The 110424-nt window shown below is 70.1% G+C and carries 117 protein-coding genes, 3 tRNA genes and 1 pseudogene (1 of these 121 cut by a window edge); 28 read left to right on the top strand and 93 right to left on the bottom strand.

Annotation, left to right across the window (positions count from 1 at the left end):
- The first annotated feature begins 416 nt into the window (after positions 1-416).
- From MTR79_RS03565 to MTR79_RS03545, 5 genes are all read left to right on the top strand, one after another.
- The gene (locus MTR79_RS03565; protein ID WP_244789136.1) at positions 417-1415 is read left to right on the top strand and encodes a hypothetical protein; all 999 of its coding nucleotides are present in this window, start codon (positions 417-419) and stop codon (positions 1413-1415) included.
- A gap of 274 nt (positions 1416-1689) precedes the next feature.
- Positions 1690-2511 carry a hypothetical protein gene (locus tag MTR79_RS03560; RefSeq protein ID WP_244789134.1) on the top strand — a complete coding sequence of 274 codons (822 nt, stop codon included), beginning with the start codon at positions 1690-1692 and terminating at the stop codon, positions 2509-2511.
- On the top strand, positions 2498-2962 hold the full coding sequence (locus tag MTR79_RS03555) for a PIN domain-containing protein (RefSeq protein WP_244789132.1): 465 nt from the start codon (positions 2498-2500) through the stop codon (positions 2960-2962). Before MTR79_RS03560 ends, MTR79_RS03555 begins: the two co-directional genes overlap by 14 nt.
- Positions 2963-3053: 91 nt before the next feature.
- The gene (locus MTR79_RS03550) at positions 3054-3740 is read left to right on the top strand and encodes a uracil-DNA glycosylase (RefSeq protein ID WP_244789130.1); all 687 of its coding nucleotides are present in this window, start codon (positions 3054-3056) and stop codon (positions 3738-3740) included.
- Positions 3741-3753: 13 nt separating this feature from the next.
- A complete protein-coding gene (locus tag MTR79_RS03545; protein ID WP_244789128.1) occupies positions 3754-4530 on the top strand; it encodes a hypothetical protein in 777 nt (258 codons plus the stop codon).
- Positions 4531-4691: 161 nt separating this feature from the next.
- On the opposite strand, the gene groL is transcribed toward MTR79_RS03545, so the two are convergent.
- The 4 genes from groL to MTR79_RS03525 all read right to left on the bottom strand — a co-directional run bounded on the left by groL (position 4692) and on the right by MTR79_RS03525 (position 9260).
- Complete coding sequence (gene groL / locus MTR79_RS03540) at positions 4692-6320, bottom strand: chaperonin GroEL (RefSeq protein WP_163037301.1); 1629 nt, start codon at positions 6318-6320, stop codon at positions 4692-4694.
- Between the two features lie 162 nt (positions 6321-6482).
- On the bottom strand, positions 6483-6791 hold the full coding sequence (groES, locus tag MTR79_RS03535; protein WP_006130737.1) for a co-chaperone GroES: 309 nt from the start codon (positions 6789-6791) through the stop codon (positions 6483-6485).
- A gap of 841 nt (positions 6792-7632) precedes the next feature.
- On the bottom strand, positions 7633-8376 hold the full coding sequence (locus tag MTR79_RS03530; RefSeq protein ID WP_244789126.1) for a polysaccharide deacetylase family protein: 744 nt from the start codon (positions 8374-8376) through the stop codon (positions 7633-7635).
- A complete protein-coding gene (locus MTR79_RS03525; protein WP_189365883.1) occupies positions 8373-9260 on the bottom strand; it encodes a polysaccharide deacetylase family protein in 888 nt (295 codons plus the stop codon). The genes MTR79_RS03530 and MTR79_RS03525 overlap by 4 nt, the downstream gene beginning before the upstream one ends.
- A 123-nt stretch (positions 9261-9383) precedes the next feature.
- On the opposite strand from MTR79_RS03525, the gene MTR79_RS03520 reads away from it, so the two are divergent.
- Positions 9384-10559 carry a methyltransferase domain-containing protein gene (locus tag MTR79_RS03520; protein WP_163037305.1) on the top strand — a complete coding sequence of 392 codons (1176 nt, stop codon included), beginning with the start codon at positions 9384-9386 and terminating at the stop codon, positions 10557-10559.
- Between the two features lie 626 nt (positions 10560-11185).
- Here MTR79_RS03520 and MTR79_RS03515 read toward each other — a convergent pair.
- From MTR79_RS03515 to tsaB, 8 genes and pseudogenes are all read right to left on the bottom strand, one after another.
- Positions 11186-12397, bottom strand: a complete 1212-nt coding sequence (locus tag MTR79_RS03515; RefSeq protein WP_244793043.1) for a sigma-70 family RNA polymerase sigma factor — start codon at positions 12395-12397, stop codon at positions 11186-11188.
- A gap of 112 nt (positions 12398-12509) precedes the next feature.
- Complete coding sequence (locus MTR79_RS03510) at positions 12510-12866, bottom strand: YciI family protein (RefSeq protein WP_048458002.1); 357 nt, start codon at positions 12864-12866, stop codon at positions 12510-12512.
- A 113-nt stretch (positions 12867-12979) separates the two neighbouring features.
- Positions 12980-13957 carry an LCP family protein gene (locus MTR79_RS03505; RefSeq protein ID WP_348538755.1) on the bottom strand — a complete coding sequence of 326 codons (978 nt, stop codon included), beginning with the start codon at positions 13955-13957 and terminating at the stop codon, positions 12980-12982.
- 203 nt (positions 13958-14160) lie between these two features.
- Positions 14161-15213: a LacI family DNA-binding transcriptional regulator gene (locus MTR79_RS03500; protein WP_189365885.1), complete on the bottom strand. Its 1053-nt coding sequence runs from the start codon at positions 15211-15213 to the stop codon at positions 14161-14163.
- 131 nt (positions 15214-15344) lie between these two features.
- A complete protein-coding gene (locus MTR79_RS03495) occupies positions 15345-15608 on the bottom strand; it encodes a hypothetical protein (RefSeq protein ID WP_086700709.1) in 264 nt (87 codons plus the stop codon).
- Positions 15605-16708 carry a tRNA (adenosine(37)-N6)-threonylcarbamoyltransferase complex transferase subunit TsaD gene (tsaD, locus tag MTR79_RS03490; protein WP_244789124.1) on the bottom strand — a complete coding sequence of 368 codons (1104 nt, stop codon included), beginning with the start codon at positions 16706-16708 and terminating at the stop codon, positions 15605-15607. The genes MTR79_RS03495 and tsaD overlap by 4 nt, the downstream gene beginning before the upstream one ends.
- Positions 16701-17224: pseudogene (rimI, locus tag MTR79_RS03485) on the bottom strand (ribosomal protein S18-alanine N-acetyltransferase). The gene tsaD and the pseudogene rimI overlap by 8 nt, the downstream one beginning before the upstream one ends.
- A 29-nt stretch (positions 17225-17253) precedes the next feature.
- The gene (gene tsaB / locus MTR79_RS03480) at positions 17254-17907 is read right to left on the bottom strand and encodes a tRNA (adenosine(37)-N6)-threonylcarbamoyltransferase complex dimerization subunit type 1 TsaB (protein ID WP_048458007.1); all 654 of its coding nucleotides are present in this window, start codon (positions 17905-17907) and stop codon (positions 17254-17256) included.
- Positions 17908-18025: 118 nt separating this feature from the next.
- Here tsaB and MTR79_RS03475 point away from each other — a divergent pair, with 118 nt between their 5' ends.
- Complete coding sequence (locus MTR79_RS03475) at positions 18026-18574, top strand: hypothetical protein (protein ID WP_086700706.1); 549 nt, start codon at positions 18026-18028, stop codon at positions 18572-18574.
- Positions 18575-18577: 3 nt separating this feature from the next.
- Here MTR79_RS03475 and MTR79_RS03470 read toward each other — a convergent pair whose 3' ends face one another.
- From MTR79_RS03470 to MTR79_RS03450, 5 genes are all read right to left on the bottom strand, one after another.
- The gene (locus tag MTR79_RS03470) at positions 18578-18739 is read right to left on the bottom strand and encodes a hypothetical protein (RefSeq protein WP_183153276.1); all 162 of its coding nucleotides are present in this window, start codon (positions 18737-18739) and stop codon (positions 18578-18580) included.
- A 120-nt stretch (positions 18740-18859) separates the two neighbouring features.
- The gene (gene tsaE, locus MTR79_RS03465) at positions 18860-19357 is read right to left on the bottom strand and encodes a tRNA (adenosine(37)-N6)-threonylcarbamoyltransferase complex ATPase subunit type 1 TsaE (protein ID WP_183153275.1); all 498 of its coding nucleotides are present in this window, start codon (positions 19355-19357) and stop codon (positions 18860-18862) included.
- On the bottom strand, positions 19332-20540 hold the full coding sequence (locus tag MTR79_RS03460; protein WP_107500532.1) for an alpha/beta hydrolase: 1209 nt from the start codon (positions 20538-20540) through the stop codon (positions 19332-19334). The genes tsaE and MTR79_RS03460 overlap by 26 nt, the downstream gene beginning before the upstream one ends.
- Positions 20541-20576: 36 nt before the next feature.
- Positions 20577-21755 (bottom strand): alanine racemase, encoded by a 1179-nt coding sequence (gene alr / locus MTR79_RS03455; RefSeq protein ID WP_086705424.1) that lies wholly within the window; start codon positions 21753-21755, stop codon positions 20577-20579.
- A 722-nt stretch (positions 21756-22477) separates the two neighbouring features.
- Positions 22478-23938, bottom strand: coding sequence for an NAD(P)H-hydrate dehydratase (locus tag MTR79_RS03450; protein WP_244789122.1), 1461 nt, complete (start codon positions 23936-23938; stop codon positions 22478-22480).
- A gap of 176 nt (positions 23939-24114) precedes the next feature.
- Here MTR79_RS03450 and MTR79_RS03445 point away from each other — a divergent pair, with 176 nt between their 5' ends.
- Entirely contained in the window at positions 24115-25281 is a 1167-nt protein-coding gene (locus MTR79_RS03445) for a hypothetical protein (protein WP_244789120.1), read from the top strand.
- Positions 25282-25379: 98 nt separating this feature from the next.
- Here MTR79_RS03445 and MTR79_RS03440 read toward each other — a convergent pair whose 3' ends face one another.
- From MTR79_RS03440 to MTR79_RS03425, 4 genes are all read right to left on the bottom strand, one after another.
- Complete coding sequence (locus MTR79_RS03440; RefSeq protein WP_175448147.1) at positions 25380-26216, bottom strand: RNA polymerase sigma factor SigF; 837 nt, start codon at positions 26214-26216, stop codon at positions 25380-25382.
- Between the two features lie 224 nt (positions 26217-26440).
- On the bottom strand, positions 26441-26812 hold the full coding sequence (locus MTR79_RS03435; RefSeq protein WP_086703298.1) for a holo-ACP synthase: 372 nt from the start codon (positions 26810-26812) through the stop codon (positions 26441-26443).
- A 49-nt stretch (positions 26813-26861) separates the two neighbouring features.
- Positions 26862-28709, bottom strand: coding sequence for a glutamine--fructose-6-phosphate transaminase (isomerizing) (gene glmS / locus MTR79_RS03430; RefSeq protein ID WP_048458027.1), 1848 nt, complete (start codon positions 28707-28709; stop codon positions 26862-26864).
- Between the two features lie 102 nt (positions 28710-28811).
- Positions 28812-29600 (bottom strand): hypothetical protein, encoded by a 789-nt coding sequence (locus MTR79_RS03425; RefSeq protein ID WP_086703299.1) that lies wholly within the window; start codon positions 29598-29600, stop codon positions 28812-28814.
- Positions 29601-29776: 176 nt separating this feature from the next.
- Between MTR79_RS03425 and coaA the strand changes: the two genes are divergently transcribed.
- Together coaA and MTR79_RS03415 are read left to right on the top strand one after the other, a co-directional pair.
- Complete coding sequence (coaA, locus tag MTR79_RS03420; RefSeq protein WP_189366758.1) at positions 29777-30745, top strand: type I pantothenate kinase; 969 nt, start codon at positions 29777-29779, stop codon at positions 30743-30745.
- Between the two features lie 40 nt (positions 30746-30785).
- A complete protein-coding gene (locus MTR79_RS03415) occupies positions 30786-31733 on the top strand; it encodes a DUF389 domain-containing protein (RefSeq protein ID WP_189366759.1) in 948 nt (315 codons plus the stop codon).
- A 254-nt stretch (positions 31734-31987) separates the two neighbouring features.
- On the opposite strand, the gene glmM is transcribed toward MTR79_RS03415, so the two are convergent.
- The 4 genes from glmM to MTR79_RS03395 all read right to left on the bottom strand — a co-directional run bounded on the left by glmM (position 31988) and on the right by MTR79_RS03395 (position 36145).
- Positions 31988-33346, bottom strand: a complete 1359-nt coding sequence (gene glmM / locus MTR79_RS03410; RefSeq protein ID WP_244789118.1) for a phosphoglucosamine mutase — start codon at positions 33344-33346, stop codon at positions 31988-31990.
- 333 nt (positions 33347-33679) lie between these two features.
- Positions 33680-34192 carry a 30S ribosomal protein S9 gene (gene rpsI / locus MTR79_RS03405; protein WP_048458032.1) on the bottom strand — a complete coding sequence of 171 codons (513 nt, stop codon included), beginning with the start codon at positions 34190-34192 and terminating at the stop codon, positions 33680-33682.
- Between the two features lie 42 nt (positions 34193-34234).
- On the bottom strand, positions 34235-34678 hold the full coding sequence (gene rplM, locus MTR79_RS03400) for a 50S ribosomal protein L13 (RefSeq protein WP_048458033.1): 444 nt from the start codon (positions 34676-34678) through the stop codon (positions 34235-34237).
- 243 nt (positions 34679-34921) lie between these two features.
- Positions 34922-36145 (bottom strand): glycosyltransferase family 87 protein, encoded by a 1224-nt coding sequence (locus MTR79_RS03395; protein ID WP_189366760.1) that lies wholly within the window; start codon positions 36143-36145, stop codon positions 34922-34924.
- Between the two features lie 74 nt (positions 36146-36219).
- Between MTR79_RS03395 and MTR79_RS03390 the strand changes: the two genes are divergently transcribed.
- Entirely contained in the window at positions 36220-37101 is an 882-nt protein-coding gene (locus tag MTR79_RS03390) for a hypothetical protein (RefSeq protein ID WP_086699950.1), read from the top strand.
- 13 nt (positions 37102-37114) lie between these two features.
- Here MTR79_RS03390 and truA read toward each other — a convergent pair whose 3' ends face one another.
- The 39 genes from truA to MTR79_RS03195 all read right to left on the bottom strand — a co-directional run bounded on the left by truA (position 37115) and on the right by MTR79_RS03195 (position 63209).
- Positions 37115-37945, bottom strand: coding sequence for a tRNA pseudouridine(38-40) synthase TruA (gene truA, locus MTR79_RS03385; RefSeq protein ID WP_189366762.1), 831 nt, complete (start codon positions 37943-37945; stop codon positions 37115-37117).
- A 151-nt stretch (positions 37946-38096) separates the two neighbouring features.
- A complete protein-coding gene (gene rplQ / locus MTR79_RS03380) occupies positions 38097-38603 on the bottom strand; it encodes a 50S ribosomal protein L17 (RefSeq protein WP_048458037.1) in 507 nt (168 codons plus the stop codon).
- 173 nt (positions 38604-38776) lie between these two features.
- Positions 38777-39799, bottom strand: a complete 1023-nt coding sequence (locus MTR79_RS03375) for a DNA-directed RNA polymerase subunit alpha (RefSeq protein ID WP_003966937.1) — start codon at positions 39797-39799, stop codon at positions 38777-38779.
- A 144-nt stretch (positions 39800-39943) separates the two neighbouring features.
- Positions 39944-40348: a 30S ribosomal protein S11 gene (rpsK, locus tag MTR79_RS03370; RefSeq protein WP_003956432.1), complete on the bottom strand. Its 405-nt coding sequence runs from the start codon at positions 40346-40348 to the stop codon at positions 39944-39946.
- Positions 40349-40414: 66 nt separating this feature from the next.
- Positions 40415-40795: a 30S ribosomal protein S13 gene (rpsM, locus tag MTR79_RS03365; protein WP_004984507.1), complete on the bottom strand. Its 381-nt coding sequence runs from the start codon at positions 40793-40795 to the stop codon at positions 40415-40417.
- 192 nt (positions 40796-40987) lie between these two features.
- Positions 40988-41101: a 50S ribosomal protein L36 gene (gene rpmJ, locus MTR79_RS03360; protein WP_003974245.1), complete on the bottom strand. Its 114-nt coding sequence runs from the start codon at positions 41099-41101 to the stop codon at positions 40988-40990.
- A 59-nt stretch (positions 41102-41160) separates the two neighbouring features.
- On the bottom strand, positions 41161-41382 hold the full coding sequence (gene infA, locus MTR79_RS03355; RefSeq protein ID WP_004927214.1) for a translation initiation factor IF-1: 222 nt from the start codon (positions 41380-41382) through the stop codon (positions 41161-41163).
- A 302-nt stretch (positions 41383-41684) separates the two neighbouring features.
- A complete protein-coding gene (map, locus tag MTR79_RS03350; protein ID WP_086699952.1) occupies positions 41685-42521 on the bottom strand; it encodes a type I methionyl aminopeptidase in 837 nt (278 codons plus the stop codon).
- Positions 42522-42680: 159 nt separating this feature from the next.
- On the bottom strand, positions 42681-43334 hold the full coding sequence (locus MTR79_RS03345; protein ID WP_086699954.1) for an adenylate kinase: 654 nt from the start codon (positions 43332-43334) through the stop codon (positions 42681-42683).
- On the bottom strand, positions 43334-44647 hold the full coding sequence (secY, locus tag MTR79_RS03340; RefSeq protein WP_048458040.1) for a preprotein translocase subunit SecY: 1314 nt from the start codon (positions 44645-44647) through the stop codon (positions 43334-43336). Before secY ends, MTR79_RS03345 begins: the two co-directional genes overlap by 1 nt.
- Before the next feature lie 243 nt (positions 44648-44890).
- On the bottom strand, positions 44891-45346 hold the full coding sequence (gene rplO, locus MTR79_RS03335) for a 50S ribosomal protein L15 (RefSeq protein ID WP_006130771.1): 456 nt from the start codon (positions 45344-45346) through the stop codon (positions 44891-44893).
- A gap of 2 nt (positions 45347-45348) precedes the next feature.
- On the bottom strand, positions 45349-45531 hold the full coding sequence (gene rpmD / locus MTR79_RS03330) for a 50S ribosomal protein L30 (RefSeq protein ID WP_003974250.1): 183 nt from the start codon (positions 45529-45531) through the stop codon (positions 45349-45351).
- Positions 45532-45533: 2 nt separating this feature from the next.
- Entirely contained in the window at positions 45534-46139 is a 606-nt protein-coding gene (gene rpsE, locus MTR79_RS03325) for a 30S ribosomal protein S5 (RefSeq protein ID WP_009190144.1), read from the bottom strand.
- Positions 46140-46180: 41 nt separating this feature from the next.
- Complete coding sequence (gene rplR / locus MTR79_RS03320) at positions 46181-46564, bottom strand: 50S ribosomal protein L18 (RefSeq protein ID WP_004927235.1); 384 nt, start codon at positions 46562-46564, stop codon at positions 46181-46183.
- Between the two features lie 3 nt (positions 46565-46567).
- On the bottom strand, positions 46568-47107 hold the full coding sequence (gene rplF / locus MTR79_RS03315) for a 50S ribosomal protein L6 (RefSeq protein ID WP_048458041.1): 540 nt from the start codon (positions 47105-47107) through the stop codon (positions 46568-46570).
- 24 nt (positions 47108-47131) lie between these two features.
- Positions 47132-47530, bottom strand: a complete 399-nt coding sequence (rpsH, locus tag MTR79_RS03310; protein WP_015658459.1) for a 30S ribosomal protein S8 — start codon at positions 47528-47530, stop codon at positions 47132-47134.
- A 211-nt stretch (positions 47531-47741) separates the two neighbouring features.
- The gene (locus tag MTR79_RS03305) at positions 47742-47927 is read right to left on the bottom strand and encodes a type Z 30S ribosomal protein S14 (RefSeq protein ID WP_003948630.1); all 186 of its coding nucleotides are present in this window, start codon (positions 47925-47927) and stop codon (positions 47742-47744) included.
- 5 nt (positions 47928-47932) lie between these two features.
- Complete coding sequence (gene rplE / locus MTR79_RS03300; RefSeq protein WP_006130773.1) at positions 47933-48490, bottom strand: 50S ribosomal protein L5; 558 nt, start codon at positions 48488-48490, stop codon at positions 47933-47935.
- Positions 48490-48813, bottom strand: a complete 324-nt coding sequence (gene rplX, locus MTR79_RS03295; RefSeq protein ID WP_086699955.1) for a 50S ribosomal protein L24 — start codon at positions 48811-48813, stop codon at positions 48490-48492. The genes rplE and rplX overlap by 1 nt, the downstream gene beginning before the upstream one ends.
- Before the next feature lie 2 nt (positions 48814-48815).
- A complete protein-coding gene (rplN, locus tag MTR79_RS03290; RefSeq protein ID WP_003998823.1) occupies positions 48816-49184 on the bottom strand; it encodes a 50S ribosomal protein L14 in 369 nt (122 codons plus the stop codon).
- Positions 49185-49284: 100 nt separating this feature from the next.
- A complete protein-coding gene (gene rpsQ, locus MTR79_RS03285; RefSeq protein WP_019526950.1) occupies positions 49285-49572 on the bottom strand; it encodes a 30S ribosomal protein S17 in 288 nt (95 codons plus the stop codon).
- Positions 49569-49793: a 50S ribosomal protein L29 gene (rpmC, locus tag MTR79_RS03280; protein WP_003974259.1), complete on the bottom strand. Its 225-nt coding sequence runs from the start codon at positions 49791-49793 to the stop codon at positions 49569-49571. Before rpmC ends, rpsQ begins: the two co-directional genes overlap by 4 nt.
- Complete coding sequence (gene rplP, locus MTR79_RS03275) at positions 49793-50212, bottom strand: 50S ribosomal protein L16 (protein WP_004984526.1); 420 nt, start codon at positions 50210-50212, stop codon at positions 49793-49795. The genes rpmC and rplP overlap by 1 nt, the downstream gene beginning before the upstream one ends.
- Before the next feature lie 5 nt (positions 50213-50217).
- Positions 50218-51045 (bottom strand): 30S ribosomal protein S3, encoded by an 828-nt coding sequence (rpsC, locus tag MTR79_RS03270; protein ID WP_004927271.1) that lies wholly within the window; start codon positions 51043-51045, stop codon positions 50218-50220.
- On the bottom strand, positions 51045-51392 hold the full coding sequence (gene rplV, locus MTR79_RS03265; RefSeq protein WP_006130776.1) for a 50S ribosomal protein L22: 348 nt from the start codon (positions 51390-51392) through the stop codon (positions 51045-51047). Before rplV ends, rpsC begins: the two co-directional genes overlap by 1 nt.
- Before the next feature lie 44 nt (positions 51393-51436).
- Positions 51437-51718, bottom strand: coding sequence for a 30S ribosomal protein S19 (gene rpsS, locus MTR79_RS03260; RefSeq protein WP_031076666.1), 282 nt, complete (start codon positions 51716-51718; stop codon positions 51437-51439).
- A gap of 12 nt (positions 51719-51730) precedes the next feature.
- On the bottom strand, positions 51731-52567 hold the full coding sequence (gene rplB / locus MTR79_RS03255; RefSeq protein ID WP_033272458.1) for a 50S ribosomal protein L2: 837 nt from the start codon (positions 52565-52567) through the stop codon (positions 51731-51733).
- A 38-nt stretch (positions 52568-52605) separates the two neighbouring features.
- Positions 52606-53025, bottom strand: coding sequence for a 50S ribosomal protein L23 (gene rplW / locus MTR79_RS03250; protein ID WP_006130779.1), 420 nt, complete (start codon positions 53023-53025; stop codon positions 52606-52608).
- Complete coding sequence (gene rplD, locus MTR79_RS03245) at positions 53025-53684, bottom strand: 50S ribosomal protein L4 (protein ID WP_048458042.1); 660 nt, start codon at positions 53682-53684, stop codon at positions 53025-53027. The genes rplW and rplD overlap by 1 nt, the downstream gene beginning before the upstream one ends.
- 8 nt (positions 53685-53692) lie before the next feature.
- Complete coding sequence (gene rplC / locus MTR79_RS03240; protein WP_024883197.1) at positions 53693-54337, bottom strand: 50S ribosomal protein L3; 645 nt, start codon at positions 54335-54337, stop codon at positions 53693-53695.
- Positions 54338-54355: 18 nt separating this feature from the next.
- Entirely contained in the window at positions 54356-54664 is a 309-nt protein-coding gene (gene rpsJ, locus MTR79_RS03235; RefSeq protein WP_003948644.1) for a 30S ribosomal protein S10, read from the bottom strand.
- Between the two features lie 472 nt (positions 54665-55136).
- Positions 55137-55568: an SMI1/KNR4 family protein gene (locus MTR79_RS03230; RefSeq protein WP_086699957.1), complete on the bottom strand. Its 432-nt coding sequence runs from the start codon at positions 55566-55568 to the stop codon at positions 55137-55139.
- A 27-nt stretch (positions 55569-55595) separates the two neighbouring features.
- Positions 55596-60182, bottom strand: a complete 4587-nt coding sequence (locus MTR79_RS03225) for an RHS repeat-associated core domain-containing protein (protein ID WP_244789115.1) — start codon at positions 60180-60182, stop codon at positions 55596-55598.
- 254 nt (positions 60183-60436) lie between these two features.
- The gene (locus tag MTR79_RS03220; protein ID WP_244789113.1) at positions 60437-60967 is read right to left on the bottom strand and encodes a hypothetical protein; all 531 of its coding nucleotides are present in this window, start codon (positions 60965-60967) and stop codon (positions 60437-60439) included.
- A gap of 60 nt (positions 60968-61027) precedes the next feature.
- On the bottom strand, positions 61028-61231 hold the full coding sequence (locus MTR79_RS03215; RefSeq protein WP_244789111.1) for a hypothetical protein: 204 nt from the start codon (positions 61229-61231) through the stop codon (positions 61028-61030).
- Between the two features lie 17 nt (positions 61232-61248).
- Entirely contained in the window at positions 61249-61398 is a 150-nt protein-coding gene (locus MTR79_RS03210) for a hypothetical protein (protein WP_244789109.1), read from the bottom strand.
- A gap of 119 nt (positions 61399-61517) precedes the next feature.
- Positions 61518-62165, bottom strand: coding sequence for a hypothetical protein (locus MTR79_RS03205; protein WP_244789107.1), 648 nt, complete (start codon positions 62163-62165; stop codon positions 61518-61520).
- 97 nt (positions 62166-62262) lie between these two features.
- On the bottom strand, positions 62263-62874 hold the full coding sequence (locus MTR79_RS03200) for a hypothetical protein (protein ID WP_244789105.1): 612 nt from the start codon (positions 62872-62874) through the stop codon (positions 62263-62265).
- Positions 62875-62876: 2 nt separating this feature from the next.
- On the bottom strand, positions 62877-63209 hold the full coding sequence (locus MTR79_RS03195; RefSeq protein WP_086699967.1) for a cupin domain-containing protein: 333 nt from the start codon (positions 63207-63209) through the stop codon (positions 62877-62879).
- Between the two features lie 75 nt (positions 63210-63284).
- On the opposite strand from MTR79_RS03195, the gene MTR79_RS03190 reads away from it, so the two are divergent.
- Positions 63285-64043 carry a DUF2071 domain-containing protein gene (locus MTR79_RS03190; protein WP_244789103.1) on the top strand — a complete coding sequence of 253 codons (759 nt, stop codon included), beginning with the start codon at positions 63285-63287 and terminating at the stop codon, positions 64041-64043.
- A gap of 51 nt (positions 64044-64094) precedes the next feature.
- Here MTR79_RS03190 and gdhA read toward each other — a convergent pair whose 3' ends face one another.
- Complete coding sequence (gene gdhA, locus MTR79_RS03185) at positions 64095-65453, bottom strand: NADP-specific glutamate dehydrogenase (RefSeq protein ID WP_175449283.1); 1359 nt, start codon at positions 65451-65453, stop codon at positions 64095-64097.
- A gap of 283 nt (positions 65454-65736) precedes the next feature.
- Between gdhA and MTR79_RS03180 the strand changes: the two genes are divergently transcribed.
- The gene (locus tag MTR79_RS03180; protein WP_189366849.1) at positions 65737-65880 is read left to right on the top strand and encodes a hypothetical protein; all 144 of its coding nucleotides are present in this window, start codon (positions 65737-65739) and stop codon (positions 65878-65880) included.
- A 57-nt stretch (positions 65881-65937) separates the two neighbouring features.
- Here the strand turns inward: MTR79_RS03180 and MTR79_RS03175 are convergent, their stop codons facing one another.
- Entirely contained in the window at positions 65938-66147 is a 210-nt protein-coding gene (locus MTR79_RS03175; protein WP_189366848.1) for a DUF397 domain-containing protein, read from the bottom strand.
- Entirely contained in the window at positions 66144-67019 is an 876-nt protein-coding gene (locus tag MTR79_RS03170; protein ID WP_189366847.1) for a helix-turn-helix transcriptional regulator, read from the bottom strand. Before MTR79_RS03170 ends, MTR79_RS03175 begins: the two co-directional genes overlap by 4 nt.
- 476 nt (positions 67020-67495) lie before the next feature.
- Here MTR79_RS03170 and MTR79_RS03165 point away from each other — a divergent pair, with 476 nt between their 5' ends.
- The 4 genes from MTR79_RS03165 (at position 67496) to MTR79_RS03150 (ending at position 70249) form a co-directional block, all read left to right on the top strand.
- Positions 67496-68014, top strand: coding sequence for a hypothetical protein (locus tag MTR79_RS03165; protein WP_244789101.1), 519 nt, complete (start codon positions 67496-67498; stop codon positions 68012-68014).
- A 14-nt stretch (positions 68015-68028) separates the two neighbouring features.
- Positions 68029-68472 (top strand): hypothetical protein, encoded by a 444-nt coding sequence (locus tag MTR79_RS03160; protein ID WP_244789098.1) that lies wholly within the window; start codon positions 68029-68031, stop codon positions 68470-68472.
- A gap of 189 nt (positions 68473-68661) precedes the next feature.
- On the top strand, positions 68662-69105 hold the full coding sequence (locus tag MTR79_RS03155; RefSeq protein ID WP_244789096.1) for an ATP-binding protein: 444 nt from the start codon (positions 68662-68664) through the stop codon (positions 69103-69105).
- 241 nt (positions 69106-69346) lie between these two features.
- Positions 69347-70249: a helix-turn-helix domain-containing protein gene (locus MTR79_RS03150; protein WP_244789094.1), complete on the top strand. Its 903-nt coding sequence runs from the start codon at positions 69347-69349 to the stop codon at positions 70247-70249.
- Between the two features lie 48 nt (positions 70250-70297).
- Here the strand turns inward: MTR79_RS03150 and MTR79_RS03145 are convergent, their stop codons facing one another.
- The 3 genes from MTR79_RS03145 to MTR79_RS03135 all read right to left on the bottom strand — a co-directional run bounded on the left by MTR79_RS03145 (position 70298) and on the right by MTR79_RS03135 (position 73570).
- Positions 70298-71479, bottom strand: coding sequence for an endo-1,4-beta-xylanase (locus MTR79_RS03145; RefSeq protein WP_189366640.1), 1182 nt, complete (start codon positions 71477-71479; stop codon positions 70298-70300).
- Between the two features lie 134 nt (positions 71480-71613).
- Positions 71614-72513 carry an LLM class flavin-dependent oxidoreductase gene (locus MTR79_RS03140; RefSeq protein WP_086702132.1) on the bottom strand — a complete coding sequence of 300 codons (900 nt, stop codon included), beginning with the start codon at positions 72511-72513 and terminating at the stop codon, positions 71614-71616.
- Positions 72514-72547: 34 nt separating this feature from the next.
- A complete protein-coding gene (locus tag MTR79_RS03135; RefSeq protein ID WP_244789091.1) occupies positions 72548-73570 on the bottom strand; it encodes an aldo/keto reductase in 1023 nt (340 codons plus the stop codon).
- A gap of 144 nt (positions 73571-73714) precedes the next feature.
- Between MTR79_RS03135 and MTR79_RS03130 the strand changes: the two genes are divergently transcribed.
- Positions 73715-74332, top strand: a complete 618-nt coding sequence (locus tag MTR79_RS03130; RefSeq protein WP_244789089.1) for a TetR/AcrR family transcriptional regulator — start codon at positions 73715-73717, stop codon at positions 74330-74332.
- Positions 74333-74458: 126 nt separating this feature from the next.
- Here MTR79_RS03130 and MTR79_RS03125 read toward each other — a convergent pair whose 3' ends face one another.
- From MTR79_RS03125 to rpsL, 5 genes are all read right to left on the bottom strand, one after another.
- Complete coding sequence (locus MTR79_RS03125; RefSeq protein WP_244789087.1) at positions 74459-75361, bottom strand: hypothetical protein; 903 nt, start codon at positions 75359-75361, stop codon at positions 74459-74461.
- A 229-nt stretch (positions 75362-75590) separates the two neighbouring features.
- The gene (gene tuf, locus MTR79_RS03120; protein ID WP_048458061.1) at positions 75591-76784 is read right to left on the bottom strand and encodes an elongation factor Tu; all 1194 of its coding nucleotides are present in this window, start codon (positions 76782-76784) and stop codon (positions 75591-75593) included.
- A gap of 169 nt (positions 76785-76953) precedes the next feature.
- On the bottom strand, positions 76954-79080 hold the full coding sequence (fusA, locus tag MTR79_RS03115; RefSeq protein ID WP_048458062.1) for an elongation factor G: 2127 nt from the start codon (positions 79078-79080) through the stop codon (positions 76954-76956).
- A 39-nt stretch (positions 79081-79119) separates the two neighbouring features.
- On the bottom strand, positions 79120-79590 hold the full coding sequence (gene rpsG, locus MTR79_RS03110) for a 30S ribosomal protein S7 (RefSeq protein ID WP_003998848.1): 471 nt from the start codon (positions 79588-79590) through the stop codon (positions 79120-79122).
- 2 nt (positions 79591-79592) lie between these two features.
- Positions 79593-79964, bottom strand: coding sequence for a 30S ribosomal protein S12 (rpsL, locus tag MTR79_RS03105; RefSeq protein ID WP_003948652.1), 372 nt, complete (start codon positions 79962-79964; stop codon positions 79593-79595).
- A gap of 402 nt (positions 79965-80366) precedes the next feature.
- On the opposite strand from rpsL, the gene MTR79_RS03100 reads away from it, so the two are divergent.
- The 6 genes from MTR79_RS03100 to MTR79_RS03075 all read left to right on the top strand — a co-directional run bounded on the left by MTR79_RS03100 (position 80367) and on the right by MTR79_RS03075 (position 87911).
- Positions 80367-81152 carry a Crp/Fnr family transcriptional regulator gene (locus MTR79_RS03100; RefSeq protein WP_189366643.1) on the top strand — a complete coding sequence of 262 codons (786 nt, stop codon included), beginning with the start codon at positions 80367-80369 and terminating at the stop codon, positions 81150-81152.
- A gap of 308 nt (positions 81153-81460) precedes the next feature.
- The gene (locus tag MTR79_RS03095; RefSeq protein ID WP_244789085.1) at positions 81461-82339 is read left to right on the top strand and encodes a hypothetical protein; all 879 of its coding nucleotides are present in this window, start codon (positions 81461-81463) and stop codon (positions 82337-82339) included.
- Positions 82336-84555, top strand: a complete 2220-nt coding sequence (locus MTR79_RS03090; protein ID WP_244789083.1) for a hypothetical protein — start codon at positions 82336-82338, stop codon at positions 84553-84555. Before MTR79_RS03095 ends, MTR79_RS03090 begins: the two co-directional genes overlap by 4 nt.
- Positions 84556-84589: 34 nt before the next feature.
- Positions 84590-86029 (top strand): hypothetical protein, encoded by a 1440-nt coding sequence (locus tag MTR79_RS03085; RefSeq protein ID WP_244793376.1) that lies wholly within the window; start codon positions 84590-84592, stop codon positions 86027-86029.
- The gene (locus tag MTR79_RS03080; RefSeq protein WP_244789081.1) at positions 86026-86562 is read left to right on the top strand and encodes a Pycsar system effector family protein; all 537 of its coding nucleotides are present in this window, start codon (positions 86026-86028) and stop codon (positions 86560-86562) included. The genes MTR79_RS03085 and MTR79_RS03080 overlap by 4 nt, the downstream gene beginning before the upstream one ends.
- Positions 86563-86606: 44 nt before the next feature.
- Complete coding sequence (locus MTR79_RS03075) at positions 86607-87911, top strand: M48 family metalloprotease (RefSeq protein ID WP_244789079.1); 1305 nt, start codon at positions 86607-86609, stop codon at positions 87909-87911.
- A 12-nt stretch (positions 87912-87923) separates the two neighbouring features.
- Here MTR79_RS03075 and MTR79_RS03070 read toward each other — a convergent pair whose 3' ends face one another.
- From MTR79_RS03070 to MTR79_RS03020, 11 genes are all read right to left on the bottom strand, one after another.
- Positions 87924-88454 (bottom strand): DUF1707 and DUF4190 domain-containing protein, encoded by a 531-nt coding sequence (locus MTR79_RS03070; protein WP_189366648.1) that lies wholly within the window; start codon positions 88452-88454, stop codon positions 87924-87926.
- Positions 88455-88615: 161 nt separating this feature from the next.
- Positions 88616-92527: a DNA-directed RNA polymerase subunit beta' gene (locus tag MTR79_RS03065; RefSeq protein WP_086704426.1), complete on the bottom strand. Its 3912-nt coding sequence runs from the start codon at positions 92525-92527 to the stop codon at positions 88616-88618.
- Positions 92528-92622: 95 nt separating this feature from the next.
- The gene (gene rpoB, locus MTR79_RS03060; protein WP_048458070.1) at positions 92623-96108 is read right to left on the bottom strand and encodes a DNA-directed RNA polymerase subunit beta; all 3486 of its coding nucleotides are present in this window, start codon (positions 96106-96108) and stop codon (positions 92623-92625) included.
- Between the two features lie 580 nt (positions 96109-96688).
- On the bottom strand, positions 96689-97078 hold the full coding sequence (rplL, locus tag MTR79_RS03055; RefSeq protein WP_086704425.1) for a 50S ribosomal protein L7/L12: 390 nt from the start codon (positions 97076-97078) through the stop codon (positions 96689-96691).
- Between the two features lie 114 nt (positions 97079-97192).
- A complete protein-coding gene (gene rplJ, locus MTR79_RS03050) occupies positions 97193-97723 on the bottom strand; it encodes a 50S ribosomal protein L10 (protein WP_024883173.1) in 531 nt (176 codons plus the stop codon).
- Between the two features lie 338 nt (positions 97724-98061).
- Positions 98062-98994 carry a hypothetical protein gene (locus tag MTR79_RS03045; RefSeq protein ID WP_086704423.1) on the bottom strand — a complete coding sequence of 311 codons (933 nt, stop codon included), beginning with the start codon at positions 98992-98994 and terminating at the stop codon, positions 98062-98064.
- A gap of 170 nt (positions 98995-99164) precedes the next feature.
- Positions 99165-99890 (bottom strand): 50S ribosomal protein L1, encoded by a 726-nt coding sequence (gene rplA, locus MTR79_RS03040; RefSeq protein ID WP_048458073.1) that lies wholly within the window; start codon positions 99888-99890, stop codon positions 99165-99167.
- A gap of 84 nt (positions 99891-99974) precedes the next feature.
- Positions 99975-100409 (bottom strand): 50S ribosomal protein L11, encoded by a 435-nt coding sequence (gene rplK / locus MTR79_RS03035; RefSeq protein WP_006130605.1) that lies wholly within the window; start codon positions 100407-100409, stop codon positions 99975-99977.
- A gap of 178 nt (positions 100410-100587) precedes the next feature.
- Positions 100588-101415: a transcription termination/antitermination protein NusG gene (gene nusG, locus MTR79_RS03030; RefSeq protein ID WP_086704422.1), complete on the bottom strand. Its 828-nt coding sequence runs from the start codon at positions 101413-101415 to the stop codon at positions 100588-100590.
- 80 nt (positions 101416-101495) lie between these two features.
- Entirely contained in the window at positions 101496-101765 is a 270-nt protein-coding gene (secE, locus tag MTR79_RS03025) for a preprotein translocase subunit SecE (protein ID WP_086704420.1), read from the bottom strand.
- A gap of 108 nt (positions 101766-101873) precedes the next feature.
- A tRNA-Trp gene (locus MTR79_RS03020) sits at positions 101874-101946 on the bottom strand.
- Between the two features lie 284 nt (positions 101947-102230).
- Between MTR79_RS03020 and MTR79_RS03015 the strand changes: the two genes are divergently transcribed.
- The gene (locus MTR79_RS03015; RefSeq protein ID WP_086704431.1) at positions 102231-103457 is read left to right on the top strand and encodes a pyridoxal phosphate-dependent aminotransferase; all 1227 of its coding nucleotides are present in this window, start codon (positions 102231-102233) and stop codon (positions 103455-103457) included.
- Between the two features lie 126 nt (positions 103458-103583).
- Positions 103584-104624, top strand: a complete 1041-nt coding sequence (locus MTR79_RS03010) for an adenosine deaminase (protein ID WP_086704419.1) — start codon at positions 103584-103586, stop codon at positions 104622-104624.
- Here MTR79_RS03010 and MTR79_RS03005 read toward each other — a convergent pair.
- From MTR79_RS03005 to MTR79_RS02975, 7 genes are all read right to left on the bottom strand, one after another.
- Positions 104569-105288 carry a hypothetical protein gene (locus MTR79_RS03005; RefSeq protein WP_244789077.1) on the bottom strand — a complete coding sequence of 240 codons (720 nt, stop codon included), beginning with the start codon at positions 105286-105288 and terminating at the stop codon, positions 104569-104571. The genes MTR79_RS03010 and MTR79_RS03005 overlap by 56 nt on opposite strands.
- A gap of 74 nt (positions 105289-105362) precedes the next feature.
- On the bottom strand, positions 105363-106418 hold the full coding sequence (locus tag MTR79_RS03000; RefSeq protein ID WP_244789075.1) for a UDP-N-acetylmuramate dehydrogenase: 1056 nt from the start codon (positions 106416-106418) through the stop codon (positions 105363-105365).
- 71 nt (positions 106419-106489) lie between these two features.
- A complete protein-coding gene (locus MTR79_RS02995) occupies positions 106490-106918 on the bottom strand; it encodes a MaoC family dehydratase (protein WP_048458088.1) in 429 nt (142 codons plus the stop codon).
- 8 nt (positions 106919-106926) lie between these two features.
- Complete coding sequence (locus MTR79_RS02990; protein WP_048458079.1) at positions 106927-107379, bottom strand: MaoC family dehydratase N-terminal domain-containing protein; 453 nt, start codon at positions 107377-107379, stop codon at positions 106927-106929.
- 119 nt (positions 107380-107498) lie between these two features.
- Positions 107499-107663, bottom strand: coding sequence for a 50S ribosomal protein L33 (gene rpmG / locus MTR79_RS02985; RefSeq protein WP_003948671.1), 165 nt, complete (start codon positions 107661-107663; stop codon positions 107499-107501).
- Positions 107664-107751: 88 nt separating this feature from the next.
- Positions 107752-107824 (bottom strand) — tRNA-Met (locus MTR79_RS02980).
- 46 nt (positions 107825-107870) lie between these two features.
- Positions 107871-107943 (bottom strand) — tRNA-Thr (locus MTR79_RS02975).
- 209 nt (positions 107944-108152) lie between these two features.
- Here MTR79_RS02975 and MTR79_RS02970 point away from each other — a divergent pair.
- Positions 108153-109421 carry an amidohydrolase family protein gene (locus MTR79_RS02970; protein ID WP_086704414.1) on the top strand — a complete coding sequence of 423 codons (1269 nt, stop codon included), beginning with the start codon at positions 108153-108155 and terminating at the stop codon, positions 109419-109421.
- Between the two features lie 369 nt (positions 109422-109790).
- Positions 109791-110424 carry the 5' portion of an SDR family oxidoreductase gene (locus MTR79_RS02965; RefSeq protein ID WP_102641364.1) on the top strand. It continues 23 nt past the right edge of the window, so only the first 634 of its 657 coding nucleotides appear in the window; the start codon lies at positions 109791-109793; its stop codon lies off the right edge, out of view.

Genomic DNA, 110424 nt, shown 5'->3' with positions numbered 1-110424 from the left:
GACCGCGGCACGGACGAGCCGGGTCGGATGCCGTCCCGCCCGTCCGCCCGCCGTCGGGGTCAGGAACGGATCTTCACGAGGAACCCGTCGTCCATCCCGTCGATGATGCGGTTCTTCGCGTAGAAGCTGCGCAAAATGTTGCCGCCCGCCACGTTCTCAGCCGCGGGGATCGGCTTCACGGAGAAGTTGAACTCCTCGCTTCCGAGTCGTGGTCCGCCTCTGCGGCACCCGGCAGGTCGAACAGCAGACCCGGCCTCTTCACGCAACGCATGCGTGCGAGCACTCAACGTGCGGTAGCGTCGGCTCGACATCACGTCTTCCGCGTGCCACGCCGGGCACGGAACGAAGGCGACCCCCGCGGCGGTTGCAGCCGTCCGCGAGGGCCTGAACCACCAGTGGAAGTTAGGGCTCCCACCGTGATTTACCGGCACCATATCGCGCCCCCGCGCGCCTTCTCCCAGTTCTCCCACGACCTCATTCGGCACCCCCGGCTGTCCTCCGACGCCGTGCGGCTGCTGACCTGGCAGCTCTCCCTCCCCGACGGGGCGCGCGAGTCGTTGTCGCGCACCGCCGAACGCGCGCGTATCGGGGCGTGCGCCTTCACGCGGGCCAAGCGGCAACTCAAGGAGGAGGGCTTCGTGCACGAGCGTCGGCTCCAGGGGCCCGGCGGCCACTGGATCACCCAACAGCTCGTCTCCAACGTGCCGTTGACCGCCGTCGAGGCCGCGAAGATCCTCGCGCGGATGCCCGTGCACCCATCCTCCGCCGACGCGTCACCGCAGGTCGCTCCGAGTCCCCGTCTTCCGACCGTCGGTATTCCGACCCCTCCGCTCACCGACGGTCATCCGAAGAAAGACCCCGGGGAAAACACCTCCCACCGTCCCGCCGAGCCGGAGCGGCAGCCGGACCCGGCCCCGAAGCCCGAACCCGCCCCGGAGACGTCCGAGACGTCCGAACACTCCGAAGCCGCCCGCGCCCTCGTCGCCGCCCTCCCCCATCTCTCCCCTGACCTGCGCCGCATCCCCCGGGGCATGCATGACGAACTGGCCCGCCTCGTCGCCCGCTGGCTCGCGGCCGGCCACACCCCCACCGCCGTCCGCACGCACATCCTGCGCGGCCTCCCCGACGATGGCACCCCCGTCCACCGCCCCGGCGGCCTCCTGCGCTACCTGCTCCGGGACGTGCCACCCGCCCCCGCCCCCGGCATCACTCCAGTCTCCGAACAACCCTCCCCCGCACGCCCGTCCAGCCGCCTCGCCGCCCTCCGCGAATGCGAGGGCGACCACGTACAAACGACCCTCTTCCGCCCGGCCGGCGACGAAACCCTCTGCCGACGCTGCCTCGACTCACCACCCCTCCATACCGGTCCTCTGGACGGCGGCCCGGTGGCACACCCATTGAAGGAACGGGTCTGAGCAGAGTGGGGAAGGCCACCGCAGAGGACAGCAGCCCGGACCGTCACCAAGAGGAAGGAAGTGACCTCCTACCGCCATGGCGAGCGCCCGGCGCGCCCGGCCCACACCGCCGAACTCTCGGTTGGCAGCAGGACGGACACACCTCTTCTCTTCCGCCTTTTTCCCGCCCGTTTCCCTCACGTCCGGGTGAAAGCATCCGGGCCGAGCGCCACCATGGACTCGGGCAGTGCGTACCGTGGCGTGATCGGACTGTGCAGGGAGAAGGAGGTGCGGCATGAGCGTCGAGCTCGAAGTGAGTCTGAGGGGCCCCCACGTCGGCATGGACGCGCAGGAATCACTACGCACCATACAGAGCGTGCTGTCGCTGCTGCGTGAGCTGGAGAACACCGAGACGGAGCGGTCGAGCCGCCACCACACCCGGTGGGCCTTCAGCGAGCTGCGTCTGGGCAGCGTGACGTGTGTCCTCGAACCCCTGCGGATCGGCGAGCACTCCGATTACCGGGTCGTGGAGCGGGTGCTGCGCACGGCTGTGTCCGGACTTGCGGAAGCCGAGACCGTGGAACGCATTCCGGCCGGCTGGACCACCCGTGCGGCATCGCTGGGGCAGCAGATCGCCCGTTCCCTGGGAGCCTCACCCGATATCGGTATGTTCATCGCCGTACGTGCCGACGGAGCCGCACTGCGGACAGCTGAGGTCACCCAGCGGACGGCGCTCCACCTCCGGGCCGCCACCCGTGCGAGGCTGCGCACTTTCGGTTCGCGACGGGGTCGCCTCAGCGGCCTTGTGGAGGAGAGGCATCGCCGCCCCCGTGCCGTACTGCGAACCGAGGTCGGCAACGAGGTGGTCCCCGTCTACTTCGACGACGACCTGGACACCGAGCTGCGGCGGGCGTGGCGACGCGACCGGGTGGAGATCACCGGGGAGATCACCGAGAACGCCCACGGACAGGTGGTGCGGATGCGGGCGCGAGAGATCGAACTCCTCCCGACGGAACCGCGGCTCTCCGACGACGAGCTGCGGGCCGGTTTCTGGCCGGACATGACCGACGGCCGGGACTCGGTGGACTATGTGGAGGCTCTGCGTGAGGGAAACTGACCGCCCCGGGTCGGTCTACCTGGACAGCAACTGCTTCATCGACTGGGCCCAGGGCACGGGTTGCCCGCGCGAGGCGGAGAGCATGCTGCGGGCTGCCAAAGCCGGTCACGTACGCCTCTACACGTCCACCGTGACCCTGGCCGAAGCACGCGGTACCTCCGCGAGCGCCCACCGATCGCGTATCCGGACGCTGCTCCAGGAGCCCTACGTCACGCTGGTGGAGGTGACACGCCGAGTCGGTCTCATCGCCAACGACATCACGGCGGAGAAACCGAAGATCAGGGGCCTGGACGCCATCCATCTGGCATGCGCGATCTTCGCCGGCGCCGACGTCTACGTGTCGCGCAACTTCCGCGACTTCACGCCGGGGGACGTGTGCAAGGGAGTCCTGATGCGCACACCCTTCGAGTACGGCGGCCCGGGTCTCTTCTCCGGCTCGGACACCGACTGAGCGCCCAGCGGCCCAGCAGGTTCGGGTACCGCCGCGCTCCGAGCCCGGCAGGCCCAGCGAGTTGTCAGACGGACCTGACACACTGCGCGCCATGACGCCACACGACCGGTTCCGTACCGCCGCTCCCCGGGCCCTGCGGGACCCCGGAGCCCTGCGCGCCCGGCTGGAGGCGGTCCATGGCGAGCCCGCCGTGCGGCCCCTGAACGAGTGGGTGGAGAAGCTGCGCACGCGGCTCGGGGACGGGGAGTCCGTGCCGTGGTTCGACCCCGCGTCCGGCGGCGTCAAGGCGCGCAGCCTGTTCCTGCTGGAGGCGCCAGGACGGAAGGCGATGGGCGCGGAGGCGGAGCTGCGGCGGACCGGCAGCGGGATCATCTCCGTCGACAACGACGACCCGACGGCCCGCAACTGTTGGATGCTCCGCGAGGAGGCCGGACTGCCGTACGCCGAGTCCCTGCACTGGAACATCGTGCCCTGGTACCTGGGGACCGCCGACCGCATCGCCGCTCCCGGCCGGTCCGAGATACAGCGGGCGGCCCCCTTCCTGCACGAGATCATCTCGATGCTGCCCGCGCTGGAGGTCGTCGTGCCGATGGGCCGCAAGGCGCAGGCCGGCTGGGCGGCGTACCAGGAGACCTACGCGCCGAAGGTGCACACGCTGCCCACCTGGCACCCCAGCCCGCGCGTGTTCGCGTCCCGGCCCGCCGCACGGCAGGAGATCCTCGACGTCCTTCGCACGGCGGAACGCATCCTCTCCGGCGGCGCTGTCACCGGCGCCTGACAGGATGCGCGCCATGGCATCGAGAGGCGACAGCGACGAGGCGTACGTGATCGGTCTGTGCGACCGCATCCTCGGCGAACCGGCCCTGACGCAGCACCGGTTCGACTGGCTGCTGGGCGACCCGGGGGCAGGGGGCCGTCAGGTCAGGCTGCCGGTCGACGCGTACTGGCCCGGCCACCGGCTGGTGGTCGAGTACCGGGAGCTCCAGCACGACCAGCCGATGCCCCACTTCGACAAGCCGGACCGGCTCACCGTGAGCGGCGTCCACCGGGGCGAGCAGCGGGCCCTGTACGACGCCCGCCGCGACACCGAGATCCCCGCCCACGGGCTGCGGCTGGTCGTGGTCCGGCCGGCCGACCTCGACGCGGACGGGCGCGGGCGGCTGCGGCGCAGCGAGGAGGCCGACCTGACGACGCTGCGGAAGATGCTGGCCCGGGAGAGCGACGAGGACCGGGTCACCGACGCCTTCCGCGCCTGGCTGCTCGGCGAGGGGTGGACACCGGTCGAGCCCACGGACCGCTGGACCGACCTGGAAGCGGTGCGCGGCGAGGAGCGGCTGATCTGCGAGGCCAAGGGCCGCACCAAGGAGAAGGGCATAGACGCGGACATCGCCTACGGACAGCTGCTGCGCCGCATGACGAGCCAGGACGCCCGCATACGGTACGCACTCGTCGTGCCGTCCTCGTCCGTCAAGGCCGCCGAGCGGGTTCCGGCGCACGTCCGCGAGCTGCTGCGGATCGACGTGTACGAGGTCACGGACGACAACACGGTGTGCCCGCTGCTCGCATGACGGGCGCCGTACCGACGGCCGGCACAGCGAAGGCCCGCACGCGGACGCGGCGAGGGCCCGGCTCCCCGTCGGGTGGACGGGAAGCCGGGCCCTCACACGGTGTCCGGCGGCCTCGCGGCCGTCAGAGTGGCCCCCTGGCCGTCAGGGCGAACTGAGCGTCGTCAGTGGGCGTGGCCGTGGCCGTGACCACCGGCGGCGGCCGGCTCTTCCTCTTCCTTCTTCTCGACGACCAGGGTCTCGGTCGTCAGCAGGAGGGAGGCGATGGAGGCGGCGTTCTCCAGAGCGGAGCGGGTGACCTTGACCGGGTCGATGACGCCGGCCTTGATCAGGTCGCCGTACTCGCCGGAGGCGGCGTTGTAACCGCTGCCCTTCTCCAGCTCGGCGACCTTGGAGACGATGACGTAGCCCTCGAGGCCGGCGTTCTCGGCGATCCAGCGCAGCGGCTCGACGGCGGCCTTGCGGACCACGGAGACACCGGTGGCCTCGTCGCCGGTCTTGCCGAGGTTGCCCTCGAGGACCTTGACGGCGTGGACCAGCGCGGAGCCACCACCGGAGACGATGCCCTCCTCGACCGCGGCGCGGGTCGCGGAGATGGCGTCCTCCAGACGGTGCTTCTTCTCCTTCAGCTCCACCTCGGTGGCGGCGCCGACCTTGATCACGCACACGCCGCCGGCCAGCTTCGCGAGGCGCTCCTGGAGCTTCTCGCGGTCCCAGTCGGAGTCCGTGGCCTCGATCTCGGCCTTGATCTGGCCGACGCGGCCCTGCACGTCCTCCTTCTTGCCGGCGCCGTCGACGATGGTGGTGTCGTCCTTGGTGACGGTCACGCGGCGGGCGGAGCCGAGCACGTCCAGGCCGACCTGGTCGAGCTTGAGGCCGACCTCCTCGGAGACGACCGTGGCGCCGGTGAGGACGGCCATGTCCTGCAGCATCGCCTTGCGGCGGTCGCCGAAGCCGGGCGCCTTGACGGCGACGGCGTTGAAGGTGCCGCGGATCTTGTTGACCACCAGGGTCGACAGGGCCTCGCCCTCGACGTCCTCGGCGATGATCAGCAGCGGCTTGGAGGCGTTGGCCTGGATCATCTTCTCCAGCAGCGGCAGGAGGTCCGCGATGGCGGAGATCTTGCCCTGCGTGATCAGGATCTGCGGCTCGTCGAGGACGGCCTCCATACGCTCCTGGTCCGTCACGAAGTACGGCGACAGGTAGCCCTTGTCGAAGGCCATGCCCTCGGTGAAGTCCAGCTCCAGACCGAAGGTGTTGGACTCCTCGACGGTGATGACACCGTCCTTGCCGACCTTGTCCATCGCCTCGGCGATGAGCTCGCCGACCTGCTGGTCCTGGGCGGACAGCGCGGCGACGGCGGCGATGTCGGACTTCTCGTCGATCGGGCGGGCGGTCGCGAGGAGGTCCTCGGACACGGCGGCGACGGCGGCGTCGATGCCCTTCTTCAGGGCGGCCGGGGAGGCGCCGGCGGCGACGTTCTTCAGGCCCTCGCGGACCAGCGCCTGGGCCAGCACGGTGGCGGTGGTGGTGCCGTCACCCGCGATGTCGTTGGTCTTGGTCGCCACCTCCTTCACCAGCTGCGCGCCGAGGTTCTCGTAGGGGTCCTCGATCTCCACCTCGCGGGCGATCGTGACACCGTCGTTGGTGATGGTGGGGGCGCCGAACTTCTTGTCGATGACGACGTTGCGGCCCTTGGGGCCGATCGTCACCTTGACCGTGTCGGCAAGCTTGTTGACGCCGCGCTCGAGGGCGCGACGGGCGTCCTCGTCGAACTTCAGGATCTTCGCCATGGCAGCGGGAGCCCTCTCGGAAATCTAGGTGAAATCACTGCGCCCCTGGGCCGCCCGGCTCCTTGTCGGATGCTGGGGCCAGGGGCGCAGTGTTCGAGCAGAAGTACTTGCTACGAGGTCGGGTTCTCCGGGGCGGGCCCCGGGGTCCCCTCTACTTCTCGACTACTTCTCGACGATCGCGAGGACGTCGCGGGCCGAGAGGACGAGGTACTCCTCGCCGTTGTACTTGACCTCGGTGCCGCCGTACTTGCTGTACAGAACGACGTCGCCGACCTTCACGTCGAGCTCGACGCGCTTGCCGTCCTCGAAGCGGCCCGGACCGATGGCCAGGACGACGCCCTCCTGGGGCTTCTCCTTCGCCGTGTCCGGAATGACCAGGCCCGAAGCCGTGGTCTGCTCGGCGTCGAGCGGCTGGACCACGATGCGGTCCTCGAGCGGCTTGATGGCAACCTTGGAGCTGGCGGTCGTCACGATCCGACCTCCCCCTTCGGAGATCTCACGGGGTTAACTGTCTGAGGTGGCGACCAGGTCGATCCGTCGTCGCGGGTGCCGGACCTGCCCGTCGCGTTGTTGGCACTCTCCAGGGGGGAGTGCCAGACCCGAGACTATGACCGCGATTAGCACTCGGTCAAGCGGAGTGCCAATTGCCGTGCGGCGCGTCGGGGGGTGGGGGTGTTTTTCGGCGCGCGGTTGTGTGGTGCCGGTGTTGGTGTGGCCGTCTCCCGGTGCTGCGCCCCCGGACCCCCTGTCGACCCTTCGGGCCTCGTCCTCAAGCGCCGGACGGGCTGGAAGTGACCCCAGGCAGGCTGGAAACGGCCCGGACAGGCCGGGAACGGCCTCGGACGGGCAGTGAGCGGCGCCGGACGGGCAGTGAGCGGCGCCGGACGGGCCTGGAACGGCCCCGGGCAGGCTGGGAACGCCCCGGACTGGCTGGGAACTGCGCCGGACGGGCCGGGAACTGCCCCGGGCAGGCAGGGAGCGGCCCCGGACGGGCCGGAAACGGGCCCCGGGCAGGCAGGGAACGGCCCCGGACGGGCTGAGAGTGGAGCCGGACCGGCTGATAACGGCCCCGGACAGGCCAGGAGAGACGCCGGACGGGCGGGAACGGCCCCGGACAGGCCAGGAGAGACGCCGGACGGGCGGGAACGGCCCCGGACCGGCCGGTAGCGGCCCCGGACCGGCCGGTAGCGGCCCCGGACCGGCCGGTAGCGGCCCCGGACTGGCCGGTAGCGGCCCCGGACTGGCCGGTAGCGGGAGGGCGAGGAGGGCCAGGGCGGGGAGTGGCCTCGCCCCGGCTGGGAGGGACCGGGCTCTACTGCCGGCCTACGTGGTCTTCCAGCCTGCCCACCCTCAGACCCCGCTCGTCCAGTTCCGCCAGGAGCCTCGTCGTGCGTTCCGCCAAGGACAGGGGCGGGGCCTCGCCCGACGGTACGGAGACGATGTCGCCGGGGCGCAGGTGGCGGGGGCCGTGGGTGTAGGTGAGGTGGCCGTCGGGTTCCAGGGTCACGCGCCACAGGACCACCGCGGCGATGCCGCACTCCGCGGCGGCGCGCAGGGTGGCGGTGTCGTGCCGGCCGTAGGGCGGCCGGAAGAGACGGGGGCGGATCCCGAAGCGGGCGGCGAGTTTGCGCTGCTGGCCGCAGATCTGGGCGCGCTGGGCGGCGAGGGGCAGGCCGGGCAGGGCCGGGTGGTCGAGGGTGTGGTTCTGGAGGTTGGCGCCGACCGCGCGGAGGCGGGCGAAGTGGCCGTAGCCGGGGCCGATCACGCTGTCGGTGAGGAACATGCTGACCGGCAGCCTGCGCTCGCGCACGAGGTCGATGAAGCGGGGGTCGCGTTCGGCGCCGTCGTCGTAGGTGAGGAAGACGACCGGGTCGTCGGTGGGGACGTGGTCGACGACCGGCGGGAGCGGCGCCGGGGCGACGGCGGTGGCCGGGCCGCCGGCGCGGGAGGAGAGGTTTCCCGCGCCGGACGGGGCGGCACATCCGAAGGTCGCGGCGAGCAGCAGGGCGAGGGCCGCCGGGAGGAGCCCCGGGATCGTCCCGCGCCGCCGCCTCACAGGTAGTCCTCCAGCCTGGCCACGGCGTATCCCTCGGCCGTGACCTTGTCGAGGAAGCGGCGGATCATGTCGCGCATGGTGCCGTCCCAGTCCTCGCGGCCCCGGAAGTGGGACAGCACGATGTCGCCCGGGTGGATCTTCCGGTCCCACTCGCGGTACTCCCAGCGGTCGGCGAAGACCTCCTCGTTCCACAGCGGGACGTGGGTGATGCCGCAGCTCTTCGCGGCGCGCAGGGTCGCCTTGTCGTAGTTCCCGTAGGGCGGGCGGAAGAGGGCCGGGCGGGTCCCGTAGCGCTTCTCGATGACGTCCTGCATGCCGCAGATCTCGCGCTTCTGCCGGGCGTGCGAGAGGGCCGGCAGGTACGGGTGGCGGAGTGTGTGGTTGTGCAGGGCCACGCCCCGTTTCTGCATGTCCTTGAAGTAGCCGTAGTCCTCCTCGACGAGGTAGTCGCTGAGGAAGGCGCTGTACGGCACCTTCAGCTCGGTCATCATCCGCAGGAACTCGGGGTCCTTCTCGGCGCCGTCGTCGATGGTGAGGAAGACGACCTTCTCCTCCACCGGGACGGTGGTGAAGACCGGCGGGAGGTCCAGCCGTTCGTGGCCGTCGACCTCGAAGCCGTCGCGGGTGGTGATGCGCGGCTTCTTCGCCGGGGGCGGCGGGGCCGCCAGGGGGACCTTCTTCAGGCCCCAGCGTTTCGCCGCGGCGGCGCGGGCGGCCTGCGCGGCGCGCAGCTTCTCGGCGTAGGAGTCGAGGGCGCGGGCCGGGGGCGCCTGGAGGGGCTGGCCGCCGGCCGGTTCGACCGTGTCGCTGTCCTTGCCGCAGCCCGAGGCGAGAGCGGCGAGCGCGAGGGCGGCGAGACCGGTCCGCGCCCCCAGCCGTCGCATCCGCTTCTTATCGTTTTGTCCTACTACTCGCATGGAGCCGGATCCTCGCAGCCGCCCGGCCCGTGTCCCGCCCGACACCGCGGCCGGGAGCGCACGGTCCACCGACTGGCCCACAATGACCCGGTGAACGACCTCGCCCCGCTCCTCACCCCCGAAGGCCGCGCCCTCCTCGACGAGGTACGCGACACCGACCCGGCGCACGAACTCGCCGTCGCGACCCGGCTGCGCCGGGACCACCCCGCCGAGCTGGTCTCGGCGGCCCTCGGCCAGGCGCGGCTGCGGCAGCGGGCGGTGGCGAAGTTCGGGGCGGAGGACGCGGCGCGGATGTTCTTCACGCCGAACGGGGTGGAGCAGTCGACCCGGCGCGGTGTCGCCGCGTACCGGGCGGAACGGCTGCGGGCGGCGGGCGTACGGTCGGTCGCCGACCTGTGCTGCGGGATCGGCGGCGACGCGATCGCGCTGGCCCGCGCCGGCATCCGTGTCCTGGCCGTCGACCGGGACCCGCAGACGGCCGCGGCCGCCCGCGCCAACGCCGAGGCGCTCGGTCTCGCCGGCCTGATCGAGGTGAGCGAGGCGGATGTGACGGAGGTCGACACGTCCGGCTACGACGCCGTGTTCGTGGACCCGGCCCGGCGCTCGTCGAAGCGCGGCCGGATCTTCGACCCGGAGGCGTACTCGCCTCCCCTGTCGTGGGCGGTGCGGGCGGCGCTTAAGGCGCCTCGGGCCGCCGCGCTGAAGATCGCGCCCGGCATCCCGCACGAGGCGGTCCCGGCCGAGGCCGAGGCGGAGTGGATCTCCGACGGCGGGGACGTGAAGGAGGCGGTCCTGTGGTTCGGCACCGCCCCGGGCACGGTCCGCGCGACCCTGCTCCCGGGCCCGCGCACCCTGGTCTCCCGCGGCCTCCCCGACCCCGAGGTCCGCCCCGTCGGCCGCTACCTGTACGAGCCCGACGGCGCCGTCATCCGCTCCCATCTGGTCGCCGAGGTCGCCGAGCCCCTCGACGGCGGCCTGATCGACCCGACCATCGCCTACGTGACGTCCGACGCGCTGCGCGAGACGCCGTTCGCCACGGCGTACGAGATCACCGACGTGCTCCCCTTCAACGTCAAGAAGCTGAAGGCCCTGCTGCGGGAGCGGGAGGTGGGCGTCCTGACGGTCAAGAAGCGAGGCTCGGCGGTCGAACCGGAGGAACTCCGCCGCAAGGCCCTCCCGAAACCGCACGGCACGGCATCGGTCACGGTCTTCCTCACCCGGGTCGCGGGGGCCCCGACGATGCTGCTGGGGCACCCGGTGCGCTGAACGCGCGCGGTGCGCGCCCTGAGACGAGAACCCCGAGCACTCGGCCTGCCCACGTCTCCGGCGACCCGGGACCCGCGCACCGGCCGACGCTCACGCCATGCCGCAGACCGGGCATGGCGCCCCGCCACCGTCCGGCGGCCGGGCCTTGACTCCACACGACGTCACGAGCGCCGTGCCGCCGCCCTCGCCACGACAGCGCGGACAGTCGTCCCCCAGTGCCTCAGCCGCACGACGCGGCGCGGCGCGGCACGCGACGGGCATGGCCGCCTGACCGCGCTCCGGCCCCTGAGCGCCCCGACGAGGCAAATCCCACGCGCCCGACCGTCACCACCCGGTCCCGCGGCACCGCGCCCACCCGCCGGACAGCGCGAGCGCCACCAGGCGCTGCCCAGCGCCTCCGCGCGCCGACCAGCCACCGGAACACCCCGCACCGGCACGAATCCCGCGCAACCGGCCGTCACCACCCGGTCCCGCGAACCGCGCCCACCCGCCGGACAGCGCGAGCGCCCGTGCGCGCCGACTTGGGCCCCGCGCACGCCGTGCCCTTCGCCCCGCGGTCCCCCGGCGGCACCGCACCCACCCGACGGCACGAGCGCCGTGCCGCCGCCCCCTCACGGAGTCGGGCGTCAGCCCTCCATCCCCTCCGCCCTCCTCCGCAGCATCTCCCGTTCCCGGGTGTTGCCCGCCAGGTCCGCCGCCCGGGTGAACTCCTCCCGGGCCTCCTTCGTCCGGCCGAGGCGGGACAGGAGGTCGCCCCGGACGGAGGGAAGCAGGTGGTAGTCGCGCAGGGCCGGTTCCGTGGACAGCGCGTCCACCAGTGGCAGTGCCGCCTCCGGGCCCCTCGCCATGGAGACGGCGACCGCGCGGTTGAGTTCGACCACCGGGGACGGTGTGCGGGCGGCGAGCAGGCCGTAGAGGGCGGCGATGCGGTGCCAGTCCGTCTCCTCGTAGCGGTACGCGTGTGCGTGGCAGGCGGCGATGGCCGCCTGGAGGACGTACGGGCCCGGAGGCCCGGAGGCGACCGCGTCGGCGCGGGCGAGAGCGGTGGCGCCGCGGGCGATGAGCATGCGGTTCCAGCGGGAGCGGTTCTGGTCCGCGAGCAGCACCGGCTCGCCGTCGGGGCCGGTGCGGGCGGCGGTCCGGGACGCCTGGAACTCCAGCAGGGCCGTCAGCCCGTGCGCCTCGGGCTCCTTCGGCATCAGCCCGGACAGCACCCGGGCCAGCCGCAGCGCGTCCTCGCACAGCGCAGGCCGCAGCCAGTCGTCGCCGGCGGTGGCCGCGTACCCCTCGTTGAAGATCAGGTAGATGACGTCGAGGACCGAGCCGAGGCGGGCGTCGCGGTCGGGTCCGTACGGCACCTCGAAGGCGACGTTCTTCCTGGCCAGGGCGCGCTTGGCGCGGACGATCCGCTGGGCCACGGTCGTCTCGGGCACGAGGAACGCGCGGGCGATCTCGGCCGTGGTCAGGCCGCCGAGCAGCCGCAGGGTGAGGGCGGTGCGTGCCTCGGCGGACAGCACCGGGTGGCAGGCGGTGAAGACGAGCCGCAGCAGGTCGTCGTCGATGTCGTCCGGGTCGGCGGGCTCCTCGGGCGGGGCCGTCGCCGTCGCCTGGTCCCGGCCGATCTCGGCCAGCTTGCGGGCGTAGGTCTCGCGCCGGCGCACCAGGTCGACGGCGCGGTGGCGGGCGGTGGCCGTGAGCCAGGCGCCCGGGTTGTCGGGCACCCCGTCCCGCGGCCACCGCTCCAGGGCGGCGACCAGGGCGTCCTGCGCGAGTTCCTCCGCGATGCCGACGTCCCTGACGATGCGGGCCACCGCGGCGACCACCCGCGGGAACTCCATGCGGAAGACGGTCTCGACGGCCCCGTCCGGTCCGGCGGTGGGCTGTGGTGTCACAGCCCACCATCAGACACCCGTACGGCCGCACGGCCAAGCGGGACCCTCGGGCCGCCCGTCAGCCCTCCTCGATCTCCCGGACCTCGCAGGTCACCGTCCAGTGCGGCTCGTGCACCTTCAGGAACCGCTTGGTCCACTCGATCGCCTCGGCCCTGTCCTTGGCCTGGAGGAGGGCGTACCCGCCGATGACCTCCTTGGTCTCGGTGAACGGCCCGTCCGTCACGGACAGCCGGCCGCCCTCGTAGTGGACCCGGGAGCCCTGGGCGGTCGGGGTCAGTCCGGCGGTGTCCAGCAGGACGCCGTTCTTGGTCATCTCCTCGATCAGCTCGCCCATCCGCTGCATCAGCTCGGGGCTGGGACCGCCCTCGGGGGCGTTGTTCTCGTCGATCCGGATGAGGGAGAGATAGCGCGGCATGTCGGCTCCTCGTGGTGTGCGGGCCGGGTCCTTCCCGGCCTCTCACCCCTGCGTCGAACGGCGCGGACGGAAATCGACACCGGGCGGGAAGATTCTTCGCCGCGTTCCGGACCTCACGTCAGCGAGGCCCACAGCCGCCCCGCCTCCGGCTCGTCGGGCACCACCCGGTTGGGGTCGGAGGGTGCGGGCAGCACCGGCATGGTCACGGTGGTGACCCGGTCGGCCGTCAGCCCTTCCAGACTGCGCGCGAGGGACGCCAGTTCGCCGAGCGAGTCGAGACCCGTGTCGGTGGTGAGGCCGCCGGTGAGGGCGTCGGCGGCCCGGAACAGCGCGGCCGGGTCCGCCGGCAGGTCCAGCGCGGTGATCTGCCGGACCAGCGCCCTCACCAGGTCCTGCTGGAGCGTGATCCGGTTCAGGTCGCTGCCGTCGCCGACGTCGTAGCGGGTGCGGGCCAGCGCGAGGGCCTGTTCGCCGTCCAGGTGGTGGGTGCCCGCGTCGAGCGTGAGGTGGCTGCGGTCGTCGTCGATGTCCTCGCGGGTGGTGACGGTGACCCCGCCGAGCGCGTCGACCAGGCGGGCGAACCCGGCGAAGTCGATCTCGACGTAGTGGTCCATGCGCACGCCGGTGAGGGCCTCGACGGTCTTCACCGCGCACACCGGACCGCCCACCTCGTAGGCCGTGTTGAACATGACCCCGGACGCCGGCCGTGTCGTGTCCCCGTCCTCCGCGGGGCAGGACGGCCGGTCGACGAGGGTGTCGCGGGGGATGCTGACCACCGTCGCGGAGGTCCGCCCGGCGTCGAGGTGCACGACCATCGCGGTGTCGGAGCGCGCGCCGCCCTCCGGCCCGCCACCGAGCTTCCGGTTCTCCGCGCCGCTGCGCGAGTCGGAGCCGAGCACCAGCAGGTTCAGCCGCCCGGCCGGCAGCGGCGACGCGTCCCCGTACGGCGACGGGGCCGGCGCGGCCGTACTCCGGGCGGGGCGGTCGTCGCCCAGGGCCTGGTCGATGTCGACGCCGCGGATGTTCCCGTCCAGCCGCAGATACGCCCAGGCCGCCGCGCCCGCGCCGAGCACCAGAAGCCCCGCCAGCACACCCCCGACGACCCGCAGCGTCCGTCTTCCGCGCCGGCCGGGCCGTATGTCCGCGCCCCCGGCGTCCCCTCCGGCGCTGTCCCCGCTTGTCCCCTGATGTCCCGTCACAAGCAGGAACGTACGTCCGTAAGATGACGGGCGGCGTTCCCCGGACGTTTTTCTCGCGAAATTCTCAGATTCGCAACTACCTGCCGCCGGACGGCTCAGCGCGCCGCAGGCGCGGCCGTGCTGCTCCGCACCACCAGGCTGGTGGCCAGCTCCACTCGGGTCGCCGCGGCGGAGTCCTCGCCCTTGCCGAGGTCGAGCACCAGCTTCGCCGCCGCCTCCGCCATCTCCGTCAGCGGCTGCCGTACGGTCGTCAGCGGCGGGCCCACCCAGCGGGCCACCGGCAGGTCGTCGAAGCCGACCACGCTCAGGTCCTCCGGAATCCGCAGCCCCAGCTCGCGCGCGGCCTCGTACAGCCCGAGCGCCTGGAGGTCGTTGCCGGCGAACACGGCGGTGGGCCGGTCCTCGCGGCGCAGCAGGGCGAGCCCCCGCTGATAGCCGGCGTCGTGGTGGAAGTCGCCGGAGACGATCAGCTCCGGGTCGGCCGGCAGCCCGGCGGTCTCCAGGGCGGCCCGGTAGCCGTCGACGCGGGCGCGGCTGCACATCATCCGCGAGGGCCCGCTGATCGCGCCGATCCGGGTGTGGCCCAGCTCGATCAGATGGCGGGTCGCGGCGAGCCCGCCCTGCCAGTTGGTCGCGCCGATGGAGGGCACGTCGGTGCCCGGGTCGCCGGCCGGGTCCATCACCACGAACGGGATGGAACGGCTGGTCAGCAGCGCGCGCCCGGACTCGTCGAGACCGGACAGCACGAGGATCACACCGTGCGGGCGGCGGGCGGCGACCTGGTCGGCCCAGGTCCGGCCGGGCGTGAGCCGCCCCGCGCTCTCGGACAGCACCACGCTCAGCCCCGCGTCCCGGGCGACGTTCTCCACGCCCCGGATGACCTCCATCGCCCAGGCGCTCTCCAGCTCGTGGAAGACCAGGTCGATCAGGGGCGAACGGCTGGCCTCGGCGCGGCGGCGCCGGTATCCGTGGGTGCGCAGCAGCTCCTCGACCCGGGACCGGGTGCCGGGGGCGACGTCGGCGCGGCCGTTGAGCACCTTCGAAACAGTCGGCGCGGAGACACCCGCCTCGCGGGCGATCTCGGCGAGCGTCGCGGTCTGCGTGCTGCGCCCGTTGGTCCGGGTGTCAGCGGGCTGCGGGGAAGTCATGGCGGCGATCGTATCTCCGCGAGCCGCGCGGGCGAAGACTTTCGACAGCCCGGAACATTCGGAACACATGACGAAACATTCGCGTCCCCCAGTCGTTACGGCACACCCGGCTCAGTACCCGCCTCCTCGGCTCAGACGCTCCCCAGCGACTCGAACCGCCACCGGTGCACCGCCCGCGTGACCAGCGTGTTCTCCGGCTCGGGGAGTTCGGGGAGATCGGCGTCGAGGGGGGCGTTCCACCAGGTGATGACGAGGACGCGGTCCTGCGGGGCGCGGAAGACCTCGCGGCGCGCCGGGCGGCGGGGCAGTTCGCGGGCCCGCTCCTCGGCCCAGGCCAGCAGGTCCGAACCGCGGCCGGGGACCGCGCGGGCCTCCCACATCAGCGCGACGGTCATGTGTAGAGGTTCTCCCGCGCGGTCTCGTGGACGTGGTCGTGGGAGTGGGAGTGGGCGGCGCCCGGCACGTGCGGGTCGGTGACCGGGAGGGAGGAGTCCGCGGAGAGGTCCCAGTCGGAGGCCGCGCGGTTGCGGGCGACCATCTCCGCGCCGAGGGCGGCGACCATCGCGCCGTTGTCCGTGCACAGCTTGGGGCGCGGCACCCGCAGCCGGATCCCGGCCGCCTCGCAGCGCTCCTGGGCGAGGGCGCGGAGCCGGGAGTTGGCGGCCACGCCGCCGCCGATCATCAGATGGTCGACGCCCTCGTCCTTGCAGGCCCGCACGGCCTTGCGGGTGAGCACGTCCACGACGGCCTCCTGGAAGGACGCCGACACGTCCCGCACCGGCACCTCCTCGCCCGCCGCCCGCTTGGCCTCGATCCAGCGGGCCACGGCCGTCTTCAGCCCGGAGAAGGAGAAGTCGTACGCCGGGTCGCGGGGGCCGGTCAGGCCGCGCGGGAAGGCGATCGCCTCCGGGTCGCCCTCGCGGGCGTACCGGTCGATGACGGGGCCGCCGGGGAAGCCGAGGTTCAGCACCCGGGCGATCTTGTCGAAGGCCTCGCCCGCCGCGTCGTCGATGGTCGCGCCGAGCGGGCGCACGTCGGAGGTGATGTCGGCGGACAGCAGCAGCGAGGAGTGGCCGCCGGACACCAGCAGGGCCATCGTCGGCTCGGGCAGCGGCCCGTGCTCCAGCTGGTCGACGCAGATGTGCGAGGCCAGGTGGTTGACCCCGTAGAGCGACTTGCCGAGCGCGTAGGCGTACGCCTTCGCCGCCGAGACACCGACGAGCAGCGCGCCGGCCAGCCCGGGGCCCGCGGTGACGGCGATGCCGTCGAGGTCCCGCGCGCTCACCCCGGCCTCCTTCAGCGCCCGCTCGATGGTGGGGACCATCGCCTCGAGGTGGGCGCGGCTCGCCACCTCGGGGACGACGCCGCCGAAGCGGGCGTGCTCGTCGACGCTGGAGGCGACGGCGTCCGCGAGCAGGGTGGTGCCGCGGACGATACCGACGCCCGTCTCGTCGCAGGAGGTCTCGATCCCCAGTACCAGAGGTTCGTCAGCCATGGATCTCGGTTCCTTGTACGCCGTTCACGGGGTGGCCCGGGTCACGGAGGCGGACGGGTCGGTCAAGCGCATGACCAGCGCGTCCACGTTGCCCGGCTGGTAGTAGCCGCGCCTGACTCCGATGACCTCGAAGCCGAAGCGCTCGTAGAGCTTCTGGGCGCGGACGTTGTCGACGCGGCATTCCAGCATGACCTCGGCGCACTCGAACGCCGTGGCCGCGCGCAGCAGCTCGGTCAGCAGCCGCGAGCCGAGCCCGGTGCCCCAGTGGTCGCGGGTGACCGCGATGGTCTGCACGTCGGCCGCCGGTGCGGCGCCGTCGTCGCCCTCCGCGCCGGAGGTGGTGAGGCCGGCGTAGCCGACGATCCGGCCGCCCTCCTCGGCGACGACGTAGCGCCGGGTCGCGCCCGGGCCGCGGGAGTGGGCCAGCTCGGACCAGAACATGCCGCGCGACCACGCGTCCTCGGGGAAGAGGTCGCGCTCCAGCCCCAGCACGGGGTCGATGTCCCACCAGCGCATCTCACGCAGGACGACCGTCTCGGTTCCCGTCACTTGGGGGTGACCACCTTGTAGTTCTTGGGGACCTGGGCATCGGGCCGCCGCAGGTACAGCGGCCGGGGGGCGGGCAGTTCCTCGCCCGCCTTCAGCCTCTCCACGGCCAGCCGGGCGAGGGCGGCGGCGCTCACGTGCTCCGGCTCGTGCGCCTGGGGGAAGGTGTCCGGGTAGAGCAGCGCGCCCGCGCCGACGGCGGGCAGTCCCGCGACCTCGCCGGCGATGTCGGCGGGCCGGTCCACGGCCGGTTCGGTGAGGCGGGTGCGGGAGTCGGCGTACCGCGCCCAGTAGACCTCCTTGCGGCGGGCGTCGGTCGCCACGACGAAGGGGCCGGCCAGGTCGGCCGCGTAGGCCAGGCCGTCGAGCGTGCACACACCGTGCACGGGCACGCCGAGGGCGAGCCCGAACGTGTCGGCGGTCATCAGGCCGACCCGCAGACCGGTGTAGGGGCCGGGGCCGGTGCCGGCCACGATCCCGGTGACGGCGTCGAGCCGCAGACCGGCCTCGGCGAGCACCCGGTCGACGGCCGGGAGCAGCAGTTCACCGTGGCGCCGGGCGTCCACCTGGCTCGACGAGGCGATGACGTCGTCGCCGTCGTGCAGCGCGACGGTGACGGCGGGGGTGGCGGTATCCAGAGCGAGCAAGAGCACGCAAACAGCCTACGGCTCCCGCGCCCCGGCCACGGCCGCACGGGCCGGACGGTCACGGACTGCTACCGTCGCGTCACATCCGTACAGCGCGGGACAAAGCAGGACAGGGGTGACGCCGATGGCGGGGACCAGTTCCATGATCGTGGCGGGCCTGACCGCGGCGGCCCTCGCGACGGTCGGCTACCTCGGCCACCGGGCGGCGGAGACGGTCCCGCCCGACCTGCGCCGGCAGGCGTCCGGCAGTCCGGCGCCCGCGCCGAAGGCGCCCCGCAGCAGCGAACGTCCGGCCGCCCTGCCGCCGCGCTCGGGCCTGGGACAGCGGGTCGTGTACTCGCTGCGCCGCGACCGGGTGTGGCTGGTGGACAAGGGCGACAAGGTGCGCCGCACGTTCGGCGTCAGCCCCAGCACGGTCGACCCGGCCCCGGGCACCTACCGGGTGACGTCCCGCTCGGGGAAGGTCACCGGCTCGGACGGCGTCCCGGTCGAGCACGTGGTGCGCTTCGCGAGCGTGGACGGCACGGCGATCGGGTTCAGCGCGGCGGTCGACGGCTCGGCGCCCGTCCTCGACCCGCAGGAACGCACGGGCGGGATCCGGGAGACGCGGGCGGACGGCACGGCGATGTGGAAGTTCGCGACGATCGGCCGCACGGTCGTCGTGGTGCCGTAGGCCCTAAGCCGCCTCGCGCCGCTCGCGTACGGTCTTCTCCTGCCGCGGCGGCTCGGGCGCGGGCGGCGGGGTGGAGACGGCGGCGGCCGCGGCGCAGGCGGCGAGCAGGTCGCGCATGGGCACCGGTCGCGGCGTGGGCTCACGCCTGCTGTGGACGGCCGGCATGGACGCCTCCTGTACATCGGGGGCGGAACGCGGTTAGGTATACCTAACCGCGAGCTGGATACCATGTGACCACGCGGGACGCCGCAGACGCAACACTTTGCCGACACCTTGTCGGAACGCTCAGGCGGACAGGGCCTCCAGCTCCGCCCCCGCCCAGCGCGCGCCCAGCCCCAGCACCCTCACGTGGCGCACCTCGTCCGTGGTGTCGCCGACCGCCCGGTGGATGCTGACGTGCAGCCGGTCCTCGGTCAGCTCCTCGACCTTGCCCTCGCCCCACTCGACGACGACCACCGACTCCGGCAGCGAGACGTCGAGGTCCAGGTCCTCCATCTCGTCGAGCCCGCCGGACAGCCGGTAGGCGTCGACGTGCACCAGCGGCGGACCGTCGCCCAGCGAGGGGTGCACCCGGGCGATGACGAACGTCGGCGAGGTCACCGCACCCCGCACGCCGAGCCCCTCGCCGAGCCCGCGCGTCAGGGTCGTCTTGCCTGCCCCCAGCTCACCGGAGAGCAGTACGAGGTCGCCCGCGCGCAGCAGCTTGGCGAGACGCCGGCCGAGGTCGCGCATCTGCTCGGGGGAGGTGACGGTCAGTTCAGCCGGGGTGTGCGCTGCTTCCATAGCCACCCACGGTAGCCCCTGCGGGCACCGCGCCGGCGCGGACGAGCAGGTCGGCGAGGCGGTCGGTCACCTGCTCGGGGTGCTCCAGCATCACCAGGTGCCCCGCGTCGGGCACCAGCACCAGCTCGGCCCCGGGCAGCAGACCGGCGATGGCCTCGCTGTGCTCACTGGGGGTCACGAGATCCCCCACCCCGGCCAGCACCAGTACCGGAAGCGCCGCGAAATGAGCCAGCGCCTCCGCCTTGTCGTGACCGTCGAAGGCCGGGTAGTACTCGGCGACGACATCGATCGGCGTGGACTCGATCATCCGTTCGGCGAAGCGCGCGACGGCGGGATCGACATCTCTCGAAGCGAACGAGTACCGCTTGATGACCCCGGCGAACAGGTCCGCCGTGGCCCGCCGCCCCTTCTCCACCAGCTCGGCCCGCTGCCCCAGCGCCTTCAGCACCCCGGGCAGCACCCGCCGCACGGCGTTGACCCCGGCCACCGGCAACCCGAAGTTGACCTCTCCCAGTCCGCCCGACGACGTCCCCACCAGGGCGACCCCGACACACCGCTCCCGGATCAGCTCGGGGAACCGGTCGGCGAGCGCCATGACGGTCATCCCGCCCATGGAATGCCCGACGAGCACCAGCGGCCCCTCAGGAGCGGCGGCATCGATGACGGCCTTCAGATCCCTGCCCAGCTGCTCGATGCTGACGGGCTCCCCACGCTCCACCTGGGCGGCGCCCCGCGCCGAACGCCCGTGACTGCGCTGGTCCCAGTACACGGTCCGCACCACACCACGCAAGGCGGCCCGCTGGAAATGCCAGGAATCCTGATTGAGGCAGTACCCGTGGCTGAACACCACGGTCACGGGCGCGGGCGCCCGCCGCCCGAACAACCGCCGCTTACGCCCGTCCTGCCCCTCGGCCTCGACCTCGTCGACCTCGTAGTACAACTCGGTCCCGTCGTCGGCGTACGCCCTGCCGGGTGTCCCCCGCAGCGCCCCGTAGGGCCCCGCCGAGTCGAGAACCAGCCGGGCCTTGCGGCGCATGCCCCGGCCGACGGTCATCCGCTCCAGGGCAACGCCCGCGGCGGCGCCGGTGGCCAGCACGCCTATCGCGAGGCCCGCGACACCGGTTGCCCGGCGCCACCCCCCGGCGGACGCGGCCGTCACGGCCTGCGCACTGCTCTCGCTCACGTACCGCTCCTCTTCCCCTGACCCCACGCAGGGCGCTTACCCGCTCTGTTCCCCGTTCACATAGAGACGCGGGACACGGCTGCCGATCCGGGTCACGATCTCGTACGCGATGGTCCCGGACGCCTGCGCCCAGTCCTCCGCGGTGGGCTCGCCCCGGTCACCGGGCCCGAACAGTACGGCCTCGGCCCCCTCCCCCGGCTCGTCGCCCCCCAGATCCACGACGAACTGGTCCATGGCGACCCGCCCGGCGACGGTCCGCCACTTCCCCTCCACCAGCACAGGACCCCCGCCGGAGGCATGCCGCGGAATCCCGTCGGCGTACCCGAGGGGCACGAGCCCCAAGGTCGTGGCCCCCGCGGTCACGTAGTGATGCCCGTAGCTGACGCCGTGCCCGCCCGGCACGTTCTTCACCAGCGCCAGCGACGCCGTGAGGGTCATCGCGGGGCGCAGCCCCAGCTCCATCGGCGTGCCGATCTCGGGGCTGGGCGAGACGCCGTACATCGCGATGCCCGGCCGCACCAGGTCGAAGTGGCTCTCCGGCAACGTCAGCGTCGCGGGCGAGTTGGCGATGTGCCGCACCTCGGGCTCGACGCCCTGCGCCTCGGCGTACGCCACCATCTCCCGGAAGGTGAGCAGCTGCGCGGCGATCGACGGGTGCCCCGGCTCGTCGGCGCAGGCGAAGTGCGACCACAGCCCGGTGACCTTCAGCAGCCCTTCGGCCTCCGCACGCAGCGCGCCCGCGACCAGCTCGGCCCAGTCCGCGGGCTGGCACCCGCCCCGCCCGAGCCCGGTGTCCGCCTTCAGCTGCACCCGCGCGGGCCGGCCGGCCGCCCTCGCCGCCGCGACGACCTCGTCCAGCGCCCAGAACCCGCTCACCGAGACGTCGATGTCGGCCTCGACGGCCTCCCGCCAGGGCCCTCCGGGCGTCCACAGCCAGCACATGACCCGGACGTCGTCCGGCACGCCCGACCCCGGCTCCCTCAGCGCGAGCGCCTCCTGCGGGGTGGCGGCGCCCAGCCAGGTCGCGCCGGCCTCCACGGCCGCGCGGGCGCAGGGGGCCGCGCCGTGCCCGTATCCGTCGGCCTTGACGACGGCCATCAGGGCGGCGCGGGGGGCGCGCTCGCGGAGGGTGCGTACGTTGGCCCGCACGGCGGCCAGATCGATCACAGCGCGGGCGCGGAGCTGCGCGCCGTGCGGGTCAGCTGTCTCTTTCATCCCGGACAGTCTCTCAGAACGGGCGCGCGAGTCCTTTGCACCGGGGGTGCGGCACCTTTGCACTCGGCGCGCTTCCCTGTCCGCGGGACGAGTGCTTGCCAACTGACGTTGGGGCAGGTCACGTGGGGTGTGCGGCACCAACGGCGCCTTGATCAGCGCCGACGTGGGTGTTCGCGCACCTGGCGCCGACAGGGTGCCGCCGCGCCCACCCTCCCCCACTCTCGGCTTCGCTCGAGCGGGAGGTACCCCCATCGCCCCAGCGGCACGAATGCCCGCGGTTGGCGACACGTGCGGCCGCCGCCCGCCACGCGCCCGGGGGCGGCAGGTGGCGGCCTCCGCCACCGGTGTCGGTGCAGCCGCCCACGGCGGGGAGGGGACGGGGTGGGGGTGGGCACCCGCACCGGCTGGCGCGTCCACGCCCCGAACCTCTCCAGCACGCACTCTCGCGCCAGACCGAGGACGACCACCCCCACCGCGGCCCCGCACCACCCACCCCACCCCGGGCGCTACAGCAACCCCCACCGCACAGAACCCTGCGCCGCAGGCATCAAACGGCAACCCCCACCGGACAGAACCCTGCGCCGCAGGCGTCAGCCCTCAACCCCCACCGGGCGGGCCCCCACGCCGCAGGCGTCAAACCCGCGCCCCCACCGCACCGCACCCCCGCGCCCTCAAGCGCCAGACCCAAGCCCCCACCACACCGCAACCCCGCGCCCCAAGCGTCAAACCCGCGCCCCCACCACACTCCGCCAAGCCTCAACAATCCGCCCCGCCACATCCTCCGCCGCCACAGGCGCCCCCTCCGCCGCGAACCGCCCCGCCAACCCGTGCAGGTACGCCGCCACACTCCCCGCGTCCACCGCCGACAACCCCGCCGCCAGCAGCGACCCCCCGAGCCCCGACAGAACATCCCCGCTCCCCGCAGTGGCCAGCCACGGCGTCCCCGTCGGGTTGACCCGCACCGCACCCCCACCCCCCGCCTCCGCCACCACCGTCGTCGACCCCTTCAGCAGCACGGCCGCCTCGTATCGCGCCGCCAGCTCCCGCACGGCCGCCAGCCGCCCCGACTCCACTTCCTCCCGCTCGACCCCCAGCAACGCGGCCGCCTCCCCCGCATGCGGGGTCATCAACGTAGGCACCCCCCTCAAGCCCCTCCCCCGCACCGCACCCACCTCCGCCAACCGCAACCCGTCCGCGTCGATCAGCACCGGCACATCCGCCGCCAGCACCTCCCCCACCGTCGCCGCGTCGTCCCCGGCCCCCGGCCCGACGACCCATGCCTGCACCCGCCCCGCCCGCGCCGGCCCCCGCTCGGACACCAGCGTCTCGGGATACCGAGCCAGCACCGCACCGCCCGCCGGCCCCACGTACCGCACGGCCCCGGCGCCACCCCGCAGAGCACCGCCCACCGCCAGCACGGCCGCCCCCGGATAGCGCGCGGACCCGGCCGCGACCCCGACAACCCCCCGCCGGTACTTGTCGCTCTCCGCCCCCGGCACCGGCAGCAACCGCGCCACATCCGCATGCTGCAGCGCCTCCGCCTCGGGCTCCCGCACCCCGACCGTCTCCAGCCCGATGCCGACGAACCGCACCACTCCCGCGTACTCCCGAGCCGGATCGATCAGCAACCCCGGCTTGTACGCCCCGAACGTCACCGTGACATCGGCCCGCACAGCGGCCCCCCGCACCTCCCCCGTATCCGCGTCGACCCCGCTCGGCAGATCGACGGCGACGACAACGCCCCGCCCCCGCCGAGCCGCCTCCGCCAACGGAACCGCGTTCTCCCGCAGCCCGCCCTTCCCCCCGATCCCCACGATCCCGTCCACGACGAGATCGGCCTGCTCGACGAGCTCCACCGCGCCCCCGGCATCGGACACCACGGAACCCCCCGCCCGCCGCAACGCGGCCAGCCCACCCGCATGAGCCCGCCCCGGCGCCAGCAGCACGGCCCGCACCCCGGCCCCACGCCGAGCGAGCCGCGCGCCCGCGTACAGCGCGTCACCGCCGTTGTCCCCGCTCCCCACCAGCAGCACCACCCGGCTGCCGTACACCCGCCCCAGCACATCCGCGCACGCCGCGGCGAGTCCCGCTGCGGCGCGCTGCATCAGCGCCCCCTCCGGCAACCGCGCCATGAGTTCCCGCTCCGCCGCCCTGACCGTCTCCACGCTGTAAGCAGTCCGCATACCTCCGAGTTTCCCGCACCCCCTGTCCCCACGCCCTCCCGTCGCCCCACCCCCCTTGACTCCGCACAGCGCCCTTGCCACACTCCCGACCCCCCACCGGGTGAATCGATTCACTCGAACCGGTTCGACAACCGGCGAGGACTTCGACAACCGACGAGGACAAGGACAGCACCCCCATGCGACGCAGAGCCGCGTTACTCGCGACATCAGCCGCCACCGCGCTCCTGACGGCGACAGCCACCCTCACCGCCCCCACCGCATCCGCGAAGACAACGGCCCCCGCCCGCGCTGCGGCCTGCGGTGACGGCACCTACCACGCCGAAGCCGTCAAGAACGGCTCCACCTGGACCGCCCGCCGGGGCGGCAGCACGGTCTACACCGGCACCGACATGCGCGCCGCCGTCCAGGCGGCGATCGGCGCCCTCACGGCGAACCGCACCAGCAAGGAACGCGTCGTGGTGCGCGGCTCCGGCTCCGTCTCGGCCGGCTCCCGCATCTCGCTGCCCAGCTACACGGTCCTGGACGTCTGCGGCACGATCGACGTCACCGGCACCGGCTCGGGCGACCAGGCGCCGGTCTACTCGCGCGGCACGCGCGACATCGAGGTGCAGCACCTCGACGTCACCGGTGCCCCGCTCTACGGCATCTTCCTGCGCAACGTGCAGAACGTGGTCCTGGGCCAGATCGACATGCGCCTCTCCCGCGGCCTCGGCGTCCGCATCGACAACCGAGGCGACACCAGCCAGTGGACACGCAACATCCGTATCGACAACGTGTACGTGTCCGGCGCGTCGAGCCACGCCGTGGAGACGTACGGCGTGGACGGCCTGACCGTGGGCACGGTCACGGCGCGCAACGTGGGCGAGTCGGGCCTGCTGCTCAACCAGACGATCAACGCCACAGTCACCAAGGTGGACGCGGAGAACGCCGGCACCGGCACCGGCTACGCGGCGTTCCGCATGGCCAACCGCAACGGCCGGACCGGCAGCGGCTACGCGACGAACATCCGCGTCGGCGAGGTGATCGCGCGCGGCGGCGGACGCGGCGTGTTCTGCGTCTCGGAGAGCGGCGGGGCGACGATCGACCGGATCACGCTCTCGTACACGGGGAACAACGCGATCCTGATCGAGAACTGCTACAACGTAAACCTCGCGGCGCAGAGCGGCACGGTCACCGGCGGCGGCGAGATCCGTCTGGCGGCCCGCTCGGAGTTCCCGAACAACAGGGACATCACGGTCCAGAACCTCACGGTGACGAACTCGTCCATCCGCGAGAGCCCCTGCGGGGAGAACACCACCTTCCGCAACAACCGCCTGTTGAACAGCACCCAGTCCATCTGCTGAAAGCCCGCACGACGCAGCGGGGTGCGGCACCCGAAGGCACCGCACCCCGCTCCACACACCTGCTCAGGTCGTCCCGCCGCCCAGGCGAACCCCGGGCCTCAGTTGGTGCTGAGCATCCCCGCCCGCAGCCGCTTGAGCGTCCGCGACAGCAGTCGCGACACGTGCATCTGGGAGCACCCCAGCCGCTCGCCGATCTCCGCCTGGGTCAGCTCCTCCACGAACCGCCAGTGGACGATCTTCCGCTCACGCTCGTCCAGCTCGGCGATCATCGGGGCGAGGGCGTGGAAGTCCTCGACCAGCTCCAGCGCCGCGTCCTCGGCGCCGATGAAGTCGGCGAGGACGGACTCGCCGTCCGGCTCGCTGCCGATGGCGGCGTCGAGGGAGGCGGAGTTGTAGCCGTTGGCGGCCAGCCGGGCCTCGTTGACCTCGGCCTCGGTGAGGCTCATCAGCGTGGCCAGCTCGGCGGTCGTGGGCGTGCGGCCCAGCCGGCTGCGCAGTTCCTCGGTGGCGCGGGCGAGCTGCACCCGGGCCTCCTGGAGCCGGCGCGGCACATGCACGGACCACGAGGTGTCACGGAAGAAGCGCTTGATCTCGCCGACGATGTAGGGGATCGCGAAGGAGGTGAACTCGACCTCGCGGGAGAGCTCGAACCGGTCGATGGCCTTGATCAGACCGATCATGCCGACCTGGACGATGTCCTCCATCTCCTCCGGGCCGCGGCTGCGGAACCGGCCGGCCGCGTAGCGGACCAGGGACATGTTCATCTCGATCAGCGTGTTGCGCGCGTACTGGTACTCGTGAGTACCTTCCTCGAGCTCCGTCAGCCGCCGGAAGAACTGCCGGGACAGTTCACGCGCGTCCTGCGGCGCGACCTGGCCGGGATTCGCGACCTCCGGCAGCTCGGTCACGCTCTGCGCCTGGTCCGTCCGTGCCATTGTCGACGTCACAGCAAAGCCCTCCCTCATTGATGCCCCCGCTCCGATACCGGCTCCCTGCCTGTACCCCCACTTCTCCGATGCACGCACCCTCATCGACGAATTTTTCTCAGGAGACGTACGAGGGCGAGAACGACGGTCAGGACGGCAGCGATCAGAAGGAGCACATCACCCCAGACGGGAAGGTCGACCGCCACCCCGGGCCATGCGGACGTCACGGCGCCTCACCCCTCCGCGACCACGACCGCCGAGGCCACCCCGGCGTCATGGCTGAGCGAGACGTGCCAGGAGCGCACGCCCAGCTCCTCCGCCCGGGCGGCGACGGTCCCCTTCACCCGCAGCCGCGGCTGCCCGCTGTCCTCGCACCACACCTCGGCGTCGGTCCAGTACAGCCCCGCGGGCGCCCCGAGTGCCTTGGCCAGGGCCTCCTTGGCGGCGAACCGCGCCGCCAGGGAGGCGATGCCGCGCCGCTCCCCGCTGGGCAGCAGCAGCTCGCTCTCCACGAAGAGCCGCCGCGCCAGCCCGGGCGTACGTTCCAGCGACGCGGCGAACCGCTCGATCTCGGCGACGTCGATCCCGACTCCGATGATGCTCATGCGGGCACCCTAAAACGCCGGCACCTGGCGCCCTCCGCCACTGCGCGCCTCATTCCACGGTCACGGACTTGGCGAGGTTGCGCGGCTGGTCCACCTCGTTGCCGCGGGCGGTGGCCAGCTCGCAGGCGAACACCTGCAACGGCACGGTCGCGACCAGCGGCTGGAGGAGCGTGGGCGTGACCGGGACGCGGATCAGATGGTCGGCGTACGGGACGACCGCGTCGTCCCCTTCCTCCGCGACCACGATGGTCCGGGCGCCGCGCGCGCGGATCTCCTGGATGTTGGACACGATCTTGTCGTGCAGCACGGACCGGCCACGCGGCGACGGCACCACCACGACCACCGGCAGATCGTCCTCGATCAACGCGATCGGCCCGTGCTTCAGCTCACCCGCGGCGAAGCCCTCCGCGTGCATGTACGCGAGCTCCTTCAGCTTCAGCGCGCCCTCCAGCGCCACCGGATGGCCGACGTGCCGCCCCAAGAACAGGACCGTGTTCTTGTCCGCCAGCGAGCGGGCGAGCTCCCGCACGGGCTCCATGGTCTCCAGAACGCGCTCGACGGCCCCGGAGATCGACCCGAGGTCGCGCACCACGGCGCGGATCTCGTCGGCGTACTTGGTGCCGCGCACCTGCCCCAGGTACAACGCGACCAGATAGCACGCGACCAGCTGCGTCAGGAAGGCCTTCGTCGACGCGACCGCGACCTCCGGACCGGCGTGCGTGTACAGCACGGCGTCCGACTCCCGCGGGATGGTCGACCCGTTGGTGTTGCAGATGGCCAGCACCTTGGCGCCCTGTTCCCGTGCGTGCCGCAGCGCCATCAGCGTGTCCATGGTCTCGCCGGACTGGGAGATGGCGACGACGAGCGTCTGCGGGTCCAGGATCGGGTCGCGGTAGCGGAACTCGCTCGCCAGCTCCACCTCGCAGGGCACGCGCGTCCAGTGCTCGATGGCGTACTTCGCGATGAGCCCGGCGTGGAAGGCGGTGCCGCAGGCGATGATGACGACCTTGTCGACCTCGCGCAGCACGTTCGCCGGGATGCGCACCTCGTCCAGCGTCAGCGAGCCCGACCCGTCGATACGGCCCAGCAGGGTGTCGACGACCGCCTTCGGCTGCTCGGCGATCTCCTTGAGCATGAAGGAGGCGTAGCCGCCCTTCTCGGCGGCGGAGGCGTCCCAGTCGACGTGGTACTCGCGGACGTCGGCCGGCGCCCCGTCGAAGTCCGTCACCGTCACCGCGTCCCGGCGCAGCTCGACCACCTGGTCCTGGCCCAGCTCGATCGCCTCACGGGTGTGCGCGATGAACGCGGCGACATCCGAGGCGAGGAACGACTCGCCCTTCCCGACACCCACGACCAGCGGGGAGTTGCGGCGGGCGCCGACGACCACGTCGGGCTCGTCCGCGTGCACGGCGACGAGGGTGAACGCGCCCTCCAGCCGCCGGCACACCAGCCGCATCGCCTCGGCGAGGTCGGCGCAGGCGGAGTACTCCTCGGCGAGCAGGTGGGCGACGACCTCGGTGTCGGTCTCGGAGGCCAGTTCGTGCCCACGCCCGGTCAACTCCTCGCGCAGGGCGGCGAAGTTCTCGATGATGCCGTTGTGGACGACGGCGACCCGGCCCGCGTTGTCCATGTGCGGGTGCGCGTTGGCGTCGGTGGGCCCGCCGTGGGTGGCCCACCGGGTGTGCCCGATCGCGGTCGTCCCGGCCGGCAGGGGCCGTTCGCTCAGCTCCTTCTCCAGGTTGACCAGCTTCCCGGCCCTCTTCGCCGTGGCCAGTCCGCCGTCGGCCTGCACGGCGACGCCCGCCGAGTCGTAGCCCCGGTACTCCAGTCGCTTCAGTCCGGCCGTCACGACGTCAAGCGCCGACTGCGGCCCTACGTAACCCACGATTCCGCACATGCCGGGCAGCCTACGGTCCGTCAGTCACCGAAAACGGCCTCCGCGTGCCCGAAATCGGAAATTCCCACCGGTGCACGAGGCACCGGTGGGAGACGTTCCGCGTCAGCCGAGCTTGCCGACCTGCGCGGCGACGACGTCGGCCGGGACCTCGAAGTCCTTGCCGGTGGCCATGGACGCCAGGTTCACGGCGCTGAAGGTGACGACGGTCGAGCCCTTGCGCACCAGGACGATCTTGGCGGGCGCCTTCACGCCCTCGTCGGCGGCGACGGTCAGCGTGACGGCGGCTCCCTCGTCGCCGCCCTCGGGCGCGTCGCCGGTGGCGACCTTCGCGACGGCCATCGGCTCGCCCACGAGGGTGGCCTTGAACCCGCCCGCGCACTTCTCGGCCGCCGCGACGACGCCCCGCACGGCCTGCTCGGCGCCGTCGCCCTCGTAGGAGGCGAGGTTGATCAGCACCTTCTCCGTGTCCAGCGCGGCCAGGAGGGCGTCCTCGGGCTTGGTGTCCGCGGACGGCTTCACCGGGTCGCCCGTGAAGGACCGCTTCACGGTCGCGGCCGGCTCACCCTGGGCCACACCGGCCTGGGCGTGCGCCAACGGCTGGCAGGCGGCGTCCTCGCTCTTCACCTGGTCCGCGGCGATGTCGTCCGTCGCGGGGAGCTTGGTGGCGACCTTGCCGCCCTTGACGTCCGACTGCGCGAGGGCGGCCTTCTCCAGCTCGGCGGCGGTGAGCGTCTTCGCCGGCGCGGCGGCGGAGGTGCTGGGGGCGGCCTTGCCCTTGCCCTCGTCGGCCTTGTCCTGGTCGTCGCCGGAGCCGCCGCAGGCGGTGACGAGCAGGGCCAGCGCGGCGGCGGAGGCGGCGAGCGCGGTACGACGGACGGAACTGGTTCTCACGGAGAAGCTCTTTCTCGAAGGTGCGGAGGGATGATCCGCATCACGTGCGCGCACTGTAGACACAGCCGCTTCACAGTCGATCACCGGGGCCCCACGGATGCCCGGCGTGACACAGCCCACCTGTCGCCGCGTTCGAACTCCGTTAACAATGGACTGTGATCTCTCCGGTCTCCTCGATGCCCCGGAGCGCCCACCGGCAGCGGCCGGAGGCGACTCCCTACGTCGACCTCACCCGTTCCGAGTGGAGCGCGCTGCGCGACAAGACGCCGCTGCCGCTGACGGCGGAGGAGGTGGAGCAGCTGCGCGGCCTCGGCGACGTCATCGACCTCGACGAGGTGCGGGACATCTACCTGCCGCTGTCCCGGCTGCTCAACCTCTACGTCCGCGCCACCGACGGGCTGCGCGGCGCGCTCAACACCTTCCTCGGCGAGAAGGGCTCCCAGTCGGGCACGCCCTTCGTCATAGGGGTCGCCGGCTCCGTCGCCGTGGGCAAGTCGACGGTGGCGCGCCTTCTCCAGGCCCTGCTCTCCCGCTGGCCCGAGCATCCCCGCGTGGAACTCGTCACGACGGACGGCTTCCTGCTGCCCACCCAGGAGCTCCAGGAGCGCGGCCTGATGTCGCGGAAGGGTTTCCCCGAGTCCTACGACCGACGGGCGCTGACGCGCTTCGTGGCGGACATCAAGGCGGGCAAGGCCGAAGTGACCGCTCCCGTCTACTCCCACCTGATCTACGACATCGTCCCGGGCGAGAAGCTCACGGTGCGGCGGCCGGACATCCTGATCGTGGAGGGCCTCAACGTCCTGCAGCCCGCCCTGCCCGGCAAGGACGGCCGCACGCGTGTCGGTCTCGCCGACTACTTCGACTTCAGCGTGTACGTCGACGCGCGTACGGAGGACATCGAGCACTGGTACCTGAACCGCTTCCGCAAGCTGCGCCAGACGGCGTTCCAGGATCCGTCCTCGTACTTCCGGAGGTACACGCAGGTGTCCGAGGAAGAGGCCCTGGACTACGCCCGCACGATGTGGCGGACCATCAACAAGCCGAACCTCGTCGAGAACATCGCCCCTACGCGGGGCCGGGCCACCCTGGTCCTCCGCAAGGGCCCCGACCACACGGTCCAGCGCCTGAGCCTGCGCAAACTGTGAACCCCCCGGCCCACCCGTCACCGGCGGCTACCCTGCCGCCATGCTGCATCTGCGTCTGATCACGCCCACCGAGCAGACCGAGGACGCGGTCCGGTTGATCAAGGGGACGGTGGGGACCACGCATCTGTGTGTGCTGTCAGGCGCCGCCCGCGACCCCGTCGGGGACGTCGTGCTGTGCGACGTGGCCCGGGAGGCCGCCGACGACCTGCTCAGCGGCTTGCAGCGGCTGGGGCTGGACACCACCGGGTCCATCGCCGTGGAGAACGTGGACCTGTCGCTGTCGGAGCGCGCGGACCGGGCCGAGGAGGAGGCGCCCGGGGAGGGCGCGGACGCGGTGCTGTGGGAGCACCTCACCGAGGCCACCCACGAGGAGTCGACCCTCTCGGTCACCTACCTCTCGTTCCTCACGCTGGCGACCATGATCGCGGCCTGCGGTGTGGTGCTGGACAACGCGGTCCTGATCGTGGGCGCGATGGCGGTGGGCCCGGAGTTCGGCCCGCTGGCCGGCGTCTCCACGGCGACGGTGCAGCGCCGACCGCGCCTCGCGATGCGCTCGCTGATCGCTCTGCTGGTGGGCTTCGCCGTGGCGATGGCGCTGACGGTGGGGTTCAGCCTGTTCATGGACGCGGTGGGACTGTTCACCATGGAACAGCTGGAGGGGGAACGGCCGCAGACCGCCTTCGTGTACGCCCCCGACTGGTTCTCCTTCGTGGTGGCGGTGCTGGCAGGGGCGGCCGGCACGCTGTCGCTCACGTCCGCGAAGTCAGGAGCCCTGGTAGGAGTCGCCATCTCGGTGACGACGGTGCCGGCCGCGGCGAACGCGGCGGTGGCGCTGAGCTACGGGGACACCGTCCAGACATGGGGTTCCACCGAGCAGCTGCTGCTCAACCTGCTCGGGATCACCCTGGCGGGGACGCTGACGCTGCTGGCACAGAAGCAGCTGTGGCGGAAGCAGCACGCACGCCTGCGAAGGCGCACGGCTGCCTGAGACCGTGCGGCGGTGGTCGAGCCGCCCGCGGCGGGGTGGGGGCGGGGTGGGGGCGGGCGCCCGCAGCGGCCGGCGCGTCGGCGCCCTGGACCTCTCCAGCACGCACTCTCGCGCCAGACCGAGGACGACCACCCCCACCGCGGCCCCGCACCACCACCCGCCGTAGGCGCTACAGCAACCCCCACCGCACAGAACCCTGCGCCGCAGGCATCTCAGCCCCCACCGGACAGGAACCGCGCCCCAGGCTTCAGACCTCAGCCCAGCGCCGACTTGACCGCATCCGCGAGCCGCCCCGCCACCGACCGCGCCTGGTCGATGTCGGCTGCCTCCACCATCACCCGCACCAGCGGCTCCGTACCCGACGGACGAAGCAGGACACGGCCCGTCTCACCCAGCTCACGCTCGGCCTCGCCCACAGCCGTCGCCAGCTCCGCGGACGTCTTCACCCGCGACTTGTCCACATCCGGAACGTTGATCAGGACCTGCGGCAACCGCTGCATCACCGACGCCAGCTCCCGCAGCGGCCGCCCCGTCTGGGCGACCCGCGCCGCCAGCAGCAGGCCCGTCAGCGTGCCGTCCCCGGTCGTCGCGTGGTCGAGGACGATGACGTGTCCGGACTGCTCCCCGCCCAGGGCGAAGCCGTTCTCCTTCATCTCCTCCAGGACGTACCGGTCCCCCACCGCCGTCTGGACGAGCCGGATCCCCTCCCGCTCCATGGCGAGCTTGAACCCGAGGTTCGACATCACGGTCGCGACGACCGTGTCGGACCGCAGAGCGTCCCGCTCCCGCATGGCCAGCGCCAGCACGGCGAGGATCTGGTCACCGTCGACCTCGTCCCCCGTGTGGTCGACGGCCAGACACCGGTCGGCGTCCCCGTCGTGCGCGATCCCCAGTGCGGCCCCGTGCTCGACGACCGCGGCCTTCAGCTGCGCGAGGTGCGTGGACCCGCACCCGTCGTTGATGTTCAGCCCGTCCGGTTCGGCACCGATGGTGACCACCTCGGCCCCGGCCCGCCGGAACGCCTCGGGAGACACCTGCGACGCCGCCCCGTGGGCCTCGTCCAGGACGATCTTCAGCCCGTCGAGCCGGTTCGGCAGCACGCCCACGAGGTGGGCGACGTACGTGTCGAAGCCCTCTCCGTGGTCCCGCACGCGCCCGACCCCGCCCCCGGTGGGCCGGTCCCACGGCGCACCGGTCCGGTGCTCCTCGTAGACCGCCTCGATCCGGTCCTCCAGCTCGTCGGCGAGCTTGTGCCCGCCGCGGGCGAAGAACTTGATCCCGTTGTCGGGCATGGCGTTGTGGCTGGCGGAGAGCATCACGCCCAGGTCGGCCCCGAGCACACCGGTGAGGTGGGCGACGGCCGGCGTCGGCAGCACGCCGACCCGCAGGACGTCCACGCCCGCGCTGGCGAGCCCGGCGACCACGGCGGCCTCCAGGAACTCCCCGGACGCGCGCGGGTCACGCCCGACCACGGCGGTGGGCCGGTGCCCTGCGAACGTGCCCGCCTCGGCCAGTACGTGCGCGGCGGCGACGGACAGGCCGAGCGCCATCTCCGCCGTAAGATCCGCGTTGGCGACACCGCGCACGCCGTCCGTGCCGAAGAGTCGTCCCACTTGTCCTCCTGAGGATGCGTCAGTATCGGCAGCCGTCCAGGGCCCCGCCACCAAGGTCCCGCCGAGGCGTTGGACCGGCCCGTACGGCCGACGGCTGTGCCACTGACAAAGCTGAGCTTCTGCTGTGTTTCGACGGTCGCGGAACGACCGCGGCTCCCACGCCACGGGAACGCGCACCGGGTGTACACCCGGGCGTCACCGCAGGACCATCCGATCACATTAGCGTTTGAGCGCCTTGTGTCGTTATACGCCCACGGCAGTGAATAAACGAACGCCCCGGCAGCACGTTGGCGTGCCGCCGGGGCGTTCGGAGTACGCGCGAGCGCCCTGCGATTAGCGCTTGCTGTACTGCGGAGCCTTGCGGGCCTTCTTCAGACCGGCCTTCTTCCGCTCGACCGCACGGTCGTCGCGGCGCAGGAAGCCGGCCTTCTTCAGCGCACCGCGGTTGTTGTCGACGTCCGCCTCGTTCAGCGCACGGGCGACACCGAGACGGAGCGCACCGGCCTGACCGGAGACACCGCCACCCGCGATGCGGGCGATGACGTCGTAGCGGCCCTCGAGCTCGAGCACCTTGAAGGGCTCGTTCACTTCCTGCTGGTGCACCTTGTTCGGGAAGTAGTCCTCGAGGGTGCGACCGTTGATCTTCCACTTGCCGGTGCCCGGGACGATCCGGACGCGGGCGATGGCGTTCTTGCGACGGCCCAGGCCGGCGGCCGGCTGGGGCTCGCCGAAGCGGGAGGCCATGGACTCCGAGGTGTACTCGCCCTCGACGGGGGCCTCGGACTCGGTGGTGTAGCTGTCGATGTCAAGCTCTTCGAGCGGCTGCTCGGCAGTGGTCTCGGCCACGATTCTCCTCAGATTCTCTTCGGTCTTAGGGGGTGGCCGGACTTACTGCGCGACCTGGGTGATCTCGAACGGCACCGGCTGCTGAGCAGCGTGCGGGTGCTGGTCGCCCGAGTAGACCTTCAGCTTCGAGAGCATCTGACGGCCCAGGGTGTTCTTGGGGAGCATGCCCTTGACGGCCTTCTCGACGGCCTTCTCGGGGTTCTTGGCAAGCAGCTCGTCGTAGCGGACGGAGCGCAGACCGCCCGGGTAGCCCGAGTGGCGGTACGCCATCTTCTGGGTCCGCTTGTTGCCGGAGAGGTGCACCTTGTCGGCGTTGATGATGATGACGAAGTCACCGGTGTCGACGTGAGGGGCGTAGATCGGCTTGTGCTTGCCACGGAGGATGGAGGCGGCAGTGGAGGCCAGACGGCCCAGGACGACGTCCTGAGCGTCGATGACGTGCCACTGGCGCGTCACATCGCCGGGCTTGGGGCTGTACGTACGCACGGTTCGTAGCCTTCGCTTCTTCAGTGAATGGTCCTGACAAGGTCACCGAAGACGATCACGACAGCCCTGACCGCACAGCGGTGACGCAAACCGCGTGATGGTCGCTGGTCATCGGCCCGGTGGACCGGTGTAAGGGCCCCTCACGTGAGAATGAGTAAGCCACTACACACAACAGAGACGCAGAATACCCGTGCTCGGCCGGACGGGTCAAAACGAGCCCGCCGCCCGTGGGCGCACCCCATTTTACTGCCGTACGGCGCCCCCCGGGGCAGCACGCCACCCGTCCGCCGCCCGACCGGCCCCTTCCTCGTCACCCGCGTCCCGCACGCCCCGCGCGCCCCGGACGGCGTGGTACGCCACCGTCCCCGCCAGCACGCACAGCGTGACCGCGTCCCGGAACGCCCGGCGCTTCCCCGACTCCAGCCACGGCCAGGTCACCCCCGGCAGCTGCGGCACCAGCGCCAGCCAGAACCACGGCCGCCGCGTCACCGACCCCGCGTACGGCAGTCCGGCGAGCAGCAGCGGCAGCACGACGAGCAGGTAGTGGTTGTAGGAGGGCCGCGACACCAGGAACGCGGACAGCATCAGCCCGGCGGACGTCTCCGCCAGCCGCAGCGGCTCGGGCCCCGGCCCCCGCCACCGCCGGTAGGCGCACACCACCCCGGCCGCGGCGGCGGCGACCGCCAGCCCCTGGGCCAGGGCCTCGGGGACGCCGAGCCGGGGCAGCACAGCCGCCGGGCCCGCCTCGTAGAGCCGGAGGAAGGCGTCGTCGGCGGTGAAGAGGAAGGGGAGGGTCCGGGTGAGGAAGCCGGTGGGGTCGGGCAGGAAGAAGGCGGCCACCACCGACGACACCGCCGGCACCAGTACCACCGGCGCGAGCGCCCCCCACCGGCGGGCGAACAGGAACAGCAGCGCCATCGGCGCGAGCAGCGGCTTCAGCGCCACCGCCACCCCGATCACCGCCCCCGCCGCGACCCATCGCCCCCGGCTCGCCAGCAGCAGGCACAGCGGCAGCGCCAGCACGGCCGTCACCGTCCAGTTGCCCAGCCGCACCAGCTGCGCGAACGGCGCGAACCCGGCCGCCAGCCCGAGCAGCCCGAGGACGGCGAGCCTGCTGCGCAGCGGCACCCGGTGCAGCAGCAGCGCGCACACCCAGCCCGCCACGAGCGCGAGGACGACCAGGACCGGGATCAGGACGTCGAGCACGGACCGCGGCAGCAGCGCCTGCGGGGCGGCCGCGACGACCGCGCTCGGGAAATAGAGGAAATGCGCGTCGTCGTACGGCGATCCGCCGTCCAGCCAGGTGCGCGCCGCGTCCACGACGATGCCGTTGTCCATGCCTCCGTCCGAGGTCACCAGCACCGTATGGGTCGTCAGAGCGGCCAGGACCGCCACGAGTCCGGCCCACCAGCCGAGGCCCGCGGGGCGCACCAACCACCCGGAGATGTCGCTTTTGCCCGTCGCCATGGGCGCAACGCTAGGGCCTCACGGGCTCGTTGAGGCGGACCAGCACACCCCTTGCCCCGTCTAAGATGCGCCCCATGAGCTTTGGGCAGGGGGGGTCCTCGCAGCAGTGGGATCCCTGGAAACCGAATTCGCAGCAGCCGTGGAACGGCGGCAGCGCCGGCGGGTCACCCGACTGGGCGGCGCTCGCCGACGCGTCCGAGGCGCGCGCCAAGCGGCGCCGGCTGCTGTTCATAGGCGGCGGCGCACTCGCCGCCGTGGCGATAGGCACCGCGGTGGCGGTCGCCGTCGTGTCGGCGGGCGGCTCGAACCAGGCCTCCCCGGGCGCCGAGTCCCAGCTGCCCGGCATCTCCGACCTGCCGAGCGCCACCGGCACGGTCCCGTCGTTCGAGCCGACGAGCGCGCCGCCCCCGCTGGACCCGAAGGACTTCGTCGCCAGCGCCCAGAAGGACAAGGCGCCGCTGAGCCCCGACATCCTCTTCCCGGGCACGCAGCTGACCATGGGCGACACGGTCTACAAGAAGGGCCCGACGGCGGACACCAAGGACTGCGCGTCCGCGGCGAAGTCCACGCTCCCCAAGGTCCTCACCGACAACAGGTGCACGCGGCTGATCCGCGTCACCTACAGCCGGGACGGCGTGGCGGTGACGGTCGGCGTGGCGGTCTTCGCGACCGAGGCGCAGGCCACGAAGGCCAAGCAGCAGGCGGACGCGAAGAGCATCGTCAAGTCGCTGTCCGGCGGCGGGGTGAAGGACTTCTGCGTCGGCGCCGTCTGCCGCTCCACCACCAACGCCTACGGCCGCTACGCCTACTTCACGCTGGCCGGCTTCACCAGTGGCAAGGACGTGACGGAGAAGGACAAGGCCGTCTTCAAGACCGGCGACGACCTCCAGGAGTTCACGTACCGTCAGATCCGGCGCAGGGGCGAGGCCCAGGCATCGGCGGCGGCGGCCGGCTGACCTAGGGTGCGCGTCAGCAGCAGCCGGCCGACGGCAGCGTCCGCTTGTTGCGCGCCTCGACGCTGCGGGCCGCGAGGAGCTCGTCGGCCGGGTAGCCGACCTCCTCGAGGGTCAGGCCGTGCGGGCGTACGACATGGACGGCCGAGTCCCGTACGCCCGCCGCCAGGACCTTCGCGGGCCAGTCCGGCGTGCGGTGTCCGTCGCCGACGAACAGCAGCGCGCCGATCAGCGAGCGCACCATGTTGTGGCAGAAGGCGTCGGCCCGCACGGTGGCCGTGATGATCCCGTCGTCGCCGCGCACCAGGCTCAGCCGCTGGAGCGTCCGGATGGTCGTCGCGCCCTCGCGCCGCTTGCAGTAGGCGGCGAAGTCGTGCTCACCGAGCAGTCCGCGGGCGGCCTCGTTCATGGCGTCCACGTCGAGCGGCCAGTCGTGCCACAGCACATGGCCGCGCAGCAGCGGGTCGACGCCGCCGGGGTTGTCGGTGACGCGGTAGGCGTAACGCCGCCAGATCGCCGAGAACCGGGCGTCGAAGCCCTCCGGCGCCTCCCTCAGCGCCCACACCCGCACGTCCTTCGGTAGCCGCCCGGCGAGGCGCTTCAGCAGCTTCGGCCGGTGCTCGGCCCATACCTCGCGCGGCAGGTCCACGTGGGCGACCTGACCGCGCGCGTGCACACCGGCGTCGGTCCGCCCGGCCACGGTCAGCTCGTACGTCGTGCCGGACCGGGTCACGGTCCGCAGGGCGTCCTCGATCTCCCCCTGAACGGTCCGCCGCCCTCCGGCCTGCTTGGCCCACCCGGAGAACTCGGTCCCGTCGTAGGAAAGATCCAGCCGAACCCGCACCACACCACTCACCCGGACATCTCCATTCCACAACGAAGCGGGCCCGCTCCTTCGAGAGAAGCGGGCCCGACAACACCCTCAAGGGGCGCGGGGAACTGCGCGAACAACCACGACGGAGCCGCGGCCGCCCATCGTGAGGCCCCCGGCAGAACGCTTACGCGTCCTTCGACTCCTCGGCCGGCGCCTCGGCAGCCTCGTCCTTCGACAGGTCCGCCTTCGGCTCAGCAGCCTCGCCGGCCTCGGCGTCCTTCGCGGAGCGCTTGGTCGCGGCCTCGGCCTCGCCGACCGCGGCCTGCTGCACCGTCAGCGCCTCGACCAGCTCGATGACGGCCATGGGCGCGTTGTCGCCACGGCGGTTACCGATCTTGGTGATGCGGGTGTAGCCACCGGGACGGTTCTCGTACCGCGGGCCGATCTCGGTGAAGAGCGTGTGGACGATGCTCTTGTCCGTGATCACCTGGAGCACCTGACGGCGGTTGTGAAGGTCGCCCTTCTTCGCCTTGGTGACCAGACGCTCGGCGTAGGGACGCAGCTTGCGCGCCTTCGCCTCGGTGGTGGTGATGCGGCCGTGCTCGAAAAGCGCCTTCGCGAGGTTCGCGAGCATGAGCTTCTCGTGCGCGGCGCTGCCGCCCAGACGGGCACCCTTGGTGGGCCTCGGCATAGTGACTCTCCTGTGTGTCTGCCCCGGCCGTATCAGGTACCGGGGTCAGTATCCGAGCAGGCGGTCGCCTGTCGGAGATCCGGGCCCCGCAGGGGCCCGGAAAGGGGCGCGGGGAACTGCGCGATCAAGCACAGCGCACCCGCACCCGCGTACGGACCGGAAGGCCCGAGCTCTTAGTACTGCTCGGTCTCCACGAAACCCGCGTCCGCGTCGTCGTCCGCGCCGAACGCGTCCGCCGCAGCGGTCGGGTCGAACCCGGGAGGCGAGTCCTTGAGCGCGAGGCCCATGCCGGCCAGCTTGGCCTTGACCTCGTCGATGGACTTCGCACCGAAGTTCCGGATGTCGAGCAGGTCCGCCTCGGACCGCGCGACGAGCTCACCCACGGAGTGGATGCCCTCACGCTTGAGGCAGTTGTACGACCGGACCGTGAGCTCCAGCTCCTCGATCGGCAGCGCCAGGTCGGCGGCGAGGGCGGCGTCCGTCGGGGACGGACCCATGTCGATGCCCTCGGCGTCGATGTTCAGCTCGCGGGCGAGACCGAACAGCTCGACGAGAGTCTTGCCGGCGGAGGCCATGGCGTCACGCGGACGCATCGCCTGCTTGGTCTCGACGTCGACGATGAGCTTGTCGAAGTCGGTGCGCTGCTCGACTCGGGTCGCCTCGACCTTGTAGGTGACCTTCAGCACGGGGCTGTAGATCGAGTCGACCGGGATCCGGCCGATCTCCTGGCCGACCTGCTTGTTCTGCACGGCGGAGACGTAGCCGCGACCGCGCTCGACGGTCAGCTCCATCTCCAGCTTGCCCTTGCCGTTGAGCGTGGCGAGGACGAGGTCCGGGTTGTGCACCTCGACACCGGCCGGGGGCGCGATGTCGGCGGCGGTGACCAGACCCGGGCCCTGCTTGCGCAGGTACATCACGACCGGCTCGTCGTGCTCCGAGGAGACGACCAGCTGCTTGATGTTGAGGATCAGGTCGGTGACGTCCTCCTTGACGCCCGGCACGGTGGTGAACTCGTGCAGGACGCCGTCGATGCGGATGCTGGTGACAGCGGCACCGGGGATCGACGACAGGAGGGTGCGGCGGAGGGAGTTGCCGAGGGTGTAGCCGAAGCCCGGCTCCAGCGGCTCGATCACGAACCGGGAGCGGAATTCGTCGACGACCTCTTCGGTCAACGAGGGACGCTGAGCGATCAGCATGAGTGGATCAGATCCTTCTTTCGTGGACGCCCGCTATTTGACGCCCGACGGAACCGCACCCGGTGAAGAGTGCGGGTACTGCAAGGGTACGGGCGATACGGCCCTTGCGAGCCGTACCGCCCGGAACCTCAGGAAACCGACGCCTCAGACGCGGCGGCGCTTCGGCGGGCGGCAGCCGTTGTGCGGGGTCGGGGTGACGTCCTGGATGGAGCCGACCTCGAGGCCCGTGGCCTGCAGGGAGCGGATGGCGGTCTCACGACCGGAACCCGGGCCCTTGACGAACACGTCGACCTTGCGCATGCCGTGCTCCTGGGCGCGGCGGGCGGCCGACTCGGCGGCCATCTGCGCGGCGAACGGCGTGGACTTCCGGGAGCCCTTGAAGCCGACGTGGCCGGCGGAGGCCCAGGAGATCACGTTGCCGGACGGGTCCGTGATCGAGACGATCGTGTTGTTGAACGTGCTCTTGATGTGCGCGTGGCCGTGAGCGACGTTCTTCTTTTCCTTGCGGCGCACCTTCTTGGCAGCGCCCTGACGACCCTTGGGGGGCATCTGTACTCCTACGGGAGGTGGTCGGTCCTACAGCGAAGACCGCTGGACGGCGAAGTCCGCTGAGGACTACTTCTTGCCCGGCTTCTTCTTGCCGGCGATGGCGCGACGCGGGCCCTTGCGGGTACGCGCGTTGGTGCTGGTGCGCTGACCGCGGACGGGCAGACCGCGACGGTGGCGCAGACCCTGGTAGGTGCCGATCTCGACCTTGCGGCGGATGTCGGCCTGGATCTCGCGACGGAGGTCACCCTCGGTCTTGATGTTGTTGTCGACGTACTCGCGGATCGCGACGAGCTGCTCTTCGCTCAGGTCGCGGACGCGGGTGTTCGGGTCGACGCCGGTGGCGGCCAGCGTCTGCTGCGAAAGGGTCCGGCCGATGCCGAACACGTAGGTGAGGGCGATCTCCACGCGCTTTTCGCGCGGAATGTCAACACCGGAAACGCGTGCCATTCAATGGCTCCAGTTGGTTGTCGGAGGTCTTCCACAGAACCGGCTCCCCGCCCGCCGTACCAGGTACGGACCGGGTCCCCGGCCTCCGAGCCGGGGGTGTCGAGCCGTGCGGCTCGGGTCCTGCGTATGAACGTGTGTTGCTCGCGTCGCGCGAAGTCTGCGGGAGGCGCAGAGGGTGGATCAGTGCTGCGGTCAGCCCTGGCGCTGCTTGTGGCGCGGGTTGTCGCAGATGACCATGACCCGACCGTGACGGCGGATCACCCTGCACTTGTCGCAGATCTTCTTGACGCTCGGCTTGACCTTCATGGGTGTGAGGTTCTCCGGGTCAGTGCCATCACCCCGGCGGGCCGGGGAGCGGGCAAGATCTACTTGTACCGGTAGACGATCCGGCCACGCGTCAGGTCGTACGGAGACAGCTCCACCACGACCCGGTCGTCAGGGAGGATGCGGATGTAGTGCATGCGCATCTTGCCGCTGATGTGTGCCAGGACCTGGTGGCCGTTCTGGAGCTCGACCCTGAACATGGCGTTCGGCAGAGACTCGACGACAGTGCCCTCGATCTCGATGGCACCTTGCTTCTTGGCCACGCTTCGCCCTTCGAATCGACTACCTTGATCGACTCTCGAGTACACCGTGACCACATGCGGACATGCGGGTGCACCAGAGCCGACGAGTCAGTCTACGTCAGCGCACCCGGAAACACGAATCGAGGGATTCTGCCCTCCGGGGGAGATCCCTAACCCAACGGTCCGCACCGACGCGACGGGCCCAGGCCTCCATACCGCCCTGGCGGAGTACGCCGCGGGCGCCGCCCAGGCCGTGGAGGGCCGGGTACCGGCACTCCGGCAGCCGGGCGAGGGCAGGGGCAGGGGCCGGTCCGGTCCCGTCGTCAGGCGAGCGGGTCCGGCGCCGCCGTGATGCCCAGTTCCGCGAGCTTCGCCTTGCCGCCGTCGGGAGCGGTCAGGACCAGGGGGCCCTGCTCGGTGAGGGCGACCGAGTGCTCCCAGTGGGAGGACCAGGTGCCGTCGGTCGTGATGACCGTCCAGTCGTCGGAGAGGACCTCGGTGCGCGGGGTGCCGAGGGAGACCATCGGCTCGATCGCCAGGCAGAAGCCGGGCACCAGCTTCGGTCCCTTGCCGCGCTTGCGGTCGACGTAGTTCAGCAGGTGCGGGTCCATGTGCATCTCGGTGCCGATGCCGTGGCCGCCGTAGTCCTCGATGATCCCGTACTTGCCGCCGCCGGGCTTCGGCTGACGGCGGATGTACGTCTCGATCGCCCGGGAGACGTCGACCAGCCGGTTGCCCTGCTTCATGGCCGCGATGCCGGCCCACATCGACTCCTCGGTGACCCGGGAGAGCTCGACCAGCTCCGGGGAGTGACCGGAGCCGACGAAGGCGGTGTAGGCGGCGTCTCCGTGCCAGCCGTCGATGATGGCGCCGCAGTCGATGGAGATGATGTCCCCGTCCTTGAGGATCACGTCGTCGGACGGGATGCCGTGGACCACGACCTCGTTCACCGAGGTGCAGATGGTGGCGGGGAAGCCGCCGTAGCCGAGGAAGTTCGGCTTGGCGTCGTGCTCGGCGAGCACCTTGCGGGCGACCTGGTCCAGATCCCTGGTGGAGGCCCCGGGCACCGCCGCCTCGCGGGTGGCCGCGTGGATGGCGGCGACGACCAGCCCCGCCTCGCGCATCTTGGCGATCTGCTCAGGGCTCTTGATCTGCACCATGGGGACGACGGCCTTTCTGGACCAGTGGAGGAGTACGAACGCTTCCAACGATACGGGCGCGAGCCGCCCGGGTGCCGCGCGGGCGGCGGCACGGACCCCGCCCACGCCACAGCCGCGGCCCCTCGGGGGGAACCGCGGCTGTGCAGGCGGCGGGACGGACTACTGGCCGCTCTTCAGCGCCTCCAGCGCCCGGCCGGTGACCTCGTCGACGGGACCCATCGCGGAGATGGTCACCACCAGACCCTGGGCCCGGTAGTAGTCGATGATCGGCTCGGTCTGCGTGTGGTAGACCTCCAGGCGCGTGCGGACGGTCTCCTCGGAGTCGTCGTCGCGCTGGTACAGCTCGCCGCCGCAGTGGTCGCAGACGCCGTCCTGCTTCGGCGGGCTGTAGGTCACGTGGAAGACGTGCGCGGAGTCCTTGCGGCAGACCCGCCGCCCGGCGATCCGCTTCACGACCTCGTCCTCGGGGGCCTCGAGGTCGAGCACCGCGTCCAGCTTGATGCCCTCGGTCTTCAGCAGCTCGTCCAGCGCCTCGGCCTGCGACACGTTGCGCGGGAAGCCGTCCAGCAGGAAGCCGCCCTCGGCGTCGGGCTGCGACATGCGGTCCTTGGCCATGGCGATGGTGACCTCGTCCGGGACGAGTTCACCGGCGTCCATGTAGGACTTGGCGAGCTTTCCCAGCTCGGTCTGCCGGCTGATGTTGGCGCGGAACAGGTCGCCCGTGGAGATGTGCGGGATGCGCAGTTTCTCGGCAAGGCGGGTGGCCTGTGTGCCCTTCCCAGCACCCGGCGGCCCGACGAGGACGATTCGCATCAGCGGAGGAACCCTTCGTAATTGCGCTGCTGGAGCTGGCTCTCGATCTGCTTCACCGTCTCGAGACCGACACCCACGATGATCAGGATGCTCGTCCCGCCGAACGGGAAGTTCTGGTTTGCCCCGAAACCAACCAACGCCATCGTCGGTACGAGAGCGATCAGACCCAAGTACAGCGAACCCGGCCAGGTGATCCGGTTGAGTACGTAGCTCAGGTACTCAGCGGTCGGTCGGCCAGCCCGGATGCCCGGGATGAAGCCACCATACTTCTTCATGTTGTCCGCGACTTCCTCGGGGTTGAACGAGATGGCCACGTAGAAGAACGCGAAGAAGACGATGAGCAAGAAGTACAGCGTCACGTAGATCGGGTGGTCACCGCGGACGAGGTGGGACTCGATCCAGGTCTTCCAGCCCGAGGTGCCGCTGGAGAACTGCGCGATGAGCGCCGGGATGTACAGCAGCGACGAGGCGAAGATGACCGGGATCACACCGGCCTGGTTGACCTTCAGCGGGATGTAGGTCGACGTACCGCCGTAGGACCGGCGGCCGATCATGCGCTTCGCGTACTGGACGGGGATCCGGCGCTGGGCCTGCTCGACGAAGACGACCAGGCCGACCATGACCAGGCCGACGGCGACGACGGTGCCGAACTCGATCCAGCCGTCCGCCAGGCTGCCCTGCTCCTTGATGGCCCACAGGGCGGAGGGGAAGGTGGCGGCGATCGAGATGAACATGAGGATCGACATGCCGTTGCCGATGCCGCGGTCGGTGATGAGCTCACCGAGCCACATGACCGCGGCCGTGCCGGCGGTCATGGTGATGACCATGGTGATGGTCACGAAGATCGACTGGTCGGGGACGATCTGGCTCGCGACCGGGCAGCCCTGGAAGAGGGCGCCGCTGCGGGCGGTGGCCACCAGGCCGGTGCCCTGGAGGATGGCGAGCGCGATCGTCAGGTAGCGGGTGTACTGCGTGATCTTCGCCGTGCCGGCCTGCCCCTCCTTCTTCAGGGCTTCCAGGCGCGGGATCACCACGGTCAGCAGCTGCAGAATGATGCTCGCCGTGATGTACGGCATGATCCCGAGCGCGAAGACCGTGATCTGGAGCAGCGCGCCGCCGCTGAACATGTTCACCAGACCGAACAGGCCCTGGTTCGCCTGGGCGGCGTCGATACAGGTCTGGACGTTCCGGTAGTCGACACCCGGGATGGGTACGTGCGTACCGACGCGGTACACCACGATGATGCCGAGCGTGAAGAGCAGCTTCTTGCGCAGGTCGGGCGTCTTGAACGCCCGGGCGAACGCGGTGAGCACGGTGCCTCCTGCGACCCCCCGCGCAACTGCGTCAAGGGTGATGGTCTGAGATTCCGACTGAGGACGAATTCTTAACGGTCAACTGCCGCCCTGAGTGCCCCGCGTGGGGCTCCCGGGGTGAATGGGCAGCGCAGGCCACCTTACCGGCGACACCACCGCCCTAGGAACGACCAACCGGGGATACCCCATTTGTGGGGTATCCCCGGTCGGGATCGCTCTACGTCATCGAGACACCTGACGGAGTCAGACGAGCTCGGTGACGGTACCGCCGGCGGCGGTGATCTTCTCCTTGGCGGAGCCGGAGACGGCGTCGACCGTCACCTGCAGCGCCACGGAGATCTCGCCCTGGCCCAGGACCTTGACGAGGCTGTTCTTGCGCACGGCACCCTTGGCGACCAGGTCCTCGACCGTGACCTCTCCGCCCTCGGGGTAGAGGGAGGCGAGCTTGTCCAGGTTCACGACCTGGTACTCGGTCTTGAACGGGTTCTTGAAGCCCTTCAGCTTCGGGAGACGCATGTGGAGGGGCATCTGGCCACCCTCGAAGCGCTCCGGAACCTGGTAACGGGCCTTGGTGCCCTTGGTACCACGACCGGCCGTCTTACCCTTCGACGCCTCACCACGACCGACACGGGTCTTCGCGGTCTTGGCACCGGGGGCGGGACGGAGGTTGTGGATCTTGAGCGGGTTGTTCTCCGCCATGATCAGTCGACCTCCTCGACCGTCACGAGGTGGCGGACGGTGTGCACCATGCCGCGGAACTCGGGGCGGTCCTCCTTGACGACCTGCGTGTTGATGCCCTTGAGACCAAGGGAGCGCAGGGTGTCACGGTGGTTCTGCTTGCTGCCGATGTAGGACTTGACCTGCGTAATCTTCAGCTGCGCCATGATTACGCACCCGCCCCTGCACGCGCACGCAGCAGAGCCGCGGGGGCGACGTCCTCGAGCGGCAGACCACGGCGGGCCGCGATCTCCTCGGGACGCTGCAGGCCCTTCAGGGCCTCCACGGTCGCGTGCACGATGTTGATGGCGTTGTCGGAGCCGAGCGACTTCGACAGCACGTCGTGGATACCGGCGCACTCGAGCACGGCACGCACCGGACCACCGGCGATCACACCGGTACCCGGGGACGCGGGCTTGAGCAGCACGACGCCGGCAGCCTTCTCACCCTGGATGGGGTGCGGGATGGTGCCCTGGATGCGGGGGACCTTGAAGAAGTGCTTCTTGGCCTCCTCAACGCCCTTGGCGATGGCGGCCGGCACCTCCTTGGCCTTGCCGTATCCGACACCCACGGTGCCGTCACCGTCGCCCACCACGACCAGCGCGGTGAAGCTGAAGCGACGACCACCCTTCACAACCTTGGCGACACGGTTGATCGCGACGACGCGCTCAACGTATGCGGTCTTCTCGGCGGCAGCTGCGCCGCCGTCACGGCCCTTCCGGTCCCGCCGCTCGCCGCCACCGGCACCGCCACCGCGGCGCTGGGGTCCAGCCATTGGAATTACCTCTCTCTGTTTCCGCTAGCTACGGAACCGGCTCAGAACTTCAGTCCGGCTTCGCGGGCGGCGTCCGCCAGAGCGGCGATGCGCCCGGCGTACTGGTTGCCACCACGGTCGAACACGACGGCCTCGACACCGGCGGCCTTGGCGCGCTCGGCGACCAGGGCGCCGACCTGCTTGGCCTGCGCGGACTTGTCGCCCTCGCCGCCGCGGACCGACGCGTCCAGGGTGGACGCCGACGCCAGGGTGTGACCCTTCAGGTCGTCGATCACCTGCGCCACGATGTGGCGGTTGGAACGGGTCACGACCAGGCGAGGACGCTCGGCGGTACCGGCGACCTTCTTGCGGATCCGGATGTGACGACGCTTGATAGCAGCACGCTTGTACGCGTCGCCCTTGAGGATCTTCTGCCCGTATGCCATGGCTTACTTACCCGCCTTTCCGACCTTGCGGCGGATGACTTCGCCCTCGTACTTGACGCCCTTGGCCTTGTACGGGTCGGGCTTGCGCAGCTTGCGGATGTTGGCCGCAACCTCGCCGACCTTCTGGTTGTCGATGCCCTCGACCGAGAACCGGGTCGGGGACTCCACCTTGAAGGTGATGCCCTCGGGGGCCTCGACCGTGATCGGGTGGCTGTAGCCGAGGGAGAACTCCAGGTTCGAACCCTTGGCGACAACGCGGTAACCGACACCGCTGATCTCGAGCTTCTTCACGTAACCCTGGGTCACGCCGGTGATCATGTTCGCCACCAGCGTGCGGGACAGGCCGTGCAGGGCCTTGTTCTGACGCTCGTCGTTGGGGCGGGTGACGTTCAGGACGCCGTCCTCACCCTTGGCGATCTCGATCGGCGCCACGACGGTGTGGGTCAGCGTGCCCTTGGGGCCCTTGACCGTGACCGTGCGGCCGTCGATGGTGACGTCCACGCCGGCGGGAACCGCGATGGGGAGCTTGCCGATACGCGACATAGCTGTTTCCTCCGTTCCCTTCTGCTACCAGACGTAGGCGAGGACTTCCCCACCCACGCCCTTCTTGCCGGCCTGCTTGTCGGTGAGAAGCCCGTGCGACGTGGAGATGATCGCCACGCCAAGGCCGCCGAGCACCTTCGGCAGGTTGGTGGACTTCGCGTACACCCGGAGACCGGGCTTGGAGATCCGCTTGATGCCCGCGATGGAGCGCTCACGGTTGGGGCCGAACTTCAGCTCCAGGACGAGGTTCTTGCCGACCTCGGCGTCCTCGACCTTCCAGCCCGTGATGAAGCCCTCCTGCTGGAGGATCTCCGCGATGTGCGACTTGATCTTCGAGTGCGGCATCGCCACGGTGTCGTGGTATGCCGAGTTCGCGTTCCGCAGACGCGTAAGCATGTCTGCGATCGGATCAGTCATGGTCATGAATTGGCCTTCGGCCTCTCTCGCCGGGGTTTCCTGGTGCGCCATCCCTCTCCCCGATCCGAGACGGGACGGGTGCGGCGCGGTGGACCTACGGCGTAGTAAGTCGTACGGGCACGGCAGGTGCCCAACCCCACAAGCCTAAGCCATGCGGAGCGGGGCTCCTGCCGTTCCCATTGCTTACCGAGAGCCCTGGGAGTCCGGAACTACCGGATTACCAGGAGCTCTTGGTCACGCCCGGCAGCTCGCCACGGTGAGCCATCTCACGAAGGCACACGCGGCACAGGCCGAACTTGCGGTACACGGAGTGGGGACGGCCGCAGCGCTGGCAGCGGGTGTAGCCACGCACACCGAACTTGGGCTTGCGAGCAGCCTTCGCGATGAGAGCCTTCTTCGCCATCTCGCTCACGCCTCCTTGAACGGGAAGCCGAGGTGACGGAGAAGGGCACGGCCCTCTTCGTCGTTGGTCGCCGTGGTCACCACGGTGATGTCCATACCCCGGACGCGGTCGATCTTGTCCTGGTCGATCTCGTGGAACATGACCTGCTCCGTGAGACCGAAGGTGTAGTTGCCACGGCCGTCGAACTGCTTGGGGGACAGACCGCGGAAGTCGCGGATGCGCGGGAGCGCGAGCGACAGGGTGCGGTCCAGGAACTCCCACATGCGGTCGCCACGGAGCGTGACGTGGGCACCGATCGGCTGGCCCTCACGCAGCTTGAACTGCGCGATGGACTTGCGGGCCTTGGTGACGGCCGGCTTCTGACCGGTGATCGTGGTGAGGTCGCGGATGGCGCCCTCGATCAGCTTGGAGTCGCGGGCGGCGTCGCCCACACCCATGTTGACCACGATCTTGACGAGGCCGGGAACCTGCATGACGTTCTCGTAGGAGAACTGCTCGCGCAGCTTGCCCGCGATCTCCTCGCGGTACTTCGTCTTCAGACGCGGAGTGGTGGTGGTCGTCATCAGATGTCCTCACCCGTCCGCTTGGCAACGCGGATCTTGTTGCCTTCGTCGTCGAAGCGGTAACCGACGCGGGTCACGACCTTCTTGCCGTCCTTCTCCACGACCAGCTGGACGTTGGAGACGTGGATCGGGGCCTCGGTGGTGACGATGCCGCCGGCCTGGGAACCGCGAGCCGTCGGACCGGCCTTGGTGTGCTTCTTGACCCGGTTGACACCCTCGACCAGGACGCGCTGCTCGCGCGGGAAAGCGGCAATGACCTTGCCCTGCTTGCCCTTGTCCTTGCCGGTGATGACCTGGACCAGGTCGCCCTTCTTGATCTTCATGCTCACAGCACCTCCGGCGCGAGGGAGATGATCTTCATGAACTTCTTCTCGCGCAGCTCACGGCCCACCGGGCCGAAGATACGGGTGCCACGAGGGTCGCCGTCGTTCTTCAGAATGACGGCGGCGTTCTCGTCGAAGCGGATGTACGAGCCGTCCGGACGGCGGCGCTCCTTGACGGTGCGAACGATGACCGCCTTGACGACGTCACCCTTCTTCACGTTGCCACCGGGGATCGCGTCCTTGACGGTGGCGACGATGACGTCACCGATACCCGCGTAGCGGCGACCGGAGCCACCGAGCACACGGATGCAGAGGATTTCCTTCGCACCCGTGTTGTCGGCGACACGCAGTCGCGACTCCTGCTGGATCACGTCTATCTCCTGAATGTCTGCCGGTTCCCCGGGAGCCGCTCAGCGGAGCGGCTCCCGGAGCCTGGCGGAACTGTCCTGCGAGGAATGCCCCGCAGGAGATTTACTTGGCCTTCTCGAGGATCTCGACGACGCGCCAGCGCTTCGTCGCGGACAGCGGCCGGGTCTCCATGAGGAGGACGCGGTCGCCGACACCCGCGGCGTTCTGCTCGTCGTGCGCCTTGAGCTTGTTCGTACGGCGGATGACCTTGCCGTACAGCGCGTGCTTCACGCGGTCCTCGACAGCGACGACGACGGTCTTGTCCATCTTGTCGCTGACGACCAGACCCTCACGGGTCTTGCGGAAACCGCGGGCGGCCTTCGTCTCTTCAGTCACGTTGTTCTCGCTCATGCGCTCTCCACCGTCTCGATGCCCAGCTCGCGCTCACGCATCAGGGTGTAGATCCGCGCGATGTCCTTGCGGACGGCCTTGAGCCGACCGTGGTTCTCGAGCTGACCCGTGGCCGCCTGGAAGCGGAGGTTGAACAGCTCTTCCTTGGCCTCGCGGAGCTTCGCCAGAAGCTCCTCGTTGCCCAGCTCGCGCAGCTCTGACGCCTTGGTACCGGCCGACATCACGCTTCACCTGCCTCGCGCTTGACGATCTTGCACTTCATCGGCAGCTTGTGAGCCGCACGGGTCAGGGCCTCGCGCGCGATCTTCTCGTTGGGGTACGACAGCTCGAACATGACGCGTCCGGGCTTGACGTTGGCCACCCACCACTCCGGGGAGCCCTTACCGGAACCCATGCGGGTCTCGGCCGGCTTCTTGGTGAGGGGGCGGTCCGGGTAGATGTTGATCCAGACCTTGCCGCCACGCTTGATGTGGCGGGTCATGGCGATACGAGCCGCTTCGATCTGGCGGTTCGTCACGTACGCCGGGGTGAGCGCCTGGATGCCGTACTCGCCGAACGCAACCTGCGTGCCACCCTTCGACATGCCGTTGCGCTTCGGGTGGTGCTGCTTGCGGTGCTTGACCCTACGGGGGATCAGCATGGTGGTCAGGCCTCCGTTCCGGTGCTCTCAGCCGGAGCGGCCGCCGGAGCCTCGGCCTTGGGGGCCTCGGCAGCGGGAGCCTGCTGCGGCTTGCGACCGCGACCGCCACGCTCGCCACCGCGGCCACCACGGGCCGGGCGGTCGGCACCGCCACGGGCCGGGCGGTTGCCGGCGCGGGCAGCGGCGTTCTCGGCGCGGACCTCGGCGATGTTCTTGACGTCGCCCTTGTAGATCCAGACCTTCACGCCGATGCGGCCGAAGGTCGTCTTGGCCTCGAAGAAGCCGTAGTCCACGTTCGCGCGGAGCGTGTGCAGGGGCACACGGCCCTCGCGGTAGAACTCCGAGCGGGACATCTCGGCGCCACCGAGGCGGCCGCCGCACTGGATCTTGATGCCCTTGGCGCCCGCCTTCATGGCCGACTGCATGCTCTTACGCATGGCGCGGCGGAAGGAGACACGGGAGGAGAGCTGCTCGGCGACGGCCTGGGCGACCAGCTGGGCGTCGGTCTCGGGGTTCTTGACCTCGAGGATGTTCAGCTGGACCTGCTTGCCGGTGAGCTTCTCGAGGTCACCGCGGATGCGGTCGGCCTCGGCGCCACGGCGGCCGATCACGATGCCCGGACGCGCGGTGTGGATGTCCACACGCACACGGTCACGGGTGCGCTCGATCTCGACCTTGGAGATGCCGGCGCGCTCCATGCCGGACGTCATCATCCGACGGATGGCGACGTCTTCCTTGACGTAGTCCTTGTACAGCTTGTCGGCGTACCAACGCGACTTGAAGTCGGTCGTGACACCGAGCCGGAACCCATGCGGGTTAACCTTCTGGCCCATTACCGGGTTCCTTCCTTGCTGCTGACGACCACGGTGATGTGGCTGGTCCGCTTGCGGATCCGGTAGGCGCGGCCCTGGGCGCGCGGACGGAACCGCTTCAGGGTCGGGCCCTCGTCGACGTAGGCCTCGGAAATGAAGAGGCTGTCGACATCGGTGTGGTCGTAGTTGTGCGCGGCGTTGGCAATGGCGCTGTCCAGCACCTTGCCCACCGGCACGCTCGCGGCCTGCGGGGCGAAACGCAGGACCGCCTGAGCCTCCGTGGCGTCCATGCCACGGATGAGGTCCACCACGCGGCGGGCCTTCATGGGCGTGACGCGGATGTACCGCGCCTGGGCCCTGGCTTCCATGGTTGTCCCTTCAGTGTCTGTCATGGTCGATTGCACCCCGCCGACTAGCGGCGCTTCGACTTCCGGTCGTCCTTGACGTGGCCCCGGAAGGTGCGGGTCGGCGAGAACTCGCCGAGCTTGTGGCCGACCATCGACTCGGTGACAAACACCGGGATGTGGGTCTTGCCGTTGTGCACCGCGATCGTGTGGCCCAGCATCGCCGGGACGATCATCGAGCGACGGGACCAGGTCTTGATGACGTTCTTGGTACCGGCTTCGTTCTGCGAGTCCACCTTCTTGATCAGGTGGTCGTCGACGAAGGGTCCCTTCTTCAAGCTACGAGGCATCTCAACCCGTCCTTAGCGCTTCTTGTTCGTCTTGCGGCGGCGGACGATGTACTTGTTCGACGCCTTCTTGGGCGAACGAGTACGGCCTTCCTTCTTGCCCCAGGGGGACACGGGGTGACGGCCACCGGAGGTCCGGCCCTCACCACCACCGTGCGGGTGGTCCACCGGGTTCATGACGACACCGCGGACGGTCGGGCGGACGCCCAGCCACCGCTTGCGGCCCGCCTTGCCCCAGTTGATGTTGCTCTGCTCGGCGTTGCCGACCTCGCCGACCGTGGCGCGGCAGCGCTGGTCGACCAGGCGGATCTCACCGGAGGGCATGCGGAGGTGGGCCATGGTGCCCTCCTTCGCGAGCAGCTGCACCGAGGCGCCGGCGGAGCGGGCGAACTTGGCGCCGCCGCCGGGACGCAGCTCGATGGCGTGCAGCGTCGTACCCACGGGGATGTTGCGCAGGGCAAGGTTGTTGCCCGGCTTGATGTCGGCCCCGGGACCGTTCTCGACGCGGTCGCCCTGGTTCAGGCCACGCGGCGCGAGGATGTAGCGCTTCTCGCCGTCCGCGTAGTGCAGGAGCGCGATGCGCGCGGTGCGGTTGGGGTCGTACTCGATGTGCGCGACCTTCGCCGGCACGCCGTCCTTGTCGTGACGACGGAAGTCGATCACGCGGTAGGCGCGCTTGTGGCCACCGCCCTGGTGGCGGACGGTCACACGACCGGAATTGTTACGGCCGCCCTTGCTGTGCAGGGGACGGACCAGCGACTTCTCCGGCGTGGACCGCGTGACCTCGACGAAGTCGGCGACGCTGGAGCCACGACGGCCCGGAGTCGTCGGCTTGTACTTGCGGATACCCATTTCTCAGTCCTCGTCCGATATCGAACGATCCTGACCGCTTACGCGGTCGGACCGCCGAAGATGTCGATACGGTCGCCCTCGGCGAGGGTCACGATCGCGCGCTTGGTGGCGGCACGCTGGCCGAACCCGGTGCGGGTGCGCTTGCGCTTGCCGACGCGGTTGATCGTGTTGACCCCGGTGACCTTGACCTCGAAGACCGCCTGGACGGCCTCCTTGATCTGGGTCTTGTTGGCACGCGGGTCGACGAGGAACGTGTACTTGTTCTCGTCGATGAGCGCGTAGCTCTTCTCGGACACGACCGGCTTCAGCAGCACGTCACGGGGGTCCGTGTACGCCTTGCTCGCCGGGGTGACGACGGTGTTCTTGCCTTCGGCCTCGTGGCGACGCGCCTTGGCGACGCGAGCGGCCTTGGCCGCCTTGGCGGCCTTCGAGGCGATCGAGGGGTGACGGGCAGCCATCAGACCTCGCTCCCTTCGTTGTCGTTGGCCTTGTTCGGGCCGGCGACGAAGGACTCGAAAGCGGCCTTGGTGAAGACCACGTCGTCCGAGACGAGAACGTCGTACGTGTTCAGCTGGCCCGGCTCCAGGATGTGGACCTGGGGCAGGTTGCGGGCGGAGAGCCACGCGGCCTCGTCGGCGCGGTCGACGACCAGGAGCAGGTTCTTGCGCTCCGAGATCTTGCCGAACAGCGTCCTGGCGGCCTTCGTGGAGGGGTTCTCGCCCTCGACCACGCCGGTGACGACGTGGATGCGGTTGTGGCGCGCCCGGTCGGTGAGGGCGTGACGCAGGGCGGCAGCCTTCATCTTCTTGGGCGTGCGCTGCGAGTAGTCGCGCGGCACGGGACCGTGCACGACGCCACCACCGGCGAACTGCGGCGCGCGGGTCGAGCCCTGGCGGGCGCGGCCGGTGCCCTTCTGGCGGTACGGCTTCTTGCCACCACCACGGACCTCGCCACGGGACTTCGTCTTGTGGGTGCCCTGGCGGGCAGCGGCCAGCTGCGCGACGACGACCTGGTGGATCAGCGGAACGCTGACCTTCTCGACGTCGAAGATCTCCGAGGGGAGCTCGACGGTACCGGCCTTGTCGCCCGCCGGCGAAAGGATGTCAACAGTGCTCATCGGTTACCTCAGGCCCCCTTGGCCGCGGTGCGGACCAGGACGAGGCCGCCGTTCGGACCGGGAACCGCGCCCTTGATGAGCAGCAGACCCTTCTCCGCGTCAACGGCGTGGACGGTCAGGTTCTGGGTGGTGACCCGCTCGTTGCCCATGCGACCCGCCATGCGGAGGCCCTTGAACACACGGCCCGGGGTGGCGCAGCCACCGATGGAACCGGGCGAGCGGTGCTTGCGCTGGGTGCCGTGTCCGGCGCCGAGGCCCTTGAAGTTGTGACGCTTCATGACACCGGCGAAGCCCTTGCCCTTGCTCTTGCCGGTGACGTCGACCTTCACGCCCGACTCGAAGACCTCAGCGGTGACTTCCTGGCCCAGCGTGTACTCGGAGGCGTCCGACGTGCGGATCTCGACGAGGTGACGACGGGGGGTGACGTCGGCCTTGGCGAAGTGGCCCTTGAGGGGCTTGTTCACCTTGCGCGGGTCGATCTCGCCGAAGGCGATCTGGACCGACTCGTAGCCGTCGACGTCGTTCGTACGGACCTGGGTGACGACGTTGGGGCCGGCCTTGACGACGGTGACCGGAACAACACGGTTGTTCGCGTCCCACACCTGCGTCATGCCGAGCTTCTCGCCCAGGATGCCCTTGATCTGCTTTGCCATCTCTTCAGATCACCGGCCTCAGAGCTTGATCTCGATGTCGACACCGGCCGGGAGGTCGAGTCGCATCAGAGAGTCAACGGTCTTGGGGGTCGGGTCGAGGATGTCGATCAGGCGCTTGTGCGTGCGCATCTCGAAGTGCTCGCGCGAGTCCTTGTACTTGTGCGGCGACTTGATGACGCAGTACACGTTCTTCTCAGTGGGCAGCGGCACCGGGCCCGCGACCGACGCACCAGTACGCGTCACCGTCTCGACGATCTTCTTCGCCGAAGAGTCGATGACCTCGTGGTCGTAGGCCTTGAGCCGGATGCGGATCTTCTGTCCCGCCATGGCTACTTCGTAGTCCTGTCTCTCATTACGCTCTGGAACCCGGAGCGGCTTCCCCCCACCTCCGACCCACGCGGTCGGGCGTGTCGCGCTCCCGCTGACACAGATGTCCCTTGTTCGAACATCCCTGCGGGATTGACACGGCCCTACCAGAACCGCGGACCGGGGGCGAAAGGCCCACCGGGCGCCTGGCCGGCGCCGCACCACACTTCCCGGAAGATTCCCGTACGTCCGCCCCTGATCAGGGACGACGAGTACTGTGGGACTCGCTTCCGGTCCTCCCGGCGGGAGGCGCGCAGCATCAACACTCGACCGAGCAACTCGGACAGTCTGCCACAGAGGGCGGGGGGCTGGCCAATCGGGCGGAAGAGAGTACCCCGGGGGGTGGCGTGAGCAAACCCTGTGGGCTCACGGGGCGCGTCTCGTGCACTCGGGCCGGTGCTGACGACGCGCCGCGGTCGTCAGGTCACCCCGCCTACCTGTACCAGTCCTCGCCGTCACTTCCCAGCACACTGCGCAGATAGCTCTCCAGGTCGGGTGAAACGAGGTTTCGACTGTCCGTCTCGTGGTCCCAGACGAAAACCTCATTGCGCTCCGGAACCCGAACGAAGGCGAACTGGTCACCCCCGCCGTTGTCGCCGAAAAACATCAGTGAATCGAACGGCATGTAGAGCGAGCGAAATTGCTCGTCTCCACGAAAATGCATGTTGTCGTCCAGGATGCGCTGGGCCGACCAGACGACGTCAGTTCCGTACTCGTCTGTCAATCCGTCGCTCTCGAGGAGGAACGACCGCAGATCCGACGGGAGCGACTGCCCGAGCTCACTCTCTATCCGGTCCAGGAGGGACGGGTCGGCGGGGCCGTCGGACTCGTCCGACGGGAACGACTCGATAAGGTCACGCCACATGTTCCAAGCCAATCTCGTCGAACTCGGCTACCGGATTCTCGGACTGAACCAGTTTCCGAGCATATCATCGACTTTCGTCACCTGATCCATTACTTCCTGCCTGGTCGGGTTCGGATTGGCGTCGTAGAACCTATTCCATTCGACCCGTATCTGGCTCAGGTGAACCTTACTGTTGATGTCCCCCTTGGGTATCCCGCGCAGATTCTCAAGGGAATGCAGCTCGTCCGCCGAGAAGAGGCCCGGATACTTCTTGAGCACCTGCTGCTCGATCGCATGGTGCACGACGACCTTGCCCTTGAGGTGGGGATGGGCGTCGAAGAACGTCTTCTTGTAGTTGTGACTCGTGGTGCTTCCCACAGATGCTTCGGCTCGTGTGGGCACGTTCGGTCCGAGAACGGTCTCGCGCCTGGCCGCAGCCAGCTTGGCCGCGTCCTCGCAGGGCGTAAGTCCCAGCGGATCCGACCAGGTCAGCGGGTTGGAGACGTAGGCGAATGGGTTGAGTCCCGCTGCCAGGCCCAATGGGTCACCGCTGAGGTAACGGGCTGTCTCAGGGTCGTAGTGACGGAAGACGTTGTAGTGCAGGCCGGTCTCGGGGTCGAAGTACTGCCCGGGGAACCGCAGCGGCGTGTACGCGCTCGCGGAGCGGTTCCACATCGTGTTGCCCCAGAGCGTCGCCCGTGACCTCCACGCGATCTCGCCCTCACCGCTGACGAGTTCCGTGGGGGCGCCGACGAGGTCGGTGACGATACCGAAGAAACGGCGATCGATCTCGTCCTGAGGTGTCTCGGCGTCGAGGATGCGTTCCGTCTGTGCGATCGGCCGGTACCCCTCGTGATCCCAGGTCACCACCACGGTGTGCGACTGGCCGGCGGACCAGGTCGTCTGTTCGCAGAGCGTGGTGCCGTCCCAGACGAAGTCCGTCCGCTCGATGACGGACATGCCGTCCTCCGCATGCCTCCGCTTCGCTATGCGGCGTCCCAGCGGGTCATACAGGTATGTCCACCGGGTGCCGTCCGGTGTCGTAACCGCCGTCAGCCGGTCTTCGGCGTCCCACTCGTATCGCCATGTTTCACGCTTGCGTGACAGACGTGTCTTCTGACGAAGAGTGACACGTCCTTGAGCGTCGTACTCGTACCGCACCTGGCCCGCCTTCACGAGGCGCGTGCCGCGATAGCGGCGGTCGCCCGCGGCCTCCGGAGCCGGAAGCCCGGTCGGCCATGAGGCGTACGTCAAGTTGCCCTGCGGGTCGTAGTCATAACGCTCGCCGCCCAAGGGCCCATGCACGGAGGTGACGTGGCCGGTCGCGCCGGTCTCATATCGGCTGACAACGGCGCCTTCGCTTTCCACGGCGCTGAGGTGCCCCTCGGGGCTGAAGTGGTAGCGGCGTGTGCTCATGGTGCGGCCGCGGTGAGTAAGCGTCTGGGAACGCCTGCGCCCGACCGGGTCGTACGTGTGAGCGAGCGCGATGTGGTCGCCGATGTGGCGCACCAGCTCCCGCCCTGCCCCGTCCCGGTCGAAGCGAACCACCTGGCCCGAGCTGACGAGTTCCGCCGCGCTGCCGGCAGCGTCGTAACTCCAGCTGCTCACCGCACCACTGGGTGTCGTCCGGGTACGGCGGTTACCCACGGGATCGTAGGTGTGCGTGAGGCGCCGGCTGTTCGTCGTTTCCGCGAGCACCCTCCCCACCTCGTCCCGTTCCATGGCGACGACGGCGTCCTGACCTGCCGCTTCCAGAAGACGACCGCACAGGTCGTAACGGAAGGAGATGTCCTTCCCGTCGACGTGCCGGTGGACCACACGGCCGAGGACGTCGTACTCGGTGCGAACGGTCTGGTCGAGGGAGTCCGTGCGCTCGACGAGTTGCCCGGCAAGATCGTAGGAGTAGCGGGTGGTGACGCCGTCGAAGTCCGTTTCAGACACCAAGCGCCCCGCTGCGTCGTACTCGTAGGTCCACGCATGACCGGTGGCCACGGTGACCCCGGTCAGACGAAGGTCGGCGTCATAGGTGTACGTGGTACGGGCCCCGGCGGGGTCGGTCATTGCCGCCAGCAAGTCGAAGTGGGTGTATGCGTAGGTCGTCACATGCCCCGCGGTGTCCTCGTGACGAACACAGTTGCCCTCGCCGTCATAGGCCCATGTTTCTGTACCGTCCGCGTCCGTCTGCCGGGTGAGCAGTCCTTCCGGAGTCCACTCGAGTTCTGTGACACTGCCGAGTTGGTCGGTCAGTTCTACGGTGCGACCGAAGGCATCTCGTTCGTGCCGGACTGTTCCGCGCAAGGGGTCCGTGATCTCCAGCGGCAGCCCCGCTCGGTCGGTCCGGATCACCGTGGTCCGGCCGAGCGGGTCGGTGACCGAGCACAGGTGGCCGTCGGCCGTGTACGAGTACCGTGACGTGGCGCCATCGGGATCGGTCACGGCCGTGCGGTTTCCTCGTTCGTCGTAGTCGCTCCGCACAGTGGCGCCGTCGGGCAGAGTGACCACCGCGGGCAGTCCGAGATCGTTGTAGGTGTAGGTGGTGCGTTCCCCGTCAGGACGGACGATCTCTGTGGGACGCCCTTGATCGTCGTACGTCACTCGCGTCGTCCGGCCCAGAGGGTCCGTGTGCGAGAGCAGGTGGTGGTGGACGTCGTACGTCCTCGTCGTGCATGCGCCGACCGCGTTGACCTCGGCGACGACCTGCGAGTCGGCGTTGACGGCATAGCGATTCACCGTGCCGTCACCACTGGTCACCGTCGTGACCCGATGCCCGGGCCAGTCGTCGTCGATGCCGTCGTAGACGAAGGTGTGGGAGACGTGCCCCGCCTCCCCGCCCTGTGCGGTACAGCGGTCCTGGGTGTCGTAGCTGTACCGGTAGCGACTGCCGTTGGTGTCGGTCCATTGCGCGATGCGCAACCGCTCGTCGTAGGTGAAGGTGAGCGGAACCTGGGAGGATCCGATCACTCCTGTGAGGCAGTCCTCCGTGTAGAGGAACCGCTTCACGGTGACATCTGCTCCCTGGGCGCCGGCTCCGCGCAGAATCAGTTCGGTGACTCTGCCATCGTCCACGGTGAAAGCAAGGTGGTATCCACCGGAGTGACGCATGGCCTCGGGAGTACCGTCCGCCCTGTAGTCGAACGTGATGGTGTTTCCGTTGCGGTCACTGATCCTCTGAAGCGGTGCGATTCCCTCGGCAGGGGGTGCGAAATAGCGCGTGTGCGAGGTCTCGGGGTCGAGTATCTCGATGCCCCCGCACTCGGCGACGGTAAGCGGCCATCGCGGCCCTTGCTGCGGGTCGGTAGGAACGCCGACGGCTGAGGGCATCTCGTACGACAGCAGCATGCCGTCCTCGGTGACGAGGACCACGCCCTGGTCGGACACCTCCAGTCGCTGATCCAGCGTGGACGACCAGGTGGGTCCGAACCACCAGCCACAGCGGTAGTTCGACGCGGCGCGACGCACGAAGGTGAGGGGCAAGGTACCGGGGAGTTCCACGTCGGTTTGCTGCATGTACATCGCTCCGGTGGCGACGTCGACCGGGTCCCCGCAGCCGAAGATCTTGGTTTTCATGCGGCTGAAAGCACCCGCGGTGCCCTCCCCCAGGAGAGACCTGGCACCTTTACCCAGCCCCTTGACTCCGAGCGCCATTCCCTTGAGCCCCATGGAGCCCAGGCTTTTCATCCCCTTGGCAAGACCTCCGAGGGTCGTCAGTCCCTTCATGCCGGGTATGCAGTCCAGCGCGGCCAGTCCGACGTCCCATAGGGACGCCTGGCCTTTGCTGTATTTGTAGAGCGTGTCGGCGAGGACGACGAGTGCCGCGATGAGGACGATGGCGCCGAGGATCGGCCCGCCGATGATCATCGCGACGATGCCGACGACCGCGACCACGATCTTGCAGGCGGCGACGATGGTGTCCCAGTTGTCGGTGAACCAGTCGCCGATCTCCTCCCACCACGACCGGTTCTGGATCCCCGCGTCGGAGGCCTCGTCGATCTTCGACTTCGCGTCCCGCGCCGCCTCCTCGCGCATCTTCCGCGCGTCCGCGGCCATCTTCTTCGCCGCGTCCAGCGCGCTCTGCGCGGACGTCACGTCCGACTGCGCCTTCGTGTGCGCGCTCTTGGCGCTCTGCACGTCCCGGGTCGCGGCCCGCACCTTCGCCTCGTCGGGCTTGTCCGCGTCCGACTTCGACCCCGTCGGGTCGTCCTTGTACTTGTCGGCCTCCTTCGTCGCCCGCCCCACCCACGACTCAGCCGACGCCAGCTTCGACTTCGCCGACGTCAGATCAGCCTGCGCCTCACGCGCCTTCGCCAAAGCCTTGTCCGCCAGCGCCTGCGCCCGCTCCAGCTTCGGCCAGTAGTCCGCGAGCGCGTCCCCGCACATCGCGTACGACTTCTCCAGCTTCCTCAGATTCTTCGGAACGCCGGAGAACTCCTCCTTGAACACCTTCGCCGACTTCCCCGCCCACTCCGCCAGCGCCCCCTCACCGGCCATCCCCTTCACCAGACGCAACGCCTCGGAGACGTCGTCGGCGAAGTCGTGCAGGAACCTCGCCAGCTTGCGCACCCGCTCCGGGTCACCGGGCGTCGGGTCCTTGTCCAGGTCGAGAACATGCCAATCACTCGGCCGGTGACCCACCATCCCGCAACCCCCGTCACGCGCACATCGCCAACACCCGTATGCACACGTGAACTTACCGGGCACGGCTGTTCGATCGGAAGAGCGGCTCTTCTCGCCGCAGGGGCGTCAGTCGGGCGTTACTCACCACGTGCTGGGGCCACGGTCACCGGCACGTCAGCAGGAGCTCACTCGTACCGGACCAGGAGTTCTCGGGGCGTTCCCTCTCCCGGACAGGCGTGGACGACTCCCGTGCCGATGCGCATGGCCGCTCCTCCTCACGCGTCTTCGTGCGGGTTCGGTTCCGACGCGATGACGTGCCGCACCTGCCAGCGGGCTTCCTCCCAGCGGGCGCGGCGGGCGGCGAGTCGCTCGTCGGCGCCAGCCGGACGGTGCTGCGCGGCCCAGCGGCCGACCTCCGCCTGGAGCCGACGGGCCACGTAGAGGCAAGGGATCGGGGTGGAGGGGCCATGCCCCGCCGCCTTGGCCAGCATCTGCTCGGTACCGACCCGTGCGGCGTCGAGCACCAGCCCCGCTCCCCGGGCGAGGACGTGTCTGTCGGTGTTCCACCGTGCGGCGGCTTCCCACAGTCGCTCCTTCGCCTCGGACAGCCGAGGAGGAACCTCCCCGAGATCGATCGCGTAGTGGCACGCCTCGACGTACCCCAAGCACGCGGCCCACACGGGCTCCTCGATCTCGTCCCGCTCCAGATCCAGCACGTGCCGTGCGAAGTCCAGTGCCAGATGAGCCGCTCGTTTCTGGTCGATCTGTTCGAGCAGGTCACCCAGCAGTCTCGAAGGAACAATCACATCCAGCCCCCTCCCCTTGAACCAGGCTCGTTCTCGATTCCCCGTTCCGCCAGTGCCGCGTCATCCACGGCGCACGGCCTGCCACACGCGACGCGCCGCGTCCTCCCCCCGCAGCCACCAGCCTTCCAGCTTGTCCCGGACCGTCGCGTACACCGCCCACCGCTTCAGCCACGGCGGCAGGTCGCGGAACGGTACGAAGGTCAGGGTGTCGTCGACCGCGTTCACGGCGATGCTCTTGCGTCCGGGGCCGGCCGCGCGCAGCACCTCGTACAGCTCCGGCGTCAGTGCCCGTTCAGCCGTGCCGCCGTCCCCACCGCCGTGAAGGCGAAGCCTCGTTGGTCGGTGTCCGGGAGTTGCGTCGCGCGGACGAGACGCGGGGAGGCGTCCTCCAGCGAGCAGTTGAAGGCCAGGCCGATCGCCGCCGTGCCCAAACTCCGCTCACCGCGTTCGAATGCGGCGTCCCACTCCTCCGGGTGTCGAGCCCCAGGAGGCCCTCCCCAGTCGCCCAGTCCCACGACCGCGTCATGCCCACTCAGTCCACTCAGGCCACTCAGTCCGCGAACCGGAACGTCGACGTGATCGCGTCGAAGATGTCGAAGAAGGACTCCGCCAGGTCCAGGACCTGGCTGCTGCCCGCGACCAGGGCGACCTTGCCCTCCTGCCCCGGCACCGGGATGAACGTCTGCATCAGCACGGCCCGGATCGTGCGGCCGAGTTCGTCGTCCGGTACCGGCACGTCCTCGATGCCGTACGTCCGGGCCGCCGGGCCGACGCCCGGGATGTCGACCGTCGTCACCTTGCGCCAGGAGTCGCCCTCCCGCCTGGCCTCCTTGACGGCGAGCTGCGCGACGACCGCCTCCGGGTCGGTGGGGAGCGGGTCGCCCTTGCTGGTGCGGCCGCCGACCAGGGACACCGTGACCGAGCCGGTGATCGGGGTGTCGCCCCCGAAGGTCTCCGCCATGCAGCCGCAGTACAGCGCACCCGACTTCCAGGCGTCCGCCGCCGCCTTGCGCAGGAAGGAGATGTATGTGTCGCGGTGCGGGGTCAATTCGGGGTGGGCGCGCAGCCGTTCGGTCACCATGCGGTGGATCGAGTCGTCCCGGGACTCGGGACGGACGTCGAACTCCCACCAGCTCTCCGGCACCTTGATCCGGAAACCGCCCCGCTCGACGGTCAGCGCTTCCATGTAACGGGCCATGACGCCGGCGTCCCCCTTCGCTCGATGACGTGCCGACATCGTGCCATCGCGCCGTCATCGCGTCGGACGCGGGCCCGTCAGTCGCCGAAGGTCGCCGTCAGGACGTGTTCGTACGCCCGGAAGGCCGAGCGGCCGGCGTCCGATGCGTCCGAGCCGGGGCGGAGGACGTGCACGAGGTGGGCGACCCGCCACAGACACAGAACGTCCGACGGGCGCGGCCACCCGAGAGGGTGCAGGCCGCCGTCAGTACGGCCGCCAGTGCGCGCGCGCCCCGCTTCGCCCCCGTGCGGGCCGTCACCGCCGCGGTCACCGACGCGTGCAGCAGGCGCGTGAGCTGGAGGTCCGCGCCGACCTGGCACATGTGCCGGACCACCGCCGGCGACTCCAGCTCCGCCGGGACGCCCGTCAGCCCGCCCGACCAGAGGAGCAGCGAGGCGGCGGTCACGTCGTGGGGGCGGAGCCAGCCCAGGCCCCAGGCGATGCTCATCGTCGTGCTGTCGAAGGCGCAGGCCGACCGGACGCCCGCCAGCAGCACGTCCACCTCGGCCCCGCGCCCGTCCAGGAAGTCGCCCAGTGATACGTCGGCCAGGCGCCACGTGCCCGTGGCGTTCACCGCTCCGATCTCCACCACCCCGCCGAGCGGGCCGAAGACCTCCCGGGCGAGCAGTTCTGCCGCGAACTCCTCGACCGGCCTACCGTCTCCGGTCACCGTCAGCCCTTCTTCGCGACCGTCAGCAGTATCGCCGCGTCCTCCAGCGCCTGCAGCCCGTGGCGGGCGTCCGGGATGACGAGGAGGTCGCCGGTGCGGCCCTCCCACTCCGTGTCGCCGCTGGTCAGGCGGACGCGGCCGCGCAGGACGTGGAGGGTGGCCTCGCCAGGGCTGTCGTGCTCGGCGAGCTCCGTTCCGGGGGTCAGGGCGAGGAGGGTCTGGCGCAGGGTGTGCTCGTGGCCGCCGTAGACGGTGGTCGCGCTGCGGCCGCTGGAGGCGGTGGCAGCCTGCTCCAGGTGGGTGCGGACGAGGGCGTCGAGTGAGAGCTTCTCCATGCGTCCAGCGTCGCCGAGCACCCCGGGACCCGACCAGGGCCATGTGGGGTACGCGCACTCCGCGATACTGGCGCCGTGCCGTCCACCCCGCAGCCCGTGACGCCCGACCCGCCGGACGCGATCGCGCGTCCGCTGCTCACCCAGTCCTGGCTGGACCTGACGTTCGTGCACTGGGCGGTGGACCCGGCCGACGTGGCGGGGCTGCTGCCGCCGGGCGCCGTGCCCGACACCCTCGGCGGGGTGACGTACGTCGGTCTCGTCGCGTTCCGGATGCACCGGGTGGGGTGGCTGCGGCTGCCGGGCGTGCCGTACCTGGGGAGTTTCCCGGAGACGAACGTCCGCCTGTACTCCGTGGACGACCACGGCCGGCGCGGGGTGGTGTTCCTGTCCCTGGACGCCTCCCGGCTGATCCCGGTGCTGGTCGGCCGCCTCGGCTTCGGGATGCCGTACGTCTGGTCCCGGATGCGCGTACGGCACGACGACGACCGCACCGTCACGTACACCGCCTCCCGGCGTCTGCCCGGGCCGCGCGGTGCGGGGACGCGGCTCACCGTGCGGCGGGGAGAGGCAATTGTCGAGCCGACCGAGTTGGAGCACTTCCTCACCGCCCGCTGGGGCATGCACGGCGTGTTCTTCGGACGCCCGATGTACCTGCCGAACGCTCATCCGCGCTGGCCGCTGTACCGGGCCGAGCTGCTGGAGTGCGAGGAGGACCTGGTCGCGGCGGCGGGGCTGCCCGCGCCGGCCGGTGAACCGGTCAGCGTGCTGTACTCGCCGGGCGTCCCCGCCCGCTTCGGCCGCCCGGCCGGCCCGGCGGGCATCCCGACGCCCTGAACGCGGGCGGGGCCGAGGGCGCGCTGCCCTCGGCCCCATGAGCCGTACGTGTCAGATGACGCCCTGCGCCAGCATCGCGTCCGCGACCCGCTCGAACCCGGCGATGTTCGCTCCGGCGACGTAGTCACCGGGTACGCCGTAGCGCTCGGCGGTCTCGGCGCAAGTGGTGTGGATGTCGGTCATGATCCGGGCCAGCTCGGCCTCGACCTGGTCGGCCTTCCAGCTGGTGCGTGACGCGTTCTGCGTCATCTCCAGCGCGCTGACGGCGACACCGCCCGCGTTGGCCGCCTTGCCGGGGCCGAAGGCGACGCCGGCCTGCTGGAGCAGGTCGACGGCCTCGGGCGTGGTGGGCATGTTCGCGCCCTCGGAGACGGCCTTCACGCCGTTGCGGATGAGGGCCGCGGCGTCGACGGCGTTCAGCTCGTTCTGCGTGGCAGAGGGCAGGGCGACGTCCGCCGGGACCTCCCAGACGCGTCCGCCGGGCACGAACCGGGCGGACGCGCCCCGGCGGTCCGCGTAGTCGCTCACCCGGCCGCGCTCGACCTCCTTGACCTGGCGCAGCAGGTCCAGGTCGATGCCCTTCTCGTCGACGACGTAGCCGCTGGAGTCGGAGCAGGTGATCGGGTTGGCTCCGAGGGCGGCGAGCTTCTGGATCGTGTAGATCGCGACGTTGCCGGAGCCTGAGACCACCGCGGTCTGCCCCATCAGGTCCTCGCCCCGGGCGCGCAGCATGGCCTCGGCGAACAGCACGTTGCCGTAGCCGGTCGCCTCCGGGCGGATCAGCGAGCCGCCCCAGCCGGCGGCCTTGCCGGTGAGGACACCGCCCTCCCAGCGGTTGGTGATGCGCCGGTACTGGCCGAAGAGGTAGCCGATCTCGCGGGCGCCGACGCCGATGTCACCGGCGGGGATGTCGGTGTACTCGCCGATGTGCCGGTACAGCTCCGTCATGAACGACTGGCAGAAGCGCATGACCTCCGCGTCGCTGCGGCCCTGCGGGTCGAAGTCGCTGCCGCCCTTGCCGCCGCCGATGCCGAGCCCGGTGAGCGCGTTCTTGAAGATCTGCTCGAAGCCGAGGAACTTGATGATCCCGAGGTTCACCGAGGGGTGGAAGCGCAGCCCGCCCTTGTACGGGCCGAGGGCGCTGTTGAACTCGATGCGGAAGCCCCGGTTGACGTGGACGCGGCCGTTGTCGTCCGTCCACGGCACCCGGAAGATGATCTGCCGCTCGGGCTCGACGAGCCGCTCCACGAGGCCCGGGTCGGCGTACTCCGGCCGGGCGGCGAGCACGGGGGCGAGCGTCTCCAGCACCTCACGCGCTGCCTGGTGGAACTCCGGCTCCGCCGGGTTGCGGCGCTCCACCTCGGCGCGGAGCTGGTCGAGCGAGATCTTGGGGTCGGGGCGTGAGGTCACGGGGTCCCTTTCTGGCACGGCTGACACCGGTACGTGACCGGTGATGAGCGCTCGGCGCCGTTGCCGCGCGCGGGACAGGGCCGCCCCGTTCGTATACGACAGAGCGGCCGACCCTCCCAGTGTTACTCCAGTGTTAACGCGATACCAAGAGCCGGGCCGGATCGTCCGCTACCTGGATGGGTTGTACGAAGTCCGGAGGTGCCACTCGGCTGCGCCCCGCCTTCCGGCATACCTGCACATCCCCTCCACAGCGCCCTCTAGGCTTTCGTAGCGGTGCAGGGGCTTGCACACACCCGAGGCCAAGAAGCGCAGGGCTGCCGCCCGTAGGGGCAGGGTGAAGGCGTGGGCCGCTGCGCGCAGCCCTCAGCACGCCACGAAGGACTTCTCCGACGACGGCCTGCTTCCCAAGCCCGACGTGTTGTTCTGAGTCAGACGCCAACGCGCCCGCCACGGCGACAACCGGGGCGGGCGCGCCATTGAAGCATCACCTTTCCGAGGCGTACGCCACGAAGTCCGCCCACGCAACAGTAGTGAGTGCCAGCTGAGGACCCTCCACGTTCTTGGAGTCGCGGACGCGGATGGTACTGGGCGCTATCGCGATCTCGACGCAAGAGTCGCCCTCGGGACCATCGCTGTAACTGCTCTTGAACCATGCCAGTTCGGAGGCATCACCGGCAGCGGTCTCGCGGATCATTCTTCTCCCAGCAGTTGCTCGATGAAGGACAGGGACTCCCTCGGGCAGAGAGCCTGAGCCCGAATAGTGCTGTATCGCAGCTCAAGGATGCGGAGCTGCTTCAGTTCGGAGGTTGGGCGCCCGTTGAACGCTCCATCGGAGCGCCCTACCGCTGTACCGTCTCCGAACTTCAGCACCTCGATCTTGCCGCTCAGCCCAGGGTGCTCCCCCGCGCCTGTCGGCATCACCTGAAGGGTGACGTTGCGCCGCTGCGCCAACTCCAGCAGGTGTTCGAGTTGTTGACGCCACACCATTGTGCCCCCAACCCGTCGGCGCAGCGCCACCTCTTCCTGGACGAAGCTGAGCATCGGCGCTGGACTCCGCTCGAAGATCGATTTGCGTGCCATCCGCGCGGCCACCAGCTGATCCAGTTCCTCTTCCGAGTAGGCGGACTGGGACACCTCGAACAGAGCCCGCGCATGCTCCGGCGTCTGCAACAACCCATGGATGCTGAGCCCGACGTACACACCCAGCTCGACCGCTTTGGCCTCCAGCTCCGCCAGCGCTCGCACGCTCTTCGGATACCGGACCCTCTTCACGTCCTCCCAAGCCGCCGAAAGCAGCCCACCCGCCCCCAACACCTCGTCCGCCCTGTCCAGATACTCCCGCTGAGGGATCCGCTTCCCGCCCTCGACCTTGTAGACAAGGTCCTCCCCGTACCCGATCGCCGCCCCGAACTGGCCGGCCCGCATCCCCGCCGCCTCGCGCCGCAGCTTCAACTGCCGCCCCACCGTGGTGATGACGGCAACGCCCCACTCGTCGTCCGGGTCCACCTCCCACCCCGGCTCGTCCGCCTCACCCTTGGGCCGTACCGCCTCACCGTCCACCGACATGCCGCACCCCTCCGTCGTCCCGCGCCGTACCGCGGCGCCCTACCCGTACCAACCACCTCGACAGCCCGGACAGCACCGGACAACCAGCGGACAGTCACCACACGCAGGGAGGCCCGCCACCACTCACGCTAGATCGCGACAGAACCATCAGTGCGAGAAACGCACAATTCATACTTTTAATCACCACGTCCCGCCTGAGCACTCACGATCGACCCCCTCCCGGGCCACCAAAACCCCAGAGGGGCAGCACCCTCAGGCTGCTTCAAAATTGAATTTAATTACTCCCCCTGAACCAAGAAAAAGGGAACCACCGACATCCCTTTTGCGAAAGCTCAAAAGAAACTCAAGCAGTAACGGGTGAGTAACGGAATGGACAGATGCCCCCGGATAAGGGTCAAAGCATGATCTGATCACGACCGATAAGCCGGGCGATTTGACCAACCCCCGGCCGCATGCACGTCCGATTTGGGGGAAAAATGAAGCGCGCTGCATTCACAGTCATTTCCATATGCGCCATTACCGTCGCGACTCCGGGAGTCGCCTTCGCGGATTCTCCGGAACCTGCGCCGCTGGGCGTCTGTGACGGGGGATGGAAGACCGACATCTACGCCCATTCGAAGAAGCACCTGGGCAAGGGCCCGATCTACAAGGACGGCCCCGGGGGAACCATGGTCCTGACGCGGGTGAAGGCCGGATCCGTGACGACCAAGATCACGGCCGGCGGAGGAGTGTCCGTTAGCGGCATCGTGGCCGAGGCGAAGGCCGAGGTGAGCCGCGAGTCGGTCAAGGAGGTGTCCTGGGAGACGCAGCACCAGTACCGGCGCGACATCAGCCGCAACAAGTACGGCAACGCGCAGTTCGGCTCGTGGGGTCACCACGTCAAGTGGCAGAAGTACTATCAGCTGCCCAACTGCAAGAAGACCCAGATCTCGTACGGGGAGGCTGACGTCGCCAACGAGACCGTCGGGTTCAAGTACTGGGAAACGAGTTCCTGATGCGATCCCGTCGCGTGGCCCTCGCCACGGCAGCCGTCCTGTGCGGGCTGCTGACCTCCTGCACGGGCGAGGACGGCTCGGACAAACCCAACGTTCCGGACCCGTCCCAGTCGACCGTCGCACCACCTCCCCAGGAACCGTTGACCGCCCCTGAGGTGGACGCCGGATACAAGGAAATCCTCTCCGAAGGCCCTCATCGCGGAGTCCAGCAGTTCGGCACGATAGAACTACCGAAGGGAGAGTCCTGGATCAAGGTGAACTGCATTTCACGCTCGAAGCCGGTTGATCTCGAAATCTCCCTCGAAGGCATCGGAGGGTTCTCCCTGGGGTGCTCCGGTGTGGAGGTGGAGAAAAACGCGAACCAGATGAACCTGAAGTCGCCGCGCAAACTCCACTTCACCGTGGTGACGGAGGAGTCCGTCCGCTGGTACGTCAGCATCCAAGTCCCCAAGCAGTGAGCACGGGCAACGAAGCCGACTTCTCCAGCCACTGAGCAGCGGTCGGGCAGAGGGCTCGGTACAGGAACCGAGCCCTCTTCGCTCCCCCGCGCCGACAACGCCGACAACCTCGGACACATCACCGACAGTGACGGCACGCGCGATCCCAATCACTCACGGCGACAGATGTAGATCACCACTCTGGATGCCGTGCATCAGGAAACCGCCGGCATCACGGCTCAATCGACCAGTCACTTCCCCCACTTCAGCGTGCTGCTGTCCGCCACCCCACGCAGCGCCCGCCTTGCCCGGCTTCTCACGGACGCCCACCTCCGCGACTGGGGATACGACCCGGAGGCCGCACGCCACGTCGTCGCCGAACTGGCCGCCAACGCCGTCACCCACGGCCGCGTGCCGGGACGGGACTTCCGTCTCGCGTTCCACGTGGTGGGCCACACGCTCCGTATCGAAGTCACCGACACCCGGGGTGACCGACTGCCCCAGCACCAACCGCCCAGCCCCGACGCCGAGTCGGGCCGCGGCCTCCTTCTCGTCGAAGCGCTCGCCGACCGCTGGGGCGTGTCCGAGGACCGCTTCCCGCGCAAGACCGTCTGGGCCGAACTGCGCCTTACGGCACCGGAGCCCGAGATCTGAAGCTCCGGTGCCTCCAGCGGTCCCCAAGCAAGAACTTGGGGGAAATCACCCCACCAAGCCCCACCCCTCCCGCCCGAGGCCCGTGATCACTCGGGCGGGTGAACATCACCGGCTCAACTGGATTTTCGAGCCCCGGACGCCTCTACGCTCAGCGCACACACCCCGAGAAAGACTTCGGCCCCCGCCGGGATTGCCGTCCCGGTGCGAGGGCCTGACCACCAAGGAAGCTGGAACCTTCCCGATGGATACCCAAAACCCTAGCGCGCCCCCGCGCGCCCAGTCAGTCCTCGCCGGCGATCCGGCCCGATCGTGTCACCACACCGGCGGCGTCATTCACGAGAACACCCGCCACACCGAACGCTTCACGGTGATCGGCAACCACCTCACCCAGCACAGGGAACTCTCCCTGCTGGCGATCGGCCTCGGCTGCCACCTCCAGTCCCTCCCCACCGGCGCCCCGGCCGACATCAAGTCGCTGACCGCCCGCTTCAAAGAGGGCGCCACGCGCATCGCCGCCGCCCTGCGGGAGCTGGAAACCCACGGCTACCTCCGCCGCGAACGCGTCCGCACATCCACCGGCCGGATCATCACCCGCACCATCTCCTGCAACCAGCCCGGCCACCACCGCCGCCCGGCCGACACCGACTGCCCCACGCCACCCCGGACCGCCCACAGGCCGGAGCCCCGCCCCCGCAAGGCCCTCCCCGCCGTCCCTCAGCCCACCCAGGCCGCCGCCACCGCCCTCCACCAGCAGGCCACCGACCTCCTCACCGGCCTGCGCCGCCACGACCCCCGCATCCTCCTCTCCGCCACCGACACCGCACACCTCGCCCCCGGCGTCATCGCCTGGCTCGAACGCGAGGTCACCCCCACCACCGTCCGCCACGCCCTCACCACCGACCTCCCCGACACCCCCCTCCGCCGCCCCGCCGCCCTCCTCGCCCACCGCCTCACAGCCCAACTCCCACCCCCACCCCCCTACCGCACCCCGGCCACCGCCCCACCCCCCGTCCGCCACAAACTCCGCACCTGCTACACCTGCGACCGCGCCTTCCGCGCCCCGGAAACAGAAACCCACTGCCGCGACTGCCGCACAGCAGCGCCACCGCTCCCGCGTGAGCTTGGAACCGCCCCGGACCGGTGACGGGCGACCGGGCCGGGGCGGCGGTGTGGGGGACGTGTGGGGAACCGCTCAGTGCTTGCGGTGCTTCGGGCCCTTCGGGCCGCCCTTCCCGCAGTCGTCGTGACGGGCGTCTTTCAGCGTGTCGCGCAGCGCGTAGTACGCCGGCTTGCGGTCGAAGTCCTCCGTCATGACCGTCGCGAAGCCCTCGCCCTCGAAGAACACCGGGACCCACGAGTACTTGTCGGTGAAGCCCCAGATGGTGAACGAGTTGCAGCCCTCGACGTCCAGGCACGCCTCCAGCACCCGCTGGTAGTACTCGGCCTGCTGCTTCTCCTGGGCCGGGGTCGGCAGCGAGCCCTCGGGCACGTCCATGCGGACGTCCAGCTCGGTGACCGCGGTCTCCAGGCCGAGCGCGTCGAAGCGGTGCAGGTTGTCGGCGAGGTCACCGGGGAAGCCGTAGCGCGTGCTCAGGTGGCCCTGCACGGAGAAGCCGTGCACCGGCACGCGCTGCTTGAGCAGGTCCTTCACCAGCGCGTAGTACGCGTCGCTCTTCGCGTTGACGCTTTCGACGTTGAAGTCGTTGAAGAACAGCTTCGCCTTCGGGTCCGCCTTGTGCGCCCAGCGGAACGCGTCCGCGACGACCTCCGGACCGAGCTCACGGATCCAGATGTTCTCCTGCGTGCGCAGGTTGCCCTGGTCGTCGAAGATCTCGTTCGCCACGTCCCACTGCTGGATCTTGCCCTTGTAACGGCCGACCACCTTGGTGATGTGCTCGCGCAGGATCCCGCGCAGCTCGGCCTTGGTGAAGTCGCCCTCCTCCAGCCATGCCGGGTTCTGGCTGTGCCACAACAGCGTGTGACCGCGCACCACTTGGCGGTTCTTGCGGGCGAACTCGACGATCGCGTCCGCCTGCTCGAAGTCGTAGCGGTCGCGCTCGGGGTGGATGTAGTCCCACTTCATCTGGTTCTCGGGCGAGACCGAACTGAACTCCCGCCCCAGGACCTTCCGGTACTCCTTGTCGTACGTGAAGGGGTCCGGGTAGTCCTGCTCCAGGTGGTGGCCGCCGCCGGCGACCGCGGTGCCGATCACGAAACCTTCGGGGGCGGCCGCGCGCAGCGGGGCGTGCGAGCCGTGGGCGTGCGGCGGCGCCTTGGGTCCGGCCGGCGAGGCGGCGGACGCCGAACCGCCGAGGAGCGGCAGGGCGAGTGCTGCGGTGGCGAGGGCCACGGTGGCGAAACGGAAGGGTCTCATGCGGGGGCTCTCATTCCCATCGTCATTCTCGAATGTTTCGATGCGGCATCCGAAACATTAGGGATGGCCGGACGGTACGGTCCCGCCGAGCGGCGCGTCAATACCCGTGCACGTGCGGTGTTTTCGCGCGGCGCTCATCCCGCCGAAGGGCGGATCACCTCCTCCGCCACCCACCGGGCGATGCCCTCGGGGAACGGAGCCGGCAGCCCGAGCACGATGTGCGCGAACCCCGCGTCCAGCGCCTCCCCCACGGCGTCCCGTACGGCGTCGGGCCGGTCGGTGTCGACCGGGAGGTGGATCGACCGGACGATCGACGCGGGGTCGCGGCCGATGTCGGCGCAGTACCGGTCGAGCAGGGCGCTGCGGCGGAGCACGTCGTCGAGGTCGCCGCCCGGGACGTTCCACAGGTCGGCGTGCTCGGCGACCACGCGCAGCGTCGCCGACGACCGGCCGCCGACGAGGATCGGCGGGTGCGGGCGCTGCACCGGCTTCGGGCTGCCGAACGCCCCCGTCAGCCGGTGGTGCTCGCCGTGGAAGTCGAAGGGCTTCTCCTCCGTCCACAGCCGCTTGACCAGCACGCAGGCCTCGGCGAGGCTCGCCACCGCCCGCGCCGGTTCGTGGAACGGCAGCCCGTGGGCCGGATACTCGCGCCACGCCTCTGGCGGATGCGGGCGCGAGCCGACACCGATGCCGAAGTCGAGCCGGCCGCCCGACACGACGTCGACGGTCGTCGCGATCTTCGCGAGCAGGGCGGGCGGCCGGAACCGGTTGCTGGTGACCATCACCCCCAGCCGCATCCGCCGCGTCTGCGCCGCGAGGGCCGCCAGCAGCGTCCAACCCTCGAACGTCGGCCCGTCGGGATCGCCCCAGATGGGCATGAGGTGGTCGAACAGCCAGGCGTGCTCGATCTCGGGAACCTCGTCGGCCTCGCGCCAGACGCGGACGAGGTCGTCGTAACCGACCTGTGTGGGCGCGGTCATGACGCCGAAGCTGGGCCGCCCGGGCCGGGCGGGCGGATGTGTCGTGTCGGGCATGGGCCGGGGCCCCTTCCTCGTCGGGCGGCGGTGGTCAGCGACGGCGGCGCAGGGACGCGTCGAGCAGCGCGGGCGGCGTGTCGAACTTCTCGCCGGGCGCCAGGTCGGTCCCCGGGGCGACGATCTCGTCGATCGCGTCGAGGACGTCGGCGGACAGCACGGTGTCCGCGGCGGCGAGCTGCGAGCGGAGGTGCTCCACCGTGCGGGGGCCGATGAGCGCGGCCGTCACGGCGGGGTGCGCGGTGACGAAGCCGAGCGCGAGCTGGATCAGGGTGAGCCCGGCCTCGTCCGCGACCCCGGCCAGCCGCTCCACCGCGTCGTACCGCGCCTGGTTGTGCGGCAGCGCCGGGTCGAAGCGCTCCGGCAGGATCGCCGAGCGGTGGGTGGCGACGTCCCGGCCCTTGCGCACCGCGCCCGAGAGCCACCCCGAGGCCAGCGGGGACCAGGCCAGCACGCCCATGCCGTACTCCTCCGTCACCGGGAGGACGTGGGCCTCGACGCCGCGCTGCAGCATCGAGTAGCTGGGCTGCTCGGTCACGTAGCGGCCGAGCCGGTGCTCGCGGGCGGCCCACTGCGCCTGCACGATGCGGTATGCCGGGAAGGTCGAGGAGCCGAAGTAGCGGATCTTGCCGGCGCGCTGGAGGTCGGTGAGGGCGGACAGGGTCTCCTCGTCGCTGGTCGTCGGGTCCCAGCGGTGCATCTGGTAGAGGTCCACGTGGTCGACACCGAGGCGGCGCAGGCTGTCGTCCAGGGCGGTGTGGATCCAGCGGCGCGAGCTGCCGCGGTGGTTGCGCTCGTCACCGATCGGCATGGTCGCCTTCGTGGCCAGCACGATGTCGTCGCGGCGGCCGGCGATGGCCTTGCCCACCATCTCCTCGGACTCGCCGTTGCCATACATGTCGGCGGTGTCGATGAGGTTGACGCCGGCCTCCAGGGCCGCGTCGACGATGGCGGTGGCCTCCTCCTGCGTGGTGCGCCCGATGGCGCCGAAGTTCATCGCGCCGAGCGCGAGGGTGCTGACCTGGACGCCGGTGCGGCCGAGAGTGCGGTACTGCATGCCGTGGTCTCCTCACGAGTAGGGAAACGGAACAGCGTTCCGGTACGCGGCCTACAATACGGAACACTGTTCCGCTTTGCCAGTGGTTCCGGCGACCCGGGTACGGAGAGGCGCCCTCGGGCGTGCGTGAGACCATGCGGAGGCATGCGCGAGGTGGAGGACGACGCGGTGAACCAGAGGGACAAGGACGGCGACGCGGGCGACACCGCGTCACGGCGCAAGGACGCCCGGCGCAACAAGGAGACGCTGCTGGAGGCGGCCGCCGCGGTGTTCGTCACGTCCGGCGTGGACGCCCCGGTGCGCGACATCGCCTCCCGGGCCGGCGTGGGCCTCGGCACCCTCTACCGACACTTCCCCACCCGGGCGGACCTGATCATCGCCGTCTACCGGCACCAGGTGGAGGCCTGCGCCGAGGCAGGCCCGGCCCTGCTGGAGTCCGCCCCGAGCCCGCACGACGCCCTGCGGCAGTGGATCGACCTCTTCGTCGACTTCCTGGTCACCAAGCACGGCCTGGCCGCCGTCCTGCGCTCCGACCAGTCGGGCTTCGAGGGCCTGCACACGTACTTCCTCGACCGCCTCGTCCCCGTCTGCACGCAGCTGCTCGACGCCGCGAGGACGGCCGGGGAGATCCGCGAGGACATCGCCGCCCTCACCCTGATGCGCGGCGTGGGCAACCTCTGCATCGGCGCGGAGACCGACCCGGACTACGACGCCCGCCGGCTGGCATCAGTCCTGGTCGACGGCCTGCGCCGAACGCACTGACGACCGGCGCGGGACACGATCCCGCCTCGGGCAGGCGCAGTGACGCGCCCCCTTCCAGCCGGGCAACACCGTCACCAACGGCGGCACCGGCCGACGCCGCCGCCAGGACGCCCGACCTCAAGGCCGTCAGCCGGCGTCCGCCCCGGCCTCAGCCTCCGACGCGAACACCTCCGCCGTCGACGTCGCGGTGAGGGCCTTCCTGAACCACAGGCCCAGGACGTCGGGATCACCACAGCCGACGATGCGCTCCCTGTCCTCCTCGGAGACCTCGACACCCCGGTGTCCCAGCAGGAGCAGCAGGTCCTTCGCCCGGCTCTCCGCCCGGCCCTCCGCCCGAAGCTGCTGCGCGGTCTGCGACTGGAAGAACGAAAGGTCGACGGCCATGAGGTGCCTCCACAATTCCGCGGCCTGCGTCGCGCCCAGGCCCTGTTCCGTGAGTTCGATGAAGGTGGTCGCGGTGTTCTCGTCGTCGGCCGACAAGCCCTTGAGTGCCTTGGCCAGCGCGTTCAGTATGGCATCGGCGCCCGGGTCACGGCGGTGCAGCGCCGCGGACAGGACGGTGAGCGGGATGTCGCGAGCGGCATCGTCCGGGCTGTCGATCACCGGCACGTCGTCGGGTCCGAGGACGAGAGGGCGCAGGCTGAGCGAGCACCACTGCCGTGGTCCGATGTCGACCTGCCGGGCGGCCCACTCGGCCGTCCCCCGGTCGGCACAGACGACGAGGAGCACCGGCGGAATGCGGTACTTGACGTACACGTAGGAGAGGTAGTAGGCCCAACTGGCCGGCTTGTCCGGGGCGGGTCGGCCCTGCGACTCGACCGCCAGGAGGAAACTGCCGTCCTCGGTGTTCATCTGCAGGAGCGTGTCCACCCGGCGTTCCAGGGGCTGGGTCTCCGTGAGGTCCGTGGAGAGTTCGACGGTGGAGACGGGTGGCGGGAAGGCGACGCCGAGGTGTCGGGCGGCGCGGGCGAACAGCCCCGGGTCCTGTTGGAAGATCCGGTGCAGGGCCTCATGGGATGAGCTGACCATGAGGCGAAGCTATGGGCTTGGCATACGCCGGACGGATATGCGGCAGCGATCACGCGACCGAGCGAACCGGCCGGCACGCGTTGACGCTCCCGCGCTTCCGAGCCCACGAGCCCACGAGCCCCCGTGCCCCCGCGCCCCCGCGCCCAAGCGCCCAAGCGAAAGGGCCCGCACGACCGAAGTCGTGCGGGCCCCTTCAGGTGCTCGCAGCAGGAGCTACCAGGTCAGAACGTCACTTGACGATCTTGGTGACCTGGCCGGCGCCCACGGTCCGGCCACCCTCACGGATGGCGAACTTCAGGCCCTCCTCCATGGCGACGGGCTGGATGAGCTCCACCTTCATCTCGGTGTTGTCACCCGGCATGACCATCTCGGTGCCCTCGGGGAGGGTCACGACGCCGGTCACGTCCGTCGTACGGAAGTAGAACTGCGGGCGGTAGTTGTTGAAGAACGGGGTGTGACGGCCACCCTCGTCCTTCGACAGGATGTAGGCCTGGGCCTCGAACTCGGTGTGCGGGGTGACCGAGCCCGGCTTGATGATGACCTGGCCGCGCTCGACGTCCTCGCGCTTGATGCCGCGGAGCAGCAGACCGACGTTCTCACCGGCCTGACCCTCGTCGAGCAGCTTGCGGAACATCTCGATGCCGGTGACCGTGGTGGTGGTCTTCTCGGTCTTGATGCCGATGATGTCGACGGTCTCGTTGACCTTCAGGACACCACGCTCGATACGGCCGGTGACGACCGTACCGCGACCGGTGATCGTGAAGACGTCCTCGATCGGCATGAGGAACGGCTTGTCGACGTCGCGCTCCGGCTCCGGAATCGCGGTGTCGACCGCGTTCATGAGCTCGAGGACGGAGTTGCCCCACTCCTTGTCGCCCTCGAGGGCCTTCAGGGCGGAGACCTTGACGACGGGAACGTCGTCGCCCGGGAACTCGTACTCGGAGAGGAGCTCACGCACCTCGAGCTCGACGAGCTCCAGGATCTCCTCGTCGTCGACCATGTCGGCCTTGTTCAGGGCGACGACGATGTAGGGGACGCCGACCTGGCGGGCCAGGAGCACGTGCTCCTTGGTCTGCGGCATCGGGCCGTCCGTGGCGGCGACCACGAGGATGGCGCCGTCCATCTGCGCCGCACCCGTGATCATGTTCTTGATGTAGTCCGCGTGACCGGGGCAGTCGACGTGGGCGTAGTGACGCGTCTCCGTCTGGTACTCGACGTGCGCGATGGAGATGGTGATACCGCGCTGGCGCTCTTCGGGAGCCTTGTCGATCTGGTCGAAGGCCGAGGCCTCGTTCAGGTCCGGGTACGCGTCGTGCAGCACCTTGGTAATGGCGGCCGTGAGGGTCGTCTTACCGTGGTCGATGTGACCGATGGTGCCGATGTTGACGTGCGGCTTAGTCCGCTCGAACTTCGCCTTCGCCACTGGGGTCCTCCTGTGGAGTGGTTCTGTACGCCTTACTTCATCGGCGCCAGGTGATCTTTGCTGGGAAACCCGGGCCCGGGTCATTCCACCGGGTGACGGTGGAATGACCACTTGCAGGCTCCGGGGTCAAGCCTAAAGCGTTGTTACGGAGTCCGTTAAACGGAGCCCCTTATTCGCCCTTGGCCTTCGCGATGATCTCCTCGGCGACGTTCCGCGGAACCTCGGCGTAGGAGTCGAACTGCATGGAGTAGCTGGCACGGCCGGACGTCTTGCTGCGCAGGTCGCCGACGTAGCCGAACATCTCCGAGAGGGGCACGAGACCCTTCACGACGCGGGCACCGGCCCGCTCCTCCATGGCCTGGATCTGGCCACGGCGGGAGTTGATGTCGCCGATGACCTCACCCATGTAGTCCTCGGGCGTGGTGACCTCGACGGCCATCATCGGCTCGAGCAGCACAGGGCCGGCCTTGCGCGCGGCCTCCTTGAAGGCCTGCGAACCGGCGATCTTGAACGCGAGCTCGGAGGAGTCGACCTCGTGGTAGCCACCGTCGAGAAGCGTGACGCGGACGCCCGTCATCTCGTAGCCGGCCAGGATGCCGAACTGCATGGCCTCCTGGGCACCGGCGTCCACCGAAGGGATGTACTCCTTCGGGATGCGGCCACCGGTCACCTTGTTCACGAACTCGTACGAGGCGTCGCCGCCCTCGATCGGCTCGATCGCGATCTGCACCTTGGCGAACTGACCGGTACCACCGGTCTGCTTCTTGTGGGTGTAGTCGACGCGCTCGACGGTCTTGCGGATCGTCTCACGGTACGCGACCTGGGGCTTGCCGACGTTGGCCTCGACCTTGAACTCACGGCGCATGCGGTCGACCAGCACCTCGAGGTGCAGCTCGCCCATACCGCCGATGATGGTCTGGCCGGTCTCCTCGTCCGAGTGAACCTGGAACGAGGGGTCCTCCTCGGCGAGCCGCTGGATCGCGACGCCGAGCTTCTCCTGGTCGCCCTTCGACTTGGGCTCGATGGCGACCTGGATGACCGGCGCCGGGAAGTCCATGGACTCCAGGATGACCGGGCTCTTGTCGTCGGACAGCGTCTCACCAGTGGTGGTCTGCTTCAGACCCATGACGGCGACGATGTCACCGGCGCCCACCGACTCGATCTCCTCACGCTTGTTCGCGTGCATGCGGTAGATCTTGCCGATGCGCTCCTTCTTGCCCTTCACGGAGTTCAGCACCTGGGTGCCGGACTCCAGACGGCCGGAGTACACGCGGACGAAGGTGAGCTTGCCGAGGTGCGGGTCGCTCATGATCTTGAACGCGAGCGCGGCGAGGGGCTCCTCGTCCGACGGCTTGCGGGCGACGACCTGCTCCGCGTCCTTGGGGTCGTGGCCCTCGATGGCCTCGACGTCCAGGGGGGAGGGCAGGTAGCGCACGACGGCGTCGAGCAGGGGCTGCACGCCCTTGTTCTTGAACGCGGTGCCGCAGAACACGGGGGTGACGGTGGTGCCGCCGCCCTTGCCGGAGGCGATGGTGATGCGACGGATCGCCGCGTACAGCTGCTCCACGGAGGGCTCCTGGCCCTCGAGGTACAGCTCCATCAGCTCTTCGTCGTTCTCCGCGACGGCCTCGAGCAGCTTGCCGCGCCACTCCTCGGCGGCCTCGGTGTGCGTGGCCGGGATGTCGACGATGTCGTACATCTCGCCCTTGGCCGCCTCGGCGGACCACACGAAGGCCTTCATCGTGACGAGGTCGACGACACCCTGGAAGTCGGCCTCGGCACCGATGGGCAGCTGCATGACGAGCGGCTGCGCACCCAGGCGGTCGCTGATCATGTCGACGCAGCGGTGGAACTCGGCACCGGTGCGGTCGAGCTTGTTGACGAAGCAGATGCGCGGAACGCCGTAGCGGTCCGCCTGACGCCACACGGTCTCGGACTGGGGCTCGACGCCGGCGACGCCGTCGAACACCGTCACGGCACCGTCGAGCACGCGCAGGGAACGCTCCACCTCGACGGTGAAGTCGACGTGGCCCGGCGTGTCGATGATGTTGATGGTGTGGTCGACGTTCTCCAGCGGCCAGTGGCAGGTGGTGGCAGCAGAGGTGATCGTGATGCCACGCTCCTGCTCCTGCTCCATCCAGTCCATGGTGGCAGCGCCGTCGTGGACCTCACCGATCTTGTAGGAAACGCCGGTGTAGAACAGGATCCGCTCGGTGGTCGTCGTCTTGCCCGCGTCGATGTGGGCCATGATCCCGATGTTGCGGACCCTGGCCAGGTCAAGCGAAGTGGTAGCCATAAGGCTTCAGTCTTCTCTCGGTCTCGATGGGGTCTGCGACTACCAGCGGTAGTGCGCGAAGGCCTTGTTGGACTCGGCCATCTTGTGCGTGTCCTCACGCTTCTTCACAGCGGCGCCCAGGCCGTTGCTGGCGTCGAGGAGCTCGTTGAGCAGACGCTCGGTCATGGTCTTCTCGCGACGGGCGCGGGAGTAACCGACCAGCCAGCGCAGCGCCAGCGTGTTGGCACGGCCGGGCTTGACCTCGACCGGGACCTGGTAGGTGGCACCACCGACACGGCGGGACTTGACCTCGAGGGTCGGCTTGATGTTCTCGAGAGCGCGCTTCAGCGTGATGACCGGGTCGTTGCCGGTCTTCTCGCGCAGGCCCTCCATGGCGCCGTAGACGATGCGCTCGGCGGTGGAGCGCTTGCCGTTCAGCAGCACCTTGTTGATCAGGGAGGTCACCAGAGGGGAGCCGTAAACCGGGTCGATGATGACCGGGCGCTTCGGGGCGGGGCCCTTACGAGGCATTCTTACTTCTCCTTCTTGGCGCCGTAACGGCTGCGAGCCTGCTTGCGGTTCTTGACACCCTGGGTGTCGAGGGAACCGCGGATGATCTTGTAACGAACACCCGGCAGGTCCTTCACACGGCCGCCGCGCACGAGCACGATGGAGTGCTCCTGCAGGTTGTGTCCCTCACCCGGAATGTAGGCGGTGACCTCGATCCCGCTGGTCAGACGCACACGCGCGACCTTACGCAGGGCCGAGTTCGGCTTCTTCGGGGTGGTCGTGAACACACGCGTGCAGACGCCACGGCGCTGAGGGGAACCCTCGAGTGCGGGCGTCTTGTTCTTCTCGACCTTGTCCTGCCGGCCCTTTCGGACCAGCTGCTGGATCGTAGGCACTACTTCTCCGGTTTCTGTGTGCCGATGGGTACAGCTAACCTGGAACATCTCCGACCCACGCGGTCGGGTGTGTCGAATCCGGCGGACTCCCACCGCAAGGCAGAAGGAAGCGCTGAATCGCGGTGGCCGTTTCACAGCCCCCGGTGCGGTGTGATGGCACGCACGAAGGCCAGGGCACACCCCAGGCACAAGGTCTGAGCGTACCTAGCTCATGGACTCCGGTCAAAACAAATGGAGTGGGACGCGACACGCCCGACTTCTCGCGGTTCTCCCTGACGGGACCCGCGGTTCCTTCGGCACGGTACGCGTCCGTTCGACGTGTTGGCCGGTTCACGCCCTTTACAGGCCCGGCGCTCAGTACTTTGATCCGTCCGCCGCACACGAACGGGGGGATCCAGCCTGATGACATCGGCGTCGTACGGTCCGGACGACGGTGGCCTGGAGGACAGGGTGCCGTTCCTGGCCCGTCTGGAGAACGAGGAGCGCACCGCGCTGCTCGGACTCGGCCGTGAGCTGCGCTTCGCGCCGCGCGTGGTGCTGCTGCACCAGCGCGAGCCGTCCTCCCACGTGCTGTTCCTGGTCCAAGGATGGACGAAGGTCACGGCCGCGGCCGCCAACGGCTACGAGGCGCTGCTCGCGCTGCGCGGCGCCGGCGACGTGGTCGGCGAGTCCGCCGCGCTGACCGGGCGGCCGCGATCGGCGACGGTGACCGCGCTGGAGCCGGTCCGGGCGGTGGCCGTGGAGCACGCGCGGTTCAAGGAGTTCCTGGGCCGGTCGCCCGCCGCGTCCTTCGCGCTCCTCGGCCTCACCGCGGACCGCACCCGGGCGGCGGACCGGCGGCGGCTGGAGTTCGCGTCGATGAGCGTACGTCAGCGGTTCGCCGTGCTGCTGCTGGACCTGGCCCGCAGCCACGGCCGCCGTACGCCTGACGGCGTCGAGCTGGCCGTGCCGCTGAGCAAGCAGGAGCTGGCGGGGTCGGTGGGGGCGTCTCGGGAGATGGTGCAGAAGCTGCTGCGCGAGCTCAGGCAGAAAGACGCGGTGTCCACGGGGCGGCGCACCCTGCTGGTCCGCCGGCCCGACGTTCTTCGGCGCATCGCCACCACCGACCAGGCCGCCCCGGCGATTCCGTCGCCCCCGCGGGCTTGGGTCGCCGACACGGCGGCCAACGAGGGCGACGCGGGGCTCTGACCTGCCGGTCCGCCCCCGTCCGGCGGGAGGCGGCAGAGTCGGTTGCACCTGCCGGTCCGCGGCGGCTGAGCGCGCGGTTCCCCGCGCCCCCTCAGGGCCGCACCACCGCCGCCGTCTGCGGGCAGTCGTGCCGCAAGGCGGCACGGGTGGGCGCGGACGGCACCCCCCAGCAGCCCGTCCCCGCCCCTTCGAGGCGCGCTTCTGTGTACGCGTACACAGTTTCTGTGGGTCATACGCCCTCACGCCCCACCCCCCGCTCACGCCACTCTGCTGCCCTGCGCGACCACCCCATCCCCCGAAGGGCGACCATGACCCACCCCGTGAGCCGCACGATCCTGTTGCTGGACATCGAGAGGTTCAGCGACCGGGACGACGTCGAGCAGGCGTATCTGCGGCGCATGCTGTACGACGTCACCGACCGGGCGCTGGAGACCGCCGGCATCGACGAGACGCTGCGCACGCGCGCCGACCGCGGCGACTCCGTGATGGAGCTGATCGACGCGAACGCCCCGGTCACCGCGCTGCTGCGGGCGCTGCTCACCGAGGTCCCCGTGCAGTTGCGCGCCTTGAACCGCATGGCGTCGCGCTCGGCGCAGATGCGGCTCCGCGGCGTCGTCGCCGGCGGATACGTGGCCGTCGACGACCTCGACGGCTGGGTCGGCTCCGACCTGAACCACGCCTGCCGCCTGCTGGACGCCGCCCTCCTGCGCGCGGCCCTGCGCGAGCGCCCCGACGACTTCGCCCTGTGCGTCTCGGACTCCGTGTACCAGGGCGTCGTACGCCACGACCACCCGGGCGTCCCGGCCGCCGACTTCCACCAGGTGACGGTGGGCACGAAGAACGGCCCGCTGACGGCGTGGCTGCACGGCCCCGTGCCGCCGGCCGGGGAGGACCACGGTGAGCGGGGGGCGGGGGAGGCGCCGGGCGGATCGGGGGACCGCCCGGCGCCGGCCGCCCCGGCCGCCCCGGAGACCACGGGGACCACGAGGGACACGGAGGACACCCGGAACCGCCCGGCGCCGGCAGCACATCGGGGAGCCCCGGCGCCGGGTCCGGTCCTGGACGTCAACGGCGGCTCCGTGTCGTTCGGCGGCGGCTACGTCGCGGGCGACCAGCACGGCGTCTCCGGCGGCCGGGTCACCGGAGACGTGGTCATGGGCAGCAAGACGGACGGAGACCGCTCATGACCGGCCCCGACCCGGCGGCCCCGGGGGACGCCGCCGCCCCGGACGGGACCGCCCCCGACGAGCACCCCGCGAAGGAGTCCTCCGCCGAGGAGACGGAGGAGCACGACCAGCCGCAGGACGCGTGGGCGGCCCGCCGCGACCTGGTCGACCACAGCCCCCGCACCATGAAGGTCGGCACGCACGCGGCGTTCGGCGGCGGCTACGTCACGGGCGACCAGCACGGCGTCTCCGGCGGCCGGGTCACCGGAGACGTGGTCATGGGCAGCAAGACGGTCCACCACTGGACGTTCCCCGGCCTGTCCACGGCCGCCTCCGCCTCGGGGGAGATCCCGCCCACCACCCTCACCCGGCTCGCCGCCACCTTCGTCACCGCCGACGACGCCTTCGGCGACCTGGTCGAACGGCTGCGCCGGGAGCGTGTGCTGGTGCTGTCCGGCGCCCGATTCACCGGCCGCCGCACGGCCGCCCTGATGCTGCTGCACCGGCTCGGCGCCGCCCCGGTGGTCGCCCTCGACCGCGCGACCACGCCGGGCTCCCTGGCCGAGGCCTTCACCGCACGCGACGACACGCCGGACGGCACCACGGATCGCACGGGCGCGGCCCGCGGCTACGTGCTGTGCGACCTGGAGACCCGCCGCGGCAGCGCCCTCCGCGAAACCCACCTGCTCGGCGCCGCCGACCGCCTCGCCGAGCGGAACGCGTACGCGGTGATCACCGTCGGACCGACCGCCGTCCTGGAGGACGACGTGTTCCCCTTCGTGTGGCGGCCGCCCGCGACCGAGGACGTGCTCGCCGCGCACCTGCGGGTCCGCGCCGGCGAGGACGCCGTACCGCGCCTGCTGGGGCTGCCGGCGGTCAAGGAGTTCCTCGACCACGGCCATCAACCGCGCGAGGTCGCCGCCTTCGCCCAACTGCTCGGCCGGTATGCCGAGGGCGGGGCCACCGAGCAGGAGGTCGCCTCCTTCTCGCTGGTGTCGCTGGAGAACCAGGTCCGCGAGTGGTTCGAGGAGGACGAGACCACCGTCCACCTGCGGGACAAGGCGTTCCTGATCGCGCTCGCCGCGTTCGACGACGGCCCCTACGCGCTCACCGCCGAACTCGGGGACCGGCTCTACGACTTCCTCCAGCAGACCCAGAACCGCTCCCTGGCCGCGGACATCCCGGTCTTCGGCACCCACATCGGCAAGCGCCTCCAGCTCGCCCGCGCCCGGCTGTCCGAGGGCGAGGAGCACACCGAGTGGGGACCGGTCACGCAGACGAAGGCCGCGTTCCACGACGAGCGGGCCTCGCTGGTGCTGCTGCGCGAGGTGTGGACGGGCCACCCGTCGGCGCGGCCCGCGCTGATCCAGTGGCTGCGCCGGCTCGCCGAAGACGGCCGCCCCCTGGTGCGCACCCGCGCCGCCTCGACCGTCGCCGTCCTCGCCCGTACCGACCTGCCGTCCGCGATGGCGCTGGTCATCGAGCCGTGGGCCCGGTCCAACCGGTTCCGCCACCGGCTCGTCGCCGTCAACTCGCTGACCCTGGCCCACCACATCGGCACCCCCAACGTGCCGCGCATCCTCGACACCTGGTCGGCCGCCGAGGACCGCCGGCTGCGCTGGGTGGCGGTCCGCGCGTACGCCCTGATCGGCCCCGAGCGGCCGGCCCAGGCGCTCGCCGCGCTGCGCGCCGCGGCCCGCGAGCTGTACCGGCACGCCGGCGACCCGGACGAGTTCGACGTGGAGACGGCCGGGGAGCTCGCGGAGGCCGTGGTGCTGCTGCTGCTCTCCCCCGCCTCCTCCGAGGTCCTCGACGACCTGCGCACCCACCTCGACGACGACCGCGCCGTGCACGACCTGGCCGTCGGCGGCTTCATCGGCGCCTGCGGCCGCACCCAGGACGACGAGCGCCACGGCGTCCCGCTGGTCCTCGACTGGTACGCCCGCGCCGCGACCGACGAGAACCGGGCCGCGGACGGCATCGCGCACCTGTGGCGCGAGGCGCTCGGCGACCCGCACCACACGACGAGCGCGCTCGCGGCGATGCGCGCGTGGGTCCTGGCCGCCGACCGCTCCACCGCCGTCGAATGGGCGCTCGCCGCTCTGCTGCCGAGGCTCGTCACCACACCGACGGAGTACCAGCGGCTCAGTCATCTGCTGCACACCATGCCCGGCGAGGACGGAAACCCCCCGCCGGAGGTCGCCGCCCGGTTGCTGGGCACGCTGCCGCCCCGCTGACGCCCCGACCCCACCGACGAAAGACATCCGCCCCATGCCTTCCTTCCACCGTCCGCCCGAGTGGCAGCAGCCTGCCGACCGGCACACCCGGCTGATCGACCCGGTGCTCACCGTCAGACAGCTGTCCCGCTTCGAGCTGTCCCTGAAGCACGTGGTCCGCATCGACCACGCCCTGGTCTTCTCCACCCCGAAGGGCGGTTACGAGGCCTATCCGCCGCCGGCCCGGCCCAGCCGCGGTGAGATCGCCGCCCGCCGCTACACCGCCGTGTACGAGGTGGACATGGGCGTCCACCCGTTCACCGAGACGCTCACCCTGCCCAGCGACAACGACGCCTTCGAGTTCACCGCCGAGGTGGACGTCACCTGGCAGGTGCTGGACCCGGCGCGGTTCGTGGCCTGCGGCGTCCGGGACGTGCCCGCGCTGCTCGTCGGCGAACTCCAGCAGGCGGCCCGCCCGGTGACCCGCCGCTTCGCCGTCGAGGACAGCGCGCGGGCCGAGCGGGAACTGCTGAACGCCGTCACCGTCGTCGGTCCGCTGGGCGCGCCCGCGGGGCTCCAGGTGACGTGGACGCTCCGGCTGCGCCGGGACCAGGCGAACATCGACCACCAGCGGAGGATCCAGCAGATCGGCCACTCGGCGCAGGAGCAGGTCCACGCGGCGCAGGAGGGCATGCGGGTCGACGTCGCGATGGACGAACGCCAACGGCAGCAGGACGCGCTCCAGTCCGCGCGGTCCCTGGAATACGGCCGTCAGCTGCAGGAGCTGGCCATGCAGCAGCACCGATGGCAGCACGAACAGGCGATGCTCCAGGGGGAGCAGATGCTGGAGATGCAGCAGATCGAGGCCAAGAAGATCGAGTTCTATCAGTGGCATCTCTCGCAGGGCGGGGTGCAGGCCTGGGCACTGCACCTGGCGCAGCACCCGGAGGACTCGCGCCTGGTGATGAGCAGCCTGCGCGAGGACCAGCTCCGCATGATCCAGGCACAGATGGAACTGGTGAAGGAGCTGCTGGGCGGGGAGAGCGCGGAGAAGTTCGAGCTGGAGGGGCCCAAGCAGCTCGCGCTGCGCACCGTCAGCGACATCCTCAACCAGCGGTTGCCCGGGGTACCGCAGAACCCGCCGCTGCTGCCGTCGCCGGACGAGGCCGGGACGGACGGCACCCCGCCCACGGCACCTCCCGCATCGCCCGGTGCACCCGACACCCCGTACGCACCTCCGCCTCCGCCCACGGCCTTCCCCCCGTCGTCCGGCGCGGCGTACACCCCGCCGCCCGGCCCACCTCAGACGCCGCCGCCCGGCCCGTACACCCCGCCGGCATCACCCGCGCCCACGGGCGGGGCGTACCCGCCGCCCCCGACGACTCCGGCCTGGCAGCCGCCCCCGGGCTACGGCACCACGCCGACCGCGCCTCCGCCCCAACCGCCCGCCACACCCGACCCGACAGCGCCCACGGAGAGGGAGCCGGAGTCATGACGGCCGTCGCACCGGACGCCGCCTCCCCCGCGCCCCCTTCCCCCGCCCGCGCCCAGGTGTGCGAACGCCTGCTCGCGGACCTGCGGACCGAGATCGCCCGCGCCGACAGCAAGGCGGCCGTCCTGGTCGCCGCGCTCGGCATCACCGCGGGCATGTTCAGCGGGCTGCTCGCCGGGCGGGACTGGTCACCGGACGCGCTGTCCGTCGTCGGGGCCGTGGTGTGGTGGGCCGGGACCCTGGCCCTCGCCCTGTCCCTGCCGGCGCTGCTCCTCGCCGTCCTGCCCCGCTACCGCAGCGGGAGCTGGGCGCCGGGGCAGCCCTTGTCGTACTTCGGCGACATTCGGCGGGCCGTGGAGGCGGGCCGGCTGGACACCGCGCTCGCCGACACCGAGGCCGACCCCCTGGCCGCCCTGACGACGGCGCTCACCGAGACGAGCCGGATCGCCTGGCGCAAGCACCAGTGGATCCGCGCCGGCCTGATCACCTTCTGCACCGGCACGCTCCTGCTGCCGGCCTCCCTGCTGATCGGCTGACCCACGCAAGCGGCCGCCCCCGCACGTCAACTGAAGGAAGCACCATGACCCAGCCACCGTCGATCCCGCCGGAGTACCCCGAGCCGACGGGCGGGCCCGCGCACCTTGATGCGGCCCAGGTTCCGTCGGCCCGCCCGCCCGTACCCGGGCCGCTGCAGCCGCACATCCCGCCGCAGGAACCGCCGTACCCGCAGCCCCCGCAGTACCCCACGGCCGCCGCACAGCCGCCCGCGTACCCGACGGGCCCGCAGCCCCCGCAGTACCCCGGGGCCGGCCCTGCCCCGCACCACCCCTCAACCCCTCAGCCCCAGCCTCCGTACCCTCACGCGGCTGCGGCCCCGCCGCCCCCGTACCCGCAGGCCTCCGCCGTCCCGCCGCCCGGCTCCCCGCTCCACCCGCATCACATCGACACCGCCCACCGCGGGCGCGTCCACGTCTCCAGCCGGCAGCGGCACACCGACGCCACCGCCTTCGGCAACCTGCTCCTGCATCTGCCGAACTTCCTGTGCAGCCTGGTCGTCGTCGCCCTGGTCTCGTTGGTCCTCGGTGATCTCGGCCTGCTGGTGATACTCGCCTGGCTGGCCAGCGGCGCACTCGTGTTCCACCGGCCCACCGAAAGCGCCCTCGCGCGCCATCTGCTCCGTCTGCGCTACCCCACTCCGCAGGAACGGGCCACACTCGAACCGGTCTGGCGCGAGGTCACCGCCCGCGCCGGCGTCGAGGGCCGCGCCTACGAGCTGTGGGTCGAGGACAGCGACAGCCTCAACGCGGTCGCCGCGGCCGGCCACATCGTGGGCGTGACCAGCTTCGCCCTGAACCGGTTGCCCAACGGCGAGCTGGCCGCCGTCATGGCCCACGAGCTGGGCCACCACGTCGGCGGGCACGCCTGGTCCGGGCTGCTCGGCCACTGGTACGCGCTGCCCGGCCGGATCGCCTGGCGACTGCTGCGTGCCGTCACCGGCTTCCTGTTCCATGTGTCGCGGGCGTTCTCCTGCATCGGCGTGGCCTTCTTCAGCCTCTGCGTCGGCGGCATCGCCTTCGCCACCATCAGCACCCTGTACGGCCTGCCGCTGCTGCTCCTGGGCATGCCGTACGCCCTCGCCGCCGTCGGCCGCCGCTCCGAACTGCGGGCCGACCGGCACGCGGCGGCGCTCGGATTCGCGCCGATGCTGGCTGCCGTGCTGGAGAAGCTGCACCAGCAGGAGCAGGAGCAGGAGCGGCTCGCCGCGGCCGGGCAGGGCGGCGGCGCGCAGCCTAAGGAAACGGCCGCGAGCAGGCTGCTGTCCTCGCACCCGGACTACCACACCCGGCTGTACCACCTTCAGGAGTACCTCCAGCCGGCACGCTGAGGCCGAGGCGGCTCAGCCCGACGTCGCCGACACCGCCAGCAGCCCGAACAGCCCCAGGAAGACCAGCCACCCCGCCACCGACAGCCATCCCAGCACCAGCCCCGTCAGGGCCATGCCGTCGCCCGCCTCGCCGGTGCGGCGTATCTCCGACTGGGCCATGTGCCCGAGGATCACGGCCGGGAGGCCGGTGAGGCCGCCGGTGGCCACGCACAGCACCCCGCACACCATGGACGCCAGCGCCTTGCCGTTGGTGCGGGGCTGCGGGCGGGGCAGGAAGGCCGGCGGGACCGGGCCGTGGGGTGTCATCGGCTGGGGCGCAGGGCCCTGCGGCAGGTCGGCCACCAGGAGGGACAGCTCCCCCACGGTCCGGGCCGAGTAGGCGCGCGCCACCCGCTTCTCGAACTCCGGGTGGTCCAGGCGGCCCTCCCCGTACCCCGCGCGCAGCACGTCCACCGCGCGCTCGCGGTCCGCGTGGGAGGCCAGCATCGACGGTGCGCCGGGCCCCGGCAGCGAGGGACCCTGCCACGGAGTCGGATACGACACGGCTGCCTCCCCAGGGCCGGGACGGACAGTCCCAGTATGAGCGTTTCACCCACTGGAACGCAGCGCACGGGCGTGCGGTTCCACGAACGCGCCCGCGGGCGCACACGCCGAAGGGCGGTCACCCCGTACGGAGTGACCGCCCTTCGGTTCAGGCGACTCGCTTACTGGTTGTACGGACCGTAGTCGTAGTCCTCCAGCGGAACGGCCTGGCCGGAGCCGGTGCCGAACGGCGAGTAGTCGATGTCGTCGTAGCCGACGGCCGAGTACATCGCGGCCTTGGCCTCCTCGGTCGGCTCGACCCGGATGTTGCGGTAGCGGGACAGACCCGTACCGGCCGGGATGAGCTTACCGATGATGACGTTCTCCTTGAGGCCGATGAGCGAGTCGGACTTGGCGTTGATCGCCGCGTCCGTGAGGACTCGCGTCGTCTCCTGGAAGGACGCCGCCGACAGCCAGGACTCCGTGGCCAGCGAGGCCTTGGTGATACCCATGAGCTGCGGCCGGCCGGAGGCCGGGTGACCGCCCTCCTGGACCACACGACGGTTCTCGGTCTCGAACTTCGACCGCTCGACCAGCTCGCCGGGCAGCAGCTCGGCGTCGCCGGACTCGATGATCGTCACGCGGCGCAGCATCTGCCGGATGATGATCTCGATGTGCTTGTCGTGGATCGACACGCCCTGCGAGTTGTAGACCTTCTGGACCTCGCCGACCAGGTGGACCTGGACGGCACGCTGACCCAGGATGCGCAGCACGTCGTGCGGGTTGGTGGCACCCACGGTGAGCTGCTGGCCCACCTCGACGTGCTCGCCCTCGGAGACCAGGACCTTGGCGCGCTTCGAGATCGGGTACGCCGTCTCGTCGCTGCCGTCGTCCGGGGTGACGACGAGCTTCTTCGTCTTCTCCGTCTCCTCGATCCGCACGCGGCCGGAGGCCTCGGAGATCGGGGCGACACCCTTCGGGGTACGGGCCTCGAAGAGCTCGACGACACGCGGCAGACCCTGGGTGATGTCGTCACCGGCCACACCACCGGTGTGGAAGGTACGCATCGTCAGCTGGGTGCCGGGCTCACCGATGGACTGGGCGGCGATGATGCCGACCGCCTCACCGATGTCGACCAGCTTGCCCGTGGCCAGCGAACGGCCGTAGCACATCGCGCAGGTGCCGACGGCGGACTCGCAGGTCAGGACCGAGCGGGTCTTGACCTCCTCGACGCCGCGCTGGACGAGCTCCTCGATGAGGACGTCGCCCAGGTCGGTGCCGGCCGGGGCCAGCACCTGCCCGTCGACGACGATGTCCTCGGCGAGGCAGCGCGCGTACACGGACGTCTCGACGTCGCCCTCCTTGCGGAGCACTCCGTCCGCGTCCCGGCTCGCGATCTTGAGACGCAGACCGCGGTCGGTGCCGCAGTCCTCCTCGCGGATGATGACGTCCTGGGAGACGTCGACCAGACGACGGGTGAGGTAACCCGAGTCGGCGGTACGCAGAGCGGTGTCCGCCAGACCCTTACGGGCACCGTGCGTGGAGATGAAGTACTCCAGCACGGACAGGCCCTCACGGAACGACGCCTTGATCGGACGCGGGATGGTCTCGTTCTTCGCGTTCGACACCAGACCACGCATACCGGCAATCTGACGCATCTGCATCATGTTGCCTCGTGCACCCGAGTTCACCATCATGAAGATCGGGTTGGTCTTCGGGAAGTTGTCGTTCATCGCCTCGGCGACCTCGTTGGTCGCCTTGGTCCAGATGTTGATGAGCTCCTGCGTGCGCTCGTCCTTGGTGATCAGACCGCGCTCGTACTGCTTCTGGACCTTCTCGTCCTGCGCCTCGTAGCCCTTGACGATCTCCTTCTTCGCCTCGGGAACGACGACGTCGGAGATGGCCACGGTGACGCCGGAACGGGTCGCCCAGTAGAAGCCGGCCGCCTTCAGGTTGTCGAGCGTCGCCGCCACGATGACCTTCGGGTAGCGCTCGGCGAGGTCGTTGACGATCTCGGAGAGCTGCTTCTTGCCGACCTCGTAGTCGACGAACGGGTAGTCCTCGGGCAGCAGCTCGTTGAAGAGCGCCCGGCCCAGGGTGGTGGTCAGGCGGAACGGGTCCCCCTGCTGCCACTCCGCGCCGCCCTCGGTCTCGCCGTCCTCGCCCACCGGCGGGGTCCAGCCGCGCGGCGGGATGGTGCCGACCGGGAAGCGGATGTCGATCTTCGACTGGAGCGAGAGCTCGCCCGCGTCGAAGGCCATGATCGCCTCCGCGACCGAGGCGAAGGAACGGCCCTCGCCCTTGAGGTCACGCATCTCGCCGTCGGTGGTGAGGAAGAACAGACCGAGGACCATGTCCTGGGTCGGCATCGTCACCGGGCGGCCGTCGGCCGGCTTGAGGATGTTGTTCGAGGACAGCATCAGGATGCGGGCCTCGGCCTGCGCCTCCGCGGAGAGCGGCAGGTGCACGGCCATCTGGTCACCGTCGAAGTCCGCGTTGAACGCGGTGCAGACGAGCGGGTGGATCTGGATGGCCTTGCCCTCGACCAGCTGCGGCTCGAAGGCCTGGATGCCGAGGCGGTGCAGCGTGGGCGCACGGTTCAGCAGGACCGGGTGCTCCGCGATGACCTCTTCCAGCACGTCGTACACGACCGTGCGGCCGCGCTCGACCATGCGCTTGGCCGACTTGATGTTCTGCGCGTGGTTCAGGTCGACCAGGCGCTTCATCACGAACGGCTTGAAGAGCTCCAGCGCCATGGCCTTGGGCAGACCGCACTGGTGCAGCTTCAGCTGCGGGCCGACGACGATGACGGAACGCGCCGAGTAGTCGACTCGCTTACCGAGCAGGTTCTGACGGAAGCGGCCCTGCTTGCCCTTCAGCATGTCGCTGAGGGACTTCAGCGGGCGGTTGCCCGGACCGGTGACCGGACGGCCACGACGGCCGTTGTCGAACAGCGCGTCCACGGCCTCCTGGAGCATGCGCTTCTCGTTGTTCACGATGATCTCGGGCGCGCCGAGGTCGAGAAGCCGCTTCAGGCGGTTGTTGCGGTTGATGACGCGGCGGTACAGGTCGTTCAGGTCGGAGGTCGCGAAGCGGCCACCGTCCAGCTGCACCATCGGACGCAGGTCCGGCGGGATGACCGGGACGCAGTCCAGGACCATGCCCTTGGGGCTGTTGGAGGTCTGCAGGAACGCGGAGACGACCTTCAGCCGCTTCAGGGCGCGGGTCTTCTTCTGACCCTTGCCGGTGCGGATGATCTCGCGGAGCTTCTCGGCCTCCTCGTCGAGGTCGAAGGACTCCAGGCGCTTCTGCAGCGCCGCGGCGCCCATCGAGCCGTCGAAGTACGTGCCGAAGCGGTCACGCAGCTCGCGGTAGAGCAGCTCGTCGCCCTCGAGGTCCTGGACCTTGAGGTTCTTGAACCGGTTCCACACCTCGTCGAGGCGGTCGATCTCACGCTGCGCGCGGTCGCGCAGCTGCTTCATCTCACGCTCGGCGCCCTCGCGCACCTTGCGGCGCACGTCGGCCTTGGCGCCCTCGGCCTCCAGCTCGGCCAGGTCGGTCTCGAGCTTCTTGGCGCGGGCCTCCAGGTCGGCGTCCCGGCGGTTCTCGATCTGCTGACGCTCGACGGAGACGTGGGCCTCCAGCGACGGCAGGTCGCGGGTGCGGCGCTCCTCGTCCACGTACGTGATCATGTACGCGGCGAAGTAGATGACCTTCTCGAGGTCCTTCGGGGCCAGGTCGAGCAGGTAGCCCAGCCGGCTCGGGACACCCTTGAAGTACCAGATGTGCGTGACGGGCGCGGCGAGCTCGATGTGGCCCATCCGCTCACGGCGCACCTTGGCACGGGTGACCTCGACGCCGCAGCGCTCGCAGATGATGCCCTTGAAGCGGACACGCTTGTACTTGCCGCAGTAGCACTCCCAGTCCCGGGTGGGACCGAAGATCTTCTCGCAGAAGAGCCCGTCCTTTTCCGGCTTGAGCGTGCGGTAGTTGATCGTCTCGGGCTTCTTGACCTCGCCGTGGCTCCACTGACGGATGTCGTCAGCGGTGGCCAGGCCGATCCGGAGCTCGTCGAAGAAGTTGACGTCGAGCACTATGCGTCAATCCCTCTCAGGGTCGTAAGTCTTTGGGTCTGATACGGGGGTCCTGGGGCGGGCGGCCAGGGGTTCACCGGGCCGCCCCACTCCCGTCAGACCTCTTCGACGCTGCTCGGCTCGCGCCGGGACAGGTCGATGCCGAGCTCCTCCGCAGCGCGGAAGACGTCCTCGTCGGTGTCGCGCATCTCGATGGACATACCGTCGCTGGACAGCACCTCCACGTTCAGGCACAGGGACTGCATCTCCTTGATGAGCACCTTGAAGGACTCGGGGATGCCGGGCTCGGGGATGTTCTCGCCCTTGACGATGGCCTCGTAGACCTTCACGCGGCCGGTGACGTCGTCGGACTTGATGGTCAGCAGCTCCTGGAGCGCGTAGGCGGCGCCGTACGCCTCGAGTGCCCACACCTCCATCTCGCCGAACCGCTGGCCACCGAACTGAGCCTTACCGCCCAGCGGCTGCTGGGTGATCATGGAGTACGGACCGGTCGAGCGGGCGTGCAGCTTGTCGTCGACCAGGTGGTGCAGCTTCAGGATGTACATGTAGCCGACCGAGATCGGGTCCGGGAACGGCTCACCCGAGCGGCCGTCGAACAGCCGCGCCTTGCCGGACGGCAGGACCATGCGGTCGCCGTCGCGGTTCGGGACGGTGTGCTCCAGCAGACCGGCGAGCTCGTCCTCGCGGGCGCCGTCGAAGACCGGGGTGGCCACGTTGGTACGGGGCTCCACGCGGTCCGCGCCGATCGCCTGCAGGCGCTGCGCCCACTCGTCGGCGAGGCCGGAGACGTCCCAGCCCTGGCTGGCGAGCCAGCCGAGGTGGATCTCCAGAACCTGTCCCGGGTTCATTCGGGACGGCACACCGAGCGGGTTGAGGATGATGTCGACCGGGGTCCCGTCCTCGAGGAACGGCATGTCCTCGATGGGCAGGATCTTGGAGATGACGCCCTTGTTGCCGTGGCGGCCGGCGAGCTTGTCACCGTCGGTGATCTTGCGCTTCTGCGCGACGTAGACGCGCACCAGCTGGTTCACACCGGGGGGAAGCTCGTCGCCCTCCTCGCGGTCGAAGACGCGGACGCCGATGACCTTGCCGGTCTCGCCGTGCGGCACCTTCAGCGAGGTGTCACGGACCTCACGGGCCTTCTCACCGAAGATCGCGCGCAGCAGGCGCTCCTCGGGGGTCAGCTCGGTCTCACCCTTCGGGGTCACCTTGCCGACGAGGATGTCGCCGGCGATGACCTCGGCGCCGATGCGGATGATGCCGCGCTCGTCGAGGTCGGCGAGGACCTCCTCGGAGACGTTCGGGATGTCCCGGGTGATCTCCTCGGGGCCGAGCTTGGTGTCACGGGCGTCGACCTCGTGCTCCTCGATGTGGATCGAGGAGAGGACGTCGTCCTGCACGAGGCGCTGCGACAGGATGATCGCGTCCTCGTAGTTGTGACCCTCCCACGGCATGAACGCCACGAGCAGGTTCTTGCCGAGCGCCATCTCGCCGTTCTGGGTGGCCGGACCGTCGGCGAGGACCTGGCCCTCGATGATCCGGTCGCCCTCGGCGACGATGACCTTCTGGTTGACCGAGGTGCCCTGGTTGGAGCGGGAGAACTTGGCCAGGCGGTACGTGATGTACGTGCCGTCGTCGTTGGCCGTGGTGATGTAGTCCGCGGAGACCTCCTGGACCACACCCGCCTTCTCCGCCTTGACCACGTCGCCGGCGTCGACGGCGGAGCGGTACTCCATGCCGGTGCCGACGAGCGGGGACTCGGACTTGATCAGCGGCACGGCCTGACGCATCATGTTCGCGCCCATGAGGGCACGGTTGGCGTCGTCGTGCTCGAGGAACGGGATCATGGCGGTCGCGACCGACACCATCTGGCGCGGCGAGACGTCCATGTAGTCGACCTCGTCGCCGGGGACGTAGTCGACCTCGCCGCCGCGGCGGCGGACCAGGATGCGGTTCTCGACGAAGCGCATGTCGTCGCCGAGCGGCGCGTTGGCCTGGGCGATGACGAAGCGGTCCTCCTCGTCGGCGGTCAGGTAGTCGACCTCGTCGGTGACCTGGCCGTCGACGACCTTGCGGTACGGCGTCTCGATGAAGCCGAACGGGTTGATCCGCCCGTAGGAGGCGAGCGAACCGATCAGACCGATGTTCGGGCCTTCGGGCGTCTCGATCGGGCACATGCGGCCGTAGTGCGAGGGGTGCACGTCACGGACCTCGAAGCCGGCCCGCTCACGGGAGAGGCCACCCGGGCCGAGGGCGTTCAGACGACGCTTGTGCGTCAGCCCCGACAGCGGGTTGTTCTGGTCCATGAACTGGGACAGCTGGCTGGTGCCGAAGAACTCCTTGATGGAGGCGACGACCGGCCGGATGTTGATCAGGGTCTGCGGCGTGATCGCCTCGACGTCCTGGGTGGTCATGCGCTCGCGCACGACGCGCTCCATACGGGCGAGACCCGTACGGACCTGGTTCTGGATCAGCTCGCCGACGTTGCGGATGCGGCGGTTGCCGAAGTGGTCGATGTCGTCGGTCTCGACGATGATCGAGCGGCCCGACTCGCCGACCGTCTCGGTCTCACCGGCGTGCAGCTTCACCAGGTACTTGATGGTGGCGATGATGTCGTCGGTGGTGAGCACGCCGGCGTCCAGCGGCTCGTCCCCGCCGAGCTTCTTGTTCACCTTGTAGCGGCCGACCTTGGCGAGGTCGTAGCGCTTGGGGTTGAAGTAGAGGTTCTCGAGCAGCGTCTGCGCGGCCTCACGCGTGGGGGGCTCGCCCGGACGCAGCTTGCGGTAGATGTCGAGCAGCGCGTCGTCCTGGCCCTGGGTGTGGTCCTTCTCCAGGGTGGCGCGCATGGACTCGTACTCGCCGAACTCCTCGAGGATCTGCTCGGTGGTCCAGCCGAGCGCCTTCAGGAGGACGGTGACGGACTGCTTGCGCTTGCGGTCGATGCGCACACCGACCATGTCGCGCTTGTCGATCTCCATCTCCAGCCAGGCGCCCCGGGACGGGATGATCTTGGCGGAGAAGATGTCCTTGTCGGACGTCTTGTCGATGGAGGAGTCGAAGTAGACGCCGGGCGAGCGCACCAGCTGGGACACCACGACACGCTCGGTGCCGTTGATGACGAAGGTGCCCTTGTTCGTCATGAGCGGGAAGTCGCCCATGAAGACGGTCTGGGACTTGATCTCGCCGGTCTCGTTGTTGGTGAACTCGGCCGTGACGAAGAGCGGGGCGGCGTACGTGAAGTCGCGCTCCTTGCACTCGTCGATGGAGTTCTTCGGCGGCTCGAAGCGGTGGTCGCGGAAGGTCAGCGACATCGACCCGGAGAAGTCCTCGATCGGGGAGATCTCTTCGAAGATCTCCTCCAGACCGGACTTGGTGGGGACGTCGTGCCCGTTCTCGAGAGCCTCCTCGACGCGAGCCTTCCACGCGTCGTTGCCGAGCAGCCAGTCAAAGCTCTCGGTCTGCAGCGCGAGAAGGTTCGGAACCTCGAGGGGCTCCTTGATCTTTGCAAAGGAGATGCGCAGCGGGGCGGTGCTGGCGCCGTTGTTCGTATTCGCGGTCGAGGCGTTGCGCGAGGCGGCCAAGAGGGGGTCCTTCCGAGGGCTCGGACTCACTACGCGCGTGCCGGCCCCCCACTGGGCGCAGAGACGGACATTCCAGGTCGGAAGTGATCCGGTCGTCCATGCTCGAGTGAGGGCATGCCCCTGGTGACGGGCAGGGGACAGCTAACAGGCAGCGCAAAGGGTCAGTGTAGCCACTTGGCACACTGATGTCCAGTGCGGTGTACGAGACCGGTTGGAGGCCCTCGTTGTCATCAACTCCTGCGGCAAGGCGCTGCCCTCAACGCACGGTGATACTGCCCTCTTTGCCGTCGATCCATGCCTCGGATTCGGATCCTTGTGACGACGCGTCCTGAGAATTGCGCGCTGCGTGCGGTTCGTCAAGGCCCCCCTTGCCCGAACCGCCGCCGTCCGGCTCATCTCCGCGGCCCCTCGGAGGCACAACGAAGATCACCATACCCCCCGCCGTCCCGGGTGCAAGGCAGCCGCCGCCGACCCCCCGGTACGCCGAAGAGCGACCACCCGGATGGATGATCGCTCCTCGGCACTTTGGCGTTACACGCCTCTCGAGGCGCGTGACGGATCCCTGCGGACCCGGAAGGTCTTACTTGACCTCGACGGAGGCGCCGGCGCCCTCGAGGGCCTCCTTGGCCTTGTCGGCGGCTTCCTTGTTGACCTTCTCGAGGACCGGCTTCGGGGTGCCGTCGACGAGGTCCTTGGCCTCCTTCAGACCCAGGGAGGTCAGCTCGCGCACGACCTTGATGACCTGGATCTTCTTCTCGCCGGCGCCGGTGAGGACGACGTCGAACTCGTCCTTCTCCTCGGCGGCCTCGGCGGCGGCGCCACCGGCGGCACCACCGGCGACGACGACCGGGGCGGCCGCGGCGGCGGTGACGTCGAACTTCTCCTCGAAGGCCTTCACGAACTCGGAGAGCTCGATGAGGGTCATCTCCTCGAACTGCGCGAGCAGGTCTTCCTGGCTGAGCTTCGCCATGATGGCGGTCCTTCCACTAAATCGGCAGGTGCCGGGTGTACTGGGTGAGGCGGGCGTTACTCGGGCCCGCATCGGTCCTCACCTCATGCGGCGAGGACCGGAAAGCGAGCCGAATTACTCGGCACCGCCCTGCTCGTCCTGCTTGGCACGGAGCGCGTCCACGGTGCGGACGAGCTTCGACGGCAGCGCCTGGAAGACGGAGGCAGCCTGGGACTGCTTCGCCTTGAAGGCACCGGCCAGCTTGGAGAGCAGCACCTCGCGGGACTCGAGGTCCGCGAGCTTCTTGATCTCGTCGGCGGACATCGCCTTGCCGTCAAGGACACCGCCCTTGATGACGAGATTCGGGTTCTCCTTGGCGAAGTCACGAAGACCCTTCGCCGACTCCACCGGGTCACCGGTGACGAAGGCGACCGCCGTCGGGCCAGCGAAGAGCTGGTCGTCGAGCGTGATCCCGGCCTCGTTGGCCGCAATCTTGGTCAGCGTGTTCTTCACCACGGCGTACTGGGCGTTCTCACCGAGCGAACGACGCAGCGTCTTGAGCTGCGCCACGGTGAGACCGCGGTACTCGGTCAGCACGGCGGCGTTGGAGCTGCGGAACTTGTCCGTCAGCTCGGCAACCGCGGCAGCCTTGTCGGGCCTCGCCATAGAGCCTCGGCCTCCTTCCGGGTGATTCGGACCGCGCGGACCCGAAGGAGGACTGGGGAAAACGAAACGCCCCGGGCGCAGGCGCACGGGGCGAAGCTCGACCGGATCTCCCCGCCTCGCGGCGGCGGCTCTCCGGGAACTCTTCCACTGTCACCTGCGCGGGTCGTCCGCAGTTCAGCGGATCCTTCGGCCACCGCACCCTCTTACGAGCGCACGGCAACGACCAGCGGTCTTTGGCTTCCTCGGAAGAGTACGTGACCGGATCGGCGTCAGGCAAATCGGCCGATCGGGGGCTCCCGGCGCCGGGTGTGAAGCGTTCGGGAGCCCCCGTCGGGAAGCTAGGCGGCCGAGCCGGCGCCCAGCGACTCGAGGTCCTTGAGCATCTGCACGAAGTCGAAGGTCTCACCGGCCGGCGGGGCCTCGACCTCGGCCTTGGCCCCGTAGTCCGAGAAGTGGGAGGTCATCTTCATCGTGCCCTGCGCCATGGTCATGCCGACGACCATCTTGACCGGGAGGTCGTCCTCGTTGACCCAGATCTCGGTGTCGAAGCCCTTCATGCCCGACTTCTCGGCCGTGGCGACGAGCTCGTCCCGCTCCTCCTTCGAGAGCAGGTCGAAGGAGGTGTTGGCGTCGATCATCTCCTTGAAGCTGAGCGTGCCCTTGTAGTGCTGTGCCTCCACGCCGTCGACCTTCTCGGGGCCCACGTGCTTCAGGCTCGGCGACTCCAGCAGCAGGGCGAGCTGCTGCGCCGGGTCCTGGTTCATGTTCTCCAGGCCGCCGGTCATCTGCTTCTGGACCTCCGGGTCGCCCGACGCGTCGGCGAGGGCCTTGAAGTCCATCTTCATCCAGCGCTTGCCGTCCATCTCCGCGGCCTGCTCCGTGCCCATGTCCACGTACATGACGCCGTCGAGCATGATCATGCGCATCTGCTCGGGCGTCCCGGGGCCGGCGGCGGCGAATCCGGAGCCCTTCATGGTGACGTCCATGACCGCCGGGTCCCACCCCTGCACCCCGGACATCTCCACGGTGCCGCTCTCCGCGGCGGTCCCGGACGTCTGCACGGTCATCCGGATCTTGGAGGACTTCGCCTCCGAGGTCTTCTTGAAGGCGGCCTGGAGCACCTCTGCCGCCTCCTCCCGCGTCTGCGCCTTGGCGGAGGCGCCGGCCTTCTTGCTGCCCCCGTCGTCGCCGTCCTGGCACCCCGCCAGGCCCACGACGACCGCCGCGGCCGTCAGACAGACACCCGCGCGCTTCCATGCGGCCATGACCATCGGATTCCCCACCCCTGCTGTCTCGCTGTGCTGCGTGTGTGATTCCTGTGCACGGTAACCCACCGCACCGACACAGACGTACGAAAAAACCCGCCCCCGCGCCCGAGTTGGGCGCGAGGACGGGTTCTGTCACGCGTGCGCGAGTCCGGCCGTCGGCCGGCTCACCCGGCTCAGACGGCGGCCGGGTCCTCCTCGACGAGGAGGTTGCGGGTGCGGTTCGGGTCGAGCGGGATGCCCGGGCCCATCGTGGTGCTGAGGGCGGCCTTCTTGATGTAGCGGCCCTTGGCGGCGGACGGCTTCAGACGGAGGATCTCCTCCAGGGCCGCGCCGTAGTTCTCCACCAGCTTGGTGTCGTCGAACGACGTCTTGCCGATGATGAAGTGCAGGTTCGCGTGCTTGTCGACACGGAACTCGATCTTGCCGCCCTTGATGTCGTTGACAGCCTTGACGACGTCCGGGGTCACAGTGCCGGTCTTCGGGTTCGGCATCAGACCACGGGGACCGAGCACGCGGCCGAGGCGGCCGACCTTGCCCATGAGGTCCGGGGTGGCGACGACGGCGTCGAAGTCCAGACGGCCCTTCGACACCTCGTCGATCAGCTCGTCGGCGCCGACGATGTCGGCGCCCGCGGCACGCGCTGCCTCGGCACGGTCACCGGTCGCGAAGACCAGGACCCGGGCGGTCTTACCGGTGCCGTGCGGGAGGTTCACGGTGCCACGGACCATCTGGTCGGCCTTGCGCGGGTCGACACCCAGACGGAAGGCGACCTCGACGGTGCCGTCGAACTTGGTCGTGGACGTCTCCTTGGCGAGACGGACGGCCTCGAGCGGGGCGTACTGCTTCTCCCGGTCGATCTTGGCGTCCGCAGCGCGGAGAGACTTGCTGCGCTTGCTCACTGAAAGCTCCTGTGCGTTCGAGGAGTCGTGGTCCGGGCCGAGCAGGCCCTGCCACTACTGCGTTGGCTTACGGGGGGGTGGAGGTCAGCCCTCGACCGTGACGCCCATGGAACGGGCGGTGCCGGCGATGATCTTCTCGGCGGCGTCCAGGTCGTTGGCGTTGAGGTCGGGCATCTTGGTGGTGGCGATCTCACGGACCTGGTCGCGCGTGATCTTCGCGACCTTGGTCTTGTGCGGCTCGCCGGAGCCCTTCTCCACGCCCGCGGCCTTGAGGATCATCTTCGCGGCCGGCGGGGTCTTCGTGATGAAGGTGAAGGAACGGTCCTCGTAGACCGTGATCTCCACCGGGATGACCCAACCGCGCTGCGACTCGGTCGCGGCGTTGTAGGCCTTGCAGAACTCCATGATGTTCACGCCGTGCTGACCCAGCGCGGGGCCGACCGGCGGGGCCGGGTTCGCGGCACCGGCCTGGATCTGGAGCTTGATGAGCCCCGTGACCTTCTTCTTCTTGGGAGGCATGGCTCTCCGGGTCCTTTCGAATTCGGGTCCTGCCCGGGTCCCGGAAAAGCTCCAGGACGCAGGCATACCGCACAACGATAACGGGTATGGATGCGCGGCCAAAAACCGCGCAGGTCAGACAAACGCGCGAGCGTTCGCCTGACCTGCGCGGAAGCTGTGAATCAGCCGGTCCAGAAGGCTAGTTCTTCTGGATCTGGTCGAAGGAGAGCTCGACCGGCGTCTCGCGGCCGAAGATCTCCACCAGGCCCTTGACCTTCTTGGAGTCGGGGTTGATCTCGTTGATGGTCGCCTGCAGCGTGGCGAACGGGCCGTCGGTGACGGTGACCGAGTCGCCGACCTCGAAGTCCAGCACCTGGACCTCGACCTTGCGCTGCGGAGCCGGCTTGCCCTCGGCCTCGGCGGCCTCGCGGGCGGCCTTCTCCTCGGCTTCCGGGGCGAGCATCTTGACGATCTCGTCCAGCGTCAGCGGGTACGGGTCGTAGGCGTTGCCCACGAAGCCGGTGACACCCGGGGTGTTGCGGACGACGCCCCAGGACTCGTTCGTCAGGTCCATGCGGACCAGGACGTAGCCCGGGAGCTTGTTCTGCTTGATCGTCTTGCGGTCGCCGTTCTTGATCTGGACGACCTCTTCCTGCGGCACCTCGGCCTGGAAGATGTAGTCCTCGACGTTGAGCGAGACGGCGCGCTGCTCGAGGTTGGTCTTCACGCGGTTCTCGTAGCCCGCGTAGGTGTGGATGACGTACCACTCGCCGGGGAGCGTCCGCAGTTCCTCGCGGAGCTTCTCGACCGGGTCGCGGTCGTCCTCCGGCTCGGCCTCTGCCTCTTCCGCGGCCTCGGCGGACTCGTCGTCCGCGACCTCGGCGTCGGTGGTGCCGGCAGCCTCGGCCTCGGCGGAGGCCTCGGTGTCCTCGACGTCCGCGCCCTCGACGGCGGCGAGCGCCTCCTCGGCGGACTCGGCCCCTTCGCCATGAGGCTCGACGGCGTCGTTCACGTTCGGGTCAGACACGGTGGCTGCTTCTTCCTGGATACATAGGGGTGGAACATGCGAAAGGAGCGCCGGGTACCTCGGCGCTCTTCGCTCGGGGATCAGCCGAAGACGTACTTGGCGGCGTTGCTGAGGCCATAGTCGATCAGCGTGATCAGACCGATCATCACGACCACGAAGATGATCACGGCGATCGTGTACGACGTCAGCTGGTTGCGCGTGGGCCAGACGACCTTGCGGAGTTCCGCGATGATCTGGCGGTAGAAGAGCGCGAGACGCTTCAGAGGGCCCTTCTTGGCCCGCTTGCCGCCCTTGCGAGGCTTCTGCTCCTGGGCATCAGGCATGTCGATGGAGCCCACGGCGTCCGTCACTCGTCCTCACCTGATTCCGGGTCGTGGCCGTGCCGCGCCCGGTCTGAGCCGCACGGCGGTGCATTGCTGTACGTACATGCGCACACATCCTGGCGAAGGTGTGTGTAGCAGGGCCGGAGGGACTTGAACCCCCAACCGCTGGTTTTGGAGACCAGTGCTCTACCAATTGAGCTACGACCCTTTGTGCGTCCCCCAACGTACCGCATCCGGCCGGATGCTTGGTGTGCACCGGCTGAGCACGGGCCGCTGAAGGCCAACGAGGTGAGAGTGTACGTGTTCCTGGGCCGGGCGTCGAACAGAAAGTGCCTGGGAGGGGGCTCACCGGCCACACGAAGGCCGGTGATCGTCCAGGCCACAGCGCCTGCGGACGCGTGATGCGGACTGGTGTTCCACCCTTTGCCCGGTGTTGTTCAGTCCGTGAAACCGCTGTGCCGAGTGTGTTTCGTGTCTGGAACGATGGTCCTCATGAGCGCTGCAACCCCTCCCACCGAGCGCCGGGTCTCCGCCCGAGTCGGCGCGATCTCCGAGTCCGCCACCCTCGCCGTGGACGCCAAGGCCAAGGCCCTCAAGGCCGCCGGGCGACCGGTGATCGGCTTCGGCGCCGGTGAGCCCGACTTCCCGACGCCGGACTACATCGTCGAGGCCGCGATCGAGGCCTGCAAGAACCCGAAGTACCACCGGTACACCCCGGCCGGCGGCCTGCCCGAGCTGAAGCAGGCGATCGCCGCCAAGACGCTGCGCGACTCCGGCTACGAGGTCGACCCGGCCCAGATCCTGGTCACCAACGGCGGCAAGCAGGCCATCTACGAGGCCTTCGCCGCGATCCTCGACCCGGGCGACGAGGTCATCGTCCCGGCGCCGTACTGGACGACGTACCCCGAGTCGATCCGGCTGGCGGGCGGTGTCCCGGTCGAGGTCGTCGCCGACGAGACCACCGGCTACCGGGTGAGCGTGGAACAGCTGGAGGCGGCCCGCACGGAGAACACCAAGGTTCTCCTGTTCGTCTCGCCCTCCAACCCGACCGGCGCCGTCTACAGCCGCGAGCAGATCGAGGAGATCGGCCGCTGGGCCGCCGAGAAGGGCCTGTGGGTCCTCACGGACGAGATCTACGAGCACCTGGTCTACGGGGACGCCGAGTTCCACTCCCTGCCGGTGGTCGTGCCCGAGCTGGCCGACAAGTGCATCGTCGTCAACGGCGTCGCCAAGACGTACGCCATGACCGGCTGGCGGGTCGGGTGGGTCGTCGGCCCGAAGGACGTCGTGAAGGCCGCCACCAACCTGCAGTCGCACGCCACGTCGAACGTGTCGAACGTCGCGCAGGCCGCCGCCCTCGCCGCCGTCTCCGGCGGCCTGGACGCGGTCGCCACGATGCGTGAGGCGTTCGACCGCCGCCGCAAGACCATCGTGCGGATGCTCAACGAGATCGACGGTGTGGTCTGCCCCGAGCCCGAGGGCGCGTTCTACGCGTACCCGTCGGTGAAGGCGCTGGTCGGCAAGGAGATCCGGGGCAAGCGCCCGCAGGACACGGTCGAGCTGGCCGCATTGATCCTGGAGGAGGCCGAGGTCGCGGTGGTCCCCGGTGAGGCGTTCGGCACGCCGGGCTACCTGCGGCTGTCCTACGCGCTGGGCGACGAGGACCTCGTCGAGGGCGTGAGCCGCATCCAGAAGCTGCTGGCGGAGGCGCGGGACTGAGTTCCCGTCCGTTCCGCATCGGGGGCGCCCAGGACTTTCCTGGGCGCCCCCGTTCGTCTGTGCGAGCAAGACCACGTCCGGCGAAAGCGCTACCGGGACGGCCGGATCGTGCGGCAGGATCGGCGGATGGAGCGTGTACGTGATGTCTCTGAGCTGCCGAAGGCCCACCTGCATCTGCACTTCACCGGGTCGATGCGGCCGAGCACCCTGCTGGAGCTGGCCGACAAGTACGGGGTGCGTCTGCCCGATGCCCTGACCGACGCCCTGACCGGCGGGGAGCCGCCCCGGCTGCGGGCCACGGACGAACGCGGCTGGTTCCGCTTCCAGCGCCTGTACGACGCGGCACGCTCGTGCATCAGAGCGCCCGAGGACATCCAGCGGCTGGTGCGTGAGGCGGCCGAGGAGGACATCCGGGACGGCTCCGGCTGGCTGGAGATCCAGGTCGACCCGACGTCGTACGCGCCCCGGCTGGGCGGGCTGATCCCGGCGCTGGAGATCATCCTCGACGCGGTGGACTCGGCGTCCCGCGACACCGGGCTCGGTATGCGGGTGCTGGTGGCCGCCAACCGGATGAAGCACCCCCTGGACGCCCGCACGCTGGCCCGCCTCGCCGTGCGCTACGCCGACCGGGGGATCGTCGGCTTCGGTCTCTCCAACGACGAACGGCGCGGCATGGCACGCGACTTCGACCGGGCGTTCGCCATCGCGCGGAGCGGCGGGCTGCTGTCGACGCCGCACGGCGGCGAGCTGGCGGGACCCGCGTCGGTGCGGGACTGCCTGGACGACCTGGAGGCGCACCGCATCGGGCACGGCGTGCGGGCGGCGGACGACCCGCGGCTGATGAAGCGGCTCGCCGACCGGGGCGTCACCTGCGAGGTGTGCCCGGCGTCGAACGTCGCCCTCGGCGTCTACGACAAGCTGGCGGACGTGCCGCTGCGCACGCTGTTCGAGGCGGGCGTGCCGATGGCGCTGGGCGCTGACGACCCGCTGCTGTTCGGCTCCCGGCTGGCGGCGCAGTACGAGATCGCACGGCGGCATCACGACTTCACGGACGCGGAGCTGGCCGAGCTGGCCCGGCAGTCCATCCGGGGCTCGGCGGCGCCGGAGGACGTCAAGGAGAAGCTGCTGTCGGACGTCGACGCGTGGCTGACCGCCCCGGTGGGGTGAAGTGAGCCAGGGGCGGATACGCCTGGAAGCCGATGTCCAGCTCCGTCCCCCGGCCCCGGGACAGGGGCAGCAGTGTGGTGAGCGAGGAGCGGAGCACGTCGTACCCCTTGGCCGCCCGCTTGTCGAGCGGGCCGAAGCCGGCCACCTCGGAGATCCTCACGGAGGCGGCGGCGAAGGTGTCCCGCGCGCCGGACAGGAACAGCGTGCGGGCGTGGACGGCGGGCTGGACGCGGCCGGTCCGGGGCAGGCGGTCCCAGCGCCGCTCCCAGAGGTTTTCCCAGTCGGCGGCGTGCCGCGCGGTGCGCCGTTCGTCGGTGCGGACGGCCCGCGGGGCGCCCTGGGTGAGCCCGCGGCGCAGGGCGGGCCAGATGGAGGGCCGCAGTCCGAGCGTCTGATGGACGAGGACCAGGTCGACGGGCACGCCCTGGGGGAAGTCCCGGGGGATGCTCTGCCGGAGCGGGACGTGGACGACCGTGTGCGGGGAGTACGCCGCGAAGGAGAACAACCCGGCGAGGCGCGCCAATCCATCGTGGTCCCCGACCAGGTAGCCCCAGTCGCGTATGGGGTCGACGAGCGTGGTGTGCCGCAGCGCGGGGCGCGGCTGCACGACCCGGAACGCGTAACGCCCGGCGCGCGGCCGGAACTCCTCGGCCCTCAGCCGCACGGATGCTTCCTCATGCCGTCAGGGATACGCGCGACGGGCCGGGCGCGGCAACGCAATTACGCGGTCGGCGCCTCTCAGAGGCCGACGCCCACCATGACCGGCTCGTTCACCAGGGTGATCCCGAACGCCTCACGGACGCCCGCCACGACCTCGCGGGCCAGGGCGAGCAGGTCCTCCGTGGTGGCCTCACCGCGGTTGGTGAGCGCGAGGGTGTGCTTGGTGGAGATGCGGGCGGGCCCGCTGCCGTACCCCTTGGTGAAGCCGGCCTTGTCGATCAGCCAGGCCGCGGAGGTCTTGGTGAGTCCGTCTCCGGCGGGGTAGGCGGGCGGCTCGACGCCGTCCCCCCACCGCTCCCGTACACGCGTACGGAATGCGGCGAACGTCTCGTCGTCGAGGATCGGGTTGGTGAAGAAGGAGCCGGCCGACCAGGTGTCGTGGTCCTCCGGGTCCAGCACCATGCCCTTGCCGGCGCGGAGCTTCAGCACCGTGTCGCGGGCGGTGGCCAGCGGCACCCGCTCGCCGGGTGCGACACCGAGCACGCGAGCGGTCTCGGCGTACTTGACCGGGCCGGACATGCCGCCGGCGTCCTCCAGCCGGAAGCGGACGCGCAGGACGACGTACCGCTCGGGGTCGACCTTGAAGCGGCTGTGCCGGTAGGAGAAGGCGCACTCCTCGTTGGAGAGGGTGACGGTCTCGCCGGTGCGCCGGTCGTAGGCGACGACCTCGGTGATCGTCGAGGCGACCTCCTGGCCGTACGCGCCGACGTTCTGGATGGGGGTGGCGCCCGCGGAGCCGGGGATGCCGGCCAGGCACTCGATGCCGGCGAGTCCGGCCTCCACGGTGGCGGCGACGGCGTCGGTCCACACCTCGCCGGCGGCCAGCTCCAGGCCGGTGCCGTCGAGGGTGACGCCCTTGGTGGCGACGACGAGCGCGGTGCCGTCGAAGCCCTTGTCGCCGATGACCAGGTTGGAGCCGCCGCCGATGACGAGCAGCGGGGTGCCCGCGGCGTCAGCCTCGCGGACGGCGGCGATCACCTCGTCGTCGGTGGTCGCGGTGACCAGCCGGGTGGCGGGGCCGCCCAGCCGGAAGGTGGTCAGCGGGGCGAGGGGGGCGTCGTGGAGTTCCTGCACGGGCTCAAGACTACGAGACGGCGCCCCCGCCCCCGCTCCCCCGCCACCGCGGCTCCGGGTCGGGCCCGGACTCAGGCGAGGCGTACGACCGCGCGCGAGGCGCCGAGGACCTTCTGGCCGGCGCTGGTCGCGGTGAGGTCGACGCGGACGGTGTTGTCGTCGAGCTTGGCGGCGACCTTGCCGCTGACCTCGATGACGGCGCCCTTGTCGTCGTCGGGGACGACGACCGGACGGGTGAAGCGGACGCCGTACTCGACGACCGCGCCGGGGTCGCCCACCCAGTCGGTCACGACGCGGATCGCCTCGGCCATGGTGAACATGCCGTGCGCGATGACGTCGGGCAGCCCGACCTCCTTGGCGAACCGCTCGTTCCAGTGGATGGGGTTGAAGTCGCCGGAGGCCCCCGCGTACTGGACGAGGGTGGCGCGCGTCACGGGGAACGTCTGCGCGGGCAGCTCGGTGCCGACCTCGACGTCGGCGTAGGAGATCTTCGCCGTCATGGTGTGGTTCACGCCTCCTCGGCCGCGCGGGCCACCAGCTTGGTCCAGGCGGTCACGACGTGCTCGCCGTCCTGGTCGTGCACCTCGCCGCGGATGTCCAGTATGTCGTTGCCCGCCATCGTCCGGATGGTCTCGATGGTGGAGGTGACGGTGAGCCGGTCGCCGGCACGCACGGGCCGGTTGTAGGCGAACTTCTGGTCGCCGTGCACGACGCGGCTGTAGTCGAGGCCGAGCTGCGGGTCGGCGACGACCTGGCCCGCGGCCTTGAACGTGATGGCGAACACGAAGGTCGGCGGGGCGATCACATCGGGGTGGCCGAGCGCCTGGGCCGCCTCCGTGTCCGTGTACGCCGGGTTGGCGTCCCCCACTGCCTCGGCGAACTCGCGGATCTTCTCCCGGCCCACCTCGTACGGCTCGGTGGGCGGGTAGCTCCGCCCCACGAAGGACTGGTCGAGCGCCATGCGCGCGGCACCTCCTGTGTCGGTCCAGGACCGACATGTCTCACGGTGTGTGGTGTCGGTGGGGAAACGACACGAGGCCGCCCCCCGAGTGGGGGGACGGCCTCGTGTACGAGCCTGATTTATCGCGTCTCGCGGTGCGCGGTGTGCGCGTTGCAACGCGGGCAGTGCTTCTTCATCTCAAGACGGTCCGGGTTGTTACGCCGGTTCTTCTTGGTGATGTAGTTCCGCTCCTTGCACTCCACGCAGGCCAGCGTGATCTTCGGGCGGACGTCGGTGGCAGCCACGTGAGTGCTCCTTGACGAACGGATGGACTTGATTAACGCAAGAAGAGTAGCCGATCGAAGGACCGACCCCGCAATCGGCTACTGACAGTAGCGGTGACCGGACTTGAACCGGTGACACAGCGATTATGAGCCGCTTGCTCTACCGACTGAGCTACACCGCTTTGATGCGATCGGGCCCCGCCTCGCGGCGGGAACCTCTCACACCAGAGCCCCAAAACGGAATCGAACCGTTGACCTTCTCCTTACCATGGAGACGCTCTGCCGACTGAGCTATTGGGGCGAGCGATGAAGACATTACACGGTCCGCCGCCGTTCGCCCAAATCCGTTTCCGCCCTCCGTCCCCCTCCCGGACGGACGTGCCACGCCGGTACGACTATTGCGCTCCTCCCGGCGCGGGACGGGGGGCCGTCCTAGGCTCGACTCACTCTGCGTGATCTTGTCTCAGCGTGACGTGCGTCCTCGTGCGCAGCCCGAGCCCCAGGAGCGCGATGACCGACAACCGGCCGCAGCCACCGTCCCAGCCGTGGTCCTCGCCCTCCGGTTCCGGTCCGGCCGGCCCTCCCCCGCTCCTCCTGTGCGGCGCCCGCCTCACGGACGGCCGGACCGTGGACGTACGGCTGGGCGGCGGGCGCATCGAGGCCGTCGGCACGGCGGGCAGCCTCACGGCGGACGCGACACGCGCGTGCGTGCCACGGCTGGACCTCACCGGCTACCTGCTGCTGCCCGCCCCGGCCGAACCGCACGCCCACGCCGACACCGCCCTGTCCGCCGACGGTCCGGGGCCCGTCTCGCAGGACCCCCAGGACGTGCAGCGCCGGGCGACGGAGGCGGCGCTGCTCCAGCTCGGGCACGGGGCGACGGCCCTGCGTGCGCACGTGCGGGTGGGGGACATGGCGGGGCTCGGCGCGCTGCGGGCCGTGCTGCGCGCGGCGCGCTCGCTGCGCGGGCTGGCCGAGCTGACCACGGTGGCGATGCCCCGGGTGCTGACCGGGGTGGCCGGGGCGGACGGGATGGCGGTGCTGCGGGACGCGGTGAAGATGGGCGCGTCCGTGGTGGGCGGCTGTCCGGACCTCGACCCCGACCCCGCAGGCTATGTGGAGGCGGTGCTGGAGACGGCCTCCGAGCACGGCCTGCCGGTCGACCTGCACACCGACGCGTCCGACCCGGCCCGGCTGGCCCGTCTCGCGGCGATCGCGGGCGGGCTGCGTCCGGGGGTGACGCTCGGCCCGTGCGGGGGCCTGTCCGCCCTCCCCGCCGACGTCGCGGCCCGAACGGCGGAGCGGCTCGCGGCGGCCGGGGTGACGGTGGTGTGCCTGCCTCAGGGCGGCTGCGGCGCGGCGGACGGCCGGGACGCGGCGCCGGTGCGGCTGCTGCGCGCGGCGGGCGTGCAGGTGGCGGCGGGGAGCGGCTCGCTGCGGGACGTGTCGAACCCGGTGGGCCGCGGCGACCCGCTGGAGGCGGCGTACCTGCTGGCCTCCTGTCAGGGCCTGTCCCCCGAGGACGCGTACGCGGCGGTGAGCACGCGGGCACGGGCGGCGATGGGGCTGCCGGAGGTGCGGGTGGAGGCGGGGTTCCCCGCCGACCTGCTGGCGGTACGGGGCGACGGCCTGCCGGCCGCGCTGTCCCTGGCGTACAGCCGCATCGTGGTGCACGGAGGGCGTGTGGTGGCCCGCACGAGCGCGGTGCGGGAGTACTGCGACTCGGCGGCGTCAAGCTCGGGTCGAGGACTGCCGCGGCAGGGGCGCGGGCCTGCGTAGGACGCGCCCCAGGCCGGGCGAGTCTGCTGCGTGCACGGAGGGCGTGAGGTGGCCCGCACGAGCGCGGTGCGGGAGTACTCGACTCGGCGGCGTCAAGCTCGGGTCGAGGACTGCCGCGGCAGGGGCGCGGGCCTGCGTAGGACGCGCCCCCGGTCGGGCGAGTCCTGCTGCGTGCACGGAGGGCGTGAGGTGGCCCGCACGAGCGCGGTGCGGGAGTACTGCGACTCGGCGGCGTCAAGCTCGGGTCGAGGACTGCCGCGGCAGGGGCGCGGGCCTGCGTAGGACGCGCCCCCGGTCGGGCGAGTCTGCTGCGGTGCGGAGCGGCTGGTCGCACGGCGGACGGGCCCGGTACGACGTACGGTCGAAGGCATGCGCATTGTCATCGCTGGTGGTCATGGTCAGATCGCGCTTCGGCTGGAGCGGTTGCTCGCCGCGCGCGGGGACGAGGCGGCGGGCATCATCCGCAAACCCGAACAGGCGGACGACCTGCGGGAGCTGGGCGCGGAGCCGATCGTGCTCGACCTGGAGTCGGCGTCCGTGGAGGAGGTCGCGGAGGTCCTGAAGGGCGCGGACGCCGCGGTGTTCGCGGCGGGCGCCGGCCCGGGCAGCGGCGTGGGCCGCAAGGACACGGTGGACCGGGCGGCGGCGGTCCTGTTCGCGGACGCGGCCGTGCGGGCGGGCGTACGCCGGTTCGTCATCGTGTCGTCGATGGGCGCGGACGCGGAGCACCAGGGGGACGAGGTCTTCGACGTGTATCTGCGCGCAAAGGGCGAGGCGGACGCGTACGTACGGAGTCTGGACGGTCTCGACTGGACGATTCTGCGGCCGGGTCAGCTGACGGACGAGCCTGGCACGGGGCAGGTCCGCCTGGAGGCACGCACGGGCCGCGGCCCGATCCCCCGCGACGACGTGGCGGCCGTCCTGGCGGAACTGGTGGACACGCCCGCGACGGCGGGCCTCACCCTGGAACTGATCAGCGGCTCGGCGCCGGTTCCGGTGGCGG

It is taken from the genome of Streptomyces sp. BJ20, from assembly GCF_022869105.1.
Classification (GTDB): Bacteria; Actinomycetota; Actinomycetes; order Streptomycetales; family Streptomycetaceae; genus Streptomyces; species Streptomyces griseoincarnatus.
The sequence above is the reverse complement of the archived record's forward strand: the minus strand, read 5'-3'. Positions and strand labels throughout refer to the sequence as shown.

What these genes read in the sequence shown, in the direction of transcription:
- MTR79_RS03435 (WP_086703298.1), bottom strand. Translation starts at nt 26,812, where the DNA reads ATGAGCATCATCGGAGTCGGGATCGACGTCGCCGAGATCGAGCGGTTC.
- rpsE (WP_009190144.1), bottom strand. Translation starts at nt 46,139, where the DNA reads ATGGCTGGACCCCAGCGCCGCGGTGGCGGTGCCGGTGGCGGCGAGCGG.
- rplX (WP_086699955.1), bottom strand. Translation starts at nt 48,813, where the DNA reads ATGAAGATCAAGAAGGGCGACCTGGTCCAGGTCATCACCGGCAAGGAC.
- MTR79_RS03095 (WP_244789085.1), top strand. Translation starts at nt 81,461, where the DNA reads ATGACCCACCCCGTGAGCCGCACGATCCTGTTGCTGGACATCGAGAGG.
- MTR79_RS02995 (WP_048458088.1), bottom strand. Translation starts at nt 106,918, where the DNA reads ATGACGGCGAAGATCTCCTACGCCGACGTCGAGGTCGGCACCGAGCTG.
- MTR79_RS03305 (WP_003948630.1), bottom strand. Translation starts at nt 47,927, where the DNA reads ATGGCGAAGAAGGCTCTCATCGCGAAGGCTGCTCGCAAGCCCAAGTTC.
- MTR79_RS03345 (WP_086699954.1), bottom strand. Translation starts at nt 43,334, where the DNA reads ATGCGAATCGTCCTCGTCGGGCCGCCGGGTGCTGGGAAGGGCACACAG.
- MTR79_RS03175 (WP_189366848.1), bottom strand. Translation starts at nt 66,147, where the DNA reads ATGATCCGCGAGACCGCTGCCGGTGATGCCTCCGAACTGGCATGGTTC.
- MTR79_RS03470 (WP_183153276.1), bottom strand. Translation starts at nt 18,739, where the DNA reads ATGCCGGCCGTCCACAGCAGGCGTGAGCCCACGCCGCGACCGGTGCCC.
- MTR79_RS03560 (WP_244789134.1), top strand. Translation starts at nt 1,690, where the DNA reads ATGAGCGTCGAGCTCGAAGTGAGTCTGAGGGGCCCCCACGTCGGCATG.
- rpmJ (WP_003974245.1), bottom strand. Translation starts at nt 41,101, where the DNA reads ATGAAGGTCAAGCCGAGCGTCAAGAAGATCTGCGACAAGTGCAGGGTG.
- MTR79_RS03475 (WP_086700706.1), top strand. Translation starts at nt 18,026, where the DNA reads ATGGCGGGGACCAGTTCCATGATCGTGGCGGGCCTGACCGCGGCGGCC.
- MTR79_RS02990 (WP_048458079.1), bottom strand. Translation starts at nt 107,379, where the DNA reads ATGGCGCTCGACCAGTCCTTCGTGGGGCGGAGCTACCCGCCCACCGAG.
- alr (WP_086705424.1), bottom strand. Translation starts at nt 21,755, where the DNA reads ATGAAAGAGACAGCTGACCCGCACGGCGCGCAGCTCCGCGCCCGCGCT.
- MTR79_RS02970 (WP_086704414.1), top strand. Translation starts at nt 108,153, where the DNA reads ATGACCGACAACCGGCCGCAGCCACCGTCCCAGCCGTGGTCCTCGCCC.
- rplE (WP_006130773.1), bottom strand. Translation starts at nt 48,490, where the DNA reads ATGACGACCACCACCACTCCGCGTCTGAAGACGAAGTACCGCGAGGAG.
- tsaD (WP_244789124.1), bottom strand. Translation starts at nt 16,708, where the DNA reads ATGGCTGACGAACCTCTGGTACTGGGGATCGAGACCTCCTGCGACGAG.
- MTR79_RS03165 (WP_244789101.1), top strand. Translation starts at nt 67,496, where the DNA reads ATGAAGCGCGCTGCATTCACAGTCATTTCCATATGCGCCATTACCGTC.
- MTR79_RS03015 (WP_086704431.1), top strand. Translation starts at nt 102,231, where the DNA reads ATGAGCGCTGCAACCCCTCCCACCGAGCGCCGGGTCTCCGCCCGAGTC.
- rpsK (WP_003956432.1), bottom strand. Translation starts at nt 40,348, where the DNA reads ATGCCCCCCAAGGGTCGTCAGGGCGCTGCCAAGAAGGTGCGCCGCAAG.
- MTR79_RS03085 (WP_244793376.1), top strand. Translation starts at nt 84,590, where the DNA reads ATGCCTTCCTTCCACCGTCCGCCCGAGTGGCAGCAGCCTGCCGACCGG.
- rplR (WP_004927235.1), bottom strand. Translation starts at nt 46,564, where the DNA reads ATGGCATACGGGCAGAAGATCCTCAAGGGCGACGCGTACAAGCGTGCT.
- MTR79_RS03090 (WP_244789083.1), top strand. Translation starts at nt 82,336, where the DNA reads ATGACCGGCCCCGACCCGGCGGCCCCGGGGGACGCCGCCGCCCCGGAC.
- rpsG (WP_003998848.1), bottom strand. Translation starts at nt 79,590, where the DNA reads ATGCCTCGTAAGGGCCCCGCCCCGAAGCGCCCGGTCATCATCGACCCG.
- MTR79_RS03135 (WP_244789091.1), bottom strand. Translation starts at nt 73,570, where the DNA reads ATGCAGTACCGCACTCTCGGCCGCACCGGCGTCCAGGTCAGCACCCTC.
- MTR79_RS03390 (WP_086699950.1), top strand. Translation starts at nt 36,220, where the DNA reads ATGAGCTTTGGGCAGGGGGGGTCCTCGCAGCAGTGGGATCCCTGGAAA.
- MTR79_RS03100 (WP_189366643.1), top strand. Translation starts at nt 80,367, where the DNA reads ATGACATCGGCGTCGTACGGTCCGGACGACGGTGGCCTGGAGGACAGG.
- rplD (WP_048458042.1), bottom strand. Translation starts at nt 53,684, where the DNA reads ATGAGCACTGTTGACATCCTTTCGCCGGCGGGCGACAAGGCCGGTACC.
- MTR79_RS03140 (WP_086702132.1), bottom strand. Translation starts at nt 72,513, where the DNA reads ATGCCCGACACGACACATCCGCCCGCCCGGCCCGGGCGGCCCAGCTTC.
- MTR79_RS03150 (WP_244789094.1), top strand. Translation starts at nt 69,347, where the DNA reads ATGGATACCCAAAACCCTAGCGCGCCCCCGCGCGCCCAGTCAGTCCTC.
- MTR79_RS03230 (WP_086699957.1), bottom strand. Translation starts at nt 55,568, where the DNA reads ATGTGGCGTGACCTTATCGAGTCGTTCCCGTCGGACGAGTCCGACGGC.
- rpsJ (WP_003948644.1), bottom strand. Translation starts at nt 54,664, where the DNA reads ATGGCGGGACAGAAGATCCGCATCCGGCTCAAGGCCTACGACCACGAG.
- rpsM (WP_004984507.1), bottom strand. Translation starts at nt 40,795, where the DNA reads ATGGCACGCGTTTCCGGTGTTGACATTCCGCGCGAAAAGCGCGTGGAG.
- MTR79_RS03500 (WP_189365885.1), bottom strand. Translation starts at nt 15,213, where the DNA reads ATGACTTCCCCGCAGCCCGCTGACACCCGGACCAACGGGCGCAGCACG.
- rpmC (WP_003974259.1), bottom strand. Translation starts at nt 49,793, where the DNA reads ATGTCGGCCGGTACCAAGGCGTCAGAGCTGCGCGAGCTGGGCAACGAG.
- rplK (WP_006130605.1), bottom strand. Translation starts at nt 100,409, where the DNA reads ATGCCTCCCAAGAAGAAGAAGGTCACGGGGCTCATCAAGCTCCAGATC.
- MTR79_RS03145 (WP_189366640.1), bottom strand. Translation starts at nt 71,479, where the DNA reads ATGAGACCCTTCCGTTTCGCCACCGTGGCCCTCGCCACCGCAGCACTC.
- groL (WP_163037301.1), bottom strand. Translation starts at nt 6,320, where the DNA reads ATGGCGAAGATCCTGAAGTTCGACGAGGACGCCCGTCGCGCCCTCGAG.
- fusA (WP_048458062.1), bottom strand. Translation starts at nt 79,080, where the DNA reads ATGGCTACCACTTCGCTTGACCTGGCCAGGGTCCGCAACATCGGGATC.
- MTR79_RS03515 (WP_244793043.1), bottom strand. Translation starts at nt 12,397, where the DNA reads ATGGAGTTCCCGCGGGTGGTCGCCGCGGTGGCCCGCATCGTCAGGGAC.
- MTR79_RS03170 (WP_189366847.1), bottom strand. Translation starts at nt 67,019, where the DNA reads ATGTCGGTGGACGGTGAGGCGGTACGGCCCAAGGGTGAGGCGGACGAG.
- MTR79_RS03045 (WP_086704423.1), bottom strand. Translation starts at nt 98,994, where the DNA reads ATGGTCATGGCCGCATGGAAGCGCGCGGGTGTCTGTCTGACGGCCGCG.
- MTR79_RS03440 (WP_175448147.1), bottom strand. Translation starts at nt 26,216, where the DNA reads ATGGCACGGACGGACCAGGCGCAGAGCGTGACCGAGCTGCCGGAGGTC.
- MTR79_RS03445 (WP_244789120.1), top strand. Translation starts at nt 24,115, where the DNA reads ATGCGACGCAGAGCCGCGTTACTCGCGACATCAGCCGCCACCGCGCTC.
- MTR79_RS03415 (WP_189366759.1), top strand. Translation starts at nt 30,786, where the DNA reads ATGCTGCATCTGCGTCTGATCACGCCCACCGAGCAGACCGAGGACGCG.
- MTR79_RS03205 (WP_244789107.1), bottom strand. Translation starts at nt 62,165, where the DNA reads ATGGCCCGTTACATGGAAGCGCTGACCGTCGAGCGGGGCGGTTTCCGG.
- rplF (WP_048458041.1), bottom strand. Translation starts at nt 47,107, where the DNA reads ATGTCGCGTATCGGCAAGCTCCCCATCGCGGTTCCCGCCGGCGTGGAC.
- MTR79_RS03225 (WP_244789115.1), bottom strand. Translation starts at nt 60,182, where the DNA reads ATGGTGGGTCACCGGCCGAGTGATTGGCATGTTCTCGACCTGGACAAG.
- rpsS (WP_031076666.1), bottom strand. Translation starts at nt 51,718, where the DNA reads ATGCCTCGTAGCTTGAAGAAGGGACCCTTCGTCGACGACCACCTGATC.
- MTR79_RS03075 (WP_244789079.1), top strand. Translation starts at nt 86,607, where the DNA reads ATGACCCAGCCACCGTCGATCCCGCCGGAGTACCCCGAGCCGACGGGC.
- MTR79_RS03080 (WP_244789081.1), top strand. Translation starts at nt 86,026, where the DNA reads ATGACGGCCGTCGCACCGGACGCCGCCTCCCCCGCGCCCCCTTCCCCC.
- rpsH (WP_015658459.1), bottom strand. Translation starts at nt 47,530, where the DNA reads ATGACCATGACTGATCCGATCGCAGACATGCTTACGCGTCTGCGGAAC.
- MTR79_RS03395 (WP_189366760.1), bottom strand. Translation starts at nt 36,145, where the DNA reads ATGGCGACGGGCAAAAGCGACATCTCCGGGTGGTTGGTGCGCCCCGCG.
- MTR79_RS03510 (WP_048458002.1), bottom strand. Translation starts at nt 12,866, where the DNA reads ATGCCGCGCTATCTCTCCCTCATCCGGATCGACGAGAACAACGCCCCC.
- rplP (WP_004984526.1), bottom strand. Translation starts at nt 50,212, where the DNA reads ATGCTGATCCCCCGTAGGGTCAAGCACCGCAAGCAGCACCACCCGAAG.
- coaA (WP_189366758.1), top strand. Translation starts at nt 29,777, where the DNA reads ATGCCCCGGAGCGCCCACCGGCAGCGGCCGGAGGCGACTCCCTACGTC.
- rplO (WP_006130771.1), bottom strand. Translation starts at nt 45,346, where the DNA reads ATGGCGGAGAACAACCCGCTCAAGATCCACAACCTCCGTCCCGCCCCC.
- rpsC (WP_004927271.1), bottom strand. Translation starts at nt 51,045, where the DNA reads ATGGGCCAGAAGGTTAACCCGCATGGGTTCCGGCTCGGTGTCACGACC.
- glmS (WP_048458027.1), bottom strand. Translation starts at nt 28,709, where the DNA reads ATGTGCGGAATCGTGGGTTACGTAGGGCCGCAGTCGGCGCTTGACGTC.
- MTR79_RS03130 (WP_244789089.1), top strand. Translation starts at nt 73,715, where the DNA reads ATGCGCGAGGTGGAGGACGACGCGGTGAACCAGAGGGACAAGGACGGC.
- MTR79_RS03545 (WP_244789128.1), top strand. Translation starts at nt 3,754, where the DNA reads ATGGCATCGAGAGGCGACAGCGACGAGGCGTACGTGATCGGTCTGTGC.
- rpmD (WP_003974250.1), bottom strand. Translation starts at nt 45,531, where the DNA reads ATGGCGCAGCTGAAGATTACGCAGGTCAAGTCCTACATCGGCAGCAAG.
- MTR79_RS03010 (WP_086704419.1), top strand. Translation starts at nt 103,584, where the DNA reads ATGGAGCGTGTACGTGATGTCTCTGAGCTGCCGAAGGCCCACCTGCAT.
- MTR79_RS03525 (WP_189365883.1), bottom strand. Translation starts at nt 9,260, where the DNA reads ATGCGACGGCTGGGGGCGCGGACCGGTCTCGCCGCCCTCGCGCTCGCC.
- tsaE (WP_183153275.1), bottom strand. Translation starts at nt 19,357, where the DNA reads ATGGAAGCAGCGCACACCCCGGCTGAACTGACCGTCACCTCCCCCGAG.
- rplJ (WP_024883173.1), bottom strand. Translation starts at nt 97,723, where the DNA reads ATGGCGAGGCCCGACAAGGCTGCCGCGGTTGCCGAGCTGACGGACAAG.
- MTR79_RS03495 (WP_086700709.1), bottom strand. Translation starts at nt 15,608, where the DNA reads ATGACCGTCGCGCTGATGTGGGAGGCCCGCGCGGTCCCCGGCCGCGGT.
- rpsQ (WP_019526950.1), bottom strand. Translation starts at nt 49,572, where the DNA reads ATGAGCGAGAACAACGTGACTGAAGAGACGAAGGCCGCCCGCGGTTTC.
- rplL (WP_086704425.1), bottom strand. Translation starts at nt 97,078, where the DNA reads ATGGCGAAGCTCAGCCAGGAAGACCTGCTCGCGCAGTTCGAGGAGATG.
- rplQ (WP_048458037.1), bottom strand. Translation starts at nt 38,603, where the DNA reads ATGCCGAGGCCCACCAAGGGTGCCCGTCTGGGCGGCAGCGCCGCGCAC.
- MTR79_RS03550 (WP_244789130.1), top strand. Translation starts at nt 3,054, where the DNA reads ATGACGCCACACGACCGGTTCCGTACCGCCGCTCCCCGGGCCCTGCGG.
- rplC (WP_024883197.1), bottom strand. Translation starts at nt 54,337, where the DNA reads ATGGCAAAGCAGATCAAGGGCATCCTGGGCGAGAAGCTCGGCATGACG.
- MTR79_RS03375 (WP_003966937.1), bottom strand. Translation starts at nt 39,799, where the DNA reads ATGCTGATCGCTCAGCGTCCCTCGTTGACCGAAGAGGTCGTCGACGAA.
- rplW (WP_006130779.1), bottom strand. Translation starts at nt 53,025, where the DNA reads ATGGCTGCCCGTCACCCCTCGATCGCCTCGAAGGCCGCCAAGGCGGCC.
- MTR79_RS03195 (WP_086699967.1), bottom strand. Translation starts at nt 63,209, where the DNA reads ATGGAGAAGCTCTCACTCGACGCCCTCGTCCGCACCCACCTGGAGCAG.
- MTR79_RS03125 (WP_244789087.1), bottom strand. Translation starts at nt 75,361, where the DNA reads ATGGTCAGCTCATCCCATGAGGCCCTGCACCGGATCTTCCAACAGGAC.
- MTR79_RS03450 (WP_244789122.1), bottom strand. Translation starts at nt 23,938, where the DNA reads ATGCGGACTGCTTACAGCGTGGAGACGGTCAGGGCGGCGGAGCGGGAA.
- map (WP_086699952.1), bottom strand. Translation starts at nt 42,521, where the DNA reads ATGGTGCAGATCAAGAGCCCTGAGCAGATCGCCAAGATGCGCGAGGCG.
- rplV (WP_006130776.1), bottom strand. Translation starts at nt 51,392, where the DNA reads ATGGAAGCCAGGGCCCAGGCGCGGTACATCCGCGTCACGCCCATGAAG.
- rplB (WP_033272458.1), bottom strand. Translation starts at nt 52,567, where the DNA reads ATGGGTATCCGCAAGTACAAGCCGACGACTCCGGGCCGTCGTGGCTCC.